This window comes from Williamsia sp. Y844, from assembly GCF_056786475.1.
The window spans coordinates 2,448,447-2,561,953 of record NZ_JBXCJB010000001.1; the positions used below are offsets into that span (position 1 = coordinate 2,448,447).

Sequence of the window (113,507 nt, forward strand, 5' to 3'; positions counted from 1 at the left end):
CCAGCATCGAACCGGCCGCGCCGACGCCTTCGTAATCGAGGGCGACGTCGAGGTGCTCGGCGGTGAAGAGGGGCGTCGAAGAACCGCCAGGTGTCCAGAACTTGAGTTGGTGGCCGGCCCGGACGCCGCCCGCGTAGTCGAGCAGTTCACGCAGGGTGATGCCCAGTGGGGCCTCGTACTGGCCAGGGGTGGTGACGTGGCCGGACAGCGAGTACAGGGTGAAACCGGGCGACTTCTCTGTGCCCATGCTCTGGAACCAATCGTTGCCGCGCAGGATGATCGGCGGAACGCTGGCGATCGACTCGACATTGTTCACAACGGTGGGGCTGGCGTAGAGACCGGCAACCGCCGGAAACGGGGGACGCAGACGAGGCTGGCCGCGTCGGCCTTCGAGGGAGTCGAGCAGTGCGGTTTCCTCACCGCAGATGTACGCTCCGGCCCCGGCGTGGACCACCAGTTCCAGGTCGAATCCGGACCCGAGGATATCGCTGCCGAGGAGTCCGGCGTCATATGCCTCGGCGACCGCGGTCTGTAGGCGCCGCAACACCGGAATCACTTCGCCTCGAACGTAGATGAACGCGTGCGAGGCCCGAATCGCATACGCCGCGATGATGATGCCCTCGATCAACACATGGGGTGTGGCCAGCAGCAGGGGTATGTCTTTGCAGGTTCCGGGTTCGGATTCGTCGGCGTTGACCACGAGGTAGTGCGGTTTGCCGTCCCCCTGGGGGATGAACGACCACTTCATCCCGGTCGGGAATCCGGCGCCCCCGCGTCCGCGCAGGCCCGAGGCCTTCACCGTCGCGATGAGCTCGTCGGGGTCCATCGCCAGGGCTTTGCTCAGTGCCTCATAGCCCTCGTGGCGACGGTAGGCGTCGAGGGTCCAGGAACGGGGCTCGTCCCAGTAACGGGACAGCACTGGTGTCAAAGGCATCTCAGCTCGCCTTTCCGGGAGACACGTCTGCAGACGGTGCCGGTGCAGGCTTGTCGGCCGTCGACTCCGCGGCCGCCTGTTGGTCGTCGGGGCCTGCGACGTCGTCAGAAGCCGTGGCCTCCTCCGGAGCCTGCATGTCGCGTTCTTTGGCGATGCGATGCCCGGCCAGCGTCGGAGCACCCGGTTCGGCCGCATCCGAGGACCCCTCGCGAGGGTCGGCGAACCCGGCCAGAATCCGGGCGGTTTCGCGGAAGGTGCACAGTTGGGCACCGCGACTGGGTGTCACCGGATCACCCCGGCGCAGTGCGTCCACCAGGTCGCGACCGGATCCGGGTGTTTGATTGTCGAAGAACTCCCAGTTCACCATCACCACCGGCGCGTAGTCGCAGGCCGCGTTGCATTCGATGTGTTCCAGCGTGATCGAGCCGTCGGGAGTGGTCTGGCCGACCTCCACTCCGAGGTGTTCGTGCAGATCGGCCAGGATCTGATCACCGCCCATCACGGCGCACAACGTGTTGGTGCAGACCCCGACGAGGTAGTCGCCGGTCTCTTCGCGCCGATACATCGAGTAGAAGGTGGACACCGCCGTGACCTCGGCGGGTGTGAGACCGAGTTGGTCTGCGCAGAAACCGATTCCGGCCGGTGTGATGTATCCGTCCACGCTCTGCACGAGATGGAGCAACGGAAGCAGAGCCGACCGCGCGCTGGGATACCTGGCGATGATCTGTATCGCGTCACCGGTCAGGCGAGCGGCCACATCGTCCGGGTATCGCCGGGATTCGGCGGCCACTTCGCGCGGTGTACCGAAGTCGATGAAGACCGGTTCGGCGCTCATCGGTCCACACCCCCCATCACGGGGTCGATCCCGGCCACGGCGGCGATCACGTCGGAGATCATCCCGCCCTCGCACATCGCGGCCACCGCTTGGAGATTCGTGAACGACGGATCCCGGAAGTGAACCCGATAGGGACGGGTGCCACCGTCGGAAACCATGTGGACGCCGAGTTCGCCGCGCGGAGATTCGACCGGGATATAGACCTGCCCCGGTGGGATCCGCATCCCTTCGGTGACGAGTTTGAAGTGGTGGATCAGACCTTCCATGGACGATCCCATGATCTCGGAGATGTGTTTCGGGGAGTTCCCAAGACCGTCGTCCCCGACGGTGAGCTCGGCTGGCCAAGCAATTTTCTTGTCCTCCACCATGATCGGTCCGGGACGAAGCCGGTCGAGACACTGCTCGACGATCTTGAGTGACTCCTTCATCTCCTTGACCCGGATCTGGTAGCGGCCGTACGAGTCGCAGGCGGTATCGGTGATGACGTCGAAGTCGTAGTTCTCGTAGCCGCAGTACGGAGAGGACCGACGCAGATCATGGGCCAGTCCCGTGGCCCGCAAGATCGGTCCGGTGACACCCAGCGCCATGCATCCGGTGAGGTCGAGATAGCCGACGCCTCGGGTTCGGGCCTTCCAGATGTAGTTCTCGCTCAACAGATCTTCCATGTCGCGCAGGCGCCCGGGTAGCACGCGGAGCACCTCGCGGACTTTCTCGACGGCCCCGTCGGGTAGGTCCTGGGAGAGTCCGCCGGGCCGGATATAGGCGTGGTTCATCCGCAGACCGGTGATCATCTCGAAGACGTCGAGGATCAATTCCCGTTCCCGGAATCCGAAGAGCATTGCGGTCACCGCGCCGAGTTCCATGCCGCCGGTCGCGAGCGCCACCAGATGGGACGAGACCCGGTTGAGTTCCATCAGCATCACCCGAATGACGTTGACCCGCTCTGGGATCGCGTCGGTGATATCGAGAAGCTTCTCGACCCCGAGGCAGTAGGCCGTCTCGTTGAAGAACGGGGCCAGATAGTCCATCCGGGTGACAAACGTGACGCCCTGGGTCCAGTTGCGGAATTCGAGGTTCTTCTCGATGCCCGTGTGCAGGTAGCCGATACCGCAGCGGGCTTCGATCACGGTTTCGCCTTCGAGCACGAGGATCAGACGCAGCACCCCATGGGTCGACGGATGCTGCGGTCCCATGTTGACGACGATCCGCTCCTCGCCCGCGCCGGTGGCGGCGCTGACAACCTCGTCCCAATCCTGTCCGGTCGCGTTGTACGTGGTCATCAGTTATACGACCTCCGCTGGTCGGGCGGTGCGATGCGAGCACCCTTGAACTCGACCGGGATACCTCCGAGTGGATAGTCCTTGCGTTGCGGATGGCCCTCCCAGTCGTCAGGCATCTGGATCCTGGTCAACGCCGGATGGCCGTCGAACACGATCCCGAAGAAGTCGTAGGTTTCCCGTTCATGCCAGTCGCACGTCGGATAGATCGCATACAGGGACGGGATGTGCGGATCCGCGTCCGGCGCAGCCACTTCCATACGGATGCGGCGGTTGTGGGTGATCGACAACAGCGGATAGACGGCATGGAGTTCGCGATCGGTCTCGTCGGGGTAGTGCACACCGCTGACACCGAGACACAGTTCGAACCTCAGACCGGGCTCGTCGCGGAGCGCACCGGCAATTGCCGGTAGATGTTCGCGGCGCACGTGGATGGTCAGTTCGTCGCGGAACACCACGACCTTCTCGATGGCCTCGTCGGCATCGGGTCCTCCCCGTGCGGCCAGAGCCCGGCCGAGTTGGTCGACAACGTCGTCGAAGTAGCCCCCGTATGGCCGGGATGTGCGCTCGGGCATGAAGATCGGGCTGACCAGACGGCCGTACCCGGAGGTGTCACCACTGCCACTCGCGCCGAACAGGCCGCGACGGGTGCCGATCACCTCGCGTCCGGAGTCCTTCTCTGGTGTCGGGGGAGTCATCGCAGCAACCCCTTCATCTCGATGGTCGGGGTGGCCGACAGCGCGGCCTGTTCGGCTGCGCGGATCGCTTCGTCGCGATTGACACCGAGCGGCATCTCCTGGATCTTCTCGTGCAGCTTGAGGATTGCGTGCAGCAGCATCTCGGGCCGCGGGGGACACCCGGGTAGGTAGATGTCGACAGGGACAACATGGTCGACGCCCTGGACGATGGCGTAGTTGTTGAACATTCCGCCCGATGATGCACAAACACCCATGGCAAGAACCCATTTCGGCTCCGCCATCTGGTCGTAGATCTGGCGGAGAACCGGCGCCATCTTCTGACTGACCCGGCCTGCGACGATCATCAGGTCGGCTTGGCGGGGCGAGGCGCGGAAGGCCTCCATCCCGAAGCGGGCGATGTCGAAACGTCCACCGCTGGTGGCCATCATCTCGATGGCGCAGCAGGCCAAACCGAATGTGGCCGGCCACAGTGAGCCCTTACGCATGTACCCGGCCAGGCCCTCGACCGTGCTCAGCAGGAATCCGCTGGGGAGCTTTTCTTCAAGACCCATGATGGACACTCTCTTTCGGGCAGCGTGCTCGGTTCGAGCCGATCAGTCCCAACTCAGTCCGCCGCGCCTCCATTCGTAGGCGTACGCCACCGAGACATTGAAGATGAACAGCGCCATCGCAATCAGGCCGAACACGCCGAGCGAGTCGAAGTAGACCGCCCACGGATACAGGAACACGATCTCGATGTCGAAGATGATGAACAGCATTGCGGTCAGGTAGTACTTCACCGGGATGCGCTGCCTGGTAACACTTCCCGAATCGATGTCGGTTCCCAAGCCGCCCAGTGGATTTGGGATCGGTTCGATGCCGCACTCGTACGCCTCCAGTTTGGCGCGATTGTATCGGCGGGGGCCGACGACACCCGCGAGAACAGCTGACCCGACCGCGAATGCCACTGCGATCAGGCCGAGTACAAATATCGGCACATACAGGTTCACGTGTGCGTGTTGCTCCTTCCCAGCGAGTGGTTGCGGAGTGGGCGGCGACGCTCGGACAGGGCCGATTCGCAAGGTCGATGTTCGTGCTCGGATCACCCAGGGGACCGTGTGTGATCTGAAACACACACTACCGTCGGCCGGGTCTGCGGCGACACCGTTACGGGCTGGGACGGCCGTGCTGATTTGTAATCGCAGTTATCTGGATCGCTCATAAAAAGCCCGGACAGCGAGAACTGTGGAAACGGGAACGATGAGAGGTCAAAAGATGGGTCTACGGGCGCGAACGCAGTACCGCAACCACGGCTTTCGTGAGCGCAAAGGGGTCGATCGGGCGGGAAACCACGGCCTCGGCCTGCGACCACGACGCCAGCCATCGATCTTCCGCACGGCCGGTGAGCAAGATGATCGGCGGGCAGTCGACGATCTCGTCTTTCAGCTGCCGCGCGATACCCATCCCGCCTGCCGGAGCCGCCTCTCCGTCGAGGATCACCAGGTCGATGCTCCCGGCGTCCATCTCGCGGATCACACCGGGGCCGGTGGCCACCTCCACGTAGAGGAAGGGGTCGAGGCCGTCGGGCGGGAAGTCGCCGAGGGCAGCGATGATCTGCCTGCGGGTGCTCGCGTCGTCGCTGTAGACGAGGACACGTTTGGCGTCCAGGCGATTGTTGGTGCGTACCGGTGTTTCGGTCACGGGGCCGATGCTACTCGTCGGGGAGCCCGTGGATTTGGTCAATGAACAATAGGTTCCGGCGACTTCGGTCCGTCGCCTCCGGGGCCGGGTGTATCTGCATCCGCGTCGGCCGCAGGCGGTTTGGATCGTTTCGTCGGCCACCAGAATGCGCTCCTCTGCAACACCGAGAGTCCGGGGACCAATATCGGCGCCATCACCAGAGAGGCCAGCAGTACACCGATTGCCACGCCGGTCCCGAGTTCTCTCAGATTGTCCAGCCCGGTGAGGATCAGTGAGGCGAAGGTCAACGCGAGGATGGTGCCGGCTGCGGCGGCCGTGGGTCCGCTGCCCGCGATGGCGATCCTGGCGGCCTCGGCAGGTCGATGGCCGTTCAAGAACTCTTCTCGGATGCGCTCGCTCAGCAGGATGTTGTAATCGGTCCCGATGGCCACCACGAACAGATAGAGGACGATCGGGGTGGTGAAGTCGATCCCGTCGAGTCCGGCGGCGAACAAGAAGACGATGACAACCGCTCCGAGGGTGGCACCGAACGTGAGACCCACGCAGACAAGCAGGTTGAGTGGTGCGAGCACGGATAGCAGCAGCAACCCGAGAATGAGGCCCACGATCACCACGGCCACCGGGAACACCCGTTTGCTATCCGAATCGAGTTGCGAGCGGACGTCCGCGAGTGTCGCCGACTCGCCCCCGACGAGCACATCGGCATCGGGGATCGAGCTCTGGGCGGCCTTGTTGAGTGGACCTTTGACGAGATCGAGTGCCCCGGATGTATAGGGTCCGTCGACCAGGATGACATCCATCACCGCTGCCGTGCCGTCCGTACTGATTCTGGGTTCCGACACCGATGCCACACCGGGGACCTTGCTGAGATTGCTGCTGAGCGTGGCCAAGTCGTCTTGTGGAACCGGCCCTTCGGTCTCGACGTACACCTGAGTGGGGCTGAGTGCGCCTTGGGGGAAAGATGCGGAGAGGGTGTCGTAGGCCTCGAGAGACGGAGTATCAGAAGGCATTTCGTTGAGCGTGTCGTACGTCGATTTGTATGACGGCGCGAAAATCGTCAACACGATCAGCCCGGCGGCGACGATCACCACCACAATTGCCGGGCGGTGTCCGACAAATCGACTGATGGGACCATAGGGCGACCGCTTCGACTCGGTGCCCGGACCCAGCGGCCAGAACAGGTACTTGCCCAGCAGGGCGCAGAGTGCGGGTATCAATGTCAGGGCTGTCATCAGCATGAGCGCCACGGCGATGATCAGCCCGGGTGCAAGCGAATTCAACAAGCCGAGCCTGGCCAGGAACAGGGCGGCGAACGCGCCGATCACGGTGATGGCGGATGAGGCGACCACCCGTCCGATCACCCTGGTGGACTGGAGTAGTGCGTCATGGTGGTTGGCGCCCTGCCGCAGATGTTCCCGATATCGGAAGAGCAGGAACACGATGTAGTCGGTACCAACTCCGAAGAGAACCACCAGCAATATGGCATCGAGGGTGTTGGGAACCTTGAAGTCGAACAGATCGGCGGCAAAGGCGGTCACGCCGCGAACCGCAAGGTAGACGATGCCGATCACGACGATGGGTACCACCGCGATGATCGGGCTGCGGAAGACCAGGCCCAGGGTGAGCACGATGACGATGACGGTCGCGATGGTGATGATGTTCTCGGCATTGTCGTATGCCGAGTCGGTGTCGACCAGGATCGAGGCGTTGCCCGTCAGGCCGGCCCGAAGGCCGGTGCCATCGAGTGCCTTACGGGCGGCTTCGCGCACCTTTGGCACCGCGTCATCGACGTTGTCGGCGCCTGCCTGGCCGGCAAAGGACACTTGCAGGACGGCCACTTTTCCATCCGGCGAGAAGGACTCTTCGCTGCCGGTGACCGCGGTGACGCCCGGAATCTTCTCGTTCTGCAACGTGGCGGCGAGTCCGAGGGCGGTCTGCTGATCCGTGGTCGACAGTGGCGCACCATCGGTCCGTGAGATCACCAGCGTGCCGGTGGCGCCTGCGGAGGCGGGAAAGTATTCGTCGGCAAGTTCTTGCGCCTTCACCGACTGGAACGATTTGGGAAGGAAATCCTGATTGTTACCGCTGGTGTGGTCCCCAAGGCTGGGCGAGAACACGATAATGAGCAATGCGATGACGGCCCAACCCGCGATGACTCGCCACGGGTGACCGACAACGACGCGTGCGATGAATGCAAACATTCGAATCCTGTTCGCTGACAACGTGTCTGTGTTCTAGGACGGTCGTTTGTTGCCGCCTGTAGGGACGACCCGCCGCGCGGTGCGACGTCGCATCAGAGCTGGCCAATTTTAACGCGATTGCAATTGGCAAGTGTGCTAACCGGATATTCGGCTGCACGCGGATAGGCACGAGGAAAGGGGAATATCGCCTCGTGGATAGGATCGCGTGATGACTGCCGAAAACGATGTCGTACTTGCCCGGACCGAGGGACATGTCACCACTTGGACGCTGAACCTGCCAGAGAGCCGCAACCCGATCTCCGGGGATGAGGTGGTTGACCGGATGGTCGAGTTGGTGCAGATCGCGAACACCGATCCGCAGACACGCGTGGTGATCCTCACCGGTGCGGGCAGCGCGTTCTCGGCGGGCGGCAATGTCAAGGACATGGTCGATCGCAACGGCATGTTCGGCGGAAAGCCGCACCAGATCTTTCAGGGGTACCGGCGTGGGATCCAGCGTCTGGCACGCGCGGTGTACACGTGCGAGGTGCCGATCATCGCGGCTGTCAACGGCCCGGCGGTTGGCGCGGGTTGCGACCTGACGCTGATGTGCGACATGCGCGTCGCCTCCACGAAGGCATTCTTCGCGGAGAGTTTCGTCAAGCTCGGAATCATCCCGGGTGACGGTGGCGCGTGGCTGTTGCCGCGGGCCGTCGGCGCCGCGCGGGCCGCCGAGATGGCGTTCACCGGCGATCGCGTCGATGCCGCGACCGCGTTGGACTGGGGGTTGGTCTCGCGGGTCGTCGAGCCCGAGGATCTGCTGGCCACCGCCCGGGAACTCGCCGAGCGGGTCGCCGTGAACCCGCCGCATGCGCTGCGGGCCACGAAGCGGCTACTGCGCGAATCGGGCAGGCAGGACTTCGACGGATTCCTGGAACTGTCCGCGGCCCTTCAGGCCCTGTCGCATCCGACCGAGGATCATCGGGAAGCTCTGGCTGCCTTCAACGAACGTCGCGTGGGGGACTTCACCGGAGAATGACCCCCACGCGCAAGGGATGTGGGCGGCTCAGACCAATTCGATGATGGTCGCGTTGGCCATGCCGCCACCCTCGCACATCGACTGCAGACCGAACTGAATCCCGTTGTCGCGCATGCGGTGGATCATGGTCGTCATCAGGCGCGCGCCCGATCCGCCGAGCGGATGGCCCAGCGCCATCGCGCCACCTTCGGGATTGAGCAGCTTGTAGTCGGCACCCGTGGCACGCAGCCATCCGAGTGATACCGAGGCGAAGGCCTCGTTGATCTCGAAGGTCCCGATGTCGTTGATCGACATCCCGGCGCGCGCCAAAACCTTTGCCGTGGCCGGGATCGGGCCCTTGAGCATGGTGATCGGATCAGCGCCGACCACGGCCACCGAATGCACGCGTGCCAGCGGCGTCCAACCATTGGCCGCCGCGATCTCGCTGGTGGTCACCAAAAGTGCCGCTGACCCATCGGAGATCTGCGAGGCATTACCCGCCGATACGACGCCGTCTTCCTTGAACGGGGTCTTGAGCGCACCGAGCTTTTCGAGCGTGCCGCCACGGCGGACACCTTCGTCGGTGGTCACCATCGTGGTGGCCCCGTCGTCACCCGTCACCGTGATCGGTGCGATCTGGTCGGTGAAACGGCCATCGTCGATGGCGGTGGCCGCGCGCTCGTGTGAGTCGAGGGCGTGCTGGTCGAGATCGGTACGGCTGAGCCCGAATTCGTCGGCGATCATCTCCGCGCCGATGCCCTGATTGAACGCGAAGTTGTCATACCGTGCGCGGACCATCGGGCCGTACGGCTCACCGTGGAGTCCACCGGCACGCGTGGCCCCCATGACAACCCGCGACATCGATTCGACGCCACCGGCGACGGCGATGTCGTAGTGGCCGGCGACGACACCGGCCGCCGCGAGGTGAACGGCCTGCTGCGACGAGCCGCACTGGCGGTCGACGGTGAAGCCGGGAACCTCTTCGGGCCATCCGGCAGCCAGCAGCGCGTACCGGCCGATACACGCGGCCTGCTCGCCGACCTGCGAGACACAACCCCAGATCACGTCGTCGACGGTGGCGGGGTCGAGGTTGTTGCGGGCCGCCAGGGCTTGGAGAACCTGGGCCGACAGGTCGACCGGATGGACTCCGGCCAGTCCGCCGTTCCTTTTGCCCACCGGGCTGCGGACGGCATCGACGATCACTGCATCACGCATCTGCGCTTGTCTCCTGAGTTGAGGGTGTTCTTGATGGATGAACGAAGTTGGCTAGATACCAAGGGATTTCGCAATGATGGTCTTCATGACCTCGCTGGTTCCGCCGTAGATGCGCGAGACACGGGTGTCGGCGTAGAGGCGGGCGATAGGGTACTCGGTGACGTATCCGTAGCCGCCGTGCAGCTGCAGGCACTTGTCGATGACCCGGCCGGCGCCCTCGGTGCAGAAGAGCTTGGCTTTCGCGGCGTCGGGCACGCTGAGTTGTCGCTGGTCGTGCAATTCGAGTGCATGGTCGGCCATCAAAACGATGGCATCGACGTCGGTGGCGCACTCGGCCAGAACGAACTTGGAGTTCTGGAACGACGCCAACGGCTTACCGAAGATGGTGCGTTCCTTGACGTAGTTGATGCCGTGTTGCAGGGCTGCCTGGGCGGAGGCCGAAGCCTGCAGCGCGATGGTCAGGCGCTCTTGGGCGAGATTATGGGTGAGGTAGTTGAAGCCCTCGCCCTCCTCACCGAGGCGATCGGTGACCGGCACCCGGACGTTGTCGAATGACAGCTCGGCGGTGTCGGAGGCCTTCAGTCCGATTTTCTCGAGCTTGCGGCCAACCGAGAAACCTTCGGACGTGGTGTCGACACACAGGATGGTCAGCCCGGACCGCCGGTTCTCCGAGGTGCTGGACGCGGTACGGCAGACGACCAGGATGAGGTCGGCGAGTGCGCCGCCGGTGATGAAGGTCTTGGAACCGCTCAGGGTGTAGTACTCGCCGTCCTCGGACAGCTTGGCAGTGGTGGCGATGTTGGCCAGGTCAGATCCGGTCCCCGGCTCGGTCATCGCGATGGCGGTCATGATCTCGCCGGAGATGAAACCGGGAAGCCAGCGCTTCTTCTGCTCCTCGGTCGCGTATTCGACCAGGTACGGCAGGATCAGGTTGGAGTGCACCGAGTATGAGCCGAACGTGACGCCGGCGCGGGCTGCCTCCTCGGTGACGATCGCGGTGAACTTGAAAGAGTCCGAGCCGCCGCCACCGAACTCCTCGGGGGCCTCGATGCCAAGGATGCCCAGCTCACCGAGTCGGTTGTAGAACTCCCGGGGTGGATGACCCTGCACCTCCCACTCGTGGTGCACCGGAACGACCTCGCGATTGATGAAATCGCGAATCACCTTGCGAAAAGCTTCATGCTCTTCGTTGAACACTGTCCGAAGCACGGTGCCTCCATCCCCAGATGCCTGTGCTCCGGGAGATCCGAGCGCACACAGCGGCGAATTCGAACATAGAGCACCTGGGGATGGAGCGATAGGGCTAAGTGAACGGTCAGCCCAGCGGGATCTGCATGGTCCCGTCGTTGAAGCAACCGGTCAGCGTCTGGAAGTCACCCGCGAAGCCGGGGCCATCTGTGCAGGTAACACGGTTGACTCCGTCAACGGTGACCTGGCCACCGGGGCCGGCGATACCGATCGCGAGACCCGGATTCACGCCTTCCATGTTTACCTCTGCTCCTGGACCGATGGCGATGGCGGCAGGTCCGGCGAAGTTGTCTCCGGTTACATAGGCCTTACCACCGTCAAGCGTGATGGCCAGGGTCAATCCGGTCGGCCCGGAAGCGGCCGTGCAGTCCTCGGCTGTGGCTGATTGCCCAGGTAGGGCCGGACAGATGGACACCGGAGCGGCGGATGCCCCCGGTGCCGCGGCAAACGCCAATGCCGCGCTACCTGCGACAGCGGCGAGAACACCTGTGGTCGTGCGCGCAATTCGATTCATGGAAATACTCCTCATCTTGTGCGTTCTGGCGGGCACAGGGGCTTCGTGACCACACCAGATGTAGATGGGTTTCCAAAAATATTGGATTTCTAAACTGCTTCGAAGTGGACGCCAGGTGAAGGTGGAGTCGCCGTGGGCTATTCGATCGAAAATGAGATGGTGTCAGCACCACTGGTGCAGCTGGAAAGCACTCCGCGGGTTTGTGAGGGGCCGCAGTCCCATCCCTGGACCTGCTGGGGTTTGCCGGTCGCGATCATGGGTGCGTATTCCTCGGCGATCGGCATCGCCACGGCGCAGTCGATCGAGCTGCCTTCGAGGATGATGACGTGCAACGCCCCGTCCGGCCCGTTCACGGTGTCGCAACGGGCGCCATCGACGTCGGGCAGCAGTTTCGATTCCGGGATCGAGGTTGCCGGCGGCAACGACGGGCCCGGAACGGCGGGCGCGTTCGAGTTCTGAACGGCCGCACTGCCGGTCGCAGGCGGGATCGCAGCCGAGGTCTCGGTGGCAACCGCTTGTGCCGACGACGATGCCGAGTCATCAGATTGTGCCGAATCGTCGTCGGAGCAGGCGGTCAGCGCCATCGCCATACCTCCGGCAACAATCGTGGCCCCGAGGAGTTTGGAGATCGCTACGCGCATGCCGCCAACCGTAGCGAACCGTTGGTGATTGCTCGCCGAAAGCCGCAAGAGGCCTCCAACTTCCGCGGTCGGTGACGGGGGTCACCAATGCTCCCGGCGTGTGACCTATTCATCAATTTTGCACCCCGCAGAAAATTTGCAGGGCACTGCAATTTCCGTACGGTGGGTTGCATGGAGCAAATGGGACTTCGTGAAACCAAGAAGGCCGCCACGCGGCTCGCCTTGGCGACCGCGGTGCTCCGTCATGCCGCTGAAGGTGGTTTGGAGTCGGTTTCAGTCGACACCGTGGCGGCTGAGGTCGGCGTCTCGGCGCGGACCTTTCACAACTACTTCACCGGCAAAGAGGATGCGCTCATCTACTTTGTCGGCGTTGTCCTCGGCCGGATGGCCGACCACATCGAATCCCGACCGGCTGACGAATCCCTTTGGGATGCAGTCGAATACGGATTGACTGAGATTGCCTGCGACACGGATGCGGTACCGGGCCAGTTCGCCACGCTGATCCGACTGCTCGAGACCGAGCCGACCTTGGTCGCGCACAAGGAGCACAGCGACATGACCGATGTGCAGAAGGAACGGTTCACCGAGGTCGTCTCCGCGCGCGGCCCGACAACTGCGCTTGGGCTTTTCGAACGGCTCGTCTTCACCAACGCACTCTGCACTCTGCGCGTGGCTCTGGAGATGTGGACCGACGGAACCGCTCCGCACGACGATCTGCGGCAGTTCCTCGGTGAGGCGTTCGCGGTGACCAAGGCCGGTTTTTCCGGACCGGCGCCGGGCCCCACCCAACCCTGACCCCAAAACCTCCTGAACGAAAATCCCGATGGAAGGAAGCCCCGCACGTGGCTACATATCTTTACCGGATAGGCAGATGGGCCTATCTGAACAAATTCAAGATGGTGGCGATCTGGCTGCTGGTGCTTGTCGGGATGGGCGTGGCCGCCGCGACCCTGTCGAAGCCGACCTCGGAGAGTTTCACCATTCCCGGTGTCTCTTCGGTCGAGGCCCAGGACAAGATGGTCGAGGCCTTCCCGGAGAAGCCGAAATTCTCTGAGAACATCGCGATCAGCTACGTGGTGCAGGCACCCGACGGTGCCAAACTGACCGACCCGCAGTATCAGGCCGCCATCAACACGATGGTCGATCAGATGAAGCAGTTCGACGGGGTCAAGGCGCCTGAGTCGATCGCGAATCCGTTCGACACCTACGGAACGCAGCAGAACCCGGGTTCGGGTCGCGATGCGGTGGTGCAGTTCAACGAGCAGACCTTTGGTACCTCGCCGGAGGAGGCGCAGGCCGACGCGCAGGTCACCTCGCCGATCAATGCCGACGCCACGATGGTCCAGTTGGGCGCCGCGTTTGATGTCGAGGCAGCAGCCGACGTCAGTGAAACCGCCCAGACCCAGATGGATGAGATTGCCGACCAGGCTCGTGCCAGTGGTCTGACCGTCGAGATGTCAGGCACCGCATTGCCCCAGGCGGCAATGGGTATGACGTCCGAGCTGATCGGTGTCGCCGTGGGTGCCATCGTGATGATCCTGACCTTCGCATCGCTGGTGGCGTGGGGCATGCCTCTGATCACCGCGATCATCGGTGTGGGCATCGGCATGATGGGCGTCACCGCAGCGACGTTCTTCTTCGACCTGAGCTCCGAGACCCCGATCTTGGCCACGATGATCGGCCTGGCGGTGGGTATCGACTACGCACTGTTCATTCTGTCGCGGTACCGGCATGAAGTGCATCGGTCCAAGACCCGCGCCGAAGCTGCCGGTAAAGCTGTCGGCACGGCCGGTTCGGCAGTGGTGTTCGCCGGTGCCACCGTGTTCATCGCCCTGGCGGCTCTGTTCATCGTCAACATCCCGTTCCTGACAGCCATGGGTCTGGCCGCGGCAGGCACCGTCCTGGTTGCCGTTCTCGTCGCGTTGACCCTGCTGCCCGCCATCCTCGGCATCTTCGGCGAGAAGGTGTTCGGCGCACGCATCAAGTCGCTCAACCCGCCGGATGTGACACCGCACGACCCGGCTCGCCGCCACAACGGTCAGCGCTGGATCAATCAGGTCGTCCGGCGCCCGGCTGTCTTCGCCATCGGTGGCATCGTGCTGCTGGCGCTGATCACGATCCCGATGACCGGACTCAAACTAGGGTTGCCGAACGATGGCAACGGTGATCCGAGCACCACACAGCGCCAGGCCTACGACATGGTCTCCGAAGGCTTCGGGCCGGGCGTGAACAATCCGTTTGTGGTGGTCGTCGACGGCAGCGGTGTCGAGGGTGAATCGCAGCGGATCGAGGCTTTCGACGGTCTGGTCGACCAGATCCGCGGGGTAGACGATGTCTCGGCTGCCGTGATCAGCCCCGGAGACATCAGCAGCAACACCGAAACCGCCATCATCTCGGTGATCCCGGACAGTGCTGCCGGAGACGACGCAACCACGGACCTGGTCAAGGAACTGCGCGGGATGGAATCCGGGGTTACCGACAGCGCCGGGCTGACCTACGGCGTCACCGGCCAGACCGCCATCGAGATCGACGTCTCCGACAAGCTCTCGTCGGCGCTCGTCCCGTATCTGATCGTGGTCGTGGGCTTGGCGTTCATCTTGCTGATGATCGTCTTCAGGTCGATCCTGGTGCCGTTGACCGCCGCGTTGGGCTTCCTTCTCAGCATCGGTGCCACTTTCGGTGCCACGGTGGCGATCTTCACCAACGGTGACCTGGGGCTGGTGGGCAATCCGCAACCGCTGGTCAGCTTCTTGCCGATCATCCTGATCGGCATCGTGTTCGGCCTGGCGATGGACTATCAGGTGTTCCTGGTCAGTCGTATGCGGGAGGCCTACGTGCACGGGAAGTCTGCCAAGGACTCCATCGTCGACGGCTTCAGTCACAGCGCCCGGGTGGTGGCTGCGGCAGCCGCGATCATGATCTCGGTGTTTGCCGCATTCATGTTGCAAGACATGGTCTTCATCAAGGCGATGGGTTTCGCGCTGGCCGCAGCGGTCTTCTTCGATGCCTTTGTCATCCGCATGACCGTGATCCCGGCAGTGCTCGCACTACTCGGTGACAAGGCATGGTCGCTGCCGAAGTGGCTGGACAAGATCCTGCCCGACGTCGACATCGAAGGCGAAAAGCTGAACAAGACGCTGGCTGCCGAGGAGGCGGCCCGCGAGTCGGATGCCGAGGTGAAGATCTGACCCGCGTCAGATCCCGGCGCAGGCGTCTGTTTTGCCGGGCAGGGTCACCGGCTGCGAGGATGCAGCGGTGAGCGATATCGACGAAGGCCCCGACCGTACTTTCACGGTCGGGGCCACCCTGCCCGGCACCCTCGGCCGCACCGGTGTGATCAGCACCCCACACGGGGACATCCAGACGCCGGCTTTTGTTCCGGTAGGCACCAAAGCGACCGTCAAAACGGTTGTGCCGGAAGCCGTCCGTGACCTCGGTGCGCAGGCGGTTCTCGCGAACGCCTATCACCTGTACCTGCAGCCGGGCCCGGACATCATCGACGAGGCCGGTGGTCTCGGAAAGTTCATGAACTGGCCCGGACCGACATTCACCGACAGCGGTGGTTTCCAGGTCATGTCGCTGGGAGCCGGGTTCAAAAAGGTCATCGCGATGGACCTCACCGGAATGCAGAACGATGACGTCATCGCCGAGGGCAAGGAACGACTGGCCCGCGTCGACGATGACGGTGTGACGTTCAAGTCGCATCTCGATGGTTCGACCCACCGGTTCACGCCGGAGGTCTCGATGCAGATCCAACATCAGCTCGGCGCCGACATCATCTTCGGGTTCGACGAACTCACCACATTGATGAATACCCGCGCCTACCAAGAGACTTCACTCGAGCGGACCCGACTGTGGGCGATTCGCTGTCTGGCCGAACACAATCGGCTCACCTCTGAGCGCAGCCATCGTCCGTTGCAGTCGCTGTGGGGTGTCATCCAGGGCGCGCAGTACGAGGATCTGCGGCGCAAAGCGGCTCGCGACCTGGTGACGATGAGTGAAAAAGATGTCGCAGAAGGCGGTCGCGGTTTTGGTGGCTACGGCATCGGCGGCGCACTCGAGAAGCAGAATCTCGGCACCATCGTCCGGTGGGTCAACGAGGAATTGCCGGTCGACAAGGCCCGGCACCTGCTCGGCATCAGCGAACCCGACGACATCTTCACCGCGATCGAAAGCGGTATCGACACGTTCGACTGCGTCTCGCCGTCCCGCGTGGCACGCAACGGTGCGATCTATTCACTCGATGGTCGCTACAACGTGACCAACAGCCGGTTCCGCCGCGACTTCACGCCGCTGGACCCTGAAATGCATAACTACACAACGCAATACACGCGTGCGTACATTCATCACCTGTTCAAGGCCAAAGAAGGCCTGGCGGCCACACTCTGCACCATTCACAATGAACACTTCATCGTGACGCTGGTGGCGCGGGCGCGCCAGGCCATCATCGACGGCAACTATTTCGAGTTCCGGGACGAGTTCCTCGGCCGGTACTACGCGGGCGCCGCGGCCAAGTGATCAGGCGGTCTTGACGACCGAGGTGCCGCCTGCGAACTTGTCGTGCCACCCCTGATTGCGCGGGTCGCTGTTGATCGTGACGGCGATGGAGACGGCCAGCCCGATCCAGATGAAGCCGAGGAACAGTGGCAGGAAGAACACCGGCAACCAGGCCAGGACGCCGACGAGCATCCAGGCGTTGCGCTTGGTGGATTCATCGATGGTCGGAATTCCGCCCTGCGCACCAACAACTTTGAGCTTCAGTAGCTTTTTGGCAACGGTCGCGCCTTCTTGCTGGGTCTCGAAGTAGACGAAATACGCGAACGCCGCGAAGGACAGCACGAAACCCACGGCCAGTGCGATGAACCACGGGGCCACCCAGAACAGCACCGTGTAGATGATGTTCATCGGAATCGCGACGATGAACCAGTCGATGACCCTGGCGGCCAAGCGGATTCCCACATCGGCCGGTGCTCCGGGGCCGGATGGCGGTCCGGGTTGCGGCCCCGGCTGACCGTACTGGGGACCTGGCCCGCCGGCGGGGCCCGCGGGTTGTCCGTAGGGAGATCCGCCGTTCGACGGTGGCGGGTAGGAACCCGGTTTTTGTAGCGGGGGAGGGTTGGCGCTCGGGCCTGGATACGGCTCGGATCCGGGGTACTGGGGGCCACTCATGGGAACGTCCTCTCGCGGGGTATGCCCCCGTCGGTTGTCGATTTGATGAGTGACCTTAAGCCGGGAGTGTCGGCTGAAACGAGAGCCGAACCGATAGATATCCCGATTGAATGACCGTCGACCAGCGCCTATGCGTCAGCGGCGCAGTAGGTCTGCAGGATCGAGAATCCACGGTTCGGATGGCAGGCTTGCCGGAACGAACCGGGCGAGCATCAGGTCGGCGGAGACCGCCTCGCCGGGATCCGCGAGATTCAACGAGTTCGCGATCAGCGACAGGACACGCTGACTGTCCACGCCGCCGACCTCCAGATCGGCCAGGGTGACGGCGCCGTCGCGTTTGGCCAGCCGTTTGTGCTCGGTGTTCAAGACCATCGGGACATGTGCGTACGAGGGAGGGGTCAGCCCGAGCATTGTTGCCAGATAACTCTGCCGGGGCGCCGAACTCAGTAGGTCGTCGCCGCGGACAACCTGATCGACGGCCTGCGCGTTGTCGTCGATGACCACCGCGAGGTTGTATGCCGGGATCCCGTCGCCGCGGCGCAACACAAAATCGTCGACCGGGCCGGTGAACCGACCTTTGAGCACATCGGACACGGTGAACTCGGTGACGTCGGCGCGCAGTCGGATCGCCGGTCGTCGTCCGGCGTCGAGGTGGGCCTGCTCCGCAGCGGTTGTCAGATTCCGGCAGGTCCCGGGGTACGCGCCCGCGGGGCCGTGCGGCGCCGACGGCGCTTCCAGGATCTCGCGCCGGGTGCAGTAGCAGTTGTAGGTGAGGCCGCGGCTCTGCAGTTCAGCGATCGCCTTGTTGTAGTTGGCGAGCCGCTGGGACTGCCACATGATCGGCGGATCCCAGTCGATGCCGAGTTCGGCGAGGTCAGCGAGTTGCCGTTCCGCGGATCCGGCCGCCACCCGATCGAGGTCTTCCATCCGCATCCGAAATGTCCGGCCGGTGGTTCGGGCAAACATCCAGGCCAACAGCGCCGTTCGAAGATTACCGACGTGCAGGTCACCTGACGGTGACGGCGCGTACCGTCCACCGCCGCGATAGTCCACCCCACGAGCCTACAAGTGGAAGTATGGACCGTCATGGACCTCCCTGTGATGCCGCCGGTGGTGCCGATGCTGGCCAAGGCTGCGGTAAAGATTCCTGACGAACCCGGCGCCGAGGTGTGGTCGCACGAGCCCAAGTGGGACGGATTTCGTGCCATCATCTTCCGTGACGGCGATGAGGTCGTCATCGGGTCGCGCGGTGGCAAAGACCTGGGCCGCTACTTTCCGGAGCTGATCGAGGCGGCCCGAGATGAGTTGCCCGACAAGGTTGTTGTCGACGGCGAGATCGGTGTCCAGGCGGATCTGGGCGGCGTCCGGCGCCTCAGCTGGGATGCGTTGTCGATCCGGATCCACCCCGCCAAGTCCCGCGTGACGATGCTCGCCGAGCAGACCCCGGCGATGTTCATCGGCTTCGATGCGCTGGCGGTGGGGGACCGGGACCTGACGAGCGAGGCGTTCTCGGTCCGTCGGGCGGCGCTGCTCGAGGCGATACCCGGCGCCGGTCGTTGCCGGGTCAGCCGGGTGACCACCGATGCCGAGCTGGCGCGCCAATGGTTCTCCGAGTTCGAGGGCGCCGGCCTCGACGGAGTGGTCAGTAAACGTCTTGATGGCCGCTATGTCCCGGGCAAACGCGAGATGGTCAAGGTCAAACACAAGCGCAGCGCCGACTGCGTGGTGATCGGCTATCGCGTCCACAAGAGTGGAACGGGACTCGGCTCGATGTTGCTCGGCCTGTACGACGAGGGGGAATTGCGGATGGTCGGCGGGGCCGGAGCGTTCTCCGACGCCAAACGGATCGAGTTGCAGCAACTGCTCGAACCGATGCGCCTGGACCCGGACAACGTCGCCGAAGGTGAACCCAGCCGGTGGAAGGAAAAGGGTTCCGCACAATGGTTTCCGATCCGTCCGGAGCTTGTGGTCGAGGTCGGCTATGACCAGATGGAAGGGCAAAGGTTTCGCCACACGGTCCAGTTCGTGCGCTGGCGTCCGGATCGCGAGCCGGGGAGCTGCGGCTACGACCAACTCGAGGTGCCGTTGACCTACGACCTGTTCGACGTACTGGAGGGACGGAACTGATGGCCAGATCACCGGCTGAGGAACTCGATGTCGACGGAACGCCTGTGCGACTGTCGAATCCGGACAAGATCTACTTTCCGCAACTCGGTGAGAACGGTGGCCGCAAACGCGATCTCGTCGGGTACTACCGCGCCGTTGCTCTGCAGGGTGCGCTGTTGACCGCACTACGTGATCGCCCGACGTTCCTGCAGCGCTTCCCCGATGGGATCGAGGGCGAGGAGATCTACCAGAAGCGGGTCGCGGCCAAACGCCCCGAGCACGTGCAGTCGACCTCGATCACGTTCCCGTCGGGGCGTAAGGCCGATGCCATCCGGACAACCAGCGCACCGGACATCGTCTGGGCCGCCAACCTCGGAACGATCACGTTCCATCCATGGCCCACCATCGCACCGGACAACGATCACCCCGATCAGCTTCGCATCGACCTGGACCCGCAACCCGGAACCGATTTCTCGGACGCGCGGCGGGTGGCGATCGACGTACTGCGTCCGCTACTCGATGAGCTGGGGTTGCACGGCTATCCGAAGACCTCGGGTGGTCGCGGTCTGCACGTGTTCGTGCCGATCGAACCGAAATGGGACTTCATCTCGACCCGGCGGGCCGTCATCGCGCTGGCCCGAGAGCTCGAACGCCGCGACAGTTCGGCGATCACCACGTCGTGGTGGAAGGAAGAACGCGGGGAACGGATCTTCGTCGACTTCAACCAGAACGCGCGCGACCGGACCATGGCCGCCGGCTACTCGGCCCGTCGCACCCCGACGGCCACCGTCTCGACACCGGTCACCTGGGATGAGCTCGCTGACGTCGACCCGTTGGACTGCACCATCGCGACTGTCCCAGGTCTGCTCGAGAAGCGCGGTGATCCCATGTCCGGCATCGACTCTCATCGAAGCAGCCTCGAACCACTCCTCGAACTGGTGGCGCGAGATGAACGAGATGGATTGGGGGACATGCCGTATCCGCCGAGCTATCCGAAGATGCCGGGTGAACCCAAACGGGTGCAGCCATCACGCGCCAGGAACGACACCTGACCCATCCGTTTGCCGGGACGGTCGAGGCCCCCTGAAAAGCAAGATCGCCCCGCATGGAAATGCGGGGCGATCTCGATGTTTCGACCTTCTGGCGGAGGATAGGGGATTCGAACCCCTGAGGGCTATTAACCCAACCCGCGTTCCAGGCGAGCGCCATAGGCCACTAGGCGAATCCTCCGTCCGGCAGCTTACCGGCTACAGGCGGACTCACCAAAAACGGGCTGCTCAGTGGGTAAGTTTTCGCTCTCTGCGGTCGGCCCGCTACACTCGTTTCTGGATCCCGCGCGGCGAGCATCCTGTGAACTCCCCCAGGGCCGGAAGGCAGCAAGGGTCAGCGGGCTCTGCCGGGTGCGCGGGGTCCCCTACTTTGTTACCGAGAAGATCCGCTGTTCTGCGCGTACCTCCGCGCAACCACAGTTCCGGGGCGGGGCCGTTCCGGGAAAGGCCGTAGTGAATTTCCACTCGATGAGTGCTGACCAGCTGACCGCCACCCAATCCGAGCTGCGTGCGAAGTATCAAGCGCTCGTCGATGCCGGCCTCAAGTTGGACCTCACCCGAGGCAAGCCGTCCCCCGCGCAACTCGACCTGTCGGCCGAACTGCTGTCACTGCCCGGTGCCGACGACTACCGCGACGGCAACGGAACCGACACCCGCAACTACGGCGGCGTCACCGGTCTGCCCGAGCTGCGCGCGATCTTCGGCGAACTGCTCGGTATCCCCACCGACAATCTCCTGGCAGGCGGCAATGCCAGCCTGGAGATCATGCACGACCTGGTCGTGTTCGGCCTTCTGCACGGCACCCCCGATTCCGCTGAGCCGTGGGGGCACGGCCCGATCAAGTTCCTGTGCCCGTCGCCCGGCTACGACCGTCATTTCGCGATCACCGAGTCCTACGGGATCGAGATGATCACCGTGCCGATGAACGACGACGGTCCCGACGTCGCGTTCTGCGCGGACCTGGTCGCATCGGACCCCCAGATCAAGGGCATGTGGTGCGTGCCGACGTACTCGAACCCGACCGGCGCGACCTACAGCCCCGAGGTCGCCCGCGGCCTGATGTCGATGAAGAGCGCGGCTCCTGACTTCCGCATCATCTGGGACAACGCCTACGCCGTGCACACCCTCGTCGACGAGCCCCCGGCCCCGATCGATGTTCTCGGACTCGCGGCCGCTGCGGGTAACCCGAACCGGCCGTTGGTCCTTGCCTCGACGTCCAAGATCACCTTTGCCGGAGCCGGTGTCTCGTTCTTCGGTTCGTCCGCCGAGAACCTGGCCTGGTACCAGCGCCACGTATCGATCAAGACGATCGGTCCGGACAAGCTGAACCAACTGCGTCACCTTCGCTTCTTCACCGATGCCGATGGCGTCCGGGCCCACATGGCCAAGCATCGTGAGTTGCTGGTGCCGAAGTTCGCGATGGTGTTGCAGATCCTGGAAGAACGGCTCGGCGGCGCCAAGGTCGCGTCCTGGACCGAACCCGAGGGTGGCTACTTCATCAGCCTCGACGTCATCGACGGCACCGCTGCCCGGGTCATCACGCTGGCCAAGGAAGCCGGGATCTCGCTGACGGGTGCCGGCTCGGCGTTCCCGTACAAAAAAGACCCGAACGACCGCAACATCCGCTTGGCCCCGACGTTCCCCGGCCTCGAGGAGCTTCGTGCGGCCATGGACGGCGTGGCGACCTGTGTCCTGCTCGCGTCGGCGGAGCAGTTACTCGAACAGCAGAGCTGACCATGCACGCGTGTGGTGACCGGACAGGTCGTTGAGCGAGCGCAATCCGATGGACCCCGAGTCCGTCACCGCAGGGTCGCACACGGAGAAAACCGCAGGAGAACCCCGTCCGGAGCGGACCGTGCCGTGGCCCGCCGCCGTCGTGGTGGTCTCCGTGGTCCTCGGACTGCTGGCGATCTGGCTACAGCACCTCGCGGTCCCGCTGGACGAGCCCTATTGGGGTCTGTTCGGTAACCAGCTCGACCTCGAGGTCTACCGGCAGGGTGCCCAGGCCGTCATCGATGGGCACCGGCTGTACGAGGCAAAGCTCGTCGGTGTCATGGACTACACGTATGCCCCGGCGTCGGTGTTCGTCTTCGTTCCGTTTGCGTTGATGACCGTGGAGATGGCCCGAGTCGTGTGGATGGCGGGCATCTTCATCGCGCTGTACTTCGTGATGACGCTCAGCTTCAAGAGTCTCGGCTATCGGATCACCTGGTCGGTGCGGACGATGGCGATGTCGCTGGTGTTGATCTCCACGTTGATGGAGCCGGTGCGCACGACGATGTGGTACGGCCAGATCAACGTGTTCCTGATGCTGTTGATCTTGTGGGACCTGTTGCGCGAAAAGGACAGTCGGCTGCGCGGTCTGGGTGTCGGGATCGCGGCAGGCATCAAACTGACGCCGTTGATCTTCGTTTTCTATCTGGCGATCAACCGGAACTGGCGGTCGGTGGTCGTTGCCTGTGCCGGACTCGTCGGAACCGTGGTCCTCGGTTTTCTCGTGATGCCGCGGGACTCGTGGAAGTACTGGAGTGGGACGTTCATCGACTCCGAACGGGTGGGAGCGCCCAACACCGTCGGCAATCAGTCCATCCGCGGCGCCCTGGCGAACCTGGGGCAGACGGACAGCCCGAACATCCTCGTGTGGGGCACGCTGGCGCTGGCGGCGTTGGTGCTCGGCATGGTCGGGGCCTCACTTGCCCATCGCGCCGGCCACGAGCTGCTGGCGATCACACTGGTCGGGATGACGGGCACGGTGGTGTCGCCGATGTCGTGGGGTCATCACTGGGTGTGGGTGGTTCCGATGCTGGTGATCGTGGTGCATCTGGTGCTGTCTGCACGGACGCCTGCGCTCCGGATCCTCGCCGCGGTAGGTGCGCTGGCGATGCTGCTCACCACCTTCGTCTGGCGTACCTACCGGGACCATCCGGTGCTGCAGATCGAGCGGGTTCTACCCGACGGCTACTTCACCGGACTGTTCCACAAGTTCGGGATCACTTGGCTCCGGTGGTTCACCTACGACCCTTACAACTGGATGTTCCTGGTGGTCGCTGTCGTCAGCGTGATCTGCCTCACGGCAAGCCGCAGGGCCGAACGGGTGCTGCCGGGCTAATATTTCTGGCGAAGTCACTGCTGGGGGAAGGCGGAGAAGTGCCCACTGACGACGCCACGCCTTCTTCGACGCGTCTTCGTTTCCCGACCAGTTCCTGGTTGCTCGCCGGGTTTGTGGTCGCTGCTCTGCTTGCGGTCTACGTCCAGGTCACCTTCATCCCACTGGACACCAAGGTCTTCGGCCTCTTCGAAAACCAGGTCGACCTGCATGTCTACCGTCAGGGCGCACTGCACCTGATGCACGGGCAACCGCTGTACGAGGCCCCGATGCTGCCGAACGGGCTGCTGTACACCTACACCCCGTTCTCGACCATCGTCTTCCAGCCGTTTGCCTGGCTGGACGTTTCCATGGCCGAGTTGGTGTGGACCGCACTGATCTTCGCGGCCCTGTTCTACGTGATCGTCGCGTCATTTCGGAGCCTCGGTTACCGCGTCGACTGGCGGTTGCTGGTGGTCTCCGCGGCGCTGGTGTGCTGCTCGACGTTGCTCGAACCGGTTCGGACCACCATTTGGTACGGACAGATCAACGTCTTCTTGATGGCGATCGTGCTGTGGGATCTGCTGCGGCCAGATGGCAGTCGGCTCAAGGGGCTCGGCGTCGGTCTCGCGGCTGGCATCAAACTCACCCCGGGCTTCTTCGTCCTGTACCTCGCGGTCACCCGACGCTGGCGCGCGATTGTGGTTGCCGCCGTCACCATCCTGTGCACGATTGTTCTCGGGTTCCTGGTGACACCTGGGCAATCGTGGAAGTACTGGACCGATCGGGTGATCAACTCCGAACGCGTCGGTCCGATCGATGCACCAAGCAATCAGTCGATCAAGGGCGCGCTCGCCACGGCGTTCAAAACCGTCGATCCCAATCAGGTGTTGTGGGCGGTGCTGGTGGTCGTCGCGGTTGTTGTCGGGATGGGCGCGGCCTACCTCGCGCATCGGCATGGGCAGGAACTCCTGGCGCTGTGCCTGACCGGCATGACGGCGACCGCGGTCTCCCCGTTCAGTTGGGGACACCACTGGGTCTGGTTCGTACCCTTGCTCGTCTACCTGGTCCACCTGCCCATCGCGGCGTGGCGCTCCGGGAGGACCTGGATGTTGCCGGTGACGCTGTTGCTCCCGGCGGCGCTGTTCACCACAGCCTTCACCTGGCGCAACCACCTGCCCGCAGGCGCAATGGGATTCACGCCGTTCTACGGGACGGGCATGTTCATGACACCGTTCCCGGACTGGCTGCGTTGGTTCTCATCCGAGCCGTATCTGTGGGTCTTCGGGGTCACGGCTTTGGCGACACTGGTTCTTTGGGGGCCTGCAGAGTTCCGGAGGCTGCGGACACCGAAACCTGCCCCTGAACCGGTCGAAGTCGCGGTCCGGGACAGTTTGCGCGACTAGCGACGGCTTCTGATCTGGACACCGGTGCTCGGTCTGAGTGATCAGCACACGATTCGGTTCAGGCAACAACTGGCCGACCCCGCGGCCGTCGTACCTCGCCGGTAGTCTCGCACCGTGGCTCTTTACCGGACTTATCGCCCCGCGACCTTCGCCGAAGTTGTCGGGCAGGAGCATGTCACCGAGCCCTTGGGTGTGGCCCTGAACTCCGGCCGGATCAACCATGCCTACCTGTTCTCGGGTCCTCGTGGTTGTGGCAAGACGTCGTCGGCTCGCATCCTTGCCCGTTCGCTGAACTGCGTGGAGGGGCCCACATCGACACCATGTGGCGTCTGCTCGTCGTGCATCGCGCTGGGTCCGGGTGGCCCGGGCAACATGGACGTGATCGAACTCGACGCCGCCAGCCACGGTGGTGTCGACGACACCCGTGAACTGCGCGATCAGGCGTTCTATGCGCCTGCCGAGTCGCGCTACCGGGTGTTCATCATCGACGAGGCCCACATGGTCAGCAACGCGGGTTTCAACGCGCTGCTCAAGATCGTGGAAGAGCCACCAGAGCATCTGATCTTCATCTTCGCGACCACCGAGCCCGAGAAGGTCTTGCCGACCATCCGGTCGCGGACCCATCACTACCCGTTCCGGTTGCTGGCTCCGGCGACCATGCGCGGACTGCTCGAACGCATCTGCACGAGCGAGCACGTCACCGTCGAACCGGCGGTGTTCCCGCTGGTGATCCGGGCGGGCGGCGGTTCTCCGCGTGACTCGCTCAGTGTTCTCGACCAATTGCTCGCCGGTGCCGGCCCAGAAGGTGTCACTTATCAACGGGCGTTGACTCTGCTGGGTGTCACCGATGTGGCGTTGATCGACGACGCCATCAACGCACTGGCCGACCACGACGGCGCCGCACTGTTCGGGACGGTCGAGGCCGTGGTGGACGCCGGCCACGATCCCCGCCGGTTCGCGGTCGACCTGCTCGAACGACTGCGGGACCTGATCCTGATGAACGCCGTCCCCGATGCCGCGCAGCGAGGACTCGTCGAGGCCCCGGACGATCAGGTCGAGCAGATGGTCGCCCAGGTCGCCCGGCTCGAAGCGGGCACACTCACCCGATTCGCCGAGACCGTCCATGACGCACTGGGGGAGATGCGCGGGACCACATCCCCGAGGCTGCTCCTGGAAGTGATGTGCGCCCGGATGCTGCTGCCGGCCTCCTCGGATTCGGAATCCGGTGTGCTGCAACGGATCGAGCGCATCGAGTCCCAGCTCGCCAGTGGCGTGATCGCCGTTTCGGCCGATGGTGCGTCCGCGGTGTCCGGGCCTTCGCCGGTATCGTCGGCGGCTCCGGCGGCGGCCCCGATCGACGCGGCACCCTCAAAGTTTGTCCGACCGTCGCAGCGCAAACAGGAGGACGACGTCACCGAATCGGAGCCGGAGGCCGCGCAGGCGCCTGCACCGACTCCGGTCCCCACCCCGGAACCGGTGCCGGCCCCCACCCCGGAACCCGAACCGACTCCCGCGCCGCAGCCGGAACCTGAACCCGCGCCTGTCGCGGAACCTGCACCGGTCGTAGAACCTGCACCGGTTCCGGAGCCCGAACCCGAACCGACCCCTGAGCTTGCACTCGAGCCCGAGCCCGAGCCTGAGCCTGAGTCTGAGCCCGAACCCGAACCTGCGCTGGCACTCGAGCCAGAGCCAGAGCCGGTGCTCGAACTCGAGCCAGAAACCGAGCCAGTGCTCGATCTCGAGCCAGAAGCCGAGCCAGTGCTCGATCTCGAGCCCGCGCTCGTGCCTGTGCCGCAGCCGGTTTCGGTCGCGGCGGAGCCAGAGGCGGCGCCCGAACCAGCGTCCGCGCCTGAAACATCGACAACGCCCGTGCCAGAAACGGCGCCGGAACCGGAATCGGAGCCCGTTCAGGAGCTCGAGTCGGCATCGCCGTTCGATGATGTCCCGCCGCCGCCCGAACCAGATTTCGAGCCGGAGCCCGATCATCACGGTGAGCCCGCGCCACAGGTCGAACCGGAGCCCAAGGTCGCAACCGCTGGTCTCGATCTGGCTGCGGTGCAGGCGAAGTGGCAAGAGGTTCGGTCTGCGGTTCGAGCCGCCAACAAGGTGACCGAGGTGATGCTCTCGGGTGCCTCGGTCCGTGGGGTCGACGGCAGCACCTTGATCCTGAGTCACGACTCGCAGCCGCTCGTTCAGCGGTTGAGTTCGCAGCACGCGGTGGACGTGATCAACGCGGCGATGACACATGTTTTCGGCGGCGCCTGGCAGGTGCAGGTGCACGCGGCGTCCGCGATGCCGGCAATGCCGAAAACCCAGACCGCACAAACCGATACCCGCAAGCCCGAGACGAAACAGGCCACCTACACCAGGCCGAGCCGCGGCGCTCCGGCCACCCCGAGCGCAGGCGACGAAGAGTCACCCGAACCGGAGCCTGAACCGGAACCGGCTCCCGAGCCCGTCAAAGACGAAGACCTCACCGATGACGAGCGCAACGAAATGGTCGCCACCGCACGCAATTCCACACCGGATCCGCGTCAGGACCCTGAGCAGATCGCGATCGCGCTGCTGAGGAGTGAGCTCGGCGCCACGCCGATCAACTAGGTAAGCGACAGGTACACCCGTTCCAGTCAAAAGCACACGCTGCAACGTGTGCTTTTGACTGGAACGGGTGCGTTTGCGTTGCGGAGGTTAGGCCTGCCACCACGGGCGCAGCGGAAGTCCGCCGTTGCCGCCGTCCTTGTCGAGCTTGACTGCCAGGACCTGGTGGAGCTGAATGATGTTGCGGTCGAAACCGAGTCGGCAACCGGCCATGTAGAGGCCCCAGAGCCGGGCGGTACCTTCGCCGACTTCCTCGACGGCGGCATCCCAGTTCTCGACGAGGTTCTTGTTCCAGTCGCGCAGTGTCATCGCGTAGTGCTCGCGCAGGTTCTCCTCGTGGAGAACCTCCATCGAACCGACGTCCTGGATCGCGGAGATGATCGTGCCCGAACCGGTGAGTTCACCGTCGGGGAACACGTATCGATCGATGAATGCGCCCGCCTTGCCCTTTGATCTGTTGTTGGGGCGGGTGATGCAGTGATTCAACAGGATTCCGCCATCACGCAACTTGGCCCGGATGAACTTGAAGTACGACGGGTAGTTCGCGATCCCGATGTGCTCGGTCAGACCGATCGACGAGACGGCGTCGAAACCTTCTTCGGTGATATCGCGGTAGTCACTGTGCCGGACCTCGGCGAAGTCGCTGAGGCCTTCGTCGATGATGGCCTGCTGTGCGTACTGCGCCTGCTCGGCTGACAGGGTCACGCCGATGACGTGGACGCCCTGTCGTGCGGCGTACCGGACCATCGAGCCCCAGCCGCAGCCGATGTCGAGCAGCCGGTCACCGGCCTTGAGTTTCAACTTCTCGAACACCAGGCGATATTTGTTTTCCTGGGCCTCCTCGAGGCTTGCTTCCCGCTCGGGGTAGCAGGCGCACGTGTAGGTCATCGATGGTCCGAGGACCAGCTCGTAGAAGGCGTTGGAAACGTCGTAGTGGTAGTGGATGGCCTCTGCGTCGCGGGTCCGGCTGTGCCGCAAACCCTCTGCGATCCGGCGCCACCGCGGAAGCTGTTCCTGTGGTGGCGGTGCGATCAGCTTGAAGTGTTCCAGACCGATCGAGCGCGTGATCTGTGCCATCACACGTGCGGAGGGCCGTTCGAAATGGAGGTCCTCGGCCAGTGCCCGAAGTGCGTCGTACGGATCACCGCCGGGCGCACCGTGCAGCTTGAGGTCGCCGGCGATGTAGGCCCGGGCCAGTCCGAGGTCTCCGGGAGCTGTTGCCAGATACGTGGTTCCCCGGGGTGTCACCAACTCCACGCCGTACTCGGCGTCTTCGGGACCTGCCGAGCTGCCGTCGTACGCGGTCACCCGCACGTTCAGATCTCCACCCGCAAACGCTTCGACGACTTCGGCCAAGCTGAGCTTGGGACCTACCACCGATCCGGAAGTGAGGTCATTTTCTTTGAATGTCGTCACTGACGTTGCACCGCCTTTGCATAGAGGTCGAGGAGCCGCGACCCTGAGTCATAGTGTTTCTTCAACAGGCGGTAGGGCTCCCCGCCGTACAGTTCATCGAACTCTTCTTTGCCGTAAAAAGACTCGGAATACAGCGACTTGTGACCACCGAGTTCGGACACCTTGATCTCGATCAGACGATTTGCGTAGCCATCGGGCTGGTCGTCGCGCTTGGGTACCGCCGACCAGAAACCCACGTTGACGTAGGTCCGGGCAGGTTCGAGGGGGTACAGCGGCCACGGCCGGTGGGTGTCGGCGCCGGGCAGTGCCGGTTCGCGAAGTCGTAGGGGGCAGAGCCAGATCGGTTCGATGGGGATGTTCTCGAGAAACCACGCGATGAACTCGGCGGTCCGCTCGATCGGCACCTCGATGTCCTGGACCACGCGTTCATTCGGGGGCTCGCCTTTGCGGGCATTGAGCTTGTCCCCGACGTTGAATCGGTGATCGAGGCCGATCAGCTTCCAGTAGAAGCTGCTGCGCAACAGTTTCTTGGGCCACAACCGCCGGATGCGAGGGCTCTGCGCACCGAATGCGCGGGAACACCAGAACCAGTCGGTATCCCACCGCCAGAGGTAGTCCGAGATGGTGAGGCGGTCGCGGATTGGTGTCGAGTCCGCGGAGTGCTGGATGGAGCGGTAGAAGATCTGTTCGCCGGTGTAGTCGCTCACCGGGCCGCCTGCGGTGGTCTGCCGACCGAGGATCAGGTAGCTCTCGGCGGCCGAGAAGACCACTCCGTCAAGGTAATCCACGCGTTCACCGTCGAACTCGCCGTCGTCTACGATCTGTGCCATCGCGGATTGGAGTGCCTCGACCGTGGTGAACCGGACGTGGCGCAGGTCCACAAACGGTGCAACCTCTTCGAGCTCGATCCGCAGCCGTGTCGAATAGCCAAGGGTGCCGTAGGAATTGGGGAATCCGAAGAACAGATCCGAGTTCTCACTGGTTGGTGAGGTGGTGACGATCTCACCGGCGCCGGTGAGGATGTCGATTTCGAGGACCGACTCGTGCGGCAACCCGTTGCGAAACGACGTCGACTCGATACCGAGGCCGGTCACGGCGCCACCGAGGGTGATCGTCTTGAGCTGCGGAACGACCTTCGGGGCAAGTCCATATTTGAGCGTGGTGGCGACGAGTTCCTCGTAGGTGCACATCCCTGCGACATCCGCGGTGCGCGCGGCCACATCGACGGAGATCACCCGGCCGAGTCCGGAGACGTCGAGGCCGGGGTACGGATTCTTGGCTCGTTTGCGGAAAAGGTTGGATGTCTTTTTGGCCAGACGGACCCTACCGGAAGCCGGAATTGCCCGATAACTCGCCAGCAGCGTCGCGACTCCTTCATCGAAGGCGGCGCGACCGGACACGGAACCCATAACCCTCGGCACGCATTAGAGCCTAGGACTACCGTCCAGTGCATGCCACTTCGGAGGGTCCGCATGTTGTTCTGGCAGGCTCAGGGGTCTAAAGCATCACAAACCGGAAGGTGATTTTTTCGTGGCACAGGTAACCGCATCACAGTCGATTGAAATCAATGCCGCGCCCGAGCAGGTTCTGGCGGCGCTGTCCGACTACCAGACCGTCAGGCCGGCCATCCTTCCCGCGCAGTATCGCGACTACGCCGTGGTCGCTGGTGGGGTCGGTGCCGGGACCGTCGCCAAGTGGACTCTGCACGCGACGTCGAAGCGCTCGCGCAATGTTCAGGCCTCTGTGGATCAGGTGGGTTCGACGATCACCGAGACCGACGCCAACTCATCGATGATCACCACCTACCAGGTGCAACCGCTGGGTACGGGTTCGAAGGTCACCACCGTCACCACCTGGCAGGGTGCAGGCGGTATCGGTGGCTTCTTCGAGAAGACCTTTGCGCCCAAGGGCCTGGGCAAGATCCAGGCCGAGGTGCTCGGGAACCTGAAGTCGCACGTCGAACGCGGCTGATCGGTCACGTCCGGGCGCGCTGAAGAATCCCTGTTGAGGAACCGTAGACCGTCGCCGCTGCCATTGCGGGACGGTGTCGACCCGACCCGGGTGGTGCTGCGGCGCTCGGATGTCACCGTCGCCGAGGCCATGCTGGCGGCACCGGCCTGCGCCGGACTCTCGGTGGCCGACCTGTCGGTGCGGGCCGCGCAGGGGGAGGTGCTCGACATCGCAGGCGATCGGGTCGATCTGGCCGGACCTGCCGAGGTGGGACGTCCGATCTACTTCTATCGCGACCTGCCGGACGAGACGCAGATCCCGTTCGAGATGCCGATCATTCACCTCGACGACAACCTAGTGGTGGTCGACAAGCCGCACTTCTTGGCGACCATGCCGCGCGGCGCGCACGTGGTGCAGACCGCGCTGGTGCGGTTGCGGAGAGAGCTCGACAATCCGCAGATCAGCCCGGTGCACCGGCTGGATCGGCTCACTGCGGGTGTCCTGATGTTCAGTCTGCGGCCGCAGGCTCGGGCGCCGTACCAGTTGTTGTTCGCCGACCGCCGGGTCGACAAGGAGTATCGCGCCCGGGCACCTCTTGCAGGCGACCTCGAGTTGCCCGTGACCGTTCGGAACCGCATCTTGAAGGACTCCGGTGACCTGCGGGCCCGGGTGGTTCCCGGTGAGGTGAACGCGATCTCGCGCATCGAGCTCACCGACACCGCCGGTGACCACGGTGTCTACCGTTTACTCCCGCAGACCGGCCGCACCCATCAGCTACGGCTGCACATGTCCGGCCTCGGAATCCCGATCGACGGTGATCCCCTGTATCCCGAGGTCCGGCCGGATGTGGCGGCCGCACCCGATCACGGTGACTTCTCCAGCCCGCTGCAACTGCTGGCCTACGCTGTGGAGTTCGACGACCCCCTGACCGGGCGGCGCCGTCGTTTCGAGAGCGTCCGCAACCTGCACTGAAGGAGGACCCATGGCCATCGTCGTTTCCTATGACCGCTACGAGGACCTCGCCTGTGAGGTTGTCGTCTTTCTCGACGACGAGTCCGGCGACTGCTTTCAGGTGCAGCGTGACCTGCCTCAGACACCGGCGTCGAGTACCTCGGAATCTGCGATCTACCAGATCAGCACCGGTGCCGGGCCTGCGGTGGAGCAGGGGATCGTGGCCTGGCAACGCGACGGTGGTGAGTTCGAATTCGCGCTCTCGCCCCTGGCGTCGCGGATGTTCGGGGGCAACGCGCGACTGCGATTCGAGGCCAAGCCCGCTGACGGCGATACCATCGATGACATCGCCGCTCATCTGGAACGCATGACGCGCCGGTGAGTGCCCGTGGGCGCTGACGCAGCAGGTTCGACAACAGACGATTCGACGCAAGGACAAGATTCAAGTGCAACCAGACAACCCGATGGCCGGACTCCTCCAACAGGCTCAGGAGATGCAGCAGCAACTACTGGCCGCTCAAGCCGAGATCTCTGCGGCCGAGGTGACCGGCACCGCTGGTGGCGGCCTGGTGACCATCACCGGTAGCGGCACCGGTGAGGTGACCTCGGTGACGATCGATCCCAAGGTTGTCGACGCCGATGACGTGGAGACACTGCAGGACCTGATCGTGGGAGCTCTCGCCGACCTTGCGGACAAGCGTGATGCGCTGACGCAGCAGAAGATGGGTCCGCTGGCCGGAGGCCTCGGCGGTCTCGGCGGCGGTTTCCCCGGCCTGGGCGGGTAACCACCGGTGTATGAAGGCCCGATCCAGGACTTGATCGACGAGCTGGCCAAGCTGCCGGGACTCGGTCCGAAGGGTGCTCAACGCATCGCCTTTCACCTGATGGCTGTTCCGGCAGGCGACATCGATCGCCTGACCGCGTCGCTGGTCCATGTCCGTGACGATGTGGTGTTCTGCGAGGTCTGCGGCAACGTATCCGCCCAGGCGCGCTGCCGCATCTGTCGTGACGCGCGACGGGATGCGAGCAAGATCTGCGTGGTCGAAGAACCCAAAGATGTGCAGGCCATCGAGAGGACGAAAGAATTCTCCGGTCGCTACCACGTGCTCGGCGGCGCACTCGATCCGCTGGGCGGTATCGGTCCGGATCAACTTCGGATTCGGGAACTACTGCGCCGCTTGGGAAATCAGGAAGACGGCGTCGACGTCAGCGAGGTGATCGTGGCCACCGATCCGAATACGGAGGGTGAGGCCACCGCCACCTACCTGCAACGCATGCTCCGTGATTTCCCCGGGCTGTCGGTGACCAGGCTGGCCTCGGGCCTCCCGATGGGCGGCGACCTGGAGTTTGCCGACGAACTGACACTGGGCCGGGCGCTGTCCGGTCGTCGTGTGCTGACCTAGGCTCCGGCGATGGTCGACCAAACCTGGACGGATAGCCTTGCCCGGCAACTGAAATCGGGCATCGTCGCGATCGACGGTCCGTCGGGTGCCGGGAAATCGACGTTTGCCGATGCGCTGGTGGCCAGGCTCCGAGAGCTGCGGACCCGGGTTGTGCTGATCCGTACCGACGACTTCGCCACCTGGGACGACCCGGTGGGATGGTGGCCGGAGCTGGAAGAAGAAGTGCTGCGGTCGTATTGGCGAGGGCACGATTTTCGTTTTCACCCCAGGGTGTGGCGTGATGGCAAACCGGAACTCGGTCCACGGGTCTGGCTGCGGTGGGAACCGTTGCTGATCATCGAGGGCGTGTCGAGTGCTCGCGTGCCGGTGCGCAGCCATCTCAAACGTGCGCTCTGGCTCGACGGTGGCACCGAGGAACAGCGACTGGAGCGTGGGGTTGCGCGGGACGGTGAGGCGCAACGTGAAAACCTGCGCCGCTGGCAGGATTTCGAGCGCGGCTGGTTTGCCGTCGATCAGACCCGTGACTTCTGCGAAATCGTGCCCGAGTACGTTCTCGGGCCCGCGACGAGCTGATCGGTTCAGACGGCCCTCACCGCTGTGGCTTGGGCGCCCACATCGGTCAGCGCGCAGGTCCGGTGTTGTCCTCGGCCAGACACACTGATCGAAGTACGTTGTGGTACACGATGAGTCCGTAGGTGTTCGGTGCGTTGATCAGGCTTCCGGGGTTCGGTATCAGCTGCGTCAACTGCTCCGGGGTCAGCGTGGGAAGCAGTAGCTGCAACACCGAGGCCGTAGCCGGCTTGCTCTGGGTGAAGGCCAGGTTGAACACGTGGGTGCTCAGGGCGTAGGCGTAATAGCCCGCGGTCATCGACTTGGTGACCGTCAACTCCGATAGCGGGACGGTCTCGGACATGTCCGCGCCCTTGAGGTGGTTGCCCACCAGGCCGGTGATGGCCTGGGTCGGCGCTCCGCCGACGTAGGGAACAAACCCGAGTCCGAGGGCCATCAGTGTCTCGATGGTTCCGAAGTCCGCAGGATCTTCCGGGATGAGGTTGTGCGGGACCTGGGCCCGGCTCATGAAGTCGCGGAGCCGCGCGGTCTGGTCGGTAACCTGCGCTCCTGTCTTTGCATCCGTGGTGGCCTGCAGATAGTGGGAGGTGCGGTCGACGATCCGGGACAGCGGCAGCGATCCCACCGAGGGGCAGGTCTTGTCTTCGGCGATCAGTACCTGTCCGGCGATGTCGGTGAGTATCTGTGGCACTCGATTCGGAAAGCGGAGGTCTTTCACGGGCTGACCGGCCCGGTCCTTCTGGTCCTGGGTGACCGAGACGATGCAGGCATCGAGGAGCGCGGCGCTCAACGCTTCTTTGACCATGTTGATCGCCATCGAACCAAGGCTCAGCGGCAGAGAGATCAACAGGCCGAGGCTGACGGGGCCGATCGGCATGATCGGCGGAATGGTCCCTGCCACCAGTGTCATCGGGATGATGACGGTGATGTAGAGGTAGAGGTACACGGTCTCGACGGCCTGCGACAAGGTCATGTTCTCGAGGGTGATCGCTTCGTACTCGGTGCCGTTCCGGATGTTCATCAGCTGCGTCAGGATGTACTGCGACAGCGGGTCCCGGTATTGGAGACTCGGGGAATCCTCGGACGCGCCGAGCCCGACCGGGTGGTTCGAGATCGCCAGCGACGACACGCGCAGGCCGTCCATGTCACGGTGGGCGTCGGCTTTGATCGAGGCGGCGTCCCGCTTCACCTGCTCGGGCATCTGGGGTAGCAGCGAGTCAAAGACGGCATCGTAGATGCCGCCGAGGGTCGCAAAATTCGAGCCGACACACTCTGTCGGGGCGGTGCTCGGAGGGGACGTCGACGGTTGCACCGGCGTGGCGGCCGCCGAACCCACCTGGCCGATCACACCGCTGCTGCCGAAGGTCACGAGTGTCAGGCTCAAGACCATCGCAGCGATACCGCCATGGAGCAGGTGCCGTAAAGGCTTGCGCGGCCGAGCCGACAAGACGATCCCCGATCTGTTTATTGCCCACGAGTGGGCAGGCGCCGCGAGCCTTGGCTTCGCAGGGCAGGAGTAGACCGAGACTAAGGATCGCAGGATTCCGGAAAATGCGCAGCGCCACAGGGATATTCACGATGCGCAATTTGCCGCCGGTGAACTCTAGATTCTCTTTGCTGAAAACGAGGCCCCGCAGCGTGCCTCGGACGTCGACCGCACTGTCGGTCACGTGATCGGATGGGCCAGAAGCTTGCACACGGTGGCGTCGGAGACCTGCTCGAATCGCTCGTACCACTGACCGACAGCCCGGAAATCGGCAGGCGTGCTCACGCAGACGAGGTCGTCGACCAGCGGTGTGATCTCGGAGATGGCCGATTGCGGCGCGACACCCACCGCGACGATCAATCGTGTGGGCTCCAGCAATCGGGCGGCCTCGATCGCGGCCCGCATGCTCGCTCCGGTGGCGAGTCCGTCGTCGACCAGGATGGCGATCCGGCCGGCCATGGCGACCGGCGGCCTGCCGGCCCGGTACTTCTGTTCGCGTCTCACGAGCTCGTGGGTCTCGGCATCGACGATGTCGCGAAGTTGCTGGTCGGTGACGCCGAACTCGGAGACCACGCGCCGGCTGATGGCCGGAGCGCCGCCGAAGGCCACCGCGCCCAACGCCAGCTCCGGATTGGTGGGGACACCGAGCTTGCGGATGATGCAGGCGTCGAGGGGTGCGTGCAGTGCGGCAGCGACCTCCCACGCGACCGGCACCCCACCGCGGGCGAGGCCGAAGACGGTGACCGCAGGATTGTCGACGAGATCGGCATCGCGGGCGATCAGCGCTTTGGCCAGCATCTGACCGGCCTCGCTGCGATCTCGCAACGTATGACCCCGGTCGCCCCATGGTTGTCGCGTGACCGGTCACCTCCGCCGGCTATTACAGGAACTGTGCCTTCGTGATGCAGGTCTTTCCATTCTGCACGATCACGTCGTACACGATGCGGGATTGGTTGACCGCGTCACCGGATTGCCAGGAGGCTGCGACCAGGACCTGTGCCGATGGCGAGCTCGGGATGTGAGGTGTTACGGCGACCGACTCGAATGTGACTGTGCTGGTGCGGTTCTGGGTCTTGAGCTCGTCGGTGAACGAGATCAGATTGGGCAGCGCCGAGTCTGCGAACTCGCCGCAGGTGTTGTCCTTGAACGTTGCGATTTGGGTGTCACTGGTCGCCGGGCTGATCTCGAACATGCTGCGGGTGACCACATCGGCGATGTCGCGGGCCTGCTGATCGTCGATCACCGGGACAGGTGTGGTGGGCGGTGCGGCGTCGGCGTCGTCATCCGGTGCGGTCAGGGTGGCCAGCGCGATGGTCAGGGCCATGACGGCAACAAGAACCACCGCCAGGATGATCGCGGTGCGGACGTGACGGCCGGAACCCGCAGGGCGCTGGGGTGTGGGTGATTCGACGGTCATCACAGCACCTCCATCGCGCTGATGCACGTCGGGACGGCGGTGCGGTCCACGGTGAACTCTATGGCTGTGGTGGCAGGCGCGGCAGGGGTGTTGTTCTCGGTGGTGTCGAGGGTGAAGAAGGCGAGCACCGTTGCGGTGGTCTCATCTTGCGAGGCGATCCCGTAGTGGGCATTGGAGGTCGCCACACTGCGATTGGTGTCGGCGACGATGCGGGGCAACGTCTTTGCGGTCTCGTTCCACTGATCGAGGGCATGTCCGCAGAGTGACGCCTGAGCTGATTTCACCGTCGCGTTGATGGTGTCCGGCGTGAAGTTGTACAGCGATTCGGTGGTTGCCCGGACGGTGTCGACCACTGAGGTCGCAGGGACGGACTCGGTCGTGGTTGGCGGCGCCGACGCGGCATCGTCATTGCCGGTCACCGACCAGGTGATCGCCCAGGTGGCGGTCACGACCACGGCGAGAACAACGAGTCCCAGCGCGAACACCAGCGGGGCCTTTGTGGGGAGGCGGTTCTGTGGAGTTGTGCCACCCCGTTGTGGCACAGTCGGTTTCGTCATCGGTGTCAGCCTCGGCGGCCGGCCGCCAGACGCTCACGACGCAGGCGCTCGACCTCGGGTAGGTCCAGTGGCGCGAGCTTGTCCACGCCGAGCGCCCGAGACAGCAGCAGGTCGGCGAGCTCCGGATTGCGGGCCAGCGCCGGACCGTGCAGATAGGTGCTGATCACCGAACCCTGTACGGCGCCTTCGATTCTTTCGCCTGCACCGTTGCCGACACCGTGTTTGACGCGGGCCAGCGGGCGGGCGTCCGGGCCCAGAGTGGTGCCGCCGCGGTGGTTCTCGAAACCGGTGAGTGGCGCGGTCAAGCCGGACTCCGGAAGCGGATCGGTGATGAGTTCACCAATGCTGCGGGTCTTTTGCGGTGTGGTGGTCAGGTCGAGCATCGAGATGCCGTCCACCCGTTCACCGGCCGACGTCTCGTACCAGTGCCCGAGCACCTGGATGGCGGCGCAGATCGCCAGCACCGGCCGTCCGGCTTCGGCGGCTCGTTGCAGGCCTGGGTATTTCGTCAGATGCCGGGTCGCCAGACGCTGTGCGTAGTCCTCGGCACCGCCGAGGGTGTAGACGTCGAGGGACTCGGGAACCGGATCGGCAAGCGTGATCTGGATGATCTCGGCTTCGATGCCGCGCATCCGGGCGCGCTGCCGCAGGATCAGGGCGTTTCCGCCGTCGCCGTACGTGCCCATCACGTCGGGCAGTACCAGGCCGATGCGCAATGTCGATTCGCTCATGTCAGCGGATTCCCTTCTCCGCGCGGTCCATTGCGATCCCGAGGTCGCGGAATGCGGTGTAGTTCGCGAGCACCTCGACCCGCCCCGGTGGGCAGGAGGCGATCGCTGCCATCGGGTCGGTGATCGTGGTGTGTTCGGCGCCCGCGTAGAGAAGTCGCACACCGAGGTCGGTGGCCCGTTCCCCGGCGGCAACCACCTGAATGTTCTCGAACTCCTCGAAACGCACATCCCAGAGCCAGCTCAGGTCCTCACCGTCGGGCACCTGACCGTTGACCGCGATGACCAGCCCTTCGGCGTCCTGGTCGATCATCGACATGGCTTCTTGCCAGCCGGCGGGGTTCTTGGCCAGCAGCACACGCACGCGATGCGGTCCGATCTGATGCACGCCATACCGGCCTGCCACCTCGCCGACCGTGCCCGCCGCTGCGGTGGCCGATTCGGGGTCGGCGCCCATCGCCGTGGCCGCGGCGATCGCCTGTGTGGCGTTTCCGCGGTTCGCCTTGCCGGGCACGGCGAGTTCCATCGGGTGGGAGAAGCCGTTGGGCCCGTACACGTGCGTCTCGTCGAACCACCAATCAGGTTGGGGCCGTTTGAAATCGATGCCGGGGGAGTACCAGTGATCGCCTTCGCGCACGATCGGCTCTCCGGAGCGTGGGCAGCTGACCGAGTCGTTGGCCCAGCCCGCACCCGCGGCGACCCACACCACATTCGGGGCGTCGTAGGCGGCGGACGAGACGAGCACGTCGTCGCAGTTGGCGATGACCGTCGCCTGTGGATGCCGGGCGATGCCCTCGCGCAGTCGCCGTTCGATCATGTTGATCTCGCCGACCCGATCGAGCTGATCCCGGGAGAGGTTCAGCAGGACGATCACCTCGGGTTCGACGGCGTCGCTGACATGGGGCACGTGCAGTTCGTCGACCTCGAGGGCCGCGAGCTTCGCGTTCGGGTGCAGCGAGAGCGCTGCCACGATGCCGGCGTCCATGTTGGCGCCGTCGGCCTGCGATGCGACCTCCCCGAGTGACGCGAGCGCTGCGGCCGTCATCCGGGTGGTTGTGGACTTGCCGTTGGTCCCGGTGATGATCACGGTGCGCTTGCCGCGACCCAGCTCGCCGAGCAGGTCCGGATCGATCTTCAAGGCGACCAGGCCGCCGATCATGGAGCCTTTGCCGCGGCCGGTCTTCTGCGAGGCCCAGCGGGCGGCAGCGGCGGCGCGCAGGGCCAGCTTGGCGCGAGGGCGGAGCCGGGTGGAAGGGCGTGGGCGGTCATCGTCGAGCATGGCAGCGAGTTTGTCACAGGTCCCGGTGTGACCCGTGTCGAGAGTGGTCACGGCCGGGTGCGGAACTCCGAGGAGATCAGGATCGGACCAATCGGGCGATGGCGGCGGATGCTTCTGCGAGTTTCAGCTCGGCTTCCTCACCCCCGGCCTTGGCGGCGTCGACCACACAGTGCCGCAGGTGGTCATCGAGCAAACCCAGGGCGACGCTTTCGACAGCCTTGGTCAGTGCGGAGATCTGGGTGAGGATGTCGATGCAGTACTGCTCTTCGTCGACCATGCGGTGGATACCCCGGGCCTGACCCTCGATGCGCTTGAGGCGGGCGAGGTACTTCTTCTTGTCGTTGATGTACCCGTGTGGGGCCGAGTGGTCGGCGTCAGTGGTCGGGATGGCAGTCATGGTGAAGATCCTAGGGTTCGCGGGCGGTTGGGAGTGTAGGTGCGCAAGGCCGGTGGATCAGGCCAGTGCGCTGCCTGCAACCCATTGATCCCACGGCACGCTCCAGTCGCCGTTCTGCCACAGCTCCAGCGGTGGCCCGCCGGTGTTGCGGACCTCGACGATGTCCCCGGGTACCGAGAAGTCGTAGAACCACTTGGCATTGTCGGGGTTGAGGTTGAGGCAACCGGACGACACGTTGGTGTTGCCCTGCTGCGCGATGGTGTCGGCGAGCTCGTGCAGGTAGATGCCGTCGTTGCTGATCCGGGTGGCGTTGTAGATGGTTTCGCGGTAACCGAGGCGGGAGTTGACCGGCAGGCCGTAGGTCGACGAGTCCATGATGACCGGGCTGGCCTTGTCCAGCACCGTATAGGTGCCCGATTGGGTCCAGAAGTGGATGGTTTGACCGTTCACCGTTTCGGTACCGCCGCGGCCCATCGAGGTCGGCATGGTGCGCACCAGCTCACCGTTGTTGTAGACGCTGACCTGCTTGGTGGTGTCGTCGGCGATCGATACGTGAGCGTCCCCGATCGTGAACGAGGTGCTCACGTCTTCCTGACCGAACAGGTTGTCCCCGAGCTGGATTCCGTAGACATCAGCGCTGACGGTGACAGTGGTCCCCGGGGTGTAGTACTCCTGGGGTCGCCAGTGCGCGTTCTGGTCGTCGACCCAGTTCCAGGCGCCGGTGACCGACGGGTCGGTGCGCACTGACAGCGTGCGTTCAGCGGCGGCGAGGTCGGTGATGGGTTCGTCGAAATGCGCGACGATCACCGTGCCCACGCCGTAGGTGGCGCCGTCGGCGAGCAGATTGCCGCCGGTGGTCACGAACGTCGGTTTGGTCTGGTTACCCGGCGTGATCGTCGCGAACGAGGCGGTCTCTTCGGTGCGCTGACCGTCGTTGATCGCGCTGGCCACGATGGTGTAGTCGCGGCTGTATCCCAGTGGCTCAGCGGGTTTCCAGGCAACCCGGTCGGGAGTGAAGATGCCGTCGATGACGGACCCGTCCTCGTTGGTCATGACCACCGATTCCAAGGTGCCGAGTGAGGATTCCACTGTGACGGGGTCGGTGGGGTTGAACGAGACTTCGCCGTCATCGGGAGTGAAGGTGATGACGGGAGCGGCGGCTGCCGCTTCGGAAGACGGCTCGCCGGTTGATTCCGAGGGCGAGGTGGATGAGGAGCAGGCCGCGAGCATCACAACGATGAGCGGCAGCAACAACACCCGGAGTAGGTAACGGATATGCATGAGACCTCCAGATAGTAGAAGGACGGCGCGCCAGCGTTCACGGAACGCGGCGTGGGGGAATGGAAGTGCGGTTGTGTTCAGGGCTGCGTCTGCATTGCCTTCATGGTGTCGATCTCGGCTTGCTGGGTTGCCGCGATGGTGTTCGCCATCTGTTCGACCTGCGGGCTGAGTCCGTCGGCGATCACGGTGTCGGCCATTTCGATCGCACCGACGTGGTGCTCGATCATCATCGACAGCCAGGTCTGATCGAAGTCGACACCGGTTTTGGCGGCCAGGTCGGTCATCTCCTGGTCGGTCATCATTCCGCTCATACCGCCATCGCCGTGATCCATGCCGTACATGTCGGTGCTCGGGGCCGGCTGACCCCACTGCTCCAGCCATTGCTGCAGCTGCGTCATCTCCGGACCCTGCGCATTCTCGATGGCCGTGGCCAACTCGGTCATCTGCGCATTGGTGCTGCGGCCGTCCACGAGCCCGGCCATCTCCACAGCTTGCGCGTGATGGGGATACATCATCTGGGCGAACATCACGTCCGCATGGTTGAACTGGGCCGTGGTCGCTGTTGACCCGGCGGTACTCGGTGCGTTGGACATTGACGAGTGCGACATCGAATCCATGTCATGGGCGTCGCCGTCGTGGTCGTCACCGTTGTCACCACAACCGGCCAGCAGGAGTGCGGTGACACCGAGGCCGGAAACGGCGAGTTTGATACGGGTGGAACGGGTTTTGGGCAGGACGGAAAGGGTCAAAGACATCGGGGATCTCCTCAGCGAAATTGTTCACGAAATCGGTTGGACTGACGCGTACCCGACGGCACGCAGAAGGGCGGTCACCACTGCAGAGCGGTGAGATGCCCATCAGATCCGCAGAATCGACAATTTCTCCAAAGTGGTTGTTGCCCAGGGTGGTGCCCGGGAAACATGCCTGCCGGACAGGCCGATACCCGACTGGCGGGCACGTCCTCCGGAACGGTGTTTCAACAGTCGTCGAATGAGAATCAACGCCGAGGCGATGGTGATGACGGCCATGCACATCGCCATCCCGGCATGTTCGGAGCAATCGGCGGTGCAGCTCTCCATAATCTGCGATATGCCCGACGCTGTCGGCGTCGAATGTTCGGTCATCGATCCGGCCGCCACGATGTGTCCACCGGGAGGATGCACCATCGGTACCGAGTGCATCAACAGCACACCGGCGAGTACGGCGAGCGCCGCGCAGGCCATCATCAGGCCGTGGCTATGATCGCGCCAGCGGAAAGGTGCGGTGTCGAGAGATCGCAGGTCCGCGTTCATGGCCATCGACATATACACCTCCCCTTCCGCTGGATCTCCACAACAAGTTTACCCCCCATGGGTATACCTCAACCATGGATGAATTCCCACCATGGGCGTGATTTGTGACCCAGTCCATGCTGGATCCGATTGTGGCGCAGGTCATTGCGTGAGTCATTCACGCTGTGCGGACCTCTGTCCGTAGAGGCTCCGGGGAAGGTCGACTAATGCAGGGTGCCGGTCACCAGCGGTGCGATCGTCCGGCGTGCGATGTCGCGGGCGACGGCTTTGTCATTGAGGTCGAAGCGACCGTCCGGGACCACGAGATACCCCAGGGTCAACCGGACGATGGCGTCTGCCTGGATGGCGGGATCGGAGGGTGGGAGCAGACAGTCTGCCTGCGCCATCGCGATGCGCGCGGCGATGAACTGTCGGCCCAGCTCGATGGGCGAGGGATCGCCGCTGGACAGGACCGCCAGGACCTCGCCGCCGTGTCCCGGCTTCGGGTTGTCGCCGAGGAACCGCTTGCGCATCTGTAGGCAGGCCACGAAGGCTTCCACGATGCGCTCGGTGGGATCGGTGACCTGCAGGAAGGTGGCGGTGATCTCGGTGAGGAAGGTGCGGAGCAGGTGTGCGATGGCTGCCTCGAACACCGCGTCCTTGCTGCCGAACCGCCGGAACAGGGTCGCGCGGCTGACACCGGACCGCGCCGCCACGTCGTCCATCGTTGCCGCCCGGGTTCCGAACTCGGCGAGCACGCTCAAGGCGGCATCGAACACGTCGTCATCAGCGGAATCGGCGGGTGTGTCGGATATGGCCGCGATGGCGGCTCGCTCGAACAATCGGGGCAGGGGTGCGCCGGGACGTGGCATCGAAGCAGTATCGCACCTGAGACTTATCTGCTGGTAACAGACTCATGTCCGATCTGGGGAGCGAGATGCGCGGGTCGGCCGACCCTTACCTACGGTAGCGTAACTTACGGTACCGTAGGTTCGGTGAACATCGATATTTCAGAGGCCGACCAGGTGTATGCCCACTATCTGGACCATCAACAGGATCGTCGCAATGCGTTGATGAAATACGGCTTCCTTGCGCTGAAGTACCGTCCACGGGTTCGATTTGATGAAGCCGGTGGGAAAGCAGCGCTGACTGGCCTGATCGAGTCCGGCGTGCGGTTGGTGATCTCCATCAATCACATCAGCGAGGTTGATCCGTACACGGTTGCGGCAGCGGCATTTCGATCCCCATTGCGTTCGTTGATCGGCCGCACGCGCATCCTGGCGAAGGATGAGTTGTTTGTCGACGAAGAACTCCGTCGGAAGATCGACTCCATGGGAGGCATTCCGGTGTTCCGGGCAAAGAGCCACGGAACCCGGGTCGCAGCCGAGGCGGGCCTGAAGATGATCGACACCTGCGTTGAACGGATGTCCCGTGGGGACAGCATTGCGGTGTTTCCGGAGGGCACGTGCAATCTCGAAGACCCCGCCACGGTGGCGCCGATCGGTAGCGGAGTCGCCCACATCGCGGTACGGGCAAGAAACGTCGGTTGCCGAGTCGCGCTGGTCAACATGGGGTTGTCCTACAAGGGGGCAGGCAACCGAAAGCCTTTGGTGGTCATGGGAACTCCCACAGAACTGGAATCGAAAGCGCGTCCCGCCGCCGTCGCGCGGCAGATCCGACTCGATTTGCAACGCCTCGTAGACCACGCGAACGCCTGACTCACTGCGCAGGCGTCTACTTCTTACGGCGCCCGAAGGTCTGGAATCGATAGAGGTAGGGCGCGATGCGGTAGAGGGGGACCGCGCGCGGCCATTCGTTGGTCCGGAAGTACGCGTCGGTGCCGCCGTCGACGAATATGACGCTGCCGCACAGGAAGTCGGCGGCGTCCGACAGCATGAAGATCACCCAGTCGGCGAGTTTGCCGGGATCGCCGAACCCGCCGACGGGGACCGGGAACTTCTTGACCGCCTTGGATTCCGTGGGCGAGGCGAGCTGGGCTTCGAGTAGGGGTGTCATGATCGCGCCCGGGGCCAGCGCATTGAGTCGGATGCCCGCACCTGCCCATTGTGGTGAGATCGCCTGTTGTCGCACCCAGCGGCTCACCGCGATCTTCGACGCGGCATAGGCCATCACCGAAGCGGCCTTTCCGAACATTCGAACCGACCGCACGGCCTTGTCGCTGTCGCCGGCCAGGAAGGCTCGGATGGCACGACGTGGTACCGCCGGCACTGTGGTTGTGGAATTGCTGGAGAAGACAACCACTTTCGCGGCATCGGTGGCCGCCAATGCCTCTCGCCAGCCCTGCAATAGATCCACAACACCGAAGTAGTTGACCTCGGCTATCAAGCGCGGGCGGTCCTTACCCGGGCCGGGTCCGAGCCCGGCCGCGAGCACCGCGCCGTTGAGTTTGCCCTCCGACCTCGCGAGAACCTCCTTGATGGCGTTCTGGCGACCCGCTGCCGTTGACAGATCGGCGATCACGTCGGCGTCCTTGAGGTCGACCCCGATGACGGTGTGGCCGGCTGCGGCAAGCTTGGCCGCCACTTCGCGGCCCATTCCCGATGCGGCTCCAGTTACGGCATATATGCCCATGGCACTACTTCCTCGACGGTCGGGGGTTGGGATTCTCGCATTAGTGGTCCAGCGGAACAGTAATGTACGCGGTGTACGCCGTCGGGGAGGCTGTTCGGCGTGAAAGGAGTGGATAAATGCTGGTCGCTGTCACCGGGGGAACCGGCTACCTCGGGGCCCACCTTGTCCGTGCGGTCCTGGAGGCCGGGCATCAGGTCCGTCTGCTGGTCACGCCTGACGAGAAGATCGATGAGTTGCTCGCGGTGCTGACTGCGGCCGGGTCCGTCGAGACCCTGGTCGGCGACGTGCGCAGCGCCGACACGGTAGATGCGCTGTTGTCCGGGACGGACGCCGTCATCCATGCCGCCGGGGTTGTCGGAACCGACGACCGGCGCGCGGAGCTGATGTGGGAGGTCAATGCGTATGCCGCCGAGGCGGTGATGCGGTCGGCCGTCGAACGGGGACTTGATCCGGTGGTGCTCGTGAGCAGCTACGCGGTGCTGACACCGACCACGGACCCGATCGTCACCCTCGATACCCCGACCGCGCAGGCGCGCAGTGCCTACGGCAAGAGCAAGGGATATGCCGAACGTGCGGCCCGGGTGCTGCAGGAAAGCGGTGCTCCGGTGGTGGTCACCTATCCGAGCAGTGTGGTCGGGCCTGCGCTGCACACTGCTCCGGGTGTCACCGAGCAGGGCTGGGGCACCATCGTGCGGTCCCGCTGGGCACCGCGGGTGCGCGGTGGCATGCAGATGATCGACGTCCGAGATGTCGCCGATGTGCACGCCGGCATCATCGATGCCGGACCCGGACAAGGGCCGCGCCGCTACCTCTGTGGCGGCCAGATGCTGACGTTTGACGGCATGGTGGATGCGGTCGAGGTGGGGATGGGTCGAAAGGTACGACGGATACCGCTGCAGCCGAACATATTTCGCCGACTTGGCAAGATGGTTGATGTCATCGGCCGATGGATTCCGGTCAGCGGTGGCTTCAGTGGTGAAGCGGCCGAGTTCCTGACCGCTGCGGTCCCCACCGACGACACCGTCACGTTGAACGATCTCGGAATGAAGTGGCGTTCTCCGTCGGACGCGATCGTCGCCACCTTCCGACCGTAACCTCGATGATGTGCGGTTCTGGCGAACAAACGCCCAGGTCGCGCCCGCCAAAACAGCACATCATCGGGGTTTGGGAGCGGCGGCCAGGGTCAGTAATTCGGTGATCCGCGAACGCAGCGCTGCCGTGTCATCTTGGGCGGCAATGGTTGTGGAGAAGAGTGCGGCGCCGGCGGCCATGATCAAGATGGCCCGGGCGTCTTCGCGGGCGTCTTGATCGCCTTCGGTGAACAGGTCGATCGCCGGATCGCTGAAGTGGCGCCAGAGTGTCGCCCGCAGGTCGGGGTCACTCTGCAATGCCACGAGCAACCCCGGCAAGGCTGCCTGAACCTCGTCCCGTGCGAACAAGAGGTGGCTGCCTTCCACCACCCACGCGATCCAGCCGCTCTGATCGGTACCGGTGAACGGTGCGAGGTCGGGTGCCTGGCCGAGAATCGCGTGCAACACCAGGTCGGCTTTGGATGACCACCGCAGTTGGACGCTGGTGCGGCTCACCCCAGCTCGAGCGGCGACCTGGCGCAGACTCAGTCCGTCCCAGCCGGACTCGAGGAGCAGCTCGAGACACGCCGAAAATACCCGTTCGTCGATCGAGTCATCGCGTGGGCGGCCGACCTGCTGCCCATCGTGTTCCGCCGACCCGGTCATCTCCCAGATTCAACCAGGCCGACCGGGGTTCTTCGGTGAGCTTCGCGCTATGCGGGGATCGGGGTCTCCGCAGCCGGCCGAGTCTCGGTTGTCGGCTCTGGTGCGCGCCGCACGCTCAACCCGGCAAAGCAGCCGATGATCACGACGGCGGCACCGATGATTTCCCATGGTCTCGGCGTCTCGTCGAGGAAGATCCAGGCGGCGGTGATGCCGACCACCGGGACCAGCAATGAAAATGGCGCGACTCGTGACGCCGGGTACCGCGACATCAGGTAGGTCCACAGACCCGAACCGGCCGCGGTTCCGAGCACCACCACATAGGCGAGACCAGCGAGGGCGACGAGTCCGGTGTGCGAACCCACCGTGGTGATCGCGTCGAAACCGGCCTGCGGTCCCTCGACCGCCAGGCTGAGCGCGTACAGCGGAATCGGTGGGATGACGCACATCCACAGGGTCAGATGCAGCGCGTTGTCCGGGCGGGCCAGGCGCGACCCGATGTTGCCAAACGCCCACCCCAGACCGGCGACCAAGGTCAGGAGGACCGGCAGTAGGGCTGCGCCGGCGCCGTGGGTGGTCCGGTCGACGCCGATGATCGCCATACCGGCGACCGCAACACTGATGCCCAGGATCTGACGCCTGCTCATTCGTTCGCCGAGCAGCAGTACGCAGAGCAACACGGTGAACGGTGCCGACGACTGCAGGACCAGAGAGGCGAGGCCGGTGGGCATACCCTGGTCCATTGCGAGGAACAGGAATGCGAACTGGACTGTGCCGAAACCGATTCCGTAGAGCAGCAGCCACCGCAGTGACACGTTCGGCCGCGGGACGAACAGGATCACCGGCACTGCCATCACGGCAAAACGCAGGGCCGCGAAAAACAGCGGAGGGAAATGTTCGAGGCCGACGTGGATCGCCAGAAAGTTCAGTCCCCACAGCAGCACAACGGTCAGGCCCAGCATGCGGTCGCGAGTAGTCACACGTCCATGTTTAGTGGGCGGAACAGTTCAGTTCAATCTAATTATTGTGGACGAATAATGTAGAAGAACCACACCGTTTAGGCGATGCGCACTGCCCGGAGCACGGTGTCGTTGATGTGGCCGGCCCCGGCAGACGACGGGTCGACATGACGCGGTTGTGTTCGGTCGACAAGGATCTTCCAGTTGTCATCGAGGAATGCGGCGAACTCGTGGGAGGTGTAGTAGTCGAGCGGGTTGAAATCCGCTTCGCCCGAATGTGATTGCACGTGCTGCCTGACGTGGTCCTCGGAGAAATCGTGGCTGACGACGAACAGTGTTCCCCCGGGGGCGACCGCGTCGACAAATTGGCGGGCGGCAACATCGCCCGGCGCGCGAAGTAGTGGGAAGTAGTGCAATGACACCAGGTCGAAAGCCGATGCTTCGGGGGGATTTTGCACCGGATCGGCATGCGTCCAGGTGATGGACGGATGATCGTTCAGTTCTTTTGCCCGCGCGAGCGCGGCGGATGAGATGTCGACGGCGGTCACCGTCCAGCCGTGGTCGGCCAGCCACCGCGCGTCGGCGCCTTCTCCGCATCCGACGTCAAGTGCGGTGCCTGGTGTGAGGTCGGCGAGTTCGCCCTCGAGTGCGTGGTTCGGGTTGTTGCTCCAGACGCGATCGGTGTTGGTGTATCGGGCGTCCCAGTAGGCTTCATCCATGGTTCCCAGTGTTCCTGATGGTGCATCGCACGGCAAAGTATCTTGCCATTTCGGCAAATTCTGACCTCCCGGTACCGATTGCTACGAGGTAGGCTGAACCATGCTCGAGATGAAGAGTCAGTGTGAACTTTGTTCAGCAGCACTGGGTTTGGATGCAGCGGCGTGGATCTGCTCGTTCGAATGCACGTATTGTGCGGACTGTCGTTCCCGCCTCGACGTCTGCCCCAACTGCGCCGGTGAGCTCTCTCCGCGTCCTCGGCGCGCGACGGGCTGACGCGGACGGTCGGTTGTTGGATTGTCAGCTGGCCGGCCCCAACAGTGCAAAGCAGGCCCGCAATGCGGTGTCTTCGATGGTGGCGACGGTGCGGCCGCTCTCGACGGCGTTGGCGGTCAGCTCGTGGAGTCCGCCGAGCAGCATGATGGCCATCTCTGGGGTCACCGGCTCGACTCCGGCGGCACGCATCTGTGGGGTGTCGGTGAGGGCGATGATGGTGTGGACGAAGTCATTGATGGCTTGCTGCTGGATCGGGCGTGCGTCCACTCCCAATGCCGGCAGCTCGCGGATCCAGCACAGGGTCATCGCCGGATGCGAATCCATCGATCGGATGTAGGCGCCGATGGCCTGCCGGATCTGATCGGTCCAATCGGCATCGGGGTCGACCGAGGCCACGATCGCGTCGATGTTCTGACTGTTGGTCACGTGCAGGAGCTCGACGAAGCAGCTCTCCTTTGACGTGAACTCCTGGTAGAAGGTGCGCCGCGACGTTTTTGCGTGGCGCACGATGTCGGCGACCGTGGTCGCGCGGTAACCGCGTTCGGTGATGGACTCGCCGAGGCCTTCGAGCAATCGGAGTCGGAACTCGCTGTTGCCCGCGGGGCTCGTCCGGGCCGGGGTTGCGGCGGGGTTTGGCACATTGCCACGATACGGCGCTCCGAAACCTTGCGACGTCTGGTACGTCGGCGTACCGTCGGTGTGAAACGTGACTCAGGACACTGGCGGGGAGTGGTTCGGCATGAGTGCAGTTCGACACGGGGCGACCATCGACGAAGATCGTGCCGGTGCCGCACGTCTCCCGCCCGGGCTTCGAATACCCCGGATACTGCAGGCCCTGCCGTTCGTGATCGCCCGGCGCCAGTCGATGGCAATGGCGGCCAAGCGATTTGGTCCCGTCTTCACCATCGACACGCCGGTCTTCGGGAAATCTGTTGTGGTCGCCGATCCGCAGTTGGCGAAGCAGGTGTTCACCACACCTTCGGACGTTCTGTGCAATGTCCAGCCGAACCTCAGCCGGATCCTGGGCGAGGGTTCGATGTTTGCCCTGGAAGGCGATGAGCATCGTGACCGGCGCAAATTGTTGACACCGCCCCTGCATGGCAAGGCGATCAAGGTCTATGAGCAGATCGTGGCGGAGGAACTGGCAAAAGAGACCGGAACCTGGACCGAGGGTGAGGAGTTCGCAACAGTTGATCCGATGATGCGGGTCACGCTGAATGCGATCCTGCGGGCGGTGTTCGGCGCGCAGGGCGAGCACTTCGACTCGCTGCGTGAGGTCATCCCGCCGATGGTCGAAAAGGGGTCGCGGTGCGCCACCATCCCCGACTCGCTACAGAAAGGCAAGGTCGGGCCGTGGGTGCGATTCCGGGCGCTGCGGGTCGAGTATGACGCGATCATCGAGGGGATGGTCGAGACCGCCCGTCACGACCCCGATCTCGAAACCCGCACCGACATAATGGCACTGATGCTGCGGAGCACCTACGACGACGGTTCGGTGATGTCCACCAAGGAAATGGCGGACGAACTGGCGACACTGTTGGCGGCCGGCCACGAGACCACTGCCAACACTCTCGCGTGGGCATTTGAACGGCTCAGCCGGCACCCGGAGTTGTTGTCGCGCTTGACCACCGAGGTCGACGAGGGCGGCTCGGAACTGCGCCAGGCGACCATCCTCGAGGTGCAACGCAGCAGACCCGTGATCGATTTCGCCGGCAGGCACGTGCTGGCTCCGATGTATGAACTGGGGCAATGGCGAATCCCCAAGGGCAGCACCATTCTCGTGGGCATCTCACTGATGCACGACGACAGTGAACAGTTCCGGAATCCGGAGATCTTCGATCCGCAGCGGTTCGTCGGCAACCGGCCGTCGGCGGCGTGGTTGCCGTTCGGGGGCGGCACCAGGCGTTGCATCGGTGCGGCGTTCGCGAACATGGAGATGGACGTGGTGCTGCGCGATGTCCTGCGCGACTTCGAGATCGTCGGCACCGACGCCCGTCCAGAGCGCTGGCACGGACGCGGAGTGGCCTACGCACCGCGCCGCGGGGGGCGTATGGCGGTCCGTCGGCGTTAGTACCGGTACCGCGGCTAGCGTTGCGGGTATGGACCTGCAGCGTTTACGGATACTGCGAGAGTTTGCCGACCGCGGCACGGTCGGCGCCGTCGCACAAGCGTTGAACATGACACCGTCGGCGGTCTCGCAGCAGCTCAAGGTCCTTGGCCGGGAGGCCGGCATCGCGTTGCTCGAGCAAGATGGCCGGCGAGTGAGACTGACCGAGGCCGGTCGGGCCTTGGTCCTGCGGGCGGACGAGGTCGTCTTGGCGGTCGATCGTGCGGCCGAAGAGATGGCGTCCTATCGCGACGATGCGGTCGGTTCCGTGCGGATTTCGATGTTCCCGTCGGGTGCCGCCTTGCTCCTGCCCGGACTCATGGAGCGGATGGATGAGGCCGGTATTGCGTTGATCGCCCGCGATGAGGATGTGCGGTATCAGGAAGCGCCTGCGTTGCTGTCCGATTCAGATGTGGTTCTCACACACCGTGACGAGCGGGCGCCGCAGGTGGTCTCGGCCCGCGTTGCGACCACGTTTGTGATGCGTGAACCCATCGACCTGGTGGTCGGTCCCGACCATCGTCATGCCGGACGCAACGAGGTCACGCTCGGTGAACTCGCCGACGAGGACTGGATCAGTGTGCGTGATGGGTTCCCCGTCGACGACGTGCTGCTGTCGCTGGCCGCGATCACCGGAGTGCAACCCCGGGTGATGCACCGTATCAACGACTTTCGGGCGATCGAGGCGTTGGTGGCGCGGGGCCATGGGATTGCCCTGATGCCTCGGTATTCCGTCTTCGACCCCAACGTCGTCCGGCTGGTGCTCACCGGCGTCCGGGCGGCGCGGGTGTACGAGGCGCTCAGTCGTCCGGGGGCACAGGACCGCGGCGCCGTGCGTCAACTGGTCAGTGCCCTGGTCGCCGAGGCGCGCGAACTCGATTAGATCCCCGCCACCTGAATTTGTGCCGTCCAGCAGTGATCACTGCTGGACGGCACAAGTTCGAGTGGGTGGTTGGTCCGCGGTTACGGGGCCCAGGTCCGAGGCGCCTGCTCGGCGTCCTCGGGGACATCCGCACCACCGGCGGCGCGCACCGAGCGGTTCACGGCGGAGACAACGGCCCGCAGCGATGCGGTGGTGATCGACGGCGCGATGCCGCAGCCCCACACGGTCTCACCGTTGATCTCGACCTCGACGTAGGCGGCGGCGTTCGAATCGTCACCCGAGGTGAGCGCGTGCTCCGAGTAGTCCAGGACCTGGATCTGATAACCGACGGTCGACAGCGCATCGACAAAGGCGGCCAGCGGACCGTTGCCGGCACCGGAGATCTCTTTCTCTTTGCCGTCGATCTTGACCGTGGCGGTGATCTGGTCTTCGCCGCCGTCGATCTCGGCTGCGTCGACACGCTGCTTGATGCGCTCGAGCGGTCGGACCGGCTGCAGGTACTCCTCGGCGAAGACGTCCCACATCTCCTTGGGCGACACCTCGCCACCTTCGCCGTCGGTGATCTTCTGGATCTCGCGACTGAACTCGATCTGCAGGCGCCGGGGCAGCTGCAGTCCGTGGTCGGCCTTCATGATGTAGGCGACGCCGCCCTTGCCCGACTGGCTGTTGACCCGGATGACCGCTTCGTAGTTGCGGCCGACGTCCTTCGGGTCGATCGGCAGGTAGGGGACTGCCCACGTGATGTCGTCGATATCGGAATCTGCGGTGTCCGCATCGATTTTCATCTGATCCAGGCCCTTGTTGATGGCGTCCTGATGGCTTCCGGAGAAGGCCGTGTAGACCAGATCGCCACCGTACGGGTGCCGCTCGTGCACGCCGAGCTGGTTGCAGTACTCGACGGTCCGGCGGATCTCGTCGATGTCGGAGAAGTTGATCTGTGGGTCGACACCCCGGCTGAACATGTTCATGCCCAGGGTCACCAGGCAGACGTTGCCGGTGCGCTCACCGTTGCCGAACAGGCAGCCCTCGATCCGGTCGGCGCCGGCCTGGTAGCCCAATTCTGCTGCGGCGACGCCGGTTCCGCGGTCGTTGTGCGGGTGCAGACTCAGGATCACCGAATCGCGGCGGGCCAGGTTGCGGTGCATCCACTCGATCGAGTCGGCGTACACGTTGGGTGTTGCCATCTCGACCGTGGCAGGCAGGTTGAGGATGATCGGCTTCTGCGGTGTGGGGTCGATGACCTCGGTGACCGCGTCGCAGACCTCTTTGGCGAACGAGAGTTCGGTGCCGGTGTACGACTCCGGTGAGTACTCGTAGCGCCAGTTGGTATCCGGGTACTTGCGCTCTTCGGCCTTGGCCTTGTGGGCGGCGTCGGTGGCGATCTTCTTGATCGCGTCCTTGTCGGCGCGGAAGACCACGCGGCGCTGCAGGATGGACGTCGAATTGTAGAAGTGCACAATCACGTTCGCGGCGCCACGGCAGGCGTCGAAGGTGCGCTCGATCAGTTCACCGCGGCTCTGCGTCAGTACCTGGATCGTGACGTCGTCCGGGATGGCGCCGTCTTCGATGATCTCGCGGACGAAGTCGTAGTCGGTCTGGCTGGCCGAGGGGAAACCGACCTCGATCTCCTTGTAGCCCATCCGCACCAGCAGGTCGAACATGCGGCGCTTGCGGGCCGGGCTCATCGGGTCGATCAGGGCCTGGTTGCCGTCGCGCAGATCCACCGCACACCACATGGGTGCGCGGTCGATGACCTTGTCGGGCCAGGTGCGGTCGGGGAGCGTTACCGGCTCGACCTCGTCAGCGAACGGACGGTATCGGTGCGCGGGCATAGCCGAATTGCGCTGGGGATTCCAGGAGGGCTGATCGGCGGGGATGGGGCCGGCCGGTTCAACAATTCGGCTGGCATTGGAAGTGAAAGCATCTGCGGCAGGCATTGGGTCAATCTCCGGGGGTGGTGGGGGGTAAGACCGGCGCGTCACAAAGCCCGCGACGGGAAGCCGGTCTGGATCAGACCCCGCCGCGGCAAAGGAGAAGGAGCACGCGCTGCATGGTGGCGACTCTACTCTCGTCGTTCTCGAACTCCAAAGGGGGTCCTGTCAGGGCTCTGACGTGTACGAATTGCCCCAGGAGTCGCGAAAGACGACATCGCGCAGCGGCAACCTCGTGCGCTCGCGCCGGTCACGTTCTGCGACTTCGGGTGCAAGTGCGTTTGGGGCGGCGAGCTTGCCGATGGCCACAATGAGCAGTGGTCGATGGCCCGGCGGTATGGCAAACCTCTCTGTCATCTTCTCGGCGCGGAACCCGCCCATCGGATGGGCATTCCATTCGCCTGCCTGCGCTTGCGTGATCATCTGCGAGGCGGCCAGGCCGACGTCCATGGTTGCGTAGTCCTGCATCTTCGGTTCGTCCGGAATGTCGGTCGTACACAACAGGATCAACGCGGCCGCGGCCGGTGCCCAGGACTGATTGCCGCGCTTGAGTCCGTCGACAAGACCCGCGAAGGTGCTGTCGCCGCGCACTCCGACCAAGAAACGAACGGGCTGGTTGCCGCCGCCGGTTGGCGCCCATCGACCGGCCTCGAGGATTTCTTCGAGCTGCTCGTCGGAGATCACCGCGGCGCTGTCGTAGCCGCGGGCGCTCCACCGTCCGGCCAGGATCGGATGTAGGGGCACGGTTGTAACTCCTTGTGGTGGAGCCGGTTCGACTCCTACTTGGCCGGTTCTACGGCTGGTGTCCGGGTGCGCAGCAAGACCGCGACGATGACGGCCATCGCAGCCAAGAGTGCCACGTTGACCACTGCTGTGACGTGCAGGCCGTCGACAAAAGCGCTGCGTGCGGTGTCTGCGAGCGCAGTCTGGGCGGACGGGTCGAGGTCCTGCCCATGATCGAGGGTTTCCGACAAGGTGTCCTTGGCCCCGGTGTTCTCGGTGTTGCTGCGGAACACCATGGTGGCCACCGAACCCAGGATGGCCAGGCCGAACGCGGTGCCCAGCTCGAAGCTCGTCTCGGAGATGCCCACGGCGGCGCCACTGCGCTCGGTCGGGACCGACGACACCGCGACGTTGGAGACCAGCGAGAAGATCATGCCGTAGCCGATACCCGCGATCGCCGAACTGACCAGATAGACCCCGACGCCTTCGGAGACGCCCAGCCAGATCATCCCCGCGTTGCCGATGGCGGCGAACACGATGCCGATCACAAAAGCCCAGCGGACCGAGACGAATGTGGCGATCCGAGAGGCGCTCATCGAGAAGACCGCGACCGCGATGGCCATCGGAAGCCCGAGGAGGGCTGCGGTCATCACGTCTCGTCCGAGCACCGACTGGAGGTAGATGCCGGTGAGGTAACTCAATGCGCCGAGCGTCATCATGCCGGTCAGCGCACTGCCGATCGCTGCCGAGAACCGCGCGTTGCGGAACAGCTTCAACTCCAGCAGCGGGAACGGGGTGCGGCGTTCATGACGGATGAACAGCCACATACCGGCGATTCCGATCGCCGCAAAGACCAGCGTGGTGGTGTCGAGACCTTCTGCCGCACCATGTTTGATCGCGTACACCAGCGGCAGGATGCCGAGCATCGACAGTGCGATGCCGAGCACGTCGAACGGGTCGGTACTGCCCGAGCGGTATTCCGGGACCAGACGTGGTGCGAGTGCGAGGAGGATCAGCAAGACCGGCACGTTGATGAGGAACACCGAGCCCCACCAGAAGTGATGCAGCAGAACGCCGCCGATGACCGGGCCCAGTGCGGATCCGCCGGCAAAGGCTGCGGTCCAGACACCGATCGCCTTGGCGCGGGTCACGGCATTCGGGAACATGTTGCCGATCAGCGACAGGCTCGACGGGAGCAGCGTTGCACCGCCGATACCCATGATGGCGCGGGCGGCGATCAACGATGAGGCGTCCGGCGCGAACGCGGCGACCGCCGACGCGACGCCGAAGAGCGTCGCACCGACCAGGAGTAGTCGCCGCCGACCGAAACGGTCACCGAGGTTGCCCATCGTGATGAGCAGGCCCGCGATCAGGAAGCCGTAGATGTCGACGATCCAGAGTTGCTGGGTCGCCGAGGGGGCCAGTTCGGCGCTCAGGGTGGGGATGGCGAGGTACAGGACCGAGAAGTCCATGGAGACCAGGAACACGGGCAGCGTGAGAACGGCGAGCCCGAACCACGCGCGGCGGTCGGGGCGATGATCTTTCGCCTCGGCTCCGCTGTTGGCTGGGCGGTCCGTGATGCTCACTGCACTACTCCTGGTCGATAGGGTTGGGTACAACGTACGCATATGGGTACGTTGTACGCAAAGCGTTTATTCCAGGGTTCCGGAAATTTCGGGAGAATGATCAATCGAAGGAGGTCTGCCCGATGAGTGTTGCTGATGCCGAACAGGGCTCCGATGGGGTCAAACTGACCCGTGTCGCAGTAGTCAATGCTGCCATCGAACTCGCGGACGCGGACGGGTTCGGCGCGGTCACGATGCGCAAGATCGCCGACCGGCTCGGCGTCGGAACGATGTCTCTCTACCGGCATGTGTCCGACAAGGACTCCCTGCTCATGGCCATGTCCGACGAGATCGGTGTCCGCTTTCCCTATCCGCCTGCCGGTGATGCGAACTGGCGGCAGCGGGCGTTGATCGCGGCCGACGTCGACTGGAACCTTTACCAACTGCATCCCTGGGTCCTGTTGGCGTTTGCCTCACCGCGCAGCAGCATGGGGCCGCAGAGCCTGAACTGTCTCGACTGGCTGGTGGACGCATTCCTGGAGTTGGGGATCACCACCGCGCAGGCGACGGAGATGGCGTTGTCGCTCTGGAATCACATCGCGGGCACGGTTCTCAGTACCGTCGCCGAGCGCCTGCTGCACGACCGGGCCGACGAGGACGGCGAAGGTCAAAGCGGATTCATGCGGCTGCTGGCGGGCAGGCCCGACGGGACACCACCTCCGCATCTTGCCGAACTCGTCGGGACCGGTAATCCGCAGCTGAACGATCCGCGGTATCTCCTCGATCAGGGGATCGAGGCACTGTGCGACGGATTCGAAGCCAGGGCCCGTCGCCTCCGCTGAACCGTCGCGCGTGCCGACCTGACGAATTCGCGCCATCTTCAGGCGTCCGCGCCGGTTGCAACTGGCGCGGATGCAGGCAAGTGGCGCGAATCGTGCTTTCTCGACGGACGTCACATGGCGTGCGGATACACCGTCAGCATGTGTGCGCCGAACCAGGAACTGAAGGTGATCACGATGATGGCGACGATCACCTGGGTTGATGTCCGGCGTTTGGCGAGTCCGATGGCGAACGGGATCAGCAGGACAAAGGCGGGCAGAAGCAGTCGGGGCCGACTCATCATCAATCCGCTGGAGGCCACGATCGAGACGACAACCAATGCGCCGTACACCGACACGGGCCAGGGCACCCGATCCACAAAGTTGTAGACGGCCAACGCGATGGTGATGACGATGATCCACGCGGTTGCCACCGGCGCGATTTCTGGTGAGTTCACCAGGGCGTAGTTCACGAAGTCGAAGGCCGCTTTGCCGTAGTCGATCTCGGTGTTCCATCCCTGCGTCTGGATCCGGAACCAGCCCAGCGGCTCACCGGTCTTGTGCCACACCACTGCGAGATAACCCAGATAGCCCAGTGGGCTGATCGCGATCGCGACCCAGGCACGCCAGCCGTCGCGATGCCGCAGTGCCGCGGCCAGGATGACAACACCGATAAGGACGACCGCGGTCGGACGACTCAGCCCGGCGAGCATCGCGCAGGTCCCGGCCAGCAACCAACGCTGCTGCAAGACACCGACCAGCGTCCACGCGGCCAGCGCGCAGAAGAGTGCCTCGGTGTAGGCCATCGACAGCACGATGCCCATCGGGGCCGCGGCAAAGAACACCGAGAGCAGTAGGCCCGCACGTGCCGGATCAGCCTTCGAGAGGCGGGATTCACCGGACGCGTCGCGTTCCTCGGTGAACCAGCTGGTGATACGCGCCGGGATCCAGCGGGGCGGATTCGGCCGATTCTGCATCTGCTCGCAACAGATGGCACCGATCCGCGCCACACCCACCGCGGCGAGTGCGCCGAGAAATACGTTGACGGTGAGAGCAGCACCGAGCGGGGTGAACCCGGGGATCTTGTCGACCGCGCCTGCGAGCATCGGATACCCGGGAAAGAAGGCGTAGGGCGTATCGGAGTCGCGCATTCCCTGCGCGTCGGTCTGGGTGAGAGGAACGCCACCATAGCCGTGCTCTGCGATGGCCAACATCCATTTGCCGTCCCAGGCCGACAGCACCGACCCGAGGCCGCCGCCGCTACGGAGCTGATCGAACCGCTGCAAGGTCAGCAGTCCGATGAGGCGGATCACCAGGAAGGCCGCTATCGGTTCGATCCAGCTGCGGTGCTTGTACAGCCGATCGCTGACGGTTTCGATTGTCGCTCGGCTCAGCACCTCACGGATCCTAGTGTGGACCGGCCGCGGACATCGACCGAGTGGCTGCGTCCGATGCGTCGGCGCACGTGAAGATGCAGGTGGCTATCCTTGCACGGGGCAGTAGCGGCCCTGGGTTTTTCCTGCTGTCTGATTTCTGGCAGCTCGATGCAAGAGAGAGAAAGGAAACTGCGTGGCTCTGGTCGTGCAGAAGTACGGTGGCTCGTCAGTGGGCGACGCCGAACGCATTCGCCGGGTAGCGGAGCGCATTGTCGCGACGCGCAAAGCCGGCAATGACGTTGTGGTCGTCGTGTCCGCGATGGGTGACACCACCGATGAACTCCTCGACCTGGCGGAGCAGGTTTGTCCATCACCCCCACCGCGGGAAATGGACATGCTGCTCACCTCTGGTGAGCGGATCTCCAATGCCCTGGTGGCGATGGCGATCAGCTCCCTTGGCGCCGAGGCGCAGTCGTTCACCGGGTCTCAAGCAGGCGTGATCACCACCAGCAGTCACGGCAAGGCGAAGATCATCGACGTCACGCCCGGCCGCGTCCGGTCGGCGCTCGACGAAGGCAAGATCGTCCTGGTCGCCGGTTTCCAAGGTGTCTCGCAAGACACCAAAGACATCACCACGCTCGGACGCGGTGGTTCGGACACCACCGCAGTTGCTCTCGCGGCCGCGCTCAATGCCGACGTCTGCGAGATCTACACCGACGTCGACGGCATCTACACCGCCGATCCCCGGATCGTCCCGAACGCCAAGCATCTGGCCACCGTCTCCTTCGAGGAGATGCTCGAGATGGCGGCCTGTGGCGCAAAGGTCCTGATGCTGCGGTGTGTGGAATATGCCCGCCGCTACAACGTTCCCGTTCATGTGCGCTCGTCGTACTCAAACAAGCCCGGCACCATGGTGTCCGGATCGATGGAGGACATTCCCGTGGAAGAAGCCATCCTCACCGGCGTTGCCCACGACCGCAGCGAGGCCAAGGTGACCATCGTCGGGCTCGACGACAAGCCCGGCTATGCCGCCAAGGTGTTCCGCGCAGTCGCCGATGCCGAGATCAACATCGACATGGTTCTGCAGAACGTGTCCGAGGTCGCGACCGGAAAGACGGACATCACCTTTACGTGTCCGAAGGAAGTCGGGCCGCTGGCCGTCGAGAAACTGACGAAGCTCAAAGACGAAATCGGCTTCAGCTCCATCCTTTACGACGATCTCATCGGCAAGGTCTCGCTGGTCGGTGCCGGAATGAAGTCGCACCCGGGCGTCACCGCGACATTCTGCGAAGCGTTGTCGGAGGCCGGGATCAACATCGAACTCATCTCGACTTCGGAGATCCGCATCTCGGTGCTGTGCCGCGACACTGAACTCGACGACGCCGTGCGCGCGCTGCACGCCGCCTTCGACCTCGGTGGCGAAGAAGAAGCCACTGTCTACGGCGGAACGGGGCGATAACCATGGGTGTACGTGTAGGCGTAGTCGGTGCCACCGGTCAGGTTGGCACCGTCATGCGAAAGCTGCTGGAAGAGCGTAATTTTCCCGCCGACGAGATCCGGTTCTTTGCATCGCCGCGGTCGGCAGGCAAGAAGCTCCCGTGGCGTGGCGGTGAGATCGTGGTGGAAGATGCCGCAACGGCAGATCCCGCCGGACTCGACATCGCGCTGTTCTCGGCCGGTGCCACCATGTCCCGCGAGCAGGCACCTCGTTTTGCCGCCGCCGGTGTCACGGTGATCGACAACTCGTCGGCGTGGCGCAAGGATCCCGATGTGCCGCTGGTGGTTTCAGAGGTCAACGGTGAGGAAGCGCGCAATCCCAAGAAGGGCATCATCGCCAACCCGAACTGCACCACGATGGCCGCGATGCCGGTCCTCAAGCCTCTGCATGATGCAGCCGGGCTGCAGCGCCTGATCATTTCGTCGTACCAGGCGGTGTCCGGAAGCGGCCTGGCCGGCGTCGAAGAGCTGGTGTCGCAGTTGCGTGCCGGTATCGATGACGCCGAGAAGCTGGTCCACGACGGATCCGCGGTCTCGTTGCCTGATCCGGTGAAATACGTTGCGCCCATTGCCTTCAATGTGTTGCCGTTGGCCGGCGCGCTGGTCGACGACGGCTCCGGTGAGACGGACGAGGATCAGAAGCTGCGCAACGAATCGCGCAAGATCCTCGGACTCCCCGATTTGCTGGTCAGCGGAACCTGCGTGCGGGTTCCGGTGTTCACCGGCCACTCGCTGTCGATCAATGCCGAGTTCGAGCGCCCGCTGTCTGTCGAGGAAGCCACCAAGCTCCTCGAGGGTGCGCCCGGTGTCACAGTGACCGAGGTTCCGACCCCGCTCGAGGCTGCCGGTAAAGACAACTCCCTGGTCGGACGTATTCGTCAGGATCCGGGTGCTCCGGAAGGCCGTGGGTTGGCACTGTTCGTCTCGGGTGACAACCTCCGTAAAGGTGCGGCGCTCAACACCATCCAGATTGCCGAACTCCTGGTCTAGTCGGGTCTGACACCCTGAAAACTGTCAAATAGCAGGGCTCCGAGGGCAAATAGCCCTCGGAGTTCCTGTATTTGCCAGACTTCAGGGCCGCGGTCGCGTGCGGTGGCGATCGGACCGGGCGATCGCCCGGATATCGGCGAGCACGCCGTCCCAGCCGTAGAGCACGTCGTCGTAGGTGATGCGCATGGTCATCCAGCCGTCGACCAATGCGCGACGGTCGCGACGACGATCGTTGTGGTAGTTCTCCAAGCTGGTGTGATGGGTCATGCTGTCGCACTCGAGAAGTAGCCGCCCGACTCCTAGGTCCACCCGGCCGACACCGGAGATCTGCGGCTGAACGACCACCGTGAATCCGATCGCCCGCAGTCGTACCCGGGCAATGGATTCCGTGCCCGACTGGGACGTCGGATCACATTTCTTCAGGAGCGCGGCCACTCGCCTGGCCGCCGGGCCCATCTCCGTGACCATCTGTGACACCGATAGGTCGGCGGTGTTCATGGCCGAATCGCAGGTGGCGATCCAGTGCTCGGAACTCATGCATTTTGCGGCGGTGAGCAAAGCGGTGGGGACCGGATCTACGGCGGTCAGAGCTGGGGGAGGGCGCCCGAATCCTCTGCACGCTCGACTGCTCGTCAGTTCGCCGTGCCGGGTCGGTCGGGTGTGGACCCGCCGATATCCGGGCGGCACCCACAGCTCATGTTTGCGTAGCGCGGACACGCAGCCGAGCACCCCGCCGGCCCGGACCGCTTCGACCACGTCGGGATCAGCAGTCGGCGTCGCATACCAACCGCGCCGCAGTCCGACGAGCGAGCCGGACTCGGCTTCGCGCCGGATCTTCCAATCGTCCAGCCCGTGCCGGTGCAGTTCCTTTGTCGAATAGACACCGAAATCCATGGAGATCAGACGTATTGGACGTGGCTCCGGCTTCAATCACCCTGAAGACTGTCAAATAACAGCACTCCGAGGGCAAATAGCCCTCGGCGTCCCGGTATTTGCCAGTTTCCAGGGCGAGTTATCCGGTTCGTGCTTGGATATGCGGGTGACGCGCTCTGGGAGTTGGACGGTGTTGTTTCTCGCGGTGATCGTGTCGTTGGTGATGACAGCACCAGCCGCGCAGGCTGATCCGGGTGCCCCTGACGTCGGCCCGGCCGGAACCGCACTCATCCACGGAGATCTGGCATCGACCGATTCGACGCCCAATGCCGGACCTGGGGGCGATGGAACGCTGATCGCGTCGTCGCTGCCCGGTGGTGCCTGTGCGGCAACGTTCATCGGGAGCGACGGCCTGCCGGTCGCGCTCTGCACCGGCTATGTCGGAATCGATCCACCAGGATTTGCCGTCCCGACCGTGGCGCTCTTCGACCCCGCGACCGCTGCGCCGATCGCGTCATTGCAACTGACCAAAGGTGGACTGCTCGGCGGTGTGTACGGCTATCTCGACAGCCGCGACCGCGTCGTGATGGCGGACGGTTCGGGTTCGATCCTCAAGATCGCCCACCGTAAGAATCCCGACGGTCGCTGGCAGCTGTTCATCGATGAGCGCCTGGACGTCAGTGACGAGATCCCCTCCGGCGACGCCATCACCGGACTCGCGCCGGACTTCGACGGGCGTATCTGGTTTGCAACCACCGGCGGTGTGATCGGCACCGTCGATGCGAGTGGCCATATCGGGTCCACACAATTGCCGGACGGTGAGAAGCTCACCAACGGTCTCACCATCCGCCGGGCCGGGGCGTCGATCCTGACCAGCCGGGCGCTGTACGAGATGCGGGCTGATCAGGAGGGGGTACCGCTGATCATCTGGCGGGCCGCGTACGAGACCGGAGGCGTTCGACGACCAGGCCAGCTGGCACCGGGATCAGGCACCACGCCAACCTATTTCGGTCCGAACAGCGACGAATGGGTGGCAATTGTCGACAATGCGCCGCGGCCCAAGCTGCTTGTCTATCGCTCCGACGACGGTTCGCCGGTCTGCAGCACCGACGCGTTCGGAACATCCGGGCAGGGAACCGAGAACTCGCCGATGGCATGGGGCAACTCCATCGTCATACCGAGCACCTACGGCTTCCAATATCCACCGTTTGCCACCTCAGGACCGAGTGACCCACCGGCAGCGGCATTTACCGGTGGGATGACACGTATCGATGTGTCCGACAACGGATGCCATCGGGTGTGGGAAAGCGATGACCGCATGGCCACCCTGCCCAAACTCTCCCGCGCCGATGGTCTGATCTACGCGCTGAGCTATGGCCCGCTTCCACCTGGTGGCGGAGTGCAGCAGGTCGGCCCGGTCTACTACACGGCCGTCGACTTCCACACCGGGCAGCGTCGGGCGCGTACCCAGGTTGGGGTCGCACCCGTCGATGAACCGATGCAGCTCACCGGGACGATCAGCGCCGACGGCGCCCTGTGGCAGGCAACGATCGGCCGGATGTTGAAGATCGGCTGATCGCCGCCTGGCCTCGCGGTTTCCCGTGAAACCAAACTCGCTTCATTTTGTCGCCATGGCCTGCGGGGGGAGAGGGTTTCGCGAATGCAACAATCGACAGTGTGACGCAGGACCCAGGGGATCAGCCGACTGAACCGAAGCGCGACCGCCCGAACCTCGAGAAATCAGAGGCCGGGCCGGACGACTCGGTGATCGTGCCGCCGGATCTGGAAGGGATGCCGTCGCTGGCCGAACTCGACGCGGCCGACATGGCCAGGATCGCGCAGGGCCGGACGTCCAAGGACAAGGACCACGCCGACCTCGAAGTGGACACCCCGCCGCCGGCGTCCTTGTACCACGCCTGGTTGTTGTGGCTCGGTGCCGCAGGAGCGGCGTTGATCGGTGTGATCTACGGGTTCGCGAATCTGGGTTCGGTCACCGACTTGTTGAGAGATCGTCTTCACGAGGGTGTCCGGGACGACCCGAGCAACGCGGCACCGGCTGACCAGATCGATTCGATTGCCGGGTTCTTCCCGCCGGCGATGTTGATCACCACCCTTGTCCTGCTGGCCGTCCAGTACCCGCTGCTCGTCGCGGTCGGTCGTCGCCGCAGTCGCGGTGCACGCAACATCTACGTGACGATGGCTCTGGTGATGCTGCTGTGCATCCCGATGGGCATCGACCTGCTCTTCGATTACCCGTCGGTGCCTGCGGCGATTCGGATCGTCGGATGGCTGCAGTTTGTGCTGCTGCTGTTCTCTGCGCTGTTCACGTTGCGCCGCGGCGTCAATCAGTGGTTGCCGTCGTCGCAGCGGATGAAGCCGACGCAGATCTTCCGTCCCGGGAGCCGCTACTGAGCGCTGCCCGGGTCGGAAACGGCGGCCGCGGCCTCGACGATGATCTCGCGCATCGCCCGCTCCGCGTCTTCCGGATCCCGGAGCCTGATGGCCCGTGCGACCTGATCGTGGAGGTCGATCGCTGCGGGATTCGGGCGGGTGGGCATCATGCCGTGATGGGTCCGTCCCGCGAGGACCTCACCGACCACATCGCTGAGCGCCCGGAACATCTCGTTGCCGCTTGCCTCGAGCAGGGTGCGATGAAAGATCTTGTCCGCGAGCAGGTATTGGTCGAGGTCGCCGGAGCGTCCGTGCATCACCATGTCCGAGACCGCGGCCGCCAGGATGCGGCACTGATGCTCGTCGGCGCGCTCGGCGGCGAGCGCCGCGGCGATCGGCTCGAATCCGCGACGTAACTCTGAGAGCGTCAACAGGAACTCTGTTCGCTCACCGGCGTCGAGGCGCCAACGGATCAGCCGTGGGTCGAAGACGTTCCACATCTCCTTGGGCTGAACGGTGATCCCCACCCTGCGGCGGGAGGCCACCATGCCCATGGATTCCAGTACGCGGATGGCCTCGCGTGCGACCGTCCTCGACACCCCGTAGTGCTTGCCGACGCCATCGAGTGTCAGCACATCCCCGGCGGAGTGGTCGTCGGACACGATCCGAGTTCCGAGATCGGTCACAACACTGCCATGCAATTCACCCACGGTTGTGTCAGATGCCACGCAATTATCTTCTCATTCGCTTGCTCGTGTACCAAAGAACTGGTTTTATGACGGACAACCTTACAAAAGTATGACTATTGAAGTGGGATCTGCGGTGGGTCAGCAGACGTGGCGAGGAGAAAGCATGCGATCAGCTCTGGTTGTGATGGGGGTGTCGGGTTCGGGCAAGTCGACGGTCGGCGCTGCGCTCGCGCAACGGCTCCGCGTCCCGTTTGCTGACGCCGACGACTTTCACCCTGCAGCCAACATCGCGAAGATGTCGGCGGGCCATCCGCTCGACGACGCCGATAGGTATCCCTGGCTCGAGACGATCGGTGAATGGCTCGCAGAGCACGGCGACGGTGGCGTGATGAGCTGTTCGGCTCTCAAACACAAATACCGTGACCAACTCCGTGCGCACTGCCCGACGGTGCGATTTGTGCACCTGTCCGGCACGCCAGAGGTGATCGGACGACGCCAGGCCAGCCGGCCCGGACATTTCATGCCGCCGTCGCTGCTCGCCTCACAGTTCGAGACCCTCGAACCTCTCGGGGCCGATGAGCACGGTTACGAGATCAACATCGACCAAACCATCGACGAGATCGTCGAGGCCTATGTCGCCGCCGCCGGCGTCGACCCGAGCATCTCCGAGGAGAACTGATGAACGCCGGATCCATGGCTGTGCTGGCAGCCGATACGGAGTTGCCTGAACCCGTAGCACCCGGCTGGCAGCTGATCCTGGCGGCGCTTGCCGGTATCGCGGTGATCGTCGTTCTCATCACCGTCGCGAAGTTTCATCCCTTCCTCGCGCTGGTCGGCGGTGGCCTCACCGTGGGAATTGTTGCCGGTGAAGCGATTCCGGACGTACTCGACTCATTCACCAAAGGATTCGGATCCACCGCCGCCGGCGTCGGAATCCTGATCGCGCTCGGCGCGATGTTCGCCAAGCTGCTCGCCGATTCCGGAGGCGCGGACGAGATCGTGGACACGATCGTCGGACATGCCTCACCGCGCATGCTGCCGTGGGCGATGGCACTGGTCGGCGCGATCATCGGCCTGCCGATGTTCTTCGAGATCGGCCTGGTGCTGCTGATGCCGGTCATCTACCTCGTCGCGCGACGTTCCGGACTGTCGCTGGTCACCGTCGGTATCCCGGCATTGGCCGGCCTGTCGGCGATGCACGGTTTCGTGCCCCCGCATCCGGGTCCGCTGGTCGCCATCGATGTCATCGGTGCCGACCTGGGCACCACGCTTGCCCTGGGTGTTGCGGTCGCGGTCCCGACGATCATCGTCGCCGGACCGCTCTTCGGAAAGCTCGCGGGCCGTTGGGTTGTGCTGCCGGTCCCGACCACATTTGACTCCGACCCGGCCGATGGTGAAACCACCAAGCGGCCGTCCTTCGCCATCACCATCTTCAGCGTGCTGCTCCCGGTTGTCCTGATGCTGGGCAAGGCGATTGCCGAGATCTTCATCGACAACGATGATCAGATCGTTCGGCAGGTCCTCGACGTGATGGGCACACCGGTCATCGCGTTGCTGATCGCCGTTGTCGTTGCGATGTTCACCCTCGGCCGGGGTTCCGGCATGGATCGCGACACCATCGCAAAGTGCACGGGTGCAGCACTTCCGGCCATCGCCGGCATCCTGCTGATCGTCTCCGCGGGTGGCGGGTTCAAGCAGGTGCTCGTCGACAGTGGTATCGGCACACTTCTGGCCGACTGGGCCAAAGAAGCCAACATCTCGGTCATCCTGTTGGCCTGGGTCCTTGCCGCACTGATCAGGCTGGCGACCGGCTCGGCGACCATCGCGACCATCACCGCGTCTTCACTGATCCTCGGACTCATCGACGGACTCAGCAGCGGCGAACTCTCCCTGGTGGTGCTGGCCATCGGCGCCGGTTCGGTGTTCTTCTCCCACGTCAACGACGCCGGCTTCTGGCTGGTCAAGGAGTACTTCGGGATGTCCGTCGGCCAGACGATCAAGACCTGGTCGATCATGGAAACCGTTCTCTCGGTCTCCGGCCTGATCATGGTCCTGCTGCTCGGCCTGCTGATCTAGCCGCCGCGAAGGGCAGCTAGTCCGTCGTCTGGACTGCTGCCGCCGGCGTGCCTGCCGGTGCTCGCGGGATCCGGCCGGTCGCGAAGAGCGCGGCGACGGCGAGTAGGGCTGCCAGTGCAAACGCCGCCCGCAACGCCTCCAGACGGGCATCGGAGTTCACGTCGATCACCGCCGAGGCCGTGTCTGCCGGCACGCCTGCCTTCGTCAACGATTCCTGGAGTTGGGTGTTGGACACGAACGGCACTCCGGACGCGAGTTCGGTTGACGCCTGTTGCGCGACGGACGCGGGGACGTCGGGGTTGTCCTCGAGGCCCGAGATGGCGGACGTGGTGAGCGTGGCGATGAGGATCGAGCCGATCAATGCGGTACCGAGCGATGCGCCGAGATTGGTCGCGGTGTTCTGCAGCCCGCCGACCTCGGCACTCTGCGAATCGGGAACCGCGGATACCGTCACCGCGCCCAACTGCGAGGACAGTGAGCCCAACCCGAATCCCATGAAGAGCATCGGGATCATGACGACGCCGGCATTGGCCCCGGGATCCATTCCGGCGACGAGGATTCCGATGCCGATGATCATCGACGTCAGTCCGATCCGGATGACCCGGCGTGGATTCGCCTTCGGCCAGATCTTCGGTATCCCGATGGCAGCGACTATCAAAGCGATCGACAGCGGCAGGATGCGGACACCGGTTTGCAGGGCGCTCAATTCGAGAACCACCGACAGGAACAGTGGGACCGCGAAGAAGACGCCTGCCTGGACGAGGAACTGCGCGAAGAACATCGACAATCCGCCGGTGAGTTGCCGATTGCGGAGCATCGCCGGATCGATCAGTGGATCGCCATCGGTCTCGGCGAGATGGGTCTCCCAGCGTAAGAAGCCGTAGAGGACGAGCAGGCCGCCGAGGAGCAGCCAGATCACCGGCGAGAGGCCGACGAGTTCGGTGCCGCCCGGCTTGGCCTGCACCCAACCCCATTCGCTCGAGCGCAGGACGCCGTAGACGAACATGCCCAGACCCGCGACGGACAGGACGGACCCGACGAAGTCGAGCCGGATGCGGACCGGTGGTACGTCGTTGATCTTGCGCAGTACCAACAGGATTGCGACAACGATCACGACCTCGCCGACGAAGACGTAACGCCATGAGGCGAATGTCGTGACCGCACCGCCGAGCAGCGGACCCACCGCGACGGCCATCGCCCCGGCCGCCGCCACCAACCCGTATGCGCCTGCGCGACGGTCGGCCGGGAAGTTCGCGGCCACCAAGGCGACGATCGCGGGCATGATGAGCGCCGCCCCGATGCCCTCGAGCAGAGACCACCCGATGAGCAGCACCGTCAGATTCGGGGCCAGGGCGGTGATCGTCGAGCCGACGCCGTAGATGATCAGCCCGATCGCGAAAGCGCGGCGCCGTCCGAGCATGGTCCCGATCTTGCTGCCGGTGATCATCAGGCTCGCCATCACGAGCGTGTACATCGTGATCGCGGTCTGGATCCCGGTGATCGTGGTACCGATGTCGTCGGCCACCGTTGCCATCGAGACGTTCATGACCGAACTGTCGAGTGTCATCAGGAACTGCCCTGATGCCAGTACCGCAAGGACCAGCCCAGAGCCTGTTTTTGCCGCCACCGCAGGTGCCCCTTCTCGACTGGTTGAGGTCACCTTATATCCGTCAGACCAGCAATCTCTCACGCTTTCGGATGATTCCGCGAGACCTTTCACCGCGGTCGCACGATTGGTAACACGGTGTCGTGGGTGGCCGGAACCTTCCGGTGGTGCGGGTGGTCCGCGTGCGGGTCTGATCGCGACCTCATCGAATTGCGCGGGTGGGCTCAGGAATTGGCCGGAGCCGCCGACCTGCTGAGCCGCTGGGGGTCGCGAACTTTTCCTTCGATGATTGCGTGGAACGAGCGACCAACAACTCCATTGACCGTGCCCAACCGGGCTACTGGCTACGGTGCTGCGGTGGTCGCGTTCGGATCGAAGGCACCGGGGATCTCATAGATGTTGCCGTCGAAGCCGGCTCGGAACAGCCGTCCTTTCGAGAACCCGGAGTCGCTGCGGCCGTAGGAGACCACGCTCGACGCCGGTACTCCGGATGCCAGGGCGCAGAACCTGTTCGGTCCGTCGACCCGCAAGATCTCGCCACTGATGTCGGTGGGGACGATCGGCCGGTTCTGGGAATCCAGCGTCAGACCATCTGCCGCCGCGATCACGTCGCCGCCACCGAATGTGACCAGAGACTGTGGTGCGCCAGGGTTGTTGACCGGGATCCGGCTGACACCCGGATTGAAAAATGTTCGTGAGACGTAGAGGTAACCGTCGTTGTTGCCGAGTACCGCGCCGTTGGCGCTCGGCAGGTTGGCCCAATCCGGCTGCACGGCCCCGTTGGGGAACACCCGCCCGACCAGTGCGCCGAAATCGTTGGTGGCGTAGATGGTCCCGTTGCCCGCCACGGCCAAACCGTTCGCCGCACTCAGCCCGGTGACAAACGGTGTCAATTGTCCGGTGGACGGCGAGAACTTCGCGATGGAGGCTGCGCGCAACACATCGCCGACAAGAACCCGTACGTCGGCGCCATAGCCGACCAGAAGCGTGCCGTCCGGGGTCCAGGCCAGGGCTCCGCCGCCGCCGTTGGGGACGGTCGCCACCGGTACGGCACCGGCTCCCGGGCGATCGATCCGGAACAGGCGGCCGCTGATCAGATCCGTGGTGTAGAGACGACCGGCGGGATCGACAGTGAGACCTTCGAGCGCGGCACCTGGGACCTGGGCGACCAGTACCGGCGCTTGCCCGGCGCCTGGACAGGTCGCCGCGGCTTGTGCCGCCGGGGCTCCCACCACGGATATCGTTGCCGTGATCAGTGCGGAGCTCGCAATCAGACGTACTGCAGCACGCAGTGAGAAGTTCGACATAGTGGCCTCCCAGCCCAGTCGGATGTTCCCAGCTTAGGTGCTCGCCGACACCGTTGGTGGCGATGTCCGACTTCGGATCAATGTCCGGATCAGCGGCCCGACATCCCGCCTCCCGGGAGCCGGCAGCGGGTGACGGGAACCGAGATCGTCAGGTCGCCGGGCTGGGTTCGGCAGCGTCGAGACGTGTGGCTTTCACATTCATGAGTCGCACACCGAGGTATGCCGCGAGCGGACCGAGCGCGCTCATCGCGGCGGAGCTGACGGCAGCAGCACCCAGATTTCCGGCGTCGAAGCCGAAACCGCCGAGGTAGGTTGCGGTCACCGACGCGAATCCGAAGAACATGCCTGGAATCAGGCTGAAGAGCGGAAGGCGTCCGAGCGTGAGTAGCGATGCGTTCACCACGAAGATGATGATGGCGAGCGCAAGTGTCTTACCGAATGTCCCGCCACCGATATGTGGGCTGATGGTGTTGTTCACGTAGAGGGCGACAACGCCGAACGCGGTGCCCGCCGTGGTGGCGATGACCATCTTCGTCGCGTTCTCACGCGACGGACCGCCGAGCAGAAAGATCCCCGCCCAGGTGATGAAGATGGCCCAGGTGGGCATGAATAGCGGACTCATCGTGAGAAAGACCGTCGCAAAAGCCACTATCGATGCGCTGATCTCATGGGGGAGTGTGAATTTCATGGAGGTCCTGACATAGAGGTGGAGTGGGTGTGACCGAGACAGTCGGGTGGGTTCGGGAAAACCCACCCGACCGATGGATGAAAGTCAGCTCAGGCCACCCGGTTTGGCGAGCAACTCAAGGAGTGCGGCATCGATGAAATCGATGTCTTCGGGATTCTTGCCACCACCGGCGAAGTGACCCCAGATCCCGGGCATGATGCGGAGTTCCACATTGCTCATGTGACTCACGGCCCAGGCCTCGTCCTCCGGCGGGAAGTAGAGATCCTTTTCGGCGGGGATCACGATGGACGTCGCCCGGATGGACCCAAGCGCCGCCTCGGTGTCACCGTTGAATCCGGGTGTGAGACCGACATCTCCGTTGCGCCAAGTCCAGATCATCGTCAACAGGTTGTTCGGGTCACGTCCATCGAGGAAGAAGCCCTCCCAGAAGCCGACCACGAAGTCTTCCAGTGACGTGTAGCCGAGTTTCTCGTACTCTTTGTGCCAATAGAACGCCTGCGAGAAACCCCACCCCGCATAGACTCTCGCGAACGCACGGAGTCCGACGATCGGAAGGTCATCGCCGTACCATCCGTTCGCAAACTTGGCATCCGCCTTCAGTGCGGCGGCGATACTGTCGAGGAATACCTGGTTATGGGGGGCCGTCCGCGGGGATCCACAGAACGGTGCGATGCGTTCGACCATCTCGGGATAACTCACGCCCCACTGGTAGGTCTGTCCCGCACCCATCGACCACCCGGTGACCAGCGCGAGTTTCTCGATACCGAACTGCTCGGTGACGAGCGCGTGCTGAGCACGGACCTGATCGTAGAAGGTGATGTCGGGGAACCGTGGTCCGGCATAGGCTCCCTCGGTGTTGCTCGGGGACGTCGAGAGGCCGTTGCCGATCATATTCGGGATGATGATGAAGTAGTTCGCAGGGTCGAGCGCACGGCCTGGGCCGAGCAACCACTCGTTGTCCCAGTGTCGGCCGGAGTACCACGTCGGATAGACGATGGCATTCGACTTGTCGGCGTTGAGCTCACCGTAGGTGGTGTACGCCAGTTGTGCGCCACGCAGGGTGGCGCCGTGCTGGGTGGTGAAATCTCCGAGTTCGAAGATGTGCACTTCGGTTTCGCTCATCATTGGTTCTCTCTGCTTGGAAGGTTGGATGGGTTGTTGAAAACGGTTACATGGCAGCGGAACTCGTCGCGCATTGACCCCTGTCCACACTCACTGGCCCGGCCGCCGACGGCCTGATTTCGAAATCGAAGATGGCGGTCGGCAGGTAGAGCGTGCAGCACGAGTTGGGGGTGTCGACGACGCCGCTCAGACGCCCCTCGATCGGTGCAGAACCGAGGAGCAGATATGCCTGCTCACCGGTGTATCCGAACTTCTTGAGGTACTCGATGGCGTTGAGGCATGCATTGCGATATGCCAGGGTGCTGTCGAGGTAATAGTTGGTGTCGGTTTCATGGTCAACCGAGATTCCGACAAAGGAGAGGAACTCGCTGTAACGCGGTTCGACGTTGCCGGGCAGGAAGATCGGGTTGGTGGTCACCCCGTAGGTCTCCATGCCACCCTTGATCAGATCGACCCGTACATCGACGAACCCACCCATCTCCACGGCGCCACAGAATGTGATCTCACCGTCGCCCTGACTGAAGTGGAGGTCGCCGCCCGAGAACAAGGCACCCTCTACGTGGACCGGATAGAACACCCGTGAACCGCGACTGAAGTTCTTGATGTCCTGGTTGCCGCCGTTTTCGCGTGGGGGAACGGTCCGCGCGCCCTCCTCGGCAATTCGGGTGGCAACCTCTCCGGTGGCCAGTCCGGTGACCGCGTTCTTCGCCAGGGGTGGCAGCGCCAGCGCCGGCACCCGGTGAGGGTCGGTGTCGATCAAGGCCTGTTCGCGGATATTCCAGCGCGATAGCATCTTTGCCGATGGTGCGGTGCCGAATAGTCCGGGATGGGTGATACCCGTGTATTCGACACCAGGTATGTGTCGGGATGTCGCCTTCTGGCCGTGGAAATCCCACACCGCCTTGAGGGCATCCGGATAGTGGTCGGTCAGAAAGCCGCCGCCGTTCTTCTTCGCGAAGACGCCTGTGTAGCCCCATCCTTCACCCGATCCGGGACCCGCAGCCTGTGGCACAGGTCCGATGTCGAGGATGTCGACCACGAGGAGGTCGCCCGGCTCAGCGCCTTCGACCGCGATCGGACCGCTGAGCATGTGGACCTTGCTCAGGTCGACATCGCGGACGTCATCGGCCGAATCGTTGTTGCCGATCTGATTGTCGGTCCAGTCGCGGCACTCGAGGCGGAACTCTGCACCAGGCCGGACGGTCGCGACGGCCGGGATGTCGGGGTGCCAGCGGTTATGGCCTGGCACCATTTGATCTTTCATGAGTTTGGCCTGGTCGACATCGAAGAGGACTTCGGGCACGTGATTCTCCTGATTCGTGGGATGTTGCTCGGTACGACCGGGGTTGGTCAGGGGCGTGGAAGGAGGGCGTGGCGGGGGTTTGTCGCCCCGGCCGGCCGGGCGCGTGCGGCTTCCGGGACGTGACGGGTGATGGTGGGTTCGGAGGAGCTGGCTTCGCTGAGTTCGCGAACCAGGCGCAGCGGTGACGCACTCCCGTGGAGTGCCGGCCCGGAGTAGACGCGCGTGGACGTCTGGCAGCACGTGAGGCACTCGGTGGTTCGGTTCGCAGAGCCTATTGGGAGTGCTAGATCGAACTCCCCGCACTCGGGGCAGCGGTAGGTGTAGGTCGCCAACGGATTCACTTTCTCTTGAAATACTTTCTATAGAAACTATTTCAAAGTGAACGTGACAATAGTGGGTCTTTGTGTAAATGATCGGTTAACCCATTGGGCGAGGTGACGAACGGGACTCCCGGGACGTCAGGATTGCAACTCGTGCAAGACATCCCACTGTAGTCCGTCTGCGGCAGCCAGGAACACGGAATGGTTCAGATGTCCGTCACGGATCTCCACCTTGCCACGGGGACTTTCGTAGGTCAGTCCCTCCGCGATCGCGCGCATCGGGTTCACCTGGGTCGATCCGGACCGTCTCATGAGTTCGACGATCAATCGGATGCCTTCGTAACACGATTCGCCGAGACTGTTGAGCACCGGTGCGCCAGACCCGAAGCGATGGAAGTACTGGGCAGAGAAGTCCAGGCTCGAAGCGGTGGACAGATCGTCGAAAAATCCTGCGGCGGTCATCAGTCCGCGGGAGTTCTCGGGACCGGAAGCGAGTAGGACATTCTCGTCTATCAGCGAGCTGAAGCGGATCAGGTCTCGGTCGAATCCCGCGGCCGCGAACTGTCGGTTGAACGCAACCGCGTCGTCGCCGATCAGCAGCATCAGGACCCCTTCGCACCCGCTGCTCTCGAGTCGACGGAGTACCGACCCGAACTCGGTGGTTCCCAGCGGAACAAACATCTCGTCGCAGACGATGCCACCCTCGGCCCGTAGGAACTTGGTGGCCGATCGTGATGACATTCGGGGCCAGATGTAGTCGTTGCCCACGATGGCCCAACGTCGGATGCCGGCGTTGCGGTCGAACCATCGCAAGGAAGGCCAGAGCTGGCGATCCGGAGTTTCCCCGGTCAGGAATACGCCGGGCCGGTGCTCGCCGCCTTCATAGAGTGCGGTGTAAACATAGGGGATGCGTGCCCCGATCCGCGGTGCGAGCACCTCCCTGACGGCAGAGATGTGCCACCCGGTGACGGCGTCGATGGCCGAAGCGTTGATCAAGGCGCCGACCTCATCGGCGACACGGCGCGGTGCCTGGCCGCCGTCGACAGCGATCAGTCGAACTTCACGGCCCATCACCCCGTCGGTGGCGTTGGCCTCCTCCACCGCGAGTTGGGCGCACGCCTCACAGGACGGGCCGAACAGCCCCGCCGGTCCCTGTAACGGGATCACCAATGCAATGTTGAGCACACCCTCGCGATGCGCGATCAGATGGAGCCGCTCCTCCTGGATAGGGGTGGGGTGGCTCGCATCGCCAATGTTCACGAGTGCACTGTAGGCGCTGATTGCTACATCGGCGTTTCGAATGAACTGGTCTAGAGTCTCTATGCATGGCGGAGTCATCCCTGGGCGGAACCGGTGGAACCCTGGGGTTCTTCCGCTTGCTGACGCTCGCCGAACGTGAGTTGGCCCGGCGGCTCGAAGTTGCCCTTGCACAGTGCGGTTCGACCGTGGATCAATGGCGGATCCTGAACTTTGTTGCCGATACCGCCGGTTCGCCGATGACTGCCATCGCAGATCACGTGGGTATGCCTGCTCCGACGTTGACCAAGATCATCGACAAGCTCGTGTCGTCCAACCTGGTATTGCGCCGCGCGGACGCGAACGACCGACGGAAGGTTTTGATCCTCGTGTCGGCTCGGGGCACCGCTGCCCTCGCCGACTGGAACAGCTTGACCGAACCCACAATCAAGGAGTTCTCGGATTCCGTCGGTGACAGAGATGCCGCCAAGTTGACGCGAATGCTCGAGAAACTCGTCGGTGCGTCTGTCCAGTCCGATTCGGGCGAAGCACTTCTGCGCTGATTGCCAGGGGTAGTCGTTCGCCCTACCGTTCCCGCAACACCCCTGCGCTCTGGGCGTACGAGAGATGTCCACCCAGCGCACCCGAGACACCGGAGACGGCAAGTCCTGCCAGCGACCAGATCGATCCGCGTACTGCGTTCCCACGCCGACGCTTTCGCCAGGATCGGGCGAAGCAGGCGATGCCGATCGTGTTCGTCGCCATGTGGAATACCGCGACACGGCGTTGAGGTGTGTCGAGCGTGGTGTATTCGACGAGGCCGGTGACGCCGGCGGGAACTGCGGCCATGAGCCCGAATGCGACCAGACGCTGGGCGGCGGCGCGTTGGCCTGTCGCATCGAGCAGCGGCACGGCCATCCAGGCCCCGATGGGGACGGTCACGAGGATGGGATGAAGCGGATGCCCCAGCCACTGCCCGCGCAGGAATGTCAGGGCTGCCGGAGGAAACTTGGTGTGCAGGAGGCCGGCAAGTGCGTTGGCCGGTCCGTCGACTGCTTTCACATTCTCGACTGCCAGCAATGCGCGGGCGATCGGGCGGGGCCCATCCGGCCGCGCGGCATCGGTCAGCGAGACGGTGCTGTCCGGTTGCCCGCGGTCTTCTGTCTCGCTCGGTGGGTTTTCGATGGGGTCGTTCGATGAGGTGGTCACCACGGAGTTGTTCCCCGTTTACCGTTCTTCCAATCACCCTCATGGCCACGATCAGGGCGGCTACCTGCCATTTCGAGTTTTCTGGAAAGATTCCAAATATTATCTGGACTCATTCCAGAAAAGGCGGTATGGTCGGTCTCATGAGTTTCCAGCAGCCTCCCAGCGACCCGCAGCAGCAGCTGCGTGCGGTGGGTCTTCGGGTGACAGCGCCACGCCTGGCTGTTCTCGGCTTGCTGGAGACCCATCCGCATTCCACGGCCGACTTCGTTGCTGCCCGCGTCCGCGAGCAGCTCGGGGGCGTGTCCACGCAGACCGTGTACGACGTCCTGCGGGTCTGCTCGGAGCGGGGACTGTTGCGCCGCATCGAACCGGCCGGGTCTTCCGTTCGGTACGAGAGTCGGACCGGCGACAACCATCATCACCTCGTGTGTCGGAGTTGCGGCGAGGTCCGTGACGTCGATTGTGTGGTGGGGATGGCACCCTGCCTGCAGCCAAATGTCGATCACGGCTTCATGATCGACGAGGCCGAAGTGACGTTCTGGGGACTTTGCTCGCAATGCCAGGTGAAGCCTGAGCAGGGTTAGATCCCCGAAGCTCTGCCGCCGGCCATTGGGGTCGGCGCCAGTATCTTTATATCTTCTTGAAGTGCAACACCTTTCAATACGCATTGAGCAGCGCTCGGCGCGAACTCAACAGGAGGTAAATAAATGACCCCACGGACCACCACCAACGCTGGGATCCCGGTGTCGAGCGACAACGAGTCGCTGACCGCAGGAACCCAGGGGCCGATCCTGCTCCACGATCACTACCTGATCGAGAAGCTCGCCCAGTTCAACCGCGAGCGGGTCCCGGAGCGGGTTGTACATGCCAAGGGCGGCGGCGCATTTGGCGAATTGACGATCACCGGAGACGTGTCGAAGTACACCAAGGCCAAGTTCCTGCAGCCGGGCAAGAAGACCGAATCGCTGGTCCGCTTCTCAACGGTGGCCGGCGAGCAGGGCAGCCCTGACACCTGGCGCGACCCCCGCGGCTTCGCGATGAAGTTCTACACCGAGGACGGCAACTACGACCTCGTCGGCAACAACACGCCGATCTTCTTCATCAAGGACCCCATCAAGTTCCCTGACTTCATCCGCAGTCAAAAGCGCTTGCCCGGTTCGGGTTTGCGTGACCACAACATGCAGTGGGACTTCTGGACGCTGCGTCCGGAGACTGCGCATCAGGTGACCTGGCTGATGGGTGACCGGGGCATCCCGAAGAGCTGGCGGAACATGGACGGTTTCGGTTCGCACACCTACCAGTGGGTGAACGCCGCAGGTGAGCGCTTCTGGGTGAAGTACCACTTCAAGACCGATCAGGGGATCGAGTTCCTGACCCAGGCCGAAGCCGACACACTTGCCGGTACCGATCCCGACTACCACCGCCAGGATCTCTATGAGGCCATCGAGCGTGGCGAGTTCCCGACGTGGACGATGAAGGTCCAGGTCATGCCGGTCGCAGAGGCAGAGGCATACCGGTTCAATCCGTTTGACCTGACCAAGGTCTGGTCGCAGAAGGACTACCCGCTGATCGAGGTCGGCAAGTGGACGCTGAACCGGAATCCGGAGAACTTCTTCTCCGAGATCGAGCTGGCGTCGTTCGGGCCGTCGAATGTGGTTCCGGGAATCGGCTTTTCGCCCGACAAGATGCTGCTCGGCCGGGTCTTCAGCTACGCCGACGCCCATCGGCACCGCATCGGGACAAATTTTGCGCAACTGCCGGTGAACGCGGCGAAGGCCGCCACGGTCAACACGTACTCGAAGGAAGGCGCGATGGCCTACACCTTCAGTGACCCGAACACCCCTGTGTATGCACCGAATTCATTCGGCGGACCGCATGCTGATCCAGAAGCGGCCGGCGACGAAGGACTGTGGGAGTTCGACGGACGGGCAATTCGTGCCGGCTACATCGAACATGCCGAAGACGGTGACTTCACGCAGGCGGGAATCCTGTATCGCGAGGTGCTCGACGATGAGGCCCGGGAACGACTGGTGGGCAACATCGTTGGACACGTGCTCGGTGGCGTTCGGGAGCCGGTTTTCTCGCGTGTGTTCGAGTACTGGAAAAACGTGGATGCAGACCTGGGCAAGCGGGTCGAAGAGGGCGTCCGAAACGGGGAATAGGCGTCTGTCGGCCAGGGTTGAACCCAACAGACTCAATCGCATTTTTGCGCGCACAGGAGGTAGCGGAATGACCAATCCCATCACCAGCACACTGAGCAAAGACCAGCAGGCTGTGGCAGGTAAGGCGCTGCAGGAGACCGTTGTCGACATGATCGACCTGTCGCTGATTGCCAAGCAGGCGCATTGGAACGTCGTCGGCCAGCAGTTCCGTTCGGTTCACCTCGAACTGGATGAACTGGTCACGGCTGCGCGTGACTTCACCGACGCCGCGGCAGAGCGTGCCACCGCGATCGGTGTCAGCCCGGACGGTCGGGCTGAGACCGTGGCAAAGACGGCAGGCACCAAGGGTTTCGGCGATGGCTGGACCAAGGACGTCGATGTGGTGAAGGAGATCGTCGCCAACATCAAGACCGTTGTCGACGGACTGCGGTCCCGTATCGAGGCCACCGAAAAGGCTGATCCGGTCACCCAGGATCTGCTGATCGGCTTTGCTGCGCGGCTCGAGCAGCTGCACTGGATGTGGCAGGCGCAGGTCGCCTGACCCGAGACCGCAGGTGATGCGCAGCCCGCATCGCCTGGCGTAAAGCCCCCCACGGCCATCCCCCCGGCCGTGGGGGGCTTTTGCGTGTGAAATCGCCTGTACCGCTTGCGGGCAGTAGATTCGTACAGATGTCCGACCGCCCGTTGCATCTGCGCCTGAGTGCGCTGGTCCCGATCTTCGTCGGCGGCCTGTTGGGTACCGGAGCCCGCTATCTCCTGGAGAAGGCCTACCCCTTTGAACCATCCGGGTGGCCCTGGACCACATTTCTGATCAACCTGGTCGGAGCCTTCGTGTTGGGCGTGGTGCTGGAGGCGCTGGTTCGCATGGGCTCCGATATCGGGTGGCGTCAGCGCGCGCGGTTGTTCCTGGGGACCGGATTCTGTGGCACCTTCACGACCTACAGCGCGTTTTCCCTGGAGTCGACGCTGCTCTTTCGTGACGGCAATCCCGGTACGGCGGTGGGATATATGGCGACGACTGTTGTCGTGGGAGGCCTGATGGCCTGGGCCGGGATATCGGCGGCAGCAGCGGTTCACGGTAGATCGGTGCGGCACCGATGATCTTCTGGGTGGCGCTGGCAGGGGCACTGGGTGCCGTCCTCCGGTTTGTCATCGATTCGGAGGCCAAGCGCAGGATCTCGGTGACGTTCCCGTGGGGCACCGGTGTCATCAACGTGACCGGCTCCCTGATCATCGGCGCGGTGGCCGGATCTGTGATGTATCACGCGGGCGCCACCGAATTGCAAGCCATCATCGGTACCGGATTCTGCGGTGGTTACACCACATTCAGTACCGCGAGTGTCGAGACCGTTCAACTGATCCAACAAGAGCGACGTGGTGCGGCAATGGTCTACGCCGCCGGTTCGTTGATTCTCTCTGTGGCCGCGTGTGCGGCCGGACTCACACTGCTCTACCTGCTGTAGTCCGACCGTCCACCGGATGTACCCGAATATTGCCCGGACTCAGTAACTTTGTTGCTGCTGCGCCATTTGTGACTGGATCTTCTGGTTGAGCCGCGTGAGCCCGACCGACGACAGGCCCGGGATCTGACTTTCCAGGCTGCGCACCAGATTGTGGTCGTTGATGACCTTCTCGCTGGACTGGATCAGGACCGTGCCGGATCCGGTGAAGTCGAACTGCTGCTCTTCTCCACTGGCCGCACCCATCATGGCCGCGCCCGCGGCCATGAATCCGGTCACCCAGCTCTGGTCGTAATGATGACTGGGGGAGGGGCAGTCGGCCCATCCGACAAGGGCTTCGGGGTCGACGCGAAGCGGTGGTTCGGCGAACATGACCGGTCCATTCGACGACGCCAGGAACTTACCGCTTCCGATGAGCGTGAGGTATCCGGGGACGATCGACTGGTTGAGCTGCAGTCCCGGCTCGAATGCCAGGAGGTTCGCGGCACGCACCGTCAGGTTGCCGTCTTCGAGGTCGTAGGAGTTGATGTCGTATCCACGGTCGCCGATGATGAGCGTGCCCTGTCCCTGGGCAATGATGAAGTCGCCCATGTACAGCGGTGCGCTGATGGTGCCTGCGAGTTGCTGCATCATCGAGGTCTGCATGCCCTGGATGAGGGCCTGGAACTGCATCTGCCCGTAGTAGGCGATCATGGCGCCCTTGGACATGATCCAGGGCTTGGTCATCTGCATGTAGTACGCGTAGCTGTTGCCGGGAATGTTGTCATCGCCCTGCAGCATTGACGGATTGAGTATGTCGCTCATGGCTTTCCCCTACAGCTTTTCTTCGGACGCTTGCACGAACACGGTCCCTTGCCCCTGGCACAGCAACTGCATCGCCTCGCCGGCTCCACGTCCGACGGCATCGCGCCAGCCCGCGGTCGACTTCAGCTGGGTCTGCACATTTCCGAATGTGCCGACAAACGCCTGCGGGTCGACGACGACCGGGTACTGGCCGCCGACCTGGATCTCCAGCACCTCGCCGTGGGCCAGCAAGACCACCGAACCCATTCCCTGCAACTGAGTGGTGAACATGCCGTCGCCGGTCAGTGCGCCGGTTGCCGCTCCGCGGAGTGCTCCCATCAGACCACCGCCGCGTCCGCCGCCGTCGCCGCCGTTGCCGTTGCCCTGGGACGTCATCGACACGATGGAGGCCTGCAGACCCGCGGTGTAACCGAGTGTTCTGGACGCATCGGCGGTAACGGTGCCGCCCTGGGGCATGTCGATGACATGTACTGCGAGCCCGCCGAATCCGTAGTGGATCTGGCCGTGCCCCTGCGCCATCATGGTGGCCTCGTGCTCACCGCGCATCATCCGGCCTGCCATACCGGCGATGGCACCCATACCGCCAAGACCAGGCATTCCGCCGGCCCCGGGAATCTGGTGCGGAGAGAACTGAATCTGGCCGGTGTAGAAGAGCATGGCGCCTTTTCGGGCAACCACACCACCGGCCTGGCCGACGTCGACCTTGACAACCTTCGAGTTGATCTTCTCAAAAACCATGTCGCTCACCGCTCCGCCGGTTGGATGGACACAACACCCTGACCCTGCCAGCGCAGTGAAAAGGCCTCACCGCCGTCTTGGCCGATCATCGAACGCCAGCTGACATCGGTGACAAAGGACTGCTGTAGTTGGCCTTTGGCGGAGACAAATGCGTCTGGATCGACCACCAACGGGAGATTGGGATTGACCTCGAGGTGAATCAGCGGTCCGCCTGCCGACAACAACGCGACCTGGCCGCTGCCGGTCACCGTGGTGGTGAAAAGTCCTTGACCGCTGGACATCCCGCCGACTCCGGAAAATTGGACATTGGTCTGCAAGTTGCCTGCCATGGCCAGGAGTTGGCGCGACTCGACCTGGATGGTCTCGTTGTTGAGTTGCAGAACGGTGGTGTACTGCGCATTGATCGCCAGGTGCACGATGCCATTTCCGGTGCACTCCATCAACTTCAGCGATTCGCCTGTCGCCTTTTGTTTGAGGCCGGCGAGAACGCCTGATCCGCCGCCGAATCCGGCCGATTTGAATTCGACCTGCCCCTGGTACGAGATCATCGATCCGCTCACTGCCTTGACTGACGTGTTGTTCAGGCGTGCTTCGACAACGCGCTTGGTCAATCCGATCAACTCGGCCATCTGACCCATTCCCCTATGAGTTCGAAAACTGCACTTTGGTACCGCATTATCGTAGGCATCCCGGACTCCGGTGAACAGACCCATACACAGTTCAAATGATCACCGGTGTCGTCCGCGGCCTCGGGCGCGCTGGCGTGATAGGACGTTTTCTGTAACGTGTGTCAGGTGAATGACACATCGTGGGCGGCAGTGGGTGTTGGGATTTTCGTTCTGGCGGTGGTCATCGGGGTGGGCCTGTACGTCTGGTATCGGCAGACCGAGGCGCAGCGTCTCGGCAAGGACGTCGAACTGGCGGTGAAACTGCGGACGGTCGCCGGGGACGATCCGGTGCGGGCGGCCGCCGTCGACGAGTTCGAGACGGCCATCTATGAGCGGTTGTTCTATGTGTCGACCGTTGGACCGCGGGCAAGGGGAGCAGCCTGGGCGCTACTGGGTACCGTGCTGTCGGCATTTGCCTCGTTGTGGGTGTCCGGCGACGGCATCATCGAACGCGCCGTCCACTACGGATTTGCGGCTGTTGCAGCCGGTTTCGCACTGACCTTCTTGGTGTTCCTGGCGCTGACGGTTTACGCGGCGACCGCGATGCCGCGGATCTCGTTCGCCGATTCCTATGAGCCCGACACCCCGGCCGACTGAGGGATCAGTATCCGGGATATCCGCCGTATCCGGCCGGTGCAGAGGGTGGGTTGATCTTTTTGTGACCCAGGACGATTCCCGCGATGCTTGTCCCGGTCATGACCACCAATGTCACGGTTGCCAGGATGGCGCCAGGCCCGGTCGAGAAGTCGTTCAGCCCTTCGAACAGGGTCGAATCCTCGTCATCGTCGAAGATGATGCACGTGCTGGGAACGGCAAGAAATACCAGTGCCACGAACAGGTGTAAGACCGACAGGACGAGGATCGCGACAGAGTTGCCGAAACGGCCGATGTTGCACATGACCAGCAGCGCCAAAATGGCCACCGGCAGTACCAAGAACGGGATGAAGATCGCCGCGAAGGGTGTCCCGGTTGTTCCCGGATCCATGATCAGCTGCGAACCATCCTGGAACACCTGACCCCAGCCGTTGACCGAAACCTTTGCCGCATCGGTGTATTTCGGCTCGAACGAAGCCCATGTCAACCAGCCGTACGCGATGAACAGCAATGCACCCACCATTGCCACGGCCCCGAGCGCGCGAGTTGCTGCGATCGCGGCGGGTTGTAGCCGCACCGGCGGAGGGCCACCCATCGCGAACTCGGGCTCGGGATACTGCAGTGCCTGGTATTGGGGTGCCGGGTATTGGGGCGTCGGGTATTGCTGTGGCGGATACTGCTGCGAGGGGTAGTGGGTTTGCAGCGGATCCCCGTACTGCGGAGGGGTATACGGCGCGAACTGGTCGGACGACGATGTCGGGTACGTCGGTTGCGCAGGGTAGGGATTGACCGGGGGCGTAAATGCTTGCGTCGCTTCGGTGTTGTCCGGATGCTTGTTCAGATCCGGACGGCGGTCACCTGAATCGCCTGAGTTGCTGGTCATCGTCTCCGCTGCTTCCGGTCGGGGGTCGGACCCATCGTAGAGGGACGCCGGAGTCAGCCGACGCAGCCGAAGCGGCCCCGGAACGCGGTGGGTGTGATGCCCACAGCGGTCGAGAAGTGGTGACGCAGCAGCGTTGCCGAACCGAATCCCACCTGCCGCGCGATCTCCTCGATGCCGTGATCACTCGACTCCAGCAATCCCTGCGCGGCCAGCACCCGTTGCTCGGTGAGCCACCGAAGCGGACTGGTGCCCACCTCGTCGCGGAATCTGCGGGCAAACGTGCGCGGCGACATATGCGCTTTTGCGGCCATGTCGGAAATGGCTATATCGGTGTCGAGATTGGTCAGCATCCAGCCTAGGACCTGCCCGAATCCGTCGCTATCACATTCGGGGACAGGCTCTTTCACGAATTGACGTTGCCCGCCATCGCGATGGGGAGGCACCACCATCCGCCGGGCGATCTTGTTTGCCGCGATCGGTCCGAGTTCCGTCCGGATCAGGTGCAGGCTGGCATCGATACCGGCGGCCGTGCCTGCGCTGGTGATGATGTTGCCCTCTTGGACATAGAGGACGTCGGTGTTGATGCGGACCTCGGGGAACAGTTCGGACATCTGCGTGCCGTACCGCCAGTGCGTCGTGGCTGACTTCCCGTTGAGGAGTCCGGCGGCGGCGAGCACAAACGCGCCGGTGCAGACCGACAGGATGTAGGCGCCACGCTTGTCAGCCGCACGAAGGACATCGAGTACTTCTTCGGGGTAGTCCGCGGTGAGCCGCCCGGCCGGGATCGCCACGAGGTCGGCGTCGGCGCAGGCGTCGAGTCCGTAGGTGGGGATGATTTGGGCGCCGGTGGTGAAGTTCAGTGGCTTGCCCGGTTCGATCCCGCACACCCGAAAATCGATTCGGGGTACGCCCTCGTCGGTGCGATCAACGCCGAAGACCTCGCTGACAACGCCGTACTCGAACGCCGCCACGGGTTCTTGCAAGATGACTGCGGCTGATCTCAACACATAACCAGTATGGCAGTAAATTTGCGACGAAGGTCAAATCGGCCACTGTTGGCTTGATCTTTTCGAGCGCATAGTTTTGGACATGGAAATCGAAGCCGTGATAATCGCAGTCTTACTCGGCGTGGCGCTGGCCGTAGCCTTTGTTGCGATCTATCAGAACGCAATGAAAACCGCCCACCTGCCGCAGGCTCCCTTCGGTGCCGACGTCGATGCCGAGATCGGGTTCGGGGGAGTCGCAGAGGTGGGCGGAATCAGGAAAGTTCCCGACCGCAGAGGTCAGACGACGCGGAAGTCCGTGATGCCGCGCTGACGCATGTCGTCGAGGATCGGCTTGATGTTGGTGCCGGTCTCGGGGCCGATGCAGCCGAGGAAGTAGTAGGCGTTGACCATGCCGACGAGGCGGTCGCCGACAACCACCGGGCTACCGGAATCACCCTCGACGACGCAGATCTGGCTGAAGTGCGCAAAGCCGTCCGAGAACCAGGTGATGCCGCAGGTATTGCCGGTGGTGCGGCCTTCCTTGCATGCGAATTCGAGGAATTGCGGCGCCTGCGTGCGAAGTCCGCGAATCGTCACGCCGCCGATCTGTCGGACGGGATTGACCTTGGCGGCATCGAACCGGATTATCGCGTAGTCGAGAACCTCGTTCGTGTACACGATCTGGCCGATATACCCCGCGGACCTGGCCGATTCTGCGAGGACCGGCGTACCGGCATCCCCGCAATGTCCGGCGGTCAGTCCGACAAGGGCGTTGTTCTGATCGTGTCCGATGGTGGTCAGGGTGCACGCACTGAATCCGCCGCGACCTTCTGGGAACAGCAGTCCGGACCCACCGCCGAGGTCGATCTTCGCAGGGGCTGCCGTTGCGGTCGACACCCCCAGGCTGGTGAGTGCGAGTAGAGCACACAGGGCTGCGATGACCGTGCCGACCTTCTTGAACATCAATTCCTCACGTGAACCATGCGAAAACACGAGGGCCCGGTGTCAGGCCCTCGTGTCATCGCCTTTGGAACCGAGGGTAGTCGCAGAGCCGGGGGGCGTCGATATCGCCTCAACGACCTACACGCGACCGACCCGGATCACTTCGGAGGGCGTGCCACGCACTGCGCGAGGTATAGCGCCTCGCCGAGCGTGTCCATCAACTCGAGTTGGGTGTCGAGATAGTCGAGATGTATTTCCTCGTCGGCCAGAATCCCTTCCAGCAAAATTGCACTGGTGGTGTCGTGTTTCTCACGGCACATCGCGATTCCCGGTTTCAGTCGGTTGATGACGTCGACCTCGATGGCCCGGTCGCTGACGAATTGCTCGCGCAGGGTCTGGCCCACTTTCAGCGAGAACAACCGCTGGTAGTTGGGCAGGCCGTCGAGCAGCAGGATCCGGTTGGTGAGCGCTTCGGCATGGTTCATCTCGTCGAAGGATTCGGCGCGGGTGGTGGCGGCTATTTCGGTGAATCCCCAATGTTCCTGCATTTTCGAATGCAGGAAGTACTGGTTGATTGCCGTCAGTTCACTGGTCAACTGCTCATTGAGCAGTTTGAGAACCTCGGGATCTCCTTGCATGGTTTCTCCTCACGTCAAAAGAAGCGGGTGTTTTCAGACACCGGGAGGGCTGGTCCTGGTGGGGCCGTATGAACCCACGCGCTCAAATCAATTTACCCGGTAGCATGGCGATTCGACCGGCAATGACAGACCTTAGACAGCAGGGACGGGCTCAAATGACCCAGCATTCGCGAATTCTGGCCGCGGACTTCTCCGTGTCCGACGAAGCCGGAATCCTGGAACGCCTTGCGGTGAACAATGATTCGCTTGCCCGTCTCGGCGCCCATCACCTCGTTGTCTACCGGGCGCTTCACGATCCCAAACGCGTGTTCGCCACGCTGGGACTGCGTGATCGGGGATCGATCGACAAACTCTTGCGGAGCCCCGCGGTGATGGATTGGTACGACGCGGCAGGCGTCGAAGAAATTCCACCGATGTTCGCAGGCGATGTCGTCGAAAAAATCGAACTCGAATCGCCCGCGTCAGGGGATTCGGGCATCATCGTCGCCGCCATTGCGCCGGTGGACGACGTGACGACTCTGCTGGAAAAGGTCCGTGTCAGTTTGCGGCGGTTCATTGCCTCCGGGGTGCGCAAGGTCTGGATCTATCAGGCCTTCGACGATCGCCAGGAAGTGATGATCCTGGTGGAACTCGACACCGAGGAAAATGCCATCGCCTGGGTCGAGCGACCTGACGCCGCTGCCGAATGGATGCAGGGCGCGGGTGTCGGCGTGTACCCGCCGCTGTTCGTCGGAAAGTTGGAGCGGGTCATGGAACTACAGATGATCGGTTAGTCGCAGGTATCCGCGATGTATGTCTGTTTGTGCCAAGGGGTTACGAGTCACGTCGTCGAGCAGGCCGTGATCGACGGGGCACGCACGTCCAAAGAAGTTGCGAATGCCTGTGGTGCCGGCCGCGACTGTGGTCGCTGCCGGCACACCGTCCGGGCCATCATCGAGGCGCACTTCGCCCAGTCGCCTACCGCCCCCCGATAGTGTGGGGTTCTGGCGGCGTCCACCTGGGAAAACCTGCGCCAAAAGGGCACATTATCGGGTTTGGGAAGTAGTCCACTTCGCAATCTCGGTCTGATCGGCTCCGGGACCGAGGTCTTTGTCGGCGGTAGCCCAGACCTCGACAGCTCGTTCGCCGAGCGGGGTGGGGACACCGATCGCCGATGCGAGTCCGGTGGCGATCCGCATGTCCTTCAGCATCAGTTCCATCCGGAAGCCCGAGTTATAGGTCTCGGGGATGACGAACCGGGGAAACTTCACATCCGTGGCCGCATTCTGGCCGCTTGATGAGTTCAGCATCGACACCATCAGCTCTTGGTCGAGACCGAAACGCCGTCCGATGGCGACGCCTTCGGAGGTGACCAAGAGACCGACCGCTGCCATCAGGTTGTTGATCGACTTCAGGGCGTGACCTGCACCGGTGTCGCCGACCCGGGTCATCGTTCCCATCGGCGCCATCACATCGGAGATCGCGCCGACGGCTTCTGCGGTACCGCCTGCCATGATCGTCAGCTTCCCGCCCTGCGCACCGACAACTCCACCGGAGACCGGTGCGTCGACCAGGACTGCTCCGGTTTTCTCGACCGCCTTCGCGAGTTCGACCGTCGACAGTGGCTCCGACGAGCTCATGTCGATGACGGTGGTCCCGGGATTCAGTGCGGCCAGTACCGCCTCGTCACCGAGCACGACCTCGACGACACGTGAACTCGGCAGCATGAGGATGACGTATTCGGCACCGACGACGGCTTCGGCCGCGGTGGTGGCGGACCTGCCGCCCGCGGTGACGAGGGCTTCGCGAGCTGCTTCGGTCGGGTCGAATCCGACGACGTCGTAACCGGCGTCGAGCAGTCGGATCGACATCTGCGCGCCCATGTTGCCCAAGCCGACGAACGCGACCCGATTCTTCTCTCGTGCGCTCATGCGAGGTGCTCCGCAACGATTTCGTTTGCCACTCGGAAGGATTCGAGCGCAGCCGGGACACCGACATAGATCGCGGTCTGCAACAGGACCTCCTGGATTTCTTCCGGGGTCACCCCGTTGGTGAGTGCGCCGCGGACGTGGGCGGCGAGTTCGGTCGGTTTGCCCAGGGCGGTGAGCATCGCCAGGTTGATCATCGAGCGTTCGCGGCGCCCGAGTCCGGGGCGGGTCCACACCGCGCCCCAGCAATACTCGGTCACCAGCTCCTGCATCGGGCGGGTGAAATCGGTGGTGGCGGCGACCGCACGTGCGACGTACTCGGCCCCGACCACCTCCTCGCGAACCTTCATACCTGCGTCATAAGTCTCGCGGCGGGTGGCGTCGGTGGTCATCTGGTGTGCGGTCCTCTCTCCGATTGGCCCGTTGCCACTGCGTTGAGCAGCAGCTCAAGGACCATTCACGATAAATGGTATTGGCATTCTCATTTTTTGCAAGTACGGTATTCAACAATGAACGAGAACGTGGAAACCTCCTCTGGCATCCCTCTTGAGTCGGTGTACGGACCGAATCCCGAGGGGTCGACCCCGCCCGCCCCAGGCGAGTTCCCTTTCACCCGCGGTAACTTTCCGTCGGGCTATCGGGGACGACTCTGGACCTTCCGTCAGTACTCCGGATTCGGAACCGCCGAAGAGTCCAATGAGCGGTACAAGTACCTGCTCGGGCAGGGTGGCACCGGACTTTCGGTGGCACTCGATCTTCCGACCCAGTGCGGTTACGACTCCGACGATCCCGAGTTCACCGACGAGGTCGGCCGGGTGGGGTGTGCGGTCGACACCCTCGCGGACGCAGAGATCTTGTTCGCCGACATCCCGCTGGACAAGATCAGCACCAGCTTCACGATCAACGGCACGGCCGCGATTCTGCTGGCCCTCTATGTCGCTGCCGCCGAGAAGAAGGGTGTGCCCCGCGAAAAACTCACGGGCACAATCCAGAACGACGTACTCAAGGAGTACGCCTCGCGTGGCACCTGGATCTGGCCACCGGAGCCGTCGCTGCGACTGATCGCCGACACCATCGAGTTCTGTGCCGCCGAGGTCCCGCGTTTCAACGCCATCTCGGTTGCCGGTGCGCATTTCCGTGACGCGGGTGCAAATGCCGTGCAGGAGATGGCCTTCACGCTCGCCGACGGTGTCACCTATTGCGACACGGTTGTCGAGCGCGGTCGGATGACCATCGATCAGTTCGCGCCGCAGATCTCCTTCTTCTTCTACACACATGGCGACTTCTTCGAGGAGATCGCCAAGTACCGGGCCGGCCGTCGCCGCTGGGCGACGATCGTGCGGGAACGGTACGGCGCCAAGACGGAGAAGGCCGCGATGTTCCGGTTCGGCTGTGTGGCAGGCGGCGCCTCGCTGTACGCACCGCAGGCCCAGAACAACCTGGTCCGCGTCGCCTACGAGGCGATGGCCTCGGTCCTCGGTGGTGTGCAGTCGATGTTCACCGCCGCCTGGGATGAGCCCTTCGCGCTTCCCAGCGAGGAGTCGGCAACGATGGCGCTGCGCACCCAGCAGATCCTGGCCCTGGAAACCGGTGTCACCCGCGTCGCCGATCCGCTCGGTGGCTCGTACTTCGTGGAGGCTCTCACCGACGCCACCGAGAAGAAGATCATCGAGATCATGAGCGATCTCGAGAATCACGGTGGCATGGTTGCCGCGATCGAAGATGGTTACCTGCAGGGGCTCATCGCCGACGAGGCGTACAAGATCCACCAGGAGATCGAGGGTGGCGTCCGCCCGGTTGTCGGTGTGAACCGCTTTGCATCCGAAGAGGCCGCACCGGATATCGCAACCTACGAACTCGACGCCGAAGGGCGCGAGTTGCAGCTCAAGCGTTTGGCGAAGGTCAAGGCCGAGCGTGATGACGAGGCCGTGAAGAACACGCTGGCGCAATTGTCGCGAGCCGCGGAAGGAACGGAAAACCTCATGCAACCCTTGATCGATTGTGCAAATGCATACTGCACCGTCGGAGAGATGACCACCGCACTCAAAGACGTGTGGGGCGAATTCTCGCAGCCGGTGGTGTTCTGATGACCGCCCGTATCCTCGTCGCCAAGCCCGGCCTCGACGGCCACGACAAAGGCGCCAAGATCGTTGCCCGCACCCTGCGTGATGCGGGATTCGAGGTGATCTACACCGGTATTCGGCAGCGGATCGAGGACATCGTCTCGATTGCACTGCAGGAAGACTGCACCGTGGTTGGTCTGAGCATTCTCTCGGGCGCCCACATCGGCCTGACCAAGCGCGTGGTCGACGCTCTGCGTGAGGCCGGAGCCGGAGACATCAAAGTGATTGTCGGCGGCACGATTCCGCAGTCCGACGTGCAGAAGCTACTCGACATCGGCGCGGCGGCCGTGTTCCCAACGGCGACCCCGCTCGACAAGCTCGTGAGCGGTATGCGGGAACTGACAGGTACCGCGGCACCGGCCTGAGGCCGCCCGACGAGAACCAGGACCAATCTGCCACATGAATCAACAAGCCATGTGGGAGAACTAATTTCGTAAACTTGGAGGTATCGTGCGCGTCGGGGTAATGATTGGTCCGGAGCGGGGTGACGCGGCCAAGAAGGTCGACCGGATGATGGCCGACATCGTCTGGGCCGAAGAGGCCGGGATGGACACGGCCTGGGTGCCGCAAATCCCCACCGACTTCGACGCGCTGATCACCGTCGCGTTGATGGGCACCAAGACCTCTCGCATCGAAATCGGTACGGCCGTGGTGCCGCTACAGGCGCAGCATCCGATTGCCCTTGCCCGACAGGCATTGTCGGCGCATGCGGCAACCGGGGGTCGGCTGGCACTTGGCGTCGGGCCGTCGCACCACTGGATCATCGAGGACATGCTCGGTCTCCCGTACGAGAAGCCGGCAAGGCTCACGCGTGACTATCTCGAGGTTCTCAACGCCGCGCAAAAGGCGCCGGGTGATGTGAACGTCGTCAACTCGACGTACAACGTGCACAACCCACTCGATCTCGGACCGGTGGCCCCGCTGCCGATCTTGATCGCCGCCCTCGGGCCGGTCATGCTCGACATCGCCGGCCAGCACGCCGACGGCACCATCCTGTGGATGGCCGACGAGCGAGCTGTGGCAGATCACGTGGTTCCGAAGATCACCGCTGCGGCGGAGAAGGCCGGACGCGGCGCGCCTCGCATCGTGGCCGGTATTCCGGTCTGCCTGTGTGCGCCCTCGCAGGTCGATGAGGCCAAGGAGCGGGCGAACCGTATTCTGGCCGAAGCCGAGGTCTCTCCGAACTATCAGCGACTGCTCGATCAGGGCAACGCGAAGACCGTCGGCGACCTGTGTGCCGTCGGTGACGAGGAGGCGATCATGAAGCGCTTCAAGCAGTTCGAGGATGCCGGCGTGACAGACCTGTCGATGCGACTGCTGCCCATCGGTGATACCCGCGATGAGTTGATCGCTTCCAAGTACCGCACCCGGGACGTGATTGCCGGGCTCGTGGCGGACCTGCGATGAGTTCTGGACCCCTGGCCGGGATTCGCGTCCTCGAGGTCGGGCACATCCTGGCCGGCCCCTACGCGACCATGATGCTCGCGGATCTCGGTGCCGAGGTCACCAAGATCGAACCGGCAACCGGAGACCTGTCGCGGCAGGTGAGCGATGCATATTTTGCGAGCCTCAATCGCGGCAAGCGCAGTATCTGCCTCGACCTCACCACCGATGCGTGCCAGGCGCGCCTCGGTGAACTTGCCAGTGAATCGCATGCGCTGGTCGTGAATTTGAAGCCCTCGGCGATCCGGAAGTTCGGATTGACCTATGAGGCATTGCAGAAGTGGAACGACAAGATCGTCTGCGTTGCGCTCACCGGGTACGGCCTCGATCAGGGTGATGACCCGGCGTTCGATTACGTGATCCAGGCGGTCACCGGCGTTGCGTCGCTGACCGGCGATCCGGACGGACCGCCGACCTTGCCCGGATACTCTGCCGCCGACAACTCGACGGGGCTCACGGCCGCGTTGGGTCTTCTCGCGCAGATCATTTCCGGTAAGGGTGGGCAGGTCGACGTGTCACTGCGCGACGTGATGCTCTCGCAGCTCAACTATCGCGCGTCGGCATACTTGAATGAAGGCACCGAGCCACGCCGGATGCCCAATGGTGCTCACTCCTATTACGTTCCGGCGCAGCTGTTCCCGACCGCTGACGGATACCTGGCACTGTTCATCACGCACGACGGATTCTGGCGGACGTTCTCGCGCGAGGTTGGCATCGAGGGATTTGCCACCATGGCCGAGCGGGCCGCGAACCGCGACGAGGTTCTTGCGGTGGTGACGGCGGCGCTGGCCACTGATACGGCGGCTTCTTGGGAAGCACGGCTGCGTCCGCTGCAGGTGCCGGCCGCCGCTATCCGGACGCTGCCCGAGGCATTGGCGGAGAATCCCGGAATGGTGGTCAAGGCAGGTGCTTTCAGTCTGGTCGGCAGTCCGATCCGGATCACCGGCTACGAACCCGAATACGGTGCGCCGCCTGCACTGGGCGAACACGGCGCCCTGCCTGCCTGAGGGGGCACGGAACCGATAACCAGTTACCCATCGTGGCTTGTCCGGTGGGCAATTGGTGTCTGGCTGCGCGTGTGGCCTCTTCTGCGTCGAGTTCTTTGAGCACCCATTCAGCGATGAGGATTGCCTCGATTCCGGCGGGTACACCGACGTAGATGGCTGCCTGTAGCGCTTCGTGAACGCGGTCATCGACCCTGTGGTGGACCCCCAATCCGGGTGGTGCTGGACTGTTTTCGCGCTCAGTCGGGTGTGGTCACCACAAGCGATTTCAGCGAAAACGCAGAATTCGGCCGTAAGTAGTATTAGATTCTGCTCCATGGTGAAACTACGTTCTACATCATGCAGGTCATATGGGAGTGAATCTGCGGGGGCATGGGCTTCGCGGACTGAATCGTCCGGTATCGCGGCGGTGTATGCCTCATGATCCCCGTGCCCGACACCCTCGACGTAGCCCTGTCTCCGGAGTGGCTCACGTCTGCGCTCGCTCCTCGATTCCCGGGAATCGAAGTGACCGGCGTGACCCCGGGGCCGATCGTGGACCGGATCTCCACAAACGCTCGATTCACCATTGACTGCGCAGGCGGCGTTCCGGATGGCCTCCCGGCGGCGCTCTGCATCAAGGGGTACTTCAACGAGGAGGGTCGGGACCGGCGTTTTGTCGGCGAACCCGAGGCGTGTTTCTATCGTGACGTCGCCGGGGAGGTCGATGTCCGGACGCTGCGAAGTGTCTACGCCGATCTCGACCCGGTGACCCGTCACGGCGTGGTGATCACCGAGGACATCGTCGAGCAGGGCGCAGTATTTCTCGATGCGGCAAGCGAATTCACCCCTGATCAGACCGCGCAGAGCCTGGACCAGTTCGCCCGGCTTCATGCTGCGACATGGGGGAAGCCGCAATGGGCCGATGTGCCGTGGTTGGCGCCGCGCCTGAAGGGTGCGATGCGCGCGTGGGGGATCGACGGCGTGACCGCCCATATCGAAAAGAACTTCGCCGGGCCCAATGGTGCGGGAGTTCCCGAAGAAGTGCGTGATGCCGATGGGTTGGTCGCGGCGTACATCGGTCTCGCCGACGCCCTGGATGCCGAGCATGCCGCATCGGACTGGTGTGTGATCCACGGGGATGCTCATGTCGGGAATCTGTTTCTGGACGCCGAGGGTGCGCCGAGCCTGGTGGACTGGCAATTGGTGCAACGGGGGATGTGGTACATGGATGTCGGTACCCATATCGCAACCGCATTGTCCGTCGATGACCGTCGTGACAATGAGCGAGATCTCTTGGCGCACTACCTCGATTGCCTTCGCGGCCAAGGCGTGGAGCCGCCCACATTCGATGTGGCATGGCGCGCGATCCGACGGGGCATCGTTCGCGGCTTCTACCTGTGGGGCATCACGACCAAGGTTGAACCGCGGTTGATCGAGATACTCCTGCGGCGGCTCGGTACCGCAGCCGCCGATCACGACGCGTTGACTCCGGACCTGTTCGTGGCCCCGGTATGAGGATGTCGAACAGTATCTACTGCAATCGATTTCGACCGGAATGGAGTGACTGTGCCACACGCGAAGCCTGATGAACTGCCCAATGCCGGAGGTGGCCGCTGGCCGGCGGCCAAAGATCATTTCTATTCAGTTCAATGGGGGGATCTCGAGGTCGGCTACACCGCCACCGAGGGCGCACGCGACTGCACGGACCTGTACCGCGCGGCGGGTCTGCCCGGAGGTGTGTGTATGTGCCCCCACTACGGATTTGTGCTCGAAGGGGCGGTCACCGCGACCTATCCGAACACCGACTGGCCCGATGAGACGGCTGGTCCGGGTGAGGTCTACTTCTTTCCCGCCGGACATGTTCTCAAGTATTCCGAGGCGACAAAGCACCTCGAGTTCAACCCCGCATACGCCCTGCAGCAGCTCATGGATGCGATACAGCGCATTTCGGCCGTTGACCTCAGAGTTGCCCCGGCCGAGACGGAGGGTGGCCGATGACCGTCGACGAAACCACAGGGCATGGTGCGTTCGAGGGGATCCGGGTCGTAGAACTGGCGCAATGGGTGTTCGTCCCCGTCGCCGGTGCCTTGCTGGCCGACGGTGGTGCCGAGGTGGTCCGGGTGGAGCGATTGGATGGCGATCCTTATCGGGGCCTGGCCACGCAGGGGATCGGGAGCGAACGAGGTGGTGTGAATCTGTCGATGGCACTTGCCAATCGAGGTAAGCGATCGATTGCGCTCGATCTGCATCGCGATGAGGGACTGAAGGTTCTGCACGAACTGCTCGCCACGGCAGACGTCTTTCTGACAAGTCTTCGACCGGGTGCCCTGTCACGCCTCGGGCTCGATGCCGAGACTCTGCGCAGTCGGTACCCCGGGTTGATCTATGCGCGTGGCCACGGCTTCGGTGTGCGTGGACCGGACGCAGATCAACCCGGCTATGACAGTTCGGCATTCTGGGCCCGCGGCGGGGTCGGGCACACCCTCACACCCACCGAACGCGACTATCCCATCAGCCAGCGAGGTGCGATGGGTGATCGAAATGGTGCCATGGCACTGGCTTTCGGCATTGCATCGGCGATCGTGGAGCGCAGCCGGACCGGTACCGGTTCGGTGGTCGACGTCTCCTTGCTCGCGACCGCGATGTGGATGCTGTCCTCAGATTTGTTGGCGGCACTCAACGGCGGTGATGTTCAGGCTGTGAGTGGTCGTGGGCCACAGGTGAATCCGTTGACCGGGACATACCGGACCAAGGACATGCGCCACGTCCAGCTGATGTTTCTCCAGGGCGATCGCTATTGGCCGGGTTTTGCCCGGCTCATCGGCCGGGGCGACCTCGTCGATGACCCACGATTTGCAGACATGGCGGCGCGGCGCGCCAACAGTGCCGCCTGCATCGCCGAACTGGACGAGGTGTTCGCCATGCACACACTCGACGAATGGAAAGGCATTCTGGCGGACCTGGACGCGCCGTGGGCGCCCGTGCAATCAGTGCAAGATGTCATCGACGATCCACAGGTCATCGCCAATGACTATGTCGGAGAGGTGAAACTCGACGACGGACAGGTCTATCGCCTGCCTGCCGTGCCGATCCAGTTCAACGAGCAGGCTCCGCAACTGCGGCGAGCACCCGAGCACGGCGAACACACCGAGATGGTACTGCTCGAACTCGGGTATGACTGGAGTCAGATCAGTGGTCTGAGCGGCGCAGGCGTCATACCGTGAAAACCGAGCGCCCGCTGCCGATCCCGGATGCATCGTCGGCGCCGTACTGGGCTGCGGCGGCCGAACACCGTCTCGTCATGGCGCGGTGTCGAGCGTGCCAGATGTTCGCGCTACCGCCGGACAGTGTGTGTCCGCATTGCGGCTCAACAGAACCGGACTTCGAGTTCACCGAGGTCAGTGGAGCCGCAACCATCCGATCGTGGACGGTGGCGCGGCAGTCGTTCCTGGCGGGGTTCGCCGATCTGCTCCCGATGGTGCTCGTCGACGTCGAACTCATCGAGCAATCCGAGCTACGGATGATCGGCCGACTACTCGACGGCGTCACGGATCGGCTCCGGGTGGGCACGGCTGTTGTCGTCGGGTTCGAGGATTTGGCGCCCGGCATCTCCGTCCCGGCGTTCGTGCTCGCCGATGACTGACGACCTGCAGGCGCGCAACAAGATTGCGATAGCCGGCTATGCGCACAGCGCCATTGTGCGACATGCCGACCGGCCACTCGGAGCGGTTGCCGTCGACACTGCGCGCGCCGCAATCGCCGATGCCGGTCTGAGAGTGGACCAGGTTGACGGCTTTGTCAGCGCCAGTCTGCTACCGAATTCGGGTGGGCGAGGGCCGGAAGATGGTGTCAGCGTTGTCTCGTCGGCATGGCTGGCCCAACGCCTCGGCGTCGAACCGCACTACGTCGCAGGCTTTGACGGGATCGGTCAGCTGACCGGCTCGATGGCCATCGCGGTCAATGCTCTGATCAGTGGTGCTGCCGAGTACGTACTCGTTCACCGTGCGTTGCACAATCCAACGGGGGTCTATCACGGCAACCCGATGCAGGAGGTCCGCGGTATCCAGCAGTGGACGGCGCCGCAGGGATTCTTCGGGCCGCTTGCCATGATCGCGCTGCCGTACAACGAATATCTGCAGCGGTATGGTGCCGACGCGGAGTCGATGGCGGCCGTGGTGACCGAGGCGCGGAAGAACGGCGCGAGAATTCCCTGGTCCCACTGGTATCACCGGCCGTTGAGCAAGGACGAATATCTTTCGGCGCCAGAGCTGTTCGATCCGGTACGTCGCTTCGACTGTGACATTCCGGTCGACGGTGTCGCCGCATTCGTGCTGACCTCCGCCGACCGGGCGCGCGATCTTCCCAATCGGCCGGTCTACATCACCGGCTGGTCCGGTGGAACTCCGCGCAGGCGGCGTCTACCGTCGCATTGGCCGCTGGACGACATCCTCGACGGCGGCGCTGCGATGGTCGGTCGATTGCGGGAGAAGATCGGTATCCCGATTGCCGAAATAGATCTGCCGCAGGTGTACGACGGCTTTTCCCCATTCGTCTGGTTCTGGCTCGAAGTGCTCGGATTGTGTCCACCGGGACAAGCCCATCGATTTGTCGAGTCCGGGGGAATCGACAGCGACAATCCCGGAGCGATCCCGGCGTTGTCAGGAGGCGGCGCGTTGGGAAACGGTCGGATGCACGGTATTCCGCAAATGCTCGAGTGTTATCTGCAACTTGCCGGCCGAGCAGGCGACCGGCAGCGCGAACGGGTCACAACTGCCCTCGCCTGCCACTCCTCACCGCATTTTGGTGGGGCGATTGCATATTCGAATCACCGATTCTGAGGTTGTCGGAGGCATTCTCGGAATTCAACTCTTGTGGAGGCGAGAACTATGTTCTACTGCTACCAGCGAATAAGGAGTCAATTTGAGTATTGTTTCTGAACAGCGAACCTATATCGCCGGCCATTGGGTCACGGGTGATGAGGCGCTGGCCGTGCAGAATCCGGCAGATGAGAGTCACGTCGCCGACGTCACCATCACACCCATCGGGCAAGTTGAACGTGCGATCGCGCAGGCGCGACGCGCCTTTGACGAGGGGACGTGGGCGCACCGCACATCTGACGACAGGGCCGACGTCCTGCACGCCTTCATCGATCACATCGAGGCGAACCGAGAAACGCTCGTCGACACCCTGGTTGCCGAGGCCGGACAACCCACCCGCTTCGCGGATGAAACCCAGTGTCGCGCAGGGGTTGCCATGGCAAGGCAGACCATCGACCTCTATCGGTCGATGTCGCATGAAGAGGCGAGTCCGGTCCCGGTGGACGACCTCGTCCGTGGCCGGGTCGCCCTCAGCGTTCGGCGGCACGAGCCGGTCGGGGTGGTCGCCGCCATCACGCCGTACAACGCGGCACTCATCATGGGCCTGCAGAAGCTGATCCCAGCACTGATGGCAGGCAATTCGGTGATTCTCCGACCGAGCCCGTTGACTCCGATCTCGTCACTCATCTTCGGCCTGGCCGCAGATGCCGCGGAGTTGCCGCCTGGTGTCTTGAGTGTGGTGGTGGAGGAGGGGACCGCCGGCGCGCAATTGATGACCAGTCATCCTGCGGTCGACATGGTTTCGTTCACCGGGTCGACTGTGGCCGGCCGCAACATCATCGCGCAGGCGGCGCCGACGGTGAAGCGCCTTTCCCTCGAACTCGGAGGCAAATCGGCTCAGATCTACCTGCCCGACGCGATCGGTCGCACCGGTATCGGCGCGATGGCGGTGGTCGCCCGAACGGCCGGCCAGGCGTGTGTGGCGGCGACGAGGATGTTGGTTCCGGCCGAACACAAGGAGGAGGTTCTCGAAAAGGTATCGGCAGCATACGGATCCATCGCTGTCGGCGATCCAACTGATCCGAGGATGCTGATGGGGCCGGTGATCAGCGCGGCGCAGCGGGAAAAGTGCGAGCGTTTTGTCGCATTGGCCGAAGAGCAGGGGGCCAAGGTGCGATTCGGCGGCCGCAGGCCGGCAGGCCTGGACACCGGATATTACTTCGAACCGACCGTGCTCGACTTGCCGAGCAATGCCAATCCTGCTGCCCAAGAGGAGATTTTCGGACCTGTCATCGGCATCCTCGGCTACCGCGACATCGACGAGGCCGTGCAGATGGCGAATGACAGCGTGTACGGACTCTCCGCACAGGTATACGGCGGTGACACCAGTGCCGCCGTCGGTATCGCACGAAGACTGCGCGCAGGCGCCGTGAACGTCAACACCACCGTCTTCAGCGCCTACGCGCCCAGCGGCGGCTACAAGCAGAGTGGTCTGGGCCGAGAACGCGGTCCAGACGGGATCAGAGAGTTTCAGGAAGTCAAACATATGTCGATTGGAGAGCTGGCCAAATGAACACAACCAACGGAACCGGTGGTAGCTACAATCTGGATTGGCTTGTCTCGGTGGATGATCACATCCTCGAGCCACCGAACCTCTGGCTGGACCGGGTTGCGAAGAAAGACCGTGACCGAGCGCCTCGCCTGATCAAGGACGACAACGGTATCGACGTCTGGCTGTACGACGGCAAGCGGATGCCGAGTAGCGGCCTCAGTGCCGTGGCCGGCAAGACCAAAGAAGAGTTCAGCCCGGAACCCCTCAACTATGACGAGATGCGTCCGGGCTGCTACGACCCCCTTGCCCGCGTGGAGGACATGAACCGCGCAGGCATCCTGGCATCGCTGTCATTCCCGACCGTCACCCGATTCTGTGGCCAACTCTTCTATGAGGCCGGTGACCGGGACTTCGGATTCACCTGTCTGCAGGCCTACAACGACTGGCACCTCGAAGAGTGGGCAGGCGCGGCACCGGGACGTTTCATCCCGCTGATCCTCATCCCGCTGTGGGATCCGCAGCTGGCCGCCAAGGAGATGGAGCGCTGTGCCGCGAAGGGTGCGACCTCGTTCGCATTCTCCGAGAACCCAGAACCTCTTGGGCTGCCTACGATTCACGACAAGGATCGTTACTGGGAGCCGGTCATGGCCGCCGCCAACGATCTGGAGATGGTGGTGTCGATGCACGTCGGTTCGTCGTCGACGGTGCCGCAGATCTCGAAAGATTCGCCGTTCATGGCCAACCTGGCCTGGGGTGCCACCCGGACCTCCGGTGCCATGCTCACCTGGCTCTTCAGCAGCTTCCTGCAGCGCTACCCGAATCTCAAGATCTCGCTGTCCGAGGGCGAGATCGGTTGGATGCCGTACTTCCTCGAGCGTGCGGAGCAGGTGCTGGACAAGCAGCGGTACTGGGTGCAGCGTGGCGCCACGTGGGGCGGACACGCGGGCACCGACGTCGATCTCAATGAGCTCGATATTCGAGAGACCTTCCGCAAGCACATCTTCGGCTGCTTCATCGACGATGTCCACGGTTTGGCGAGCCTCGATGAGATCGGCGAGGACAACGTCATGTGCGAGACCGACTACCCGCATTCTGACTCGACGTGGCCGAACTGCATCACGGTGGTGAAGGATCGGATTTCGCATTTCACCCCTGAATTGCAATACAAGATCCTGCGGGGCAATGCCGAGCGGCTGTACCGTTTCACCCCGGCAGAGCCTCCGGTGCTGACCAATGTCTGACTTTCGCGGTAAGGCCGCAATAGTCGCCGGCGCCGGATCCGGTGTGGGACGGGCCATCGCGCTGCGTTTGGCCGAAGAAGGCGCGAAAGTGGTTGCGGCAGATATCGGTCTCGATCAGGCCAAGGAGACCGTGCGGATGATCGAGGCCGCCGACGGCACCGCAGTCGCCGTCGATGTCGACGTCTCGGTGGAGCAGCAGGTGGAGGCCATGGTTGCCGCCGCTGTTGAGCACTTCGGGAGCCTGGACATCCTGGTCAACAATGTCGGGATCCCGACCCCCAGACTCGGGGCGCTTCTCGAAGATCACACCGTCGAGGATTTCGGCCGACTTGTCGGTGTGAACCTCGGCGGCGTGTTCTTCGGGTGCAAGCATGCGGTGTTGCAATTCAAAAAGCAGGGCGACGGCGGGGTCATCGTCAACACCGGTTCGGTGGCCGGCCTGGTCGCCTGCGGTGGCTCGGTGTACGGCGCGACCAAGGCGGGGGTGCTCTCGCTGACCCGCTCGGTGGCGATCGAGGGTGCACCCCATGGGATCCGGGCGAACGCGATATGTCCGTCGGCGATGCCGTTGACCGGGTTCATGGCCGCAGGCGGGCTGGACCCGGCCGCAACGGCCACTCCCGAAATGGCCGAACGGTTTGGTGCGCAACATCCTTTGGGTCGCTTCATCACGGCTGAGGATTGTGCCGAGGCGACCGTATACCTGGCTTCGGACCGGGCCCGCAACATCACCGGCGTGTCGTTGCCCATCGACGGCGGGTTGGTTGCCCGATGACCACCGCTATCCCGGACCGGGAGAAATTGCGAGAACTCTTCGACCTGCGCAGCTCGTACAACGCGCTGACCGGCGGGTTGTACGACGGCGATCCGTACCCGGCCTGGCATCGCCTGCGGGAGGAAGGCCCGGTTCATCCCGGGACCGTCCACGAACTCACCGGGCTCACCGAGAACCTGTACTTCCAGGGGCTTCCGTTCCCCGATCGCCCGCACTTCTCGGCGTTCAGCTACGACGCGTGTTTCGAAGCCTTCCGGGATCCGGAGTTGTTCGCCTCGTCGCCTGAGCCGGTTGATCCGCGCTCAGGCGGCTTCGGGACAAGCACCAGCATGATCTCGATGGGTGGTGCACAGCACAAGCGCTACCGCGGGTTGGTTCAGCCGTCCTTCCTGCCCAACAATGTCAGGTGGTGGGTCGAGAACTGGATCGAAGAATGCGTCAAGGATCTGATCGACGGGTTCATCGGGCAGGGACATGCCGAACTGAATGTCGACTTCTGCGCTGCGATCCCCGTGCTGACGATCACCGGCAGCTTCGGTGTCCCGGTGGAGCAGGCCTTGGAGATCCGTGCCTGCCTGAACACGAACCAGCAACGGGTGGTGGACATCCTCGAACCCATCGTGGCGGCGCGACGTGAGAATCCGACTGATGATCTGATCAGTGTGCTGGCCGCGGCCGAGCTGACCGATGAAAACGGTGTGACCCAACGGCTTTCCGACAACGAGATCTACTCGTTTTCGTTGCTCTTGTTGACTGCGGGATCGGGTACGACGTGGAAGCAGATGGGATTGACCCTCACCGCGCTCCTGGAGCGCCCCGAAGTTCTCGAACAGGTGCGAGGCGACCGGAAGCTCCTGAAAACCGCCATCGACGAGACGTTGCGGTGGATCCCGACCGACCCGATGTTCTCTCGTTTTGTCACCGAGGATGTCGAGTTCTTCGGTGTCGACATCCCGAAAGGTGCTGTCTTGCATCTATGTGTGGGTGCCGCCAACCGCGACCCGGCCCGGTGGGATGACCCGGACAGCTACGACATCACCCGGCCGTCACGTCCGACGTTGGCATTCGGGCAGGGGTCACACATGTGCCTGGGTATGCATGTGGCGCGCGCCGAGATGACCGTGGGCATCAATGCGCTGCTCGACCGGCTCCCGAATTTGAGGCTCGACCCGAACGCCGAGCAACCCAGATACATCGGGATGTACGAGCGCGGCGCGACGGCGATACCTGTCCTGTTCGACGCACGGTGAGGTGACCATGTCCACATCTGGATCTGACTACTCGGCACCGGACCTGAGCCTTCGGGGCGAAGAACACGTCCGCGTGTATCGAGAAACCGGTGGGGAGGCCGGCTATCTCTGGAATGGGGTTCCGACACTTCTGCTCACCGTCACCGGCCGGAAATCCGGCCGCGATCTGACATCGGCTCTCATATTCGCTCGTGATGGTGATGACCTGCTGGTCGTGGCATCGAAGGGGGGAGCACCACTGGCCCCTCAGTGGTACCTGAATCTGAGCGTCAACCCGCAGGTTCGGCTCCAGGTCAAAGCGACCAGGATGGCGGCAATTGCCCGCACCGCGACCGAGGCCGAGAAGCCCCGGCTGTGGAAGGTCTTGACCGATCTGTGGCCCAATTACGACGTGTACCAATCCCGAACCGACCGGAGTATTCCTGTCGTGGTGCTGACACCCGGGTGAGGCCCACTAGTATTCCGGATATGTCATGGGCTGAGGAGCGCGCCGTCGAACGTTCTGCGGCGGTTCAACGGTCGCGGACGCGTATCGCGGAACAGGTGCGCCTGATGCTCGATGCCGCGGGCAGGCTCATCGAGGTCAAGGGCGATGCTTTCACCACCCAGGAGTTGGTCAAGGAAGCCGGGGTCGCACTCCAGACCTTCTACCGGTACTTCTCGAGCAAAGACGAGCTGCTTCTCGCAGTGATCAGCGACGCGATGACAGAGGCGTGCACTCGGTGGGAACGCGGTGCGAGCGGGATTCCCGATCCTCTCGATCGGGTGCGCTACTTCATCACATCGATCCTGGGTGGCGCCGACCAGGGGCCGCGGCGTGACGCGCTCGCCCAGTTCATGGTCGTCACACATTGGCGACTACACCGGGTCTTCCCGGACGAACTGGCAGCTGCCGAGAAGCCCTTGGTCGATCTGCTCTGCAAGGAGATTCAGACCGCTGTTGACGCGGGACAGCTGACGTCTGAAACACCTGAAGTCGACGCCTGGTTCGTGGCGGAATTGGTGCGGTCTGTTTTCCACCACTACGCATTCGCATCAGATGACGCGGGCGACGTGAAGGACCGGCTGTGGGTCTTCTGTCTAAGAGCCCTCGGGGGCAGCACCAGCGCTTGAGACCTCGTCTCGGTGCAATGGCGAAAAGAATTGTACGCCAATCGTTCTCCGGACCCTGGGTCCATTTCTGAATAATCTTTCCGAATCTTTCGATTCTGCCAACGCGCGGCGGAATGCAAACTAGGTTCTAGTCAAACGAAGAACGTAGTTCTATCTAATCCGGATCGTCATTCTGTCTCTGAAGGCCCATCCGGGTGCCCCCTGTATCTCATCTGAGAGGCCGACGATGTTTCGACGAAAACGCTCTTATACCGCAGCGGTCGCTGCGCTGAGTTCGCTCATGCTGGTCCTGACCGCTTGCGGGACGACCTCCGATAACGGTGGGACGTCAACCGATTTCGGTGATCCGGTGGCCGGTGGCGCAGGCCGGGTCATCCAGGTCACCGAACCGCGAACTCTCGATCCGGCCGGTCTCGGCAACGTGTGGGCCACGCAGCCGCTGCTGGGAAACGCCCTGTACGGCACGTTGATGATCAACAAGCCGGACTCGCTCGAGATTGAATACACGATGGCCGAGGACTTCTCGTCTGCCGACGGTGGCAGCACATTGACGCTCAAACTTCGTCCGGGACTGCAGTTTTCAGATGGAACGCCCCTTGATGCAGAGGCGGTCAAGTTCAACTGGGAGCGGATGCGCGACCCTGCCCTCGGTTCCGGTGCGAGCAAGTTCGCTCCACAGATAGCCTCGACCGCGGTCGTCGACCCCACGACGTTGAATGTCACATTGGTCGAACCCAACCAGCACTTCGGCCAGGCCGTGATCAGCAGTGCATTGAACTGGATTGCATCTCCCGCCGCGCTGAGCAAGGGGCGCGAGGCCTTCGACGCGGCCCCGGTCGGTGCCGGCCCCTTCACTCTCACCGAGTGGACGCGACAGGATGAGATTGTCCTGCAGAAGAATCCGACGTATTGGGATGCGCCAAAGCCTTACCTGGAGACGTTGACGATCAAGTCGGTCCCCGACACTGCTCAGCGGTACAACTCTGTCACCACCGGTGGCGTCGACCTCGCCTCGGAGTCCAACTCGGAAAGTCTGGGCAGGGCTGATGCGGCCGGTTTCCCGACCGAACTCGATGAGGTCGGCGGAGGCCAGTACCTTGCGATGAACTTCAGGCGCGCACCCTTCGACGATGTACGGGCTCGTCAGGCTGTTTCGTTGGCCTTGGATCTGGAAGCCCTGAACACGGTTGTCTACAACGGGTCCGGTCAGATACCCGACACCCTGTTCCCGGAATCGTCGCCCTTCTATAGTGACATCGCGCTCAGGGAGACGAACAAGGCGCAGGCGCAGGCGCTCTTCGACGAACTCGAGTCCGAGGGTAAGCCGGTCTCCTTCACGTTCACCGCATACTCGACCACGGAGAGTAAGAAGGCTGCCGAGGGCGTGCAAGCTCAGTTGAGTGCGTACGACAATGTCGATGTCGAAGTCAGGCAGGTGGACTCGACATCGATCCCGATCGTTGTCGGCACCCGCGACTTCGAGATGGTGGTCACATCGGCGAATGTACTCGACCCTGATACCGAGCTGTGGAGCAGCTTTCACTCGAGATCAGCCGGCAACATGACCGGTGTCAGTGATCCTGCGCTCGATGCCGCGCTCGACGCCGGACGGGTCGAAGTGGAAGTGGCCGAGCGCAAGAAGGCCTACGACATCGTCCAAGAGAGATTGGCCGAGCTCAGTCCCGGAGTCTTCTACGTGCGATCGTCGCCGTCGGTGATTCTCGCCAAGAATTTGGCAGGGGTACGGATGTATGGTCTGGGATCGCCTTTGCCAGAGGAGATGTGGCTGGCGAAGTAGCAGATCAGATCGGTTCCACAAGAAAGGGCCCCGCTTTCGCGGGGCCCTTTCTCATGCCTGCGTCTTTGTCGCGGTCTCGGTAGGAGGTCGGCTCGTGTTCAGCACCGTCAGTGGAAAGTGGCAGGCGGCAAACTGGCCGGGCCGCGTCTGCCGGACCTCGGGTTCTTCTGTGACACAGCGGTCTTGCACGTTGGGGCAACGGGTGCGGAACCGGCAGCCCGTCGGTGGCGACAGGGGTGAGGGAACGTCGCCTTCGAGTGCCGGCCCGGCAAAAGCCCGGTCCGGATCGGTCAGGGGTACCGAGTCGAGCAGCGCTCGTGTGTAGGGATGTGTCGGGTTGTCGTATACCGCTGCGGAATCGCCGAACTCGCAGACCTTGCCGAGATACATGACCATCACGTTGTCGCTGACGGTGCGTACCACTCCGAGGTCGTGGGCGATGAAGACAACCGTGAGATTGAACTCGGCCTTGAGTTCCTCGATGAGGTTGAGGATTTGGGCCTGGACGGACACGTCGAGAGCGGATACCGGTTCGTCACAGATCAACAGTCGAGGGTTCAGTGCCAGCGCTCTGGCAATGGCGACACGCTGGGCTTGACCACCCGAGAGGGCACGTGGCAGGACGTCGGAAAAGCGTTCCGGTGGTAGGCCGACCGATTCGAGGACCTTGGTCGATGTCGCAGCACGTTCGGCCTTTGGGACACCTGCCACCGCCATGCCTTCGACAACGATGTCCTTGACCGCACGCCGGGGGTTGAGTGAACTGACCGGATCCTGGAAAATCATCTGCATGTCGCGCCGCAGGCCGCGCATCTGTTTCTCGTCGGCCTTCTCGATCCAGTCGGTGCCGAACCTGATCTGGCCGTCGGTGACCCGGTCGAGGCGCAGGACTGCCCGCCCGGTGGTCGACTTGCCGCAACCGGATTCGCCGACGATTCCGAGCGTTTCGCCGGGCAGGACGTCGAAACTGATCTTCGAGACGGCCTGAACCGTTCCACTCTGGGTGGGGTATTCGACAACGAGGTCTTGAACACTGAGCAGTGCTTCCTCGCCGCGTAGATGTGCGTTTCCGCTGCCGGCCATGTGATTACCTTCCGGAGGACGTGAGTGTCTTGGACGATTCGCGGGTGACCGGGTACAGACACGCAACGTCGTGATCGTCGCCCACGGAGGTCAGTTCGGGGCCCGGGGTGATGCAATTGTCCTGGACTGCGCTGCAGCGCGGTGCAAATCGGCAACCCTCCGGCGGTGACGTCGGGTCGGGTAGGGACCCGGTGATCACATTGAGTGGTGCATGGCGAGGATGGTCGATCGATGGGGTCGCGCCGAGGAGGGCATAGGTATACCGGTGCTGCGGTGCGTCGAATACCTCACGCGTGGACCCTGTTTCGGCCAGTCGTCCGGCATACATCACCGACACGCGGTCGGTGCGGCCTGCGACAACGGCGAGATCGTGGCTGATCAGCATCATGCCCATGTCCCGTTCGACCTGGACGCGACGCAGCAGGTCGAGGATCTGTCGCTGGATGGTGACGTCGAGTGCGGTGGTCGGTTCGTCGGCGATGAGGAGATCTGGTTCGCAGGCCAGAGCGATCGCGATCATCACCCGCTGGCGCATACCACCGGACATTTCGTGCGGGTAGTTCTTCAGTCGCCGCTCAGGATCGGGCACGCCCACTTCTTGGAGAAGTTTCAGTGCCCGATCGTGAGCTTCGCTGCGGCTGACACCGAGGTGCTTTCGCATGCCTTCGGTGAGTTGGCGTTCGACCCGGACGACCGGATTCAGTGATCGCCCCGGGTCTTGGAACACCATGGCAATCTGTTTGCCCCAGATGTCCTTGGTCTCCTTTGTGTTCAGGGCCAACAGATCTCGACCCTGAAAGGTGACCTCACCTGATCGTGCGGAACGGGCGGGCATCAGGCCCATGATGGCGCGGGCCATCACGGACTTACCCGAGCCGGACTCGCCGACGATCCCCAGAGCCTGCCCGGTGTCCAGGGTCAGGGAGACGTCGTCCACGGCGCGGACTGTGCCGCGTGCGGTTCCGATGTATGCCCGAAGATTGTTGACCTCGAGGAGAGGTGCCTTCTTCAGAAGCGTTGTTCCACTGCTCTGGGGATCGTCGTGAGTGTTCATGCTCGGTATGCCCTTTCGCTTCGCTCGGTCAGCTGATCCAGAAGTTCTCGGGCATCGGCGAACCGAGGGTGTAGAGCTCGACGCCCTTGACCTTGGTGCTGTAGACAACCGCCGGAACAGCCTTCGTGTACCAGATGCCCGGAACAATCTCGACAAGACGTTCCTGCACGGTCTTGTAGGCCGCTTTCCGGTCCGCGTCGCTGGTGGCGAGTCGTCCGGCATCAAGCGCAGCGTCGAGCTGGGCGTCGTTGGTGCCGACGAAGTTGCCGGTCGACTTGGAGTGGAACGCGGTCCAGAGCGGGTAGTCCGGATCCTGGATGACCGCCGACGAGATCAGCATCTGGAAATCACGCTGTCCGGCACGTGCCGTGAGGGCGGCGAAGTCGAGGACCTCGACCTTGACATCCAGGTTCTTGAAGGTGCTGAGCTGCGTCTGCAGGCCCTCGGCAAGCGTTTTGCTCTCGGTGGTGGGGTAGGAGAGAAACGTGAACGAGACCGGCTTGCCTTCGGCGGCAAGCTCATCGAGAAGCTTCTGGGCTTCTTCTTTGTTGGTCTCCTGCAGCGAGATGTTCTCGTAGAACGGTGAGCCCTCGGGGAACAGCGTCTGCGGGATCTCGTTCTCGCCGTTGTAGACAACGGTGTTCAGTGCGTCGACATCGGTGGCCAGTGCAATTGCACGGCGAGCACGGAGGTCGTCGAAGGGCGCCTGGCGCTCGTTCATGGCCATGTACTGACCGCCACCGGTCGGTACGATCTCGCTGTTCATGCCTGCCGCGTTGATCTTGTTGATGCTTGCGAGGTTGGTCTCTGAAGCGATATCTGCGGCGCCGGTACTGATGGCGTTGAAACGCTGATTGCTGTCTGCAACTGTCTTGATCGTCAACTTGTCGAGGTATGGCTTGGGCGCGTCGTAGAAATTGGGATTCTTGGTCAGTTCCACCGAATCCTGACGGGTCCAGTTGACCAACGTGAACGGGCCGGCACCGATCGGAGCTTCGTCGAATGCCTGTGTGCCCATTTTCAGTGCTGTCGGCGAGGCGATCCAGTTCATCGCACCGGACAGCAGTGACTGCGCAAAGTGGGGGTTGGGCGCCGCCATGGTGACCTTGAGCGTGGTCGGGTCGACAGCCTCGGTGTTTGCGACCTGAACCGCCTGGCGGATCGAGGTCGAGGCCAGGGTGGGATCCTTGAGGCGATCCCAGTTGAACTTGACCGCCTCGGCGTCAAACGGGGTGCCGTCGGTGAACGTCAGGCCCGGACGCAGCACCAGGTTGAAGGTGGCGCCATTGTCGGTGGTGGAGAAGTCGGTGGCCATCTTGTACTCGACTTCAAAGGTGTTGATGTTGTTGATCATCAACGATCCGTAGAGAGCGTTGCCGAGCGTGGGCTGGTGGGCCCAGGTATTCGACAGTGAGGCCGGATCAAGCGAGCGGGGCTCGCCACTCTGCAGCACAACTGCAGATCCACCGGCTACCGGATCGCCTTCGTCCTTGGCAGAGTTGCTTCCACCGGAGCTGTTGCTACTGCCTCCGCCACAGGCGGCGACAAAAGCAAGTGCGAACAGCGATAGAAGTGCGGCCAGAAGCTTCGGTAAGCGTCTGTGTTGGAACATGATTGACCTCTCATGATGGTGGACCGGGCGGGAATGCCGGGCCGGATTGTCCGACGTGCCTCAGTGCTGCAGGGTCTTGTCGAACTTGGTGCGAAGGTGGTCGCCGAGCTGGTTGAGGCCAAACACGGTGAAGAAGATCGCCAGTGCCGGTACGAAGACGAGGTGCGGCGAGGTGGACAGGGCGTCCTTGCCTTCGCTGATCATGCCGCCCCAACTGGGGGTCGGCGGTGGGATGCCGAGTCCGAGGAAACTCAGCGAGCCTTCGGCGACGATGAGGGCAGCCATGACGATGGGGAGGTAGGACGCCAGAGGAGCCAGCACGTTGGGGAGGATTTCTTTGAACAGGATTCTCGGGTGGGTGGCGCCCATATTGCGCGCCGCGCGAACGAATTCGCGTGACGACCACGACATTGTGTTCGCGCGGGAGAGACGGATGAACGCGGGGATCACCACAAGTGACAATCCGAGTAGCAAAGTCTGGGCACTCGGTTTGAAGATCGAGGCCAGAGCCAGGAGCAGGATCAGAGGCGGGAAGGCGAGCATCGCGTCGGTGAGCAATGAGACGCCCGTGTCGAGTTTGCGTCCGAAGTATCCGCCGACCAGACCGATCAGGGATCCGATGGTGAATCCGATGATGCCGGCGACGGTTCCGACCACCAGTGAGACCCGCGCACCGTAGATGATCCGAGATAGTTCGGATCGTCCGTAGTTGTCGGTGCCGAGCCACAGGTCCACAGACTCGAATGAGGGTCCGAGTCGCGGTGCGCCGACCGGTGTTTCATAGGACGCGATGGGAAGCAGGCCGGCAAATATTGCAGCCAGGACCAAGGCGGCGAGCCAAAAGATCGACAGGTAGACCAGGATCGATCGGGGCTTCCGGACCGTCGGGACGTTCGGCAGTGTCTGCGCGATGGGCACTTCAGGGGAGACCGGGGTCTCGTCATGTGCGGTTTTCGAGATGATGCCGGTCATGCTGTTGCCGTCACCTTTCTGACCCGAGGATCGATGAGCCCGTAGCTGAGGTCGACCAATGTGTTGATTGCGACGTAGACAACGGCGATGAACACGACGATGCCCTGGACCATGATCAGGTCGCGGTTGGTGATCGATACGGCGATGAGCTGTCCGAGTCCCGGTAGGCCGAACAGGGTTTCGACGATCACGGTGCCACCGATCAGTCGACCGAGATTCATGCCGGCCAGCGTGATCAGGGAGAAGGATGACGGCCGGAATGCATGACGGAACATGACGTACGTGCGACCCATGCCCTTCGCCCGGGCAGCGGCGATGTAGTCCTCGTTGAGGGTGGAGATGAGGTCGGTGCGCAGCAACCGGTGGAAGGACGCAATTTCGGTGAGTGCGATGGCGATCACCGGAAGCATCGCGTAACGAAGGTTCTCGACGAGTCCGTCGCTGATATCGGACCAGCCGAGAACCGGAAACACCTGCATTTGGATGGCAAAGAAGTAGATGAGGACCGGGCCGGCGATGAAGGCAGGCACCGAGAGGAACACCGCCGAAAGGGCATTGATCCCGCGGTCGACGGCCGAGCCCGGGCGAGAGGCGGACACGACGCCCATGACGATGGCAACCGCCAGCGCGAGTAGGAGTCCGAGCGCGGCCAGTTCGAGGGTCACCGGAAGCCGTTCCACGATGGCATCGGTCACCGACTGGTTGGTGATGGGCGAGGTTCCGAGATCGCCGGTGACGGCGTTGCCGAGCCAGTCGATGTACTGGCGCCAGGCGGGCTGGTCCAGGCCGAGCTTCTCGTCGAGCGCGGCTACCGCTTCGGGCGTTGCGTTCTCGCCGAGAATGACCTGCGACGCCGATCCGGGCGCGAGACTGAGCAGGCTCACCACTGCGATGGTCACCAGTAGGACCACCGCAATACTTCTCGCGAGGCGCGTAGCGATCGTTTGGAGCATGAATGGTCAACTTTCGTCCTGCGCATAGGCGCTGAAAGGGTCGGCACGCCGCGAATACTCTTGGATATCAACGTGTTCGGAGGCTGTTATTCACGGTGTGAGGTGAATGCTGCTAACTGTGGCTGCGGTAGTGATCGATAACTCATACATAAAGGGACTGTGACGTAGATCCTACTGAGAACCATACCTGCACGGCAAGTTATTGGGCCGTACATTTCCCGCGCCGGCGTCTGCCAGGCGTCCGCATGACGGGTGGAGTCGCAAAGAAATCGCCAAAAGCCTTGAAGTGCAACGTATTATGGTGGGGGTGTTGGTTCGGAACCAGTTCGCCAAATAGGCGGACATTTGTAACCGGTTCTCGTTCCTGCGAACGCAGCCTGGATGCACAAATGGGGCCGACACGCAAGGTGTCAGCCCTATTTGTTCTTCAGTTGTGAAGTGCGCCAGTACCTCGCTGCGCCAGTACCTCGCTGCGTCAGTCCTCGTACCGCACTCTGATCGTCGGGGTATCCGGCACAGCCTGGCATGTCAGTACAAATCCATCGGCGACCTCGTCGTCGTCGAGCGCATTGTTGGCGCGCATGGTCGCGCTACCTTCGAGAACCTCGCCGATGCAGGTGGCGCAGTTACCCGATTCGCACGAGAACGGCGGGGAAAGGCCGGCGCGGCGGGCGCTTTCCAGGATGGTCTCGCCGACCTTGCGCTCGATCTCGACCTTCTTGCGGCCGAGCTGGATGAACGCGGTACCGAGTTCGACCGGGGTGGTGGTCGTCTCGACTTCGAGCTCGGCTTCTGGGACGGTCTGGGCCGCCGCACCGAACTCCTCGGCAATGACCCGGCCGGGTCCGGGCAACGCGGATTTGATGACCGCCATGAAGGGGTCGGGGCCGCACAGGTAGCTGTCGGCATCGGTGTCGTCACCGACGAACTCGAGAACCTTCGCCGCGTCGAGGAATCCGTGCTCGACATCGAAACTGCGCACCACGGACAGGCGATCGGGGTACTGAGCGGCCAGTTCGTCGATGGCGGCGTGGAAGATCGCCGAGGCGGGGTCCCGGTCGGCGCACAGGAGCCGGATGCGGCGATCGGTGGTCTTGAGGGCGCTCTTGGTGAGCGACAGTATCGGCGTGATGCCGCTGCCGCCCGCGAAGCCGAGCAGGGGCGCGGTGGTGTCGCTCAAGCAGAACAGCCCCGCAGCCCGGGTGATCTCGACCTCGTCGCCCTCGCTGATGTTGTCGTGCATCCAATTCGAGACCTTGCCGCCGGGGACCCGCTTGACGGTGGTCATCAGCTCGGCATCGGTCTCCGGCGCGCTGGACATCGAATAGGAACGGAACAGCTCTTCGCCTTCGACATGCACCTTGAAGGTGATGAACTGACCGGCGCGGTACGGGATCGGTGCCTCGTGTGGTGCAAGTACGTATGTGCGGGCGTCAGCAGTCTCCTTGACGATCCTCGTCACGGTTGCGCGCTGAAATAACGGGGGCCTCGCCATGAGCCACCTCCTTCGTGTCGTGTCGATCCTACCGAGATTGATACTTAGATTCTACTAGATGAGAATAGTATTCTCGCCAGTGAGCTAGGATCCTCTCAAGTTGATTCAGTAGAAGGTGGATCGGTGGGTACCTGCCGATCGACGCCGGTTAGGACAAGGACATGAACGGGCCCGCCGCCCTGGCATTCGAGGGGCGCAGCTATACGTTGTCGCAGCTCGAAGCGCTGACGGCTGGTCTGGCCACCACGCTTTCCGAACGCGGTGTAGGCCGGGGCACGCGTGTCGCCTTGATGTCGTCGAACCGCCCGGAGTTCGTGGTCGCGGTCCGCGCGATCTGGCAGGTCGGGGCCGCTGTGGTGCTGATCAGTCCTGCGTACAAGCGCGCGGAGGTCGAGCACGCGCTGGCGGTCACCGGTGCCGCGCAAGCGGTCGGCGACAACGCGGTGCTGGCCGGCCTGATGCCGATGCTGCACCTCGACGAGCGGATCGAACCCGTCGAGTCCGGTGTCGGCGAGGTCACCTGGCCGGAGAAAGATCCGGACGCCGACGCGGTGCTGGTGTTCAGCTCGGGGACCACCGGGATGCCCAAGGCCGTCCGCCACACGCACCGGTCGTTCGGTGTGGCCGTCCGGCACTGGCGTGACGCACTGGAGCTGACCGCCGCTGACCGCCTGCAGATCCTCACCCCGCCATCGCACATCCTGGGCATCCTCAACGTCATCACCGCACTCGATTCCGGTGCCTGGGTGCGGTTGCACCGTCGATTCGACCTGGCGCAGATGCTACGTCACATCGAATCTGATCGGATCACCATCGAGATGGCGGTCGCTCCGATCGCGCTGGCACTTGCCTCGGACCCGGATCTCGAGAAGTACGATCTGTCGTCGCTGCGCTACATCATGTGGGGCGCGACTCCGGTGACACCGGCCATCGCCGAGATCGTGACCAGCCGGACCGGGGTGCGGTGGGTACCGGCGTACGGAGCCAGCGAATTGCCGGTTATCACCTGCAACCCGATCGATGGTGCGCGCCTGGACAGCGTGGGACGCGCTGCTGCCGGCGTAACGCTCCGGGTGATGTCCACTGAGACCGGAGCGCTTCTCGGTCCCGGTGAGGCCGGGGAGATCCAGGCCCGATCGGAGTCGGTGATGTCCGGATACCTTCCGGAGGAAGCCAATTCGGATGCCTTCTGTGATGGCTGGTACCGGACCGGTGACATCGGAACCATCGACGCCGACGGGTGGCTCCGGCTGACCGATCGTTCGAAAGAGATGATCAAGGTCAAGGGTTTTCAGGTTGCACCCGCCGAGATCGAGGCGGTGTTGCACGGCCACCGGGCGGTCAAGGACTGTGCGGTGTTCGGCGTTCCCGACGCGGTCACCGGTGAGGCAATCGTCGCCGCGGTTGCCCTGGCGGATACCGCCGAACCTGTCGAGGCCGCAGAACTCGCCGAACTGGTCGGTGAGCGGCTGGCGAAGTACAAGCGACCCAGCGAGGTCATTTTTGTATCTGATATTCCGCGCCTGCCATCCGGCAAGGTGCTGCGCAGAGTGCTGAAGGAGCGCTATGGACGTTCGTCTGACGAGTGAGCAGCGGCAATTGCGCGATGCTGCTTCGAAATTGGCCGATGATCTGGGACCGTCCGCGGTCTCCGATCTCGACGACGAGAGCCGTATTGCACGGCTGGAGAAAGTGATCGACAGTACCGGGTGGCGTGATCTGCGTTCCGACGGAGCTTCGGCGGTGGAGGTCGCCATCGTCGCCGAGGAGTTCGGTCGCGGGCTGGTCGACGTTCCCTTCCTGGGACCGGTGCTCGCCGATGACGCCCTGCGTCACCTCAGCGAAGGGCCGCATCGGTTCACCGCTGTGGTCGGCGGTGAGGCGATCGACGCGCGCGGCTTCGATCGAGGCGTGGTGCTTGACGAGAACAAGGTCAACACAGTCGATCTCGGCCCAACTCGCGAGGGTGTCGATCTGACCAGGCTCCGTGCCGACGTCGCAGGCGAACCGGCCACGGTCGGTGAGCTGACATCGGAGCAGGCACAGCGGAACCTGGCCTTGGCGCTGGTCGCCACCACCGCAGACCTGGTCGGTTGCTCACGTGGGGCACAC

The 113,507-nt window shown here is 63.4% G+C and carries 116 protein-coding genes, 1 tRNA gene and 1 other RNA gene (2 of these 118 cut by a window edge); 57 read left to right on the forward strand and 61 right to left on the reverse strand.

The features are described 5' to 3' along the window. The 8 genes from nuoF to AC1TQG_RS11225 form a co-directional block, all read right to left on the reverse strand. On the reverse strand, positions 1–934 hold the 5' portion of the coding sequence (nuoF, locus tag AC1TQG_RS11190; protein ID WP_482136975.1) for an NADH-quinone oxidoreductase subunit NuoF. It extends 392 nt beyond the left edge of the window; the window shows 934 of its 1,326 coding nt (coding positions 1–934); its start codon is at positions 932–934; the stop codon falls past the left edge of the window. Position 935: 1 nt separating this feature from the next. Continuing rightward, a complete protein-coding gene (gene nuoE / locus AC1TQG_RS11195) occupies positions 936–1,769 on the reverse strand; it encodes an NADH-quinone oxidoreductase subunit NuoE (protein WP_482136976.1) in 834 nt (277 codons plus the stop codon). Further along, positions 1,766–3,049: an NADH dehydrogenase (quinone) subunit D gene (gene nuoD / locus AC1TQG_RS11200; RefSeq protein ID WP_482136977.1), complete on the reverse strand. Its 1,284-nt coding sequence runs from the start codon at positions 3,047–3,049 to the stop codon at positions 1,766–1,768. Before nuoD ends, nuoE begins: the two co-directional genes overlap by 4 nt. Then, the gene (locus tag AC1TQG_RS11205) at positions 3,049–3,744 is read right to left on the reverse strand and encodes an NADH-quinone oxidoreductase subunit C (RefSeq protein WP_482136978.1); all 696 of its coding nucleotides are present in this window, start codon (positions 3,742–3,744) and stop codon (positions 3,049–3,051) included. Before AC1TQG_RS11205 ends, nuoD begins: the two co-directional genes overlap by 1 nt. Further along, complete coding sequence (locus AC1TQG_RS11210) at positions 3,741–4,295, reverse strand: NuoB/complex I 20 kDa subunit family protein (protein ID WP_482136979.1); 555 nt, start codon at positions 4,293–4,295, stop codon at positions 3,741–3,743. The genes AC1TQG_RS11205 and AC1TQG_RS11210 overlap by 4 nt, the downstream gene beginning before the upstream one ends. 42 nt (positions 4,296–4,337) lie before the next feature. Then, the gene (locus tag AC1TQG_RS11215; RefSeq protein WP_482136980.1) at positions 4,338–4,733 is read right to left on the reverse strand and encodes an NADH-quinone oxidoreductase subunit A; all 396 of its coding nucleotides are present in this window, start codon (positions 4,731–4,733) and stop codon (positions 4,338–4,340) included. 271 nt (positions 4,734–5,004) lie between these two features. Then, positions 5,005–5,424, reverse strand: a complete 420-nt coding sequence (locus tag AC1TQG_RS11220) for a hypothetical protein (protein WP_482136981.1) — start codon at positions 5,422–5,424, stop codon at positions 5,005–5,007. A 38-nt stretch (positions 5,425–5,462) separates the two neighbouring features. Then, positions 5,463–7,625 (reverse strand): MMPL family transporter, encoded by a 2,163-nt coding sequence (locus AC1TQG_RS11225; RefSeq protein ID WP_482136982.1) that lies wholly within the window; start codon positions 7,623–7,625, stop codon positions 5,463–5,465. Between the two features lie 208 nt (positions 7,626–7,833). On the opposite strand from AC1TQG_RS11225, the gene AC1TQG_RS11230 reads away from it, so the two are divergent. Continuing rightward, positions 7,834–8,643 carry a crotonase/enoyl-CoA hydratase family protein gene (locus AC1TQG_RS11230; protein ID WP_482136983.1) on the forward strand — a complete coding sequence of 270 codons (810 nt, stop codon included), beginning with the start codon at positions 7,834–7,836 and terminating at the stop codon, positions 8,641–8,643. A 27-nt stretch (positions 8,644–8,670) separates the two neighbouring features. Here the strand turns inward: AC1TQG_RS11230 and AC1TQG_RS11235 are convergent, their stop codons facing one another. From AC1TQG_RS11235 to AC1TQG_RS11250, 4 genes are all read right to left on the reverse strand, one after another. Further along, positions 8,671–9,837 (reverse strand): thiolase family protein, encoded by a 1,167-nt coding sequence (locus AC1TQG_RS11235; RefSeq protein ID WP_482136984.1) that lies wholly within the window; start codon positions 9,835–9,837, stop codon positions 8,671–8,673. Positions 9,838–9,888: 51 nt separating this feature from the next. Further along, positions 9,889–11,046 (reverse strand): acyl-CoA dehydrogenase family protein, encoded by a 1,158-nt coding sequence (locus tag AC1TQG_RS11240; protein ID WP_482136985.1) that lies wholly within the window; start codon positions 11,044–11,046, stop codon positions 9,889–9,891. Between the two features lie 106 nt (positions 11,047–11,152). After that, positions 11,153–11,599, reverse strand: a complete 447-nt coding sequence (locus tag AC1TQG_RS11245; protein WP_482136986.1) for a hypothetical protein — start codon at positions 11,597–11,599, stop codon at positions 11,153–11,155. 137 nt (positions 11,600–11,736) lie between these two features. Next, positions 11,737–12,240 (reverse strand): hypothetical protein, encoded by a 504-nt coding sequence (locus AC1TQG_RS11250; RefSeq protein WP_482136987.1) that lies wholly within the window; start codon positions 12,238–12,240, stop codon positions 11,737–11,739. A 171-nt stretch (positions 12,241–12,411) separates the two neighbouring features. On the opposite strand from AC1TQG_RS11250, the gene AC1TQG_RS11255 reads away from it, so the two are divergent. The 3 genes from AC1TQG_RS11255 to tgt all read left to right on the forward strand — a co-directional run bounded on the left by AC1TQG_RS11255 (position 12,412) and on the right by tgt (position 16,758). Next, the gene (locus tag AC1TQG_RS11255; protein WP_482136988.1) at positions 12,412–13,035 is read left to right on the forward strand and encodes a TetR/AcrR family transcriptional regulator; all 624 of its coding nucleotides are present in this window, start codon (positions 12,412–12,414) and stop codon (positions 13,033–13,035) included. A 47-nt stretch (positions 13,036–13,082) separates the two neighbouring features. Next, positions 13,083–15,428, forward strand: a complete 2,346-nt coding sequence (locus AC1TQG_RS11260) for an MMPL family transporter (RefSeq protein WP_482136989.1) — start codon at positions 13,083–13,085, stop codon at positions 15,426–15,428. Between the two features lie 67 nt (positions 15,429–15,495). Further along, positions 15,496–16,758 carry a tRNA guanosine(34) transglycosylase Tgt gene (gene tgt / locus AC1TQG_RS11265; RefSeq protein WP_482136990.1) on the forward strand — a complete coding sequence of 421 codons (1,263 nt, stop codon included), beginning with the start codon at positions 15,496–15,498 and terminating at the stop codon, positions 16,756–16,758. On the opposite strand, the gene AC1TQG_RS11270 is transcribed toward tgt, so the two are convergent. Then, positions 16,759–17,409 (reverse strand): RDD family protein, encoded by a 651-nt coding sequence (locus AC1TQG_RS11270; RefSeq protein WP_482136991.1) that lies wholly within the window; start codon positions 17,407–17,409, stop codon positions 16,759–16,761. 135 nt (positions 17,410–17,544) lie between these two features. Further along, positions 17,545–18,462 carry a tRNA glutamyl-Q(34) synthetase GluQRS gene (gluQRS, locus tag AC1TQG_RS11275; RefSeq protein ID WP_482136992.1) on the reverse strand — a complete coding sequence of 306 codons (918 nt, stop codon included), beginning with the start codon at positions 18,460–18,462 and terminating at the stop codon, positions 17,545–17,547. 33 nt (positions 18,463–18,495) lie between these two features. Between gluQRS and AC1TQG_RS11280 the strand changes: the two genes are divergently transcribed. Both AC1TQG_RS11280 and AC1TQG_RS11285 read left to right on the forward strand, forming a co-directional pair. Then, the gene (locus AC1TQG_RS11280) at positions 18,496–19,536 is read left to right on the forward strand and encodes an ATP-dependent DNA ligase (protein WP_482136993.1); all 1,041 of its coding nucleotides are present in this window, start codon (positions 18,496–18,498) and stop codon (positions 19,534–19,536) included. Beyond that, the gene (locus AC1TQG_RS11285; protein WP_482137329.1) at positions 19,533–20,567 is read left to right on the forward strand and encodes a DNA polymerase domain-containing protein; all 1,035 of its coding nucleotides are present in this window, start codon (positions 19,533–19,535) and stop codon (positions 20,565–20,567) included. Before AC1TQG_RS11280 ends, AC1TQG_RS11285 begins: the two co-directional genes overlap by 4 nt. An 89-nt stretch (positions 20,568–20,656) precedes the next feature. Here the strand turns inward: AC1TQG_RS11285 and AC1TQG_RS11290 are convergent. Continuing rightward, a tRNA-Ser gene (locus AC1TQG_RS11290) sits at positions 20,657–20,745 on the reverse strand. A gap of 93 nt (positions 20,746–20,838) precedes the next feature. Here AC1TQG_RS11290 and ffs point away from each other — a divergent pair. The 5 genes from ffs (at position 20,839) to AC1TQG_RS11315 (ending at position 27,656) form a co-directional block, all read left to right on the forward strand. Next, positions 20,839–20,935: signal recognition particle sRNA small type (gene ffs, locus AC1TQG_RS11295), an RNA gene on the forward strand. 82 nt (positions 20,936–21,017) lie between these two features. Continuing rightward, positions 21,018–22,298, forward strand: a complete 1,281-nt coding sequence (locus tag AC1TQG_RS11300) for an aspartate aminotransferase type Ic (RefSeq protein WP_482136994.1) — start codon at positions 21,018–21,020, stop codon at positions 22,296–22,298. A gap of 31 nt (positions 22,299–22,329) precedes the next feature. Further along, positions 22,330–23,673, forward strand: a complete 1,344-nt coding sequence (locus AC1TQG_RS11305; protein ID WP_482136995.1) for a glycosyltransferase 87 family protein — start codon at positions 22,330–22,332, stop codon at positions 23,671–23,673. 38 nt (positions 23,674–23,711) lie between these two features. After that, positions 23,712–25,055, forward strand: coding sequence for a glycosyltransferase 87 family protein (locus AC1TQG_RS11310; protein ID WP_482136996.1), 1,344 nt, complete (start codon positions 23,712–23,714; stop codon positions 25,053–25,055). 114 nt (positions 25,056–25,169) lie between these two features. Then, a complete protein-coding gene (locus tag AC1TQG_RS11315; protein WP_482136997.1) occupies positions 25,170–27,656 on the forward strand; it encodes a DNA polymerase III subunit gamma and tau in 2,487 nt (828 codons plus the stop codon). A gap of 87 nt (positions 27,657–27,743) precedes the next feature. On the opposite strand, the gene AC1TQG_RS11320 is transcribed toward AC1TQG_RS11315, so the two are convergent. After that, positions 27,744–29,069, reverse strand: coding sequence for a class I SAM-dependent methyltransferase (locus tag AC1TQG_RS11320; protein WP_482136998.1), 1,326 nt, complete (start codon positions 29,067–29,069; stop codon positions 27,744–27,746). Then, entirely contained in the window at positions 29,066–30,478 is a 1,413-nt protein-coding gene (locus tag AC1TQG_RS11325; RefSeq protein ID WP_482137330.1) for an FAD-binding protein, read from the reverse strand. Before AC1TQG_RS11325 ends, AC1TQG_RS11320 begins: the two co-directional genes overlap by 4 nt. A 121-nt stretch (positions 30,479–30,599) precedes the next feature. On the opposite strand from AC1TQG_RS11325, the gene AC1TQG_RS11330 reads away from it, so the two are divergent. The 6 genes from AC1TQG_RS11330 (at position 30,600) to AC1TQG_RS11355 (ending at position 33,946) form a co-directional block, all read left to right on the forward strand. Next, positions 30,600–31,040, forward strand: coding sequence for an SRPBCC family protein (locus AC1TQG_RS11330; protein ID WP_482136999.1), 441 nt, complete (start codon positions 30,600–30,602; stop codon positions 31,038–31,040). A 90-nt stretch (positions 31,041–31,130) separates the two neighbouring features. After that, positions 31,131–31,991, forward strand: a complete 861-nt coding sequence (locus AC1TQG_RS11335; RefSeq protein ID WP_482137331.1) for a pseudouridine synthase — start codon at positions 31,131–31,133, stop codon at positions 31,989–31,991. 10 nt (positions 31,992–32,001) lie between these two features. Next, complete coding sequence (locus AC1TQG_RS11340) at positions 32,002–32,352, forward strand: hypothetical protein (RefSeq protein WP_482137000.1); 351 nt, start codon at positions 32,002–32,004, stop codon at positions 32,350–32,352. Between the two features lie 82 nt (positions 32,353–32,434). Beyond that, positions 32,435–32,755, forward strand: a complete 321-nt coding sequence (locus AC1TQG_RS11345; protein ID WP_482137332.1) for a YbaB/EbfC family nucleoid-associated protein — start codon at positions 32,435–32,437, stop codon at positions 32,753–32,755. Positions 32,756–32,761: 6 nt separating this feature from the next. Then, positions 32,762–33,373, forward strand: a complete 612-nt coding sequence (gene recR, locus AC1TQG_RS11350) for a recombination mediator RecR (RefSeq protein ID WP_482137001.1) — start codon at positions 32,762–32,764, stop codon at positions 33,371–33,373. Between the two features lie 9 nt (positions 33,374–33,382). Continuing rightward, entirely contained in the window at positions 33,383–33,946 is a 564-nt protein-coding gene (locus tag AC1TQG_RS11355; RefSeq protein WP_482137002.1) for a uridine kinase family protein, read from the forward strand. Between the two features lie 46 nt (positions 33,947–33,992). On the opposite strand, the gene AC1TQG_RS11360 is transcribed toward AC1TQG_RS11355, so the two are convergent. The 11 genes from AC1TQG_RS11360 to AC1TQG_RS11410 form a co-directional block, all read right to left on the reverse strand. Beyond that, positions 33,993–35,312, reverse strand: coding sequence for a hypothetical protein (locus tag AC1TQG_RS11360; RefSeq protein WP_482137003.1), 1,320 nt, complete (start codon positions 35,310–35,312; stop codon positions 33,993–33,995). Between the two features lie 297 nt (positions 35,313–35,609). Then, the gene (locus tag AC1TQG_RS11365) at positions 35,610–36,254 is read right to left on the reverse strand and encodes a phosphoribosyltransferase (protein ID WP_482137004.1); all 645 of its coding nucleotides are present in this window, start codon (positions 36,252–36,254) and stop codon (positions 35,610–35,612) included. 55 nt (positions 36,255–36,309) lie between these two features. Further along, positions 36,310–36,846, reverse strand: coding sequence for a hypothetical protein (locus tag AC1TQG_RS11370; RefSeq protein WP_482137005.1), 537 nt, complete (start codon positions 36,844–36,846; stop codon positions 36,310–36,312). Then, positions 36,846–37,403, reverse strand: a complete 558-nt coding sequence (locus AC1TQG_RS11375) for a hypothetical protein (protein ID WP_482137006.1) — start codon at positions 37,401–37,403, stop codon at positions 36,846–36,848. Before AC1TQG_RS11375 ends, AC1TQG_RS11370 begins: the two co-directional genes overlap by 1 nt. Positions 37,404–37,408: 5 nt before the next feature. Beyond that, positions 37,409–38,134, reverse strand: a complete 726-nt coding sequence (locus tag AC1TQG_RS11380; protein WP_482137007.1) for a type 1 glutamine amidotransferase — start codon at positions 38,132–38,134, stop codon at positions 37,409–37,411. 1 nt (position 38,135) lies between these two features. Then, a complete protein-coding gene (locus AC1TQG_RS11385; protein WP_482137333.1) occupies positions 38,136–39,410 on the reverse strand; it encodes a MurT ligase domain-containing protein in 1,275 nt (424 codons plus the stop codon). A gap of 76 nt (positions 39,411–39,486) precedes the next feature. Further along, entirely contained in the window at positions 39,487–39,807 is a 321-nt protein-coding gene (locus AC1TQG_RS11390) for a metal-sensitive transcriptional regulator (protein ID WP_482137008.1), read from the reverse strand. 57 nt (positions 39,808–39,864) lie between these two features. After that, positions 39,865–41,088, reverse strand: a complete 1,224-nt coding sequence (locus AC1TQG_RS11395; protein ID WP_482137009.1) for a L,D-transpeptidase — start codon at positions 41,086–41,088, stop codon at positions 39,865–39,867. A 77-nt stretch (positions 41,089–41,165) separates the two neighbouring features. After that, positions 41,166–41,843, reverse strand: coding sequence for a DUF305 domain-containing protein (locus AC1TQG_RS11400; protein ID WP_482137010.1), 678 nt, complete (start codon positions 41,841–41,843; stop codon positions 41,166–41,168). Positions 41,844–41,945: 102 nt separating this feature from the next. Beyond that, positions 41,946–42,386 (reverse strand): DUF6153 family protein, encoded by a 441-nt coding sequence (locus tag AC1TQG_RS11405; protein WP_482137011.1) that lies wholly within the window; start codon positions 42,384–42,386, stop codon positions 41,946–41,948. 197 nt (positions 42,387–42,583) lie between these two features. After that, on the reverse strand, positions 42,584–43,231 hold the full coding sequence (locus tag AC1TQG_RS11410) for a TetR/AcrR family transcriptional regulator (RefSeq protein WP_482137012.1): 648 nt from the start codon (positions 43,229–43,231) through the stop codon (positions 42,584–42,586). Positions 43,232–43,354: 123 nt separating this feature from the next. On the opposite strand from AC1TQG_RS11410, the gene AC1TQG_RS11415 reads away from it, so the two are divergent. Continuing rightward, complete coding sequence (locus tag AC1TQG_RS11415) at positions 43,355–44,077, forward strand: lysophospholipid acyltransferase family protein (RefSeq protein ID WP_482137013.1); 723 nt, start codon at positions 43,355–43,357, stop codon at positions 44,075–44,077. A gap of 16 nt (positions 44,078–44,093) precedes the next feature. On the opposite strand, the gene AC1TQG_RS11420 is transcribed toward AC1TQG_RS11415, so the two are convergent. Next, the gene (locus AC1TQG_RS11420) at positions 44,094–44,951 is read right to left on the reverse strand and encodes an SDR family oxidoreductase (protein WP_482137014.1); all 858 of its coding nucleotides are present in this window, start codon (positions 44,949–44,951) and stop codon (positions 44,094–44,096) included. A 116-nt stretch (positions 44,952–45,067) separates the two neighbouring features. On the opposite strand from AC1TQG_RS11420, the gene AC1TQG_RS11425 reads away from it, so the two are divergent. Beyond that, on the forward strand, positions 45,068–46,045 hold the full coding sequence (locus AC1TQG_RS11425; protein WP_482137015.1) for an NAD-dependent epimerase/dehydratase family protein: 978 nt from the start codon (positions 45,068–45,070) through the stop codon (positions 46,043–46,045). Positions 46,046–46,105: 60 nt separating this feature from the next. Here AC1TQG_RS11425 and AC1TQG_RS11430 read toward each other — a convergent pair whose 3' ends face one another. The 3 genes from AC1TQG_RS11430 to AC1TQG_RS11440 all read right to left on the reverse strand — a co-directional run bounded on the left by AC1TQG_RS11430 (position 46,106) and on the right by AC1TQG_RS11440 (position 48,362). Continuing rightward, positions 46,106–46,687, reverse strand: a complete 582-nt coding sequence (locus AC1TQG_RS11430) for a TetR/AcrR family transcriptional regulator (protein ID WP_482137016.1) — start codon at positions 46,685–46,687, stop codon at positions 46,106–46,108. A gap of 47 nt (positions 46,688–46,734) precedes the next feature. Beyond that, a complete protein-coding gene (locus AC1TQG_RS11435) occupies positions 46,735–47,664 on the reverse strand; it encodes an EamA family transporter (RefSeq protein ID WP_482137017.1) in 930 nt (309 codons plus the stop codon). Positions 47,665–47,741: 77 nt separating this feature from the next. Continuing rightward, a complete protein-coding gene (locus AC1TQG_RS11440; protein WP_482137018.1) occupies positions 47,742–48,362 on the reverse strand; it encodes a class I SAM-dependent methyltransferase in 621 nt (206 codons plus the stop codon). Positions 48,363–48,471: 109 nt separating this feature from the next. Here AC1TQG_RS11440 and AC1TQG_RS11445 point away from each other — a divergent pair, with 109 nt between their 5' ends. After that, a complete protein-coding gene (locus AC1TQG_RS11445; protein WP_482137019.1) occupies positions 48,472–48,636 on the forward strand; it encodes a DUF1272 domain-containing protein in 165 nt (54 codons plus the stop codon). A 24-nt stretch (positions 48,637–48,660) separates the two neighbouring features. On the opposite strand, the gene AC1TQG_RS11450 is transcribed toward AC1TQG_RS11445, so the two are convergent. Beyond that, positions 48,661–49,275 carry a TetR/AcrR family transcriptional regulator gene (locus AC1TQG_RS11450; RefSeq protein ID WP_482137020.1) on the reverse strand — a complete coding sequence of 205 codons (615 nt, stop codon included), beginning with the start codon at positions 49,273–49,275 and terminating at the stop codon, positions 48,661–48,663. A gap of 100 nt (positions 49,276–49,375) precedes the next feature. Between AC1TQG_RS11450 and AC1TQG_RS11455 the strand changes: the two genes are divergently transcribed. Both AC1TQG_RS11455 and AC1TQG_RS11460 read left to right on the forward strand, forming a co-directional pair. Beyond that, on the forward strand, positions 49,376–50,707 hold the full coding sequence (locus AC1TQG_RS11455; protein WP_482137021.1) for a cytochrome P450: 1,332 nt from the start codon (positions 49,376–49,378) through the stop codon (positions 50,705–50,707). Between the two features lie 28 nt (positions 50,708–50,735). Then, positions 50,736–51,626, forward strand: coding sequence for a LysR family transcriptional regulator (locus AC1TQG_RS11460; RefSeq protein ID WP_482137022.1), 891 nt, complete (start codon positions 50,736–50,738; stop codon positions 51,624–51,626). An 80-nt stretch (positions 51,627–51,706) separates the two neighbouring features. Here AC1TQG_RS11460 and leuA read toward each other — a convergent pair whose 3' ends face one another. The 3 genes from leuA to AC1TQG_RS11475 all read right to left on the reverse strand — a co-directional run bounded on the left by leuA (position 51,707) and on the right by AC1TQG_RS11475 (position 55,866). Next, entirely contained in the window at positions 51,707–53,563 is a 1,857-nt protein-coding gene (leuA, locus tag AC1TQG_RS11465; RefSeq protein WP_482137023.1) for a 2-isopropylmalate synthase, read from the reverse strand. A 162-nt stretch (positions 53,564–53,725) separates the two neighbouring features. Continuing rightward, positions 53,726–54,301 carry a nitroreductase family protein gene (locus AC1TQG_RS11470; RefSeq protein ID WP_482137024.1) on the reverse strand — a complete coding sequence of 192 codons (576 nt, stop codon included), beginning with the start codon at positions 54,299–54,301 and terminating at the stop codon, positions 53,726–53,728. A 35-nt stretch (positions 54,302–54,336) separates the two neighbouring features. After that, positions 54,337–55,866: an MFS transporter gene (locus AC1TQG_RS11475; RefSeq protein WP_482137025.1), complete on the reverse strand. Its 1,530-nt coding sequence runs from the start codon at positions 55,864–55,866 to the stop codon at positions 54,337–54,339. A 122-nt stretch (positions 55,867–55,988) separates the two neighbouring features. On the opposite strand from AC1TQG_RS11475, the gene AC1TQG_RS11480 reads away from it, so the two are divergent. Beyond that, complete coding sequence (locus AC1TQG_RS11480) at positions 55,989–56,687, forward strand: TetR/AcrR family transcriptional regulator (protein WP_482137026.1); 699 nt, start codon at positions 55,989–55,991, stop codon at positions 56,685–56,687. 110 nt (positions 56,688–56,797) lie between these two features. Here AC1TQG_RS11480 and AC1TQG_RS11485 read toward each other — a convergent pair whose 3' ends face one another. Continuing rightward, on the reverse strand, positions 56,798–58,060 hold the full coding sequence (locus AC1TQG_RS11485; protein ID WP_482137027.1) for a hypothetical protein: 1,263 nt from the start codon (positions 58,058–58,060) through the stop codon (positions 56,798–56,800). A gap of 172 nt (positions 58,061–58,232) precedes the next feature. Between AC1TQG_RS11485 and AC1TQG_RS11490 the strand changes: the two genes are divergently transcribed. Continuing rightward, positions 58,233–59,498, forward strand: coding sequence for an aspartate kinase (locus AC1TQG_RS11490; protein WP_482137028.1), 1,266 nt, complete (start codon positions 58,233–58,235; stop codon positions 59,496–59,498). 2 nt (positions 59,499–59,500) lie between these two features. Next, on the forward strand, positions 59,501–60,526 hold the full coding sequence (locus AC1TQG_RS11495; protein ID WP_482137029.1) for an aspartate-semialdehyde dehydrogenase: 1,026 nt from the start codon (positions 59,501–59,503) through the stop codon (positions 60,524–60,526). Between the two features lie 81 nt (positions 60,527–60,607). Here AC1TQG_RS11495 and AC1TQG_RS11500 read toward each other — a convergent pair whose 3' ends face one another. Further along, complete coding sequence (locus AC1TQG_RS11500; RefSeq protein WP_482137030.1) at positions 60,608–61,420, reverse strand: endonuclease domain-containing protein; 813 nt, start codon at positions 61,418–61,420, stop codon at positions 60,608–60,610. Positions 61,421–61,559: 139 nt separating this feature from the next. Here AC1TQG_RS11500 and AC1TQG_RS11505 point away from each other — a divergent pair, with 139 nt between their 5' ends. Both AC1TQG_RS11505 and AC1TQG_RS11510 read left to right on the forward strand, forming a co-directional pair. Then, positions 61,560–62,975 (forward strand): hypothetical protein, encoded by a 1,416-nt coding sequence (locus AC1TQG_RS11505; RefSeq protein ID WP_482137334.1) that lies wholly within the window; start codon positions 61,560–61,562, stop codon positions 62,973–62,975. A gap of 101 nt (positions 62,976–63,076) precedes the next feature. Continuing rightward, on the forward strand, positions 63,077–63,811 hold the full coding sequence (locus AC1TQG_RS11510; protein ID WP_482137031.1) for a hypothetical protein: 735 nt from the start codon (positions 63,077–63,079) through the stop codon (positions 63,809–63,811). On the opposite strand, the gene AC1TQG_RS11515 is transcribed toward AC1TQG_RS11510, so the two are convergent. Then, on the reverse strand, positions 63,805–64,518 hold the full coding sequence (locus AC1TQG_RS11515) for a FadR/GntR family transcriptional regulator (RefSeq protein ID WP_482137032.1): 714 nt from the start codon (positions 64,516–64,518) through the stop codon (positions 63,805–63,807). The genes AC1TQG_RS11510 and AC1TQG_RS11515 overlap by 7 nt on opposite strands. A 124-nt stretch (positions 64,519–64,642) precedes the next feature. Here AC1TQG_RS11515 and AC1TQG_RS11520 point away from each other — a divergent pair, with 124 nt between their 5' ends. Further along, positions 64,643–65,158, forward strand: coding sequence for a gluconokinase (locus tag AC1TQG_RS11520; RefSeq protein ID WP_482137033.1), 516 nt, complete (start codon positions 64,643–64,645; stop codon positions 65,156–65,158). After that, positions 65,158–66,555 carry a GntT/GntP/DsdX family permease gene (locus tag AC1TQG_RS11525; protein ID WP_482137034.1) on the forward strand — a complete coding sequence of 466 codons (1,398 nt, stop codon included), beginning with the start codon at positions 65,158–65,160 and terminating at the stop codon, positions 66,553–66,555. Before AC1TQG_RS11520 ends, AC1TQG_RS11525 begins: the two co-directional genes overlap by 1 nt. A 16-nt stretch (positions 66,556–66,571) precedes the next feature. Here AC1TQG_RS11525 and AC1TQG_RS11530 read toward each other — a convergent pair whose 3' ends face one another. From AC1TQG_RS11530 to AC1TQG_RS11555, 6 genes are all read right to left on the reverse strand, one after another. Continuing rightward, positions 66,572–68,215, reverse strand: coding sequence for an MFS transporter (locus AC1TQG_RS11530; RefSeq protein ID WP_482137035.1), 1,644 nt, complete (start codon positions 68,213–68,215; stop codon positions 66,572–66,574). Between the two features lie 290 nt (positions 68,216–68,505). After that, positions 68,506–69,468: an SMP-30/gluconolactonase/LRE family protein gene (locus tag AC1TQG_RS11535; RefSeq protein ID WP_482137036.1), complete on the reverse strand. Its 963-nt coding sequence runs from the start codon at positions 69,466–69,468 to the stop codon at positions 68,506–68,508. A gap of 148 nt (positions 69,469–69,616) precedes the next feature. Then, positions 69,617–70,156: a DUF1097 domain-containing protein gene (locus AC1TQG_RS11540; protein WP_482137037.1), complete on the reverse strand. Its 540-nt coding sequence runs from the start codon at positions 70,154–70,156 to the stop codon at positions 69,617–69,619. A gap of 84 nt (positions 70,157–70,240) precedes the next feature. Continuing rightward, positions 70,241–71,281 (reverse strand): alpha/beta fold hydrolase, encoded by a 1,041-nt coding sequence (locus AC1TQG_RS11545; protein ID WP_482137038.1) that lies wholly within the window; start codon positions 71,279–71,281, stop codon positions 70,241–70,243. A gap of 43 nt (positions 71,282–71,324) precedes the next feature. Further along, the gene (gene fmdA / locus AC1TQG_RS11550; RefSeq protein WP_482137039.1) at positions 71,325–72,581 is read right to left on the reverse strand and encodes a formamidase; all 1,257 of its coding nucleotides are present in this window, start codon (positions 72,579–72,581) and stop codon (positions 71,325–71,327) included. Positions 72,582–73,039: 458 nt separating this feature from the next. Beyond that, a complete protein-coding gene (locus AC1TQG_RS11555; RefSeq protein WP_482137040.1) occupies positions 73,040–74,161 on the reverse strand; it encodes a substrate-binding domain-containing protein in 1,122 nt (373 codons plus the stop codon). Positions 74,162–74,226: 65 nt separating this feature from the next. Between AC1TQG_RS11555 and AC1TQG_RS11560 the strand changes: the two genes are divergently transcribed. Continuing rightward, positions 74,227–74,700, forward strand: coding sequence for a MarR family winged helix-turn-helix transcriptional regulator (locus AC1TQG_RS11560; RefSeq protein ID WP_482137041.1), 474 nt, complete (start codon positions 74,227–74,229; stop codon positions 74,698–74,700). A gap of 22 nt (positions 74,701–74,722) precedes the next feature. Here the strand turns inward: AC1TQG_RS11560 and AC1TQG_RS11565 are convergent, their stop codons facing one another. Then, positions 74,723–75,346 (reverse strand): DUF2231 domain-containing protein, encoded by a 624-nt coding sequence (locus AC1TQG_RS11565; RefSeq protein ID WP_482137042.1) that lies wholly within the window; start codon positions 75,344–75,346, stop codon positions 74,723–74,725. 140 nt (positions 75,347–75,486) lie between these two features. On the opposite strand from AC1TQG_RS11565, the gene AC1TQG_RS11570 reads away from it, so the two are divergent. From AC1TQG_RS11570 to crcB, 5 genes are all read left to right on the forward strand, one after another. Then, on the forward strand, positions 75,487–75,930 hold the full coding sequence (locus tag AC1TQG_RS11570) for a Fur family transcriptional regulator (RefSeq protein WP_482137043.1): 444 nt from the start codon (positions 75,487–75,489) through the stop codon (positions 75,928–75,930). Between the two features lie 123 nt (positions 75,931–76,053). Continuing rightward, the gene (locus AC1TQG_RS11575) at positions 76,054–77,508 is read left to right on the forward strand and encodes a catalase (RefSeq protein ID WP_482137044.1); all 1,455 of its coding nucleotides are present in this window, start codon (positions 76,054–76,056) and stop codon (positions 77,506–77,508) included. A 67-nt stretch (positions 77,509–77,575) separates the two neighbouring features. Beyond that, a complete protein-coding gene (locus tag AC1TQG_RS11580) occupies positions 77,576–78,049 on the forward strand; it encodes a Dps family protein (RefSeq protein WP_482137045.1) in 474 nt (157 codons plus the stop codon). Positions 78,050–78,177: 128 nt separating this feature from the next. Next, positions 78,178–78,609, forward strand: a complete 432-nt coding sequence (locus AC1TQG_RS11585) for a fluoride efflux transporter FluC (RefSeq protein ID WP_482137046.1) — start codon at positions 78,178–78,180, stop codon at positions 78,607–78,609. After that, entirely contained in the window at positions 78,606–78,971 is a 366-nt protein-coding gene (gene crcB, locus AC1TQG_RS11590; RefSeq protein ID WP_482137047.1) for a fluoride efflux transporter CrcB, read from the forward strand. Before AC1TQG_RS11585 ends, crcB begins: the two co-directional genes overlap by 4 nt. A gap of 39 nt (positions 78,972–79,010) precedes the next feature. Here crcB and AC1TQG_RS11595 read toward each other — a convergent pair whose 3' ends face one another. The 3 genes from AC1TQG_RS11595 to AC1TQG_RS11605 are packed head-to-tail and all read right to left on the reverse strand — an operon-like array spanning position 79,011 to position 81,139. After that, positions 79,011–79,772, reverse strand: a complete 762-nt coding sequence (locus AC1TQG_RS11595; protein ID WP_482137048.1) for an AIM24 family protein — start codon at positions 79,770–79,772, stop codon at positions 79,011–79,013. Positions 79,773–79,781: 9 nt separating this feature from the next. Then, the gene (locus tag AC1TQG_RS11600; protein WP_482137049.1) at positions 79,782–80,510 is read right to left on the reverse strand and encodes an AIM24 family protein; all 729 of its coding nucleotides are present in this window, start codon (positions 80,508–80,510) and stop codon (positions 79,782–79,784) included. 5 nt (positions 80,511–80,515) lie between these two features. After that, positions 80,516–81,139: an AIM24 family protein gene (locus tag AC1TQG_RS11605; RefSeq protein ID WP_482137050.1), complete on the reverse strand. Its 624-nt coding sequence runs from the start codon at positions 81,137–81,139 to the stop codon at positions 80,516–80,518. Between the two features lie 165 nt (positions 81,140–81,304). Here AC1TQG_RS11605 and AC1TQG_RS11610 point away from each other — a divergent pair, with 165 nt between their 5' ends. Beyond that, positions 81,305–81,775: a hypothetical protein gene (locus tag AC1TQG_RS11610; RefSeq protein ID WP_482137051.1), complete on the forward strand. Its 471-nt coding sequence runs from the start codon at positions 81,305–81,307 to the stop codon at positions 81,773–81,775. 4 nt (positions 81,776–81,779) lie between these two features. Here AC1TQG_RS11610 and AC1TQG_RS11615 read toward each other — a convergent pair whose 3' ends face one another. Together AC1TQG_RS11615 and AC1TQG_RS11620 are read right to left on the reverse strand one after the other, a co-directional pair. Further along, positions 81,780–82,655 (reverse strand): hypothetical protein, encoded by an 876-nt coding sequence (locus AC1TQG_RS11615; RefSeq protein ID WP_482137052.1) that lies wholly within the window; start codon positions 82,653–82,655, stop codon positions 81,780–81,782. A gap of 53 nt (positions 82,656–82,708) precedes the next feature. Then, entirely contained in the window at positions 82,709–83,662 is a 954-nt protein-coding gene (locus AC1TQG_RS11620) for a helix-turn-helix domain-containing protein (protein WP_482137053.1), read from the reverse strand. 82 nt (positions 83,663–83,744) lie between these two features. Between AC1TQG_RS11620 and AC1TQG_RS11625 the strand changes: the two genes are divergently transcribed. Beyond that, positions 83,745–83,972, forward strand: coding sequence for a hypothetical protein (locus AC1TQG_RS11625; protein ID WP_482137054.1), 228 nt, complete (start codon positions 83,745–83,747; stop codon positions 83,970–83,972). Here the strand turns inward: AC1TQG_RS11625 and AC1TQG_RS11630 are convergent. Together AC1TQG_RS11630 and bfr are read right to left on the reverse strand one after the other, a co-directional pair. Further along, on the reverse strand, positions 83,939–84,604 hold the full coding sequence (locus tag AC1TQG_RS11630; protein ID WP_482137055.1) for a chymotrypsin family serine protease: 666 nt from the start codon (positions 84,602–84,604) through the stop codon (positions 83,939–83,941). The two genes, AC1TQG_RS11625 and AC1TQG_RS11630, sit on opposite strands and share 34 nt — an antisense overlap. 137 nt (positions 84,605–84,741) lie before the next feature. After that, positions 84,742–85,221, reverse strand: a complete 480-nt coding sequence (bfr, locus tag AC1TQG_RS11635) for a bacterioferritin (protein ID WP_482137056.1) — start codon at positions 85,219–85,221, stop codon at positions 84,742–84,744. Between the two features lie 155 nt (positions 85,222–85,376). Between bfr and AC1TQG_RS11640 the strand changes: the two genes are divergently transcribed. After that, a complete protein-coding gene (locus AC1TQG_RS11640; protein WP_482137057.1) occupies positions 85,377–85,994 on the forward strand; it encodes a fatty-acid--CoA ligase in 618 nt (205 codons plus the stop codon). Positions 85,995–86,009: 15 nt separating this feature from the next. Next, entirely contained in the window at positions 86,010–86,195 is a 186-nt protein-coding gene (locus AC1TQG_RS11645) for a (2Fe-2S)-binding protein (protein WP_482137058.1), read from the forward strand. A 51-nt stretch (positions 86,196–86,246) separates the two neighbouring features. Here the strand turns inward: AC1TQG_RS11645 and AC1TQG_RS11650 are convergent, their stop codons facing one another. Next, positions 86,247–87,131, reverse strand: a complete 885-nt coding sequence (locus AC1TQG_RS11650; protein ID WP_482137059.1) for an NAD(P)-dependent oxidoreductase — start codon at positions 87,129–87,131, stop codon at positions 86,247–86,249. Then, positions 87,128–87,520: a 4-carboxymuconolactone decarboxylase gene (pcaC, locus tag AC1TQG_RS11655; protein ID WP_482137060.1), complete on the reverse strand. Its 393-nt coding sequence runs from the start codon at positions 87,518–87,520 to the stop codon at positions 87,128–87,130. The genes AC1TQG_RS11650 and pcaC overlap by 4 nt, the downstream gene beginning before the upstream one ends. A gap of 117 nt (positions 87,521–87,637) precedes the next feature. Here pcaC and AC1TQG_RS11660 point away from each other — a divergent pair, with 117 nt between their 5' ends. The 16 genes from AC1TQG_RS11660 (at position 87,638) to AC1TQG_RS11735 (ending at position 104,226) form a co-directional block, all read left to right on the forward strand. Beyond that, on the forward strand, positions 87,638–89,215 hold the full coding sequence (locus tag AC1TQG_RS11660; RefSeq protein WP_482137061.1) for a methylmalonyl-CoA mutase family protein: 1,578 nt from the start codon (positions 87,638–87,640) through the stop codon (positions 89,213–89,215). Then, the gene (locus AC1TQG_RS11665) at positions 89,215–89,616 is read left to right on the forward strand and encodes a cobalamin B12-binding domain-containing protein (RefSeq protein ID WP_482137062.1); all 402 of its coding nucleotides are present in this window, start codon (positions 89,215–89,217) and stop codon (positions 89,614–89,616) included. Before AC1TQG_RS11660 ends, AC1TQG_RS11665 begins: the two co-directional genes overlap by 1 nt. Positions 89,617–89,701: 85 nt before the next feature. Beyond that, positions 89,702–90,658: a TIGR03564 family F420-dependent LLM class oxidoreductase gene (locus AC1TQG_RS11670; RefSeq protein WP_482137063.1), complete on the forward strand. Its 957-nt coding sequence runs from the start codon at positions 89,702–89,704 to the stop codon at positions 90,656–90,658. Beyond that, the gene (locus AC1TQG_RS11675) at positions 90,655–91,701 is read left to right on the forward strand and encodes a CaiB/BaiF CoA transferase family protein (RefSeq protein WP_482137064.1); all 1,047 of its coding nucleotides are present in this window, start codon (positions 90,655–90,657) and stop codon (positions 91,699–91,701) included. Before AC1TQG_RS11670 ends, AC1TQG_RS11675 begins: the two co-directional genes overlap by 4 nt. 417 nt (positions 91,702–92,118) lie before the next feature. Further along, entirely contained in the window at positions 92,119–93,195 is a 1,077-nt protein-coding gene (locus tag AC1TQG_RS11680; protein ID WP_482137065.1) for a phosphotransferase, read from the forward strand. A gap of 51 nt (positions 93,196–93,246) precedes the next feature. After that, a complete protein-coding gene (locus AC1TQG_RS11685) occupies positions 93,247–93,678 on the forward strand; it encodes a cupin domain-containing protein (RefSeq protein WP_482137066.1) in 432 nt (143 codons plus the stop codon). Continuing rightward, positions 93,675–94,904 carry a CaiB/BaiF CoA transferase family protein gene (locus tag AC1TQG_RS11690; RefSeq protein WP_482137067.1) on the forward strand — a complete coding sequence of 410 codons (1,230 nt, stop codon included), beginning with the start codon at positions 93,675–93,677 and terminating at the stop codon, positions 94,902–94,904. The genes AC1TQG_RS11685 and AC1TQG_RS11690 overlap by 4 nt, the downstream gene beginning before the upstream one ends. Then, complete coding sequence (locus AC1TQG_RS11695) at positions 94,901–95,323, forward strand: Zn-ribbon domain-containing OB-fold protein (RefSeq protein ID WP_482137068.1); 423 nt, start codon at positions 94,901–94,903, stop codon at positions 95,321–95,323. The genes AC1TQG_RS11690 and AC1TQG_RS11695 overlap by 4 nt, the downstream gene beginning before the upstream one ends. Beyond that, positions 95,316–96,518: a thiolase family protein gene (locus tag AC1TQG_RS11700; RefSeq protein WP_482137069.1), complete on the forward strand. Its 1,203-nt coding sequence runs from the start codon at positions 95,316–95,318 to the stop codon at positions 96,516–96,518. Before AC1TQG_RS11695 ends, AC1TQG_RS11700 begins: the two co-directional genes overlap by 8 nt. A gap of 82 nt (positions 96,519–96,600) precedes the next feature. After that, positions 96,601–98,070: an aldehyde dehydrogenase family protein gene (locus AC1TQG_RS11705; protein WP_482137070.1), complete on the forward strand. Its 1,470-nt coding sequence runs from the start codon at positions 96,601–96,603 to the stop codon at positions 98,068–98,070. After that, positions 98,067–99,290 (forward strand): amidohydrolase family protein, encoded by a 1,224-nt coding sequence (locus tag AC1TQG_RS11710; protein ID WP_482137071.1) that lies wholly within the window; start codon positions 98,067–98,069, stop codon positions 99,288–99,290. The genes AC1TQG_RS11705 and AC1TQG_RS11710 overlap by 4 nt, the downstream gene beginning before the upstream one ends. Further along, complete coding sequence (locus AC1TQG_RS11715; RefSeq protein WP_482137072.1) at positions 99,283–100,065, forward strand: SDR family NAD(P)-dependent oxidoreductase; 783 nt, start codon at positions 99,283–99,285, stop codon at positions 100,063–100,065. The genes AC1TQG_RS11710 and AC1TQG_RS11715 overlap by 8 nt, the downstream gene beginning before the upstream one ends. Beyond that, positions 100,062–101,315 (forward strand): cytochrome P450, encoded by a 1,254-nt coding sequence (locus AC1TQG_RS11720; protein ID WP_482137073.1) that lies wholly within the window; start codon positions 100,062–100,064, stop codon positions 101,313–101,315. Before AC1TQG_RS11715 ends, AC1TQG_RS11720 begins: the two co-directional genes overlap by 4 nt. Positions 101,316–101,322: 7 nt before the next feature. Continuing rightward, positions 101,323–101,763: a nitroreductase family deazaflavin-dependent oxidoreductase gene (locus AC1TQG_RS11725; protein WP_482137074.1), complete on the forward strand. Its 441-nt coding sequence runs from the start codon at positions 101,323–101,325 to the stop codon at positions 101,761–101,763. Between the two features lie 20 nt (positions 101,764–101,783). Beyond that, positions 101,784–102,428, forward strand: coding sequence for a TetR/AcrR family transcriptional regulator (locus AC1TQG_RS11730; protein WP_482137075.1), 645 nt, complete (start codon positions 101,784–101,786; stop codon positions 102,426–102,428). A 226-nt stretch (positions 102,429–102,654) separates the two neighbouring features. Continuing rightward, positions 102,655–104,226 (forward strand): ABC transporter substrate-binding protein, encoded by a 1,572-nt coding sequence (locus tag AC1TQG_RS11735; RefSeq protein WP_482137076.1) that lies wholly within the window; start codon positions 102,655–102,657, stop codon positions 104,224–104,226. A 51-nt stretch (positions 104,227–104,277) separates the two neighbouring features. Here AC1TQG_RS11735 and AC1TQG_RS11740 read toward each other — a convergent pair whose 3' ends face one another. The 6 genes from AC1TQG_RS11740 to AC1TQG_RS11765 all read right to left on the reverse strand — a co-directional run bounded on the left by AC1TQG_RS11740 (position 104,278) and on the right by AC1TQG_RS11765 (position 111,395). Further along, positions 104,278–105,309 carry an ABC transporter ATP-binding protein gene (locus AC1TQG_RS11740; RefSeq protein WP_482137077.1) on the reverse strand — a complete coding sequence of 344 codons (1,032 nt, stop codon included), beginning with the start codon at positions 105,307–105,309 and terminating at the stop codon, positions 104,278–104,280. Positions 105,310–105,313: 4 nt separating this feature from the next. Then, a complete protein-coding gene (locus tag AC1TQG_RS11745; RefSeq protein ID WP_482137078.1) occupies positions 105,314–106,363 on the reverse strand; it encodes an ABC transporter ATP-binding protein in 1,050 nt (349 codons plus the stop codon). A 28-nt stretch (positions 106,364–106,391) separates the two neighbouring features. Further along, a complete protein-coding gene (locus tag AC1TQG_RS11750) occupies positions 106,392–107,975 on the reverse strand; it encodes an ABC transporter substrate-binding protein (RefSeq protein ID WP_482137079.1) in 1,584 nt (527 codons plus the stop codon). Between the two features lie 60 nt (positions 107,976–108,035). After that, entirely contained in the window at positions 108,036–108,947 is a 912-nt protein-coding gene (locus AC1TQG_RS11755; protein WP_482137080.1) for an ABC transporter permease, read from the reverse strand. Next, positions 108,944–109,900: an ABC transporter permease gene (locus AC1TQG_RS11760; protein WP_482137081.1), complete on the reverse strand. Its 957-nt coding sequence runs from the start codon at positions 109,898–109,900 to the stop codon at positions 108,944–108,946. The genes AC1TQG_RS11755 and AC1TQG_RS11760 overlap by 4 nt, the downstream gene beginning before the upstream one ends. A 475-nt stretch (positions 109,901–110,375) precedes the next feature. After that, entirely contained in the window at positions 110,376–111,395 is a 1,020-nt protein-coding gene (locus tag AC1TQG_RS11765) for a 2Fe-2S iron-sulfur cluster-binding protein (protein ID WP_482137082.1), read from the reverse strand. Between the two features lie 161 nt (positions 111,396–111,556). On the opposite strand from AC1TQG_RS11765, the gene AC1TQG_RS11770 reads away from it, so the two are divergent. After that, positions 111,557–112,984, forward strand: coding sequence for a class I adenylate-forming enzyme family protein (locus AC1TQG_RS11770; protein ID WP_482137083.1), 1,428 nt, complete (start codon positions 111,557–111,559; stop codon positions 112,982–112,984). Beyond that, on the forward strand, positions 112,962–113,507 hold the 5' portion of the coding sequence (locus tag AC1TQG_RS11775; protein WP_482137084.1) for an acyl-CoA dehydrogenase family protein. Its footprint extends 360 nt past the window's final position; the window shows 546 of its 906 coding nt (coding positions 1–546); the start codon lies at positions 112,962–112,964; the stop codon falls past the right edge of the window. Before AC1TQG_RS11770 ends, AC1TQG_RS11775 begins: the two co-directional genes overlap by 23 nt.

Excerpts from the sequence above, each read along its gene's own strand:
- AC1TQG_RS11710 (WP_482137071.1), top strand. The coding sequence starts at position 98,067 with ATGAACACAACCAACGGAACCGGTGGTAGCTACAATCTGGATTGGCTT.
- AC1TQG_RS11595 (WP_482137048.1), bottom strand. The coding sequence starts at position 79,772 with ATGAGCGACATACTCAATCCGTCAATGCTGCAGGGCGATGACAACATT.
- AC1TQG_RS11210 (WP_482136979.1), bottom strand. The coding sequence starts at position 4,295 with ATGGGTCTTGAAGAAAAGCTCCCCAGCGGATTCCTGCTGAGCACGGTC.
- AC1TQG_RS11340 (WP_482137000.1), top strand. The coding sequence starts at position 32,002 with ATGGCCATCGTCGTTTCCTATGACCGCTACGAGGACCTCGCCTGTGAG.
- AC1TQG_RS11690 (WP_482137067.1), top strand. The coding sequence starts at position 93,675 with ATGACCGTCGACGAAACCACAGGGCATGGTGCGTTCGAGGGGATCCGG.
- leuA (WP_482137023.1), bottom strand. The coding sequence starts at position 53,563 with ATGCCTGCCGCAGATGCTTTCACTTCCAATGCCAGCCGAATTGTTGAA.
- AC1TQG_RS11425 (WP_482137015.1), top strand. The coding sequence starts at position 45,068 with ATGCTGGTCGCTGTCACCGGGGGAACCGGCTACCTCGGGGCCCACCTT.
- AC1TQG_RS11665 (WP_482137062.1), top strand. The coding sequence starts at position 89,215 with ATGACCGCCCGTATCCTCGTCGCCAAGCCCGGCCTCGACGGCCACGAC.
- AC1TQG_RS11540 (WP_482137037.1), bottom strand. The coding sequence starts at position 70,156 with ATGAAATTCACACTCCCCCATGAGATCAGCGCATCGATAGTGGCTTTT.
- AC1TQG_RS11380 (WP_482137007.1), bottom strand. The coding sequence starts at position 38,134 with ATGAGCGAATCGACATTGCGCATCGGCCTGGTACTGCCCGACGTGATG.
- AC1TQG_RS11725 (WP_482137074.1), top strand. The coding sequence starts at position 101,323 with ATGTCCACATCTGGATCTGACTACTCGGCACCGGACCTGAGCCTTCGG.
- AC1TQG_RS11505 (WP_482137334.1), top strand. The coding sequence starts at position 61,560 with ATGCGGGTGACGCGCTCTGGGAGTTGGACGGTGTTGTTTCTCGCGGTG.
- AC1TQG_RS11370 (WP_482137005.1), bottom strand. The coding sequence starts at position 36,846 with ATGACCGTCGAATCACCCACACCCCAGCGCCCTGCGGGTTCCGGCCGT.
- AC1TQG_RS11585 (WP_482137046.1), top strand. The coding sequence starts at position 78,178 with ATGTCCGACCGCCCGTTGCATCTGCGCCTGAGTGCGCTGGTCCCGATC.
- AC1TQG_RS11430 (WP_482137016.1), bottom strand. The coding sequence starts at position 46,687 with ATGACCGGGTCGGCGGAACACGATGGGCAGCAGGTCGGCCGCCCACGC.
- AC1TQG_RS11325 (WP_482137330.1), bottom strand. The coding sequence starts at position 30,478 with ATGGGTTCCGTGTCCGGTCGCGCCGCCTTCGATGAAGGAGTCGCGACG.
- crcB (WP_482137047.1), top strand. The coding sequence starts at position 78,606 with ATGATCTTCTGGGTGGCGCTGGCAGGGGCACTGGGTGCCGTCCTCCGG.
- nuoE (WP_482136976.1), bottom strand. The coding sequence starts at position 1,769 with ATGAGCGCCGAACCGGTCTTCATCGACTTCGGTACACCGCGCGAAGTG.
- AC1TQG_RS11715 (WP_482137072.1), top strand. The coding sequence starts at position 99,283 with ATGTCTGACTTTCGCGGTAAGGCCGCAATAGTCGCCGGCGCCGGATCC.
- AC1TQG_RS11245 (WP_482136986.1), bottom strand. The coding sequence starts at position 11,599 with ATGAATCGAATTGCGCGCACGACCACAGGTGTTCTCGCCGCTGTCGCA.
- AC1TQG_RS11745 (WP_482137078.1), bottom strand. The coding sequence starts at position 106,363 with ATGAACACTCACGACGATCCCCAGAGCAGTGGAACAACGCTTCTGAAG.
- AC1TQG_RS11630 (WP_482137055.1), bottom strand. The coding sequence starts at position 84,604 with ATGTTCAAGAAGGTCGGCACGGTCATCGCAGCCCTGTGTGCTCTACTC.
- AC1TQG_RS11445 (WP_482137019.1), top strand. The coding sequence starts at position 48,472 with ATGAAGAGTCAGTGTGAACTTTGTTCAGCAGCACTGGGTTTGGATGCA.
- AC1TQG_RS11770 (WP_482137083.1), top strand. The coding sequence starts at position 111,557 with ATGAACGGGCCCGCCGCCCTGGCATTCGAGGGGCGCAGCTATACGTTG.
- AC1TQG_RS11740 (WP_482137077.1), bottom strand. The coding sequence starts at position 105,309 with ATGGCCGGCAGCGGAAACGCACATCTACGCGGCGAGGAAGCACTGCTC.
- AC1TQG_RS11580 (WP_482137045.1), top strand. The coding sequence starts at position 77,576 with ATGACCAATCCCATCACCAGCACACTGAGCAAAGACCAGCAGGCTGTG.
- AC1TQG_RS11420 (WP_482137014.1), bottom strand. The coding sequence starts at position 44,951 with ATGGGCATATATGCCGTAACTGGAGCCGCATCGGGAATGGGCCGCGAA.
- AC1TQG_RS11375 (WP_482137006.1), bottom strand. The coding sequence starts at position 37,403 with ATGACGAAACCGACTGTGCCACAACGGGGTGGCACAACTCCACAGAAC.
- AC1TQG_RS11750 (WP_482137079.1), bottom strand. The coding sequence starts at position 107,975 with ATGTTCCAACACAGACGCTTACCGAAGCTTCTGGCCGCACTTCTATCG.
- AC1TQG_RS11455 (WP_482137021.1), top strand. The coding sequence starts at position 49,376 with ATGAGTGCAGTTCGACACGGGGCGACCATCGACGAAGATCGTGCCGGT.
- nuoD (WP_482136977.1), bottom strand. The coding sequence starts at position 3,049 with ATGACCACGTACAACGCGACCGGACAGGATTGGGACGAGGTTGTCAGC.
- AC1TQG_RS11755 (WP_482137080.1), bottom strand. The coding sequence starts at position 108,947 with ATGACCGGCATCATCTCGAAAACCGCACATGACGAGACCCCGGTCTCC.
- AC1TQG_RS11545 (WP_482137038.1), bottom strand. The coding sequence starts at position 71,281 with ATGATGAGCGAAACCGAAGTGCACATCTTCGAACTCGGAGATTTCACC.
- AC1TQG_RS11480 (WP_482137026.1), top strand. The coding sequence starts at position 55,989 with ATGAGTGTTGCTGATGCCGAACAGGGCTCCGATGGGGTCAAACTGACC.
- AC1TQG_RS11395 (WP_482137009.1), bottom strand. The coding sequence starts at position 41,088 with ATGCATATCCGTTACCTACTCCGGGTGTTGTTGCTGCCGCTCATCGTT.
- AC1TQG_RS11385 (WP_482137333.1), bottom strand. The coding sequence starts at position 39,410 with ATGCTCGACGATGACCGCCCACGCCCTTCCACCCGGCTCCGCCCTCGC.
- AC1TQG_RS11765 (WP_482137082.1), bottom strand. The coding sequence starts at position 111,395 with ATGGCGAGGCCCCCGTTATTTCAGCGCGCAACCGTGACGAGGATCGTC.
- AC1TQG_RS11400 (WP_482137010.1), bottom strand. The coding sequence starts at position 41,843 with ATGTCTTTGACCCTTTCCGTCCTGCCCAAAACCCGTTCCACCCGTATC.
- AC1TQG_RS11205 (WP_482136978.1), bottom strand. The coding sequence starts at position 3,744 with ATGACTCCCCCGACACCAGAGAAGGACTCCGGACGCGAGGTGATCGGC.
- AC1TQG_RS11355 (WP_482137002.1), top strand. The coding sequence starts at position 33,383 with ATGGTCGACCAAACCTGGACGGATAGCCTTGCCCGGCAACTGAAATCG.
- AC1TQG_RS11615 (WP_482137052.1), bottom strand. The coding sequence starts at position 82,655 with ATGACCAGCAACTCAGGCGATTCAGGTGACCGCCGTCCGGATCTGAAC.
- AC1TQG_RS11760 (WP_482137081.1), bottom strand. The coding sequence starts at position 109,900 with ATGCTCCAAACGATCGCTACGCGCCTCGCGAGAAGTATTGCGGTGGTC.
- AC1TQG_RS11250 (WP_482136987.1), bottom strand. The coding sequence starts at position 12,240 with ATGCGCGTAGCGATCTCCAAACTCCTCGGGGCCACGATTGTTGCCGGA.
- AC1TQG_RS11675 (WP_482137064.1), top strand. The coding sequence starts at position 90,655 with ATGAGTTCTGGACCCCTGGCCGGGATTCGCGTCCTCGAGGTCGGGCAC.
- AC1TQG_RS11730 (WP_482137075.1), top strand. The coding sequence starts at position 101,784 with ATGTCATGGGCTGAGGAGCGCGCCGTCGAACGTTCTGCGGCGGTTCAA.
- AC1TQG_RS11535 (WP_482137036.1), bottom strand. The coding sequence starts at position 69,468 with ATGTCGAACTTCTCACTGCGTGCTGCAGTACGTCTGATTGCGAGCTCC.
- AC1TQG_RS11680 (WP_482137065.1), top strand. The coding sequence starts at position 92,119 with ATGATCCCCGTGCCCGACACCCTCGACGTAGCCCTGTCTCCGGAGTGG.
- AC1TQG_RS11605 (WP_482137050.1), bottom strand. The coding sequence starts at position 81,139 with ATGGCCGAGTTGATCGGATTGACCAAGCGCGTTGTCGAAGCACGCCTG.
- AC1TQG_RS11410 (WP_482137012.1), bottom strand. The coding sequence starts at position 43,231 with ATGCCACGTCCCGGCGCACCCCTGCCCCGATTGTTCGAGCGAGCCGCC.
- AC1TQG_RS11270 (WP_482136991.1), bottom strand. The coding sequence starts at position 17,409 with ATGAGTGGCCCCCAGTACCCCGGATCCGAGCCGTATCCAGGCCCGAGC.
- AC1TQG_RS11560 (WP_482137041.1), top strand. The coding sequence starts at position 74,227 with ATGGCGGAGTCATCCCTGGGCGGAACCGGTGGAACCCTGGGGTTCTTC.
- AC1TQG_RS11225 (WP_482136982.1), bottom strand. The coding sequence starts at position 7,625 with ATGTTTGCATTCATCGCACGCGTCGTTGTCGGTCACCCGTGGCGAGTC.
- AC1TQG_RS11390 (WP_482137008.1), bottom strand. The coding sequence starts at position 39,807 with ATGACTGCCATCCCGACCACTGACGCCGACCACTCGGCCCCACACGGG.
- AC1TQG_RS11570 (WP_482137043.1), top strand. The coding sequence starts at position 75,487 with ATGAGTTTCCAGCAGCCTCCCAGCGACCCGCAGCAGCAGCTGCGTGCG.
- AC1TQG_RS11640 (WP_482137057.1), top strand. The coding sequence starts at position 85,377 with ATGACCCAGCATTCGCGAATTCTGGCCGCGGACTTCTCCGTGTCCGAC.
- AC1TQG_RS11625 (WP_482137054.1), top strand. The coding sequence starts at position 83,745 with ATGGAAATCGAAGCCGTGATAATCGCAGTCTTACTCGGCGTGGCGCTG.
- AC1TQG_RS11235 (WP_482136984.1), bottom strand. The coding sequence starts at position 9,837 with ATGCGTGATGCAGTGATCGTCGATGCCGTCCGCAGCCCGGTGGGCAAA.
- AC1TQG_RS11735 (WP_482137076.1), top strand. The coding sequence starts at position 102,655 with ATGTTTCGACGAAAACGCTCTTATACCGCAGCGGTCGCTGCGCTGAGT.
- AC1TQG_RS11495 (WP_482137029.1), top strand. The coding sequence starts at position 59,501 with ATGGGTGTACGTGTAGGCGTAGTCGGTGCCACCGGTCAGGTTGGCACC.
- AC1TQG_RS11255 (WP_482136988.1), top strand. The coding sequence starts at position 12,412 with ATGGAGCAAATGGGACTTCGTGAAACCAAGAAGGCCGCCACGCGGCTC.
- AC1TQG_RS11600 (WP_482137049.1), bottom strand. The coding sequence starts at position 80,510 with ATGGTTTTTGAGAAGATCAACTCGAAGGTTGTCAAGGTCGACGTCGGC.
- pcaC (WP_482137060.1), bottom strand. The coding sequence starts at position 87,520 with ATGACCACCGACGCCACCCGCCGCGAGACTTATGACGCAGGTATGAAG.
- AC1TQG_RS11525 (WP_482137034.1), top strand. The coding sequence starts at position 65,158 with ATGAACGCCGGATCCATGGCTGTGCTGGCAGCCGATACGGAGTTGCCT.
- AC1TQG_RS11230 (WP_482136983.1), top strand. The coding sequence starts at position 7,834 with ATGACTGCCGAAAACGATGTCGTACTTGCCCGGACCGAGGGACATGTC.
- AC1TQG_RS11405 (WP_482137011.1), bottom strand. The coding sequence starts at position 42,386 with ATGGCCATGAACGCGGACCTGCGATCTCTCGACACCGCACCTTTCCGC.
- AC1TQG_RS11720 (WP_482137073.1), top strand. The coding sequence starts at position 100,062 with ATGACCACCGCTATCCCGGACCGGGAGAAATTGCGAGAACTCTTCGAC.
- AC1TQG_RS11650 (WP_482137059.1), bottom strand. The coding sequence starts at position 87,131 with ATGAGCGCACGAGAGAAGAATCGGGTCGCGTTCGTCGGCTTGGGCAAC.
- AC1TQG_RS11460 (WP_482137022.1), top strand. The coding sequence starts at position 50,736 with ATGGACCTGCAGCGTTTACGGATACTGCGAGAGTTTGCCGACCGCGGC.
- AC1TQG_RS11520 (WP_482137033.1), top strand. The coding sequence starts at position 64,643 with ATGCGATCAGCTCTGGTTGTGATGGGGGTGTCGGGTTCGGGCAAGTCG.
- AC1TQG_RS11700 (WP_482137069.1), top strand. The coding sequence starts at position 95,316 with ATGACTGACGACCTGCAGGCGCGCAACAAGATTGCGATAGCCGGCTAT.
- AC1TQG_RS11280 (WP_482136993.1), top strand. The coding sequence starts at position 18,496 with ATGGACCTCCCTGTGATGCCGCCGGTGGTGCCGATGCTGGCCAAGGCT.
- AC1TQG_RS11660 (WP_482137061.1), top strand. The coding sequence starts at position 87,638 with ATGAACGAGAACGTGGAAACCTCCTCTGGCATCCCTCTTGAGTCGGTG.
- AC1TQG_RS11645 (WP_482137058.1), top strand. The coding sequence starts at position 86,010 with ATGTATGTCTGTTTGTGCCAAGGGGTTACGAGTCACGTCGTCGAGCAG.
- AC1TQG_RS11575 (WP_482137044.1), top strand. The coding sequence starts at position 76,054 with ATGACCCCACGGACCACCACCAACGCTGGGATCCCGGTGTCGAGCGAC.
- AC1TQG_RS11345 (WP_482137332.1), top strand. The coding sequence starts at position 32,435 with ATGGCCGGACTCCTCCAACAGGCTCAGGAGATGCAGCAGCAACTACTG.
- bfr (WP_482137056.1), bottom strand. The coding sequence starts at position 85,221 with ATGCAAGGAGATCCCGAGGTTCTCAAACTGCTCAATGAGCAGTTGACC.
- AC1TQG_RS11500 (WP_482137030.1), bottom strand. The coding sequence starts at position 61,420 with ATGGATTTCGGTGTCTATTCGACAAAGGAACTGCACCGGCACGGGCTG.
- AC1TQG_RS11440 (WP_482137018.1), bottom strand. The coding sequence starts at position 48,362 with ATGGATGAAGCCTACTGGGACGCCCGATACACCAACACCGATCGCGTC.